The following is a 115,343-nucleotide window of genomic DNA, read 5'->3' on the forward strand; positions in this document are numbered from 1 at the left end:
ATTAGTCCGCAACCAATCACGGAAGCGTAACATTCTATCAATCTCTGATGTGCCCAAACTGAACACATGCAGATTAATATCGGTATCCGGTCCTTTAAACAAACGATGCTCAAACCAGTCAGGTTCTCGAATCTGTAGCACATATCCGGCCGCTTCCAACACTGGAACGTAGGATGACTCATCAGCAGAATCCTTAACAACCAACCGTATTCTTTTGCAACTCATCATCCGTTGTAAGCATGGAGGTATTATTAGATATCATCTTATCGCACTCCTTTGTTAGGTTGTGGTGACTTTAATATAGTGAACATTTACGTTTTTGTGAATAGAAAGATGCGGTTGATGTTCGTTCATCAACCGCATTTAATATAGAGCCTATATTTTTAACTCTAACTTTGGGGTCACATCATTTAAGGGGGTTCATTTGGTTTAATTTTTACCTGTTATCTATTAAATAAACAGGTAACAAAAACTAGCTATCTTTTTTATTTTTGTTCTCTAAATATTTACTAACGAGGAAAGAAGATGATGTCATGGCTATGACAACCCACCATTTAAATTCTTTATTAGCTAGCAGTGTTAATACATACACCATCGTTAAAGTTAATAAGTTATAACCTACTAATTTTATTAAGTCTTTGCTCATTAAAAATTAATCCTTCCATTGTTAGGAACAGCATCGTTTTCGTCCCATAATTGAGCTAAATAGGTATCTGGTGATAGTAAATTCATTGCAAATTCTAATACAACATCATTCACAACCCAGCTTCCTAAATATTTTGCAATTGCTTAACGTATGGCACTTTTTGCTGCGTGTTTACCTTTTACTTTTATTAAAGTACTTCCTCCTAGAGCTAATGCAATAGCAGTATCTAGGGCCGCTCCCATTTGATCTACAGTTATACCTTGCCATGATGATCTAGTTTGAGCCTGAGACGATGTATATTCTGTTTGTAACGAGTACTCACCTTGAAGTTGTTTGTATATTACTTCTATAATCCACTCTTTAGAAATACTAGGGTGTAATGCTTGAATTTCATTAGCAAGTGAGTTGATTTCTACCTCTGTTAATGAAAGAGATGTAGGCTCTACAATTTCAACTTCAGTGTATTCTTGTGTTTGTTGTTCATTTTCAGTAGCGTAAACAGTTGTAATATTAGGAAATATAGAAGCACTTAGAAGCATTATAGCGAAAGATAACGAAACGATTCTAAGGTTTTGATTCATAATTTCTCCCTTTTTTTAATGTTTATTTGTTTACTGTACAATGTGTTTGAATAATATAATCGATTTAGCCCCAACTTTTCTATTTAAAAAACGTTTCCCCCCTACAATTATATCTTAAAAAAATTTATCTTGTTGTCAAATGTCATGAAGATCGCTTTATAGTTAACAGGCGTTATATGTTATAATTTATATTAGATACGTGTGAATTTATAAAGCTCCATGGGGACGAAAGGAGTTTTATAAATCATGAAAAGAAAAGCATTAGTTTTTTTATATGAAGGAATATCTTTATTTGAGATAACTCAATTAACAGCTTTCCTGACCTCATATCAAACCGTTGAATTAGAATGGATTCTTGATACAGTTTCTTCTGAAAAGAAATTGATAAGAAGCGAAGATAATTTTAATCTTCTCCCGGACTATACTTTCGGTGAAATAGACTATACTGAGTATGAACTCATCATACTATCGGGTATCATCGATTTTAGAAAAGTAATTAATGATGAAAGATTCATTAAGGCTCTAGGAGAGTTAAAAACTATCAGTAGTGATCGGCCGTTAATAGCGGCTATTTCAGCTGCTCCTATTTTAATGGCAAAAGCAGGGTTACTAGATTCATGTCAGTTTACTTGTGGGCTCTTTGAGGAAGATATTGATGCTCACTCTTTTATAAAGCAAGAAAATATTGTAAGAAAGCCTATTGTTTATGATGAAAAAAATAATATCCTTACAGCAATTGGCTTTGCCTCTAGAAATTTTGCGATAGAAACTGCTCGATTATTAGGTTATAACTTATCTGATGATGCATTTATTGGTGCAGACAAGGATAGGATTTACACACCAGAAGAATTAACATTTTTTAGAAATTAATAGATGTTTGCACGTATCTCTTTAAGGCAGTTATACACTGCCTTTTTGTTTTATTTATGAAGAATAAAACAAGAGAGTCTAATTTGGTACACGGAATAGATAAAATGAAACTGAACCGTTCCCATCCTCTCTTCGTCTTTTTTTAACTTCTATTAATACTTTTAACTAAAAAAGAGGTTAGCAGACACGTTATTAATGACTAGAAATCCTCTATTAAGTAATTTTATCCATTTCTTTTTGGTCAATACTACACACTCCACATGTTTTGAGAGGTATAGATAGCTGTAAAAAATAAATTGCATGAATATTTCCATGTGAAATTCTCTTTGTGGGAAGATATCCAATATTGGCTCTCGTATGGGGGAACATATCAATCAGTTTTACATGTTTTGCAGATGTAACCAAAAAGCCAATTAATATTAATCGTTTTATTGTTATACTCATTTTGCTTATAACAATTAAGCTTTATCCTTTTTAATATTCATAGAAATCATTAAAGACATCACATTTAGTATAACAACAAATGCAAGTAAAATAACGGGAGATAAGTTAAATATTTTAAGAATAATTCTACTATCAACTTTCTGCAGAATTGGTCCGCTTGCACCAACAAGCGCCATTGTAATAATAAAAACAAACCTACCTTTTTCACTGCCAAATTTAAAGAGAATGGGAGTATTTATTGCTATAAAGATAAGACCTCCCATAACGGCAAATAGTAGAACATTTATATCATCATCTATCACCACAATGCCATTATATTTCCAAATAATTTGACCAATAAATACAAGCAGAGCTGCACCAAACATACAAAGATAACCCAGCAAATATTTACTAAAAATAAGATCAAATTTTGAGTAAGGCATCATGGCGGCAAGTTCATTCCACTTAGAGCGTTCATCATAAGCAATCGCTGTCATTGGTAACACCGCTCCTAGTAAAATTGAGAAAGTAGACATCGCTTCTCCTGTTGTCAGCGCAATAACTGGAATAATAATAAGAAATATTTTAAGCTGTTTTGTGATAACATAAAAATCTTTTAATAGTAAGCTTTTCATTTAGACACCTTCCTTTACCATCAATAAAATAATATCTTCAAGTCTGGTATTTTCTACCCTAAAGGCTGCGTTAATTTTATCTTTTTGTACAAGTACTTCGTAGCCGAAACTTGTTCTAATTTTGCGAACAATGGAATCCTTTGGTAATGTTTCCAACTGATTTTTCGCCAGTTTTATGACTGCATATTTTTCTAATAACAAATCTTTTTCTTCAACTAAAAGAAGCTCACCTTTATGAATAAAGCAGATATAATCACAAATTTTTTCAAGGTCACTGATAATATGCGATGAAAGTAAAATTGAATGATTCTCGTCCCTTGTAAAGTCATTAAACACATCGAGAATTTCATCTCTCACCATAGGATCGAGTCCACTGGTTGCCTCATCTAAAATAAGTAGTTTTGGATTATGGGATAGTGCAACTGCGACAGACAATTTCATTTTCATTCCTCTTGAAAAGTCTTTAAATATTTTCGTGAGAGGTAAAGAGAACTTTTTTATGTATTCAAAATAAGAATCCTCGTTCCAATTTTTATAGATAAGTTTCATTATGTTATTAATATTTTTAGCATTTAATACTTCTGGAAAATATGCCTCATCAAGTACAACCCCGATATCTTGCTTAAGATTTGTAAATTCCTTAGATAAATTAGACACCCCTAAAACTGAAACTTCACCATTATCTGCTTCTAAGGTGTTCATAATAAGTTTTATAGCTGTGCTTTTTCCTGCGCCATTTTCACCAACTAGCCCCATAATCGTTCCTGAAGGTACATTAAAATTAAGATCTTTAAGTGTGAAATCACCAAAAGATTTTGTAAGATTCTTCACTTCAATACTGTTCATATTTATTCCTCCTCTGAAATGATTTTGAACATTTCAATAATATCGTCTACTGTTAATTTACACGCTGGAGCAATCTTTAAAATTATTCTGAAGTGCTCCTCAATTTCTTTTAAATGGGCTTCCCTCAATATTTCTGTATTTTTTTCTGCAACAAAAGAGCCTTTACCTATTGCTGAATAAATATATCCGTCTTTTTCAAGTTCATCATAAGCTCTTTTGGTTGTTATCACACTAATTCTTAAATCTTTTGCAAGATTACGAATAGACGGGAGTAAATCCCCTTCTTTAAGCTCAGATGAAATAATTGCAGACTTTATTTGACGATATATTTGCTCATAAATCGGCTCATTATTTGCGTTGCTAATAATGATATTCATCTTCTACCTCCAATGTAAGTGTATATATTGAATATAAACATTATATACTCAGCGAACAGTTGTGTCAAGATATAAAGTAAGGCGGACTATATTTTAATCCAGCCTAAAGGTATGCAAACCAATCTTTCTGGAAATTCTTATTGGTTGACAATTACGAAGGTACTCAGAACATTTTTTTCTTGAACAAGCACAAATAAAACCCACAACTCTACCGCAGAGTCATGGGTTATTTGCTTTGAGTTTTCATATTTCCATTTCGATGCCAGATTTGAAGGCTATGACGAAGTGGTCTTCATAGACTGTAACGCTCTGGATTATCTTCCTTACAAGCTTATCATCATATTCTAAGGTGCGAAATTTGTTCTTGCGGATAAATTCAATCAGCTCATTGATTCGCTCGTTCTCGCCACTGAGGGAGGCATCTTCTAATAAAAAGATCCGTCGCTTATTTCGCAGTTCATCAATCTCATCTGCTATGCTTAATCATTAGACTCAGAGTATCTACAGTCTAGCTTGGAAGGGTTCTCTTCTATATAAACGGGCTCGCCGAGGGGTCTTGCAGACGGCTAGTCGGCTTTTCAAGCCGAGTATCAGCGACCCCATTGGGTCAATTAGCTGATACCTGTTTGATATTTGCTGCCCTACTTTTTCAGTAGGTCTGCAAACCTCAAACTAAAATTGAAGGAAATTTCATAAAATAGAATTCTATTTTGTAAAAACTTATTTTTTCTAATAGGTTTTACTTAATTACTATTAAGACAAACTGGTTTATGAAATGTATTACTTCTTATTCTTTAATTCTAAAAAAGTTGGCGTGATATTTAACAAAATTGATATCACCGTCAGAACCCAATACGCTATGCTCATGGTAGGCACGACATCTAATAAAGCAGACCAATCTTCGGCGTTTACCCAATCAGACACCATGCTGTAACTTGCAGCGAGTGTTAATGCTGTAAATGACAAACCAATCGCCATCGCTAAATGATAATTTTTACCTGCTTTGTAGAGATAAAGATTTAAGAAAGTTGCGACGATCGCAATACCACCAAATATTAACCACATAATTATTCCTCCAATATTTTTTGTATGAGTTTTACTTAATTCTTATTGTGTCAAACTCAGTTTCAGTAGGTATGCAAACCCCAAACCAGTCAGTGGGCTTTTATTATCTAAGTTCATTTTTCTTTTTTAACCACATACCGTCAATCATCTTGTTAATTGCTAAAGTATTATAGTTAGTCGCTACATCAAACCAATCATCAGAATGTTGAATACAAATCATTAAAAAATCAGCATAATTATCAATCTTATTTTCGTAAATATAAGTGATAATATCTTTCATTACATTTAATTTGTTTGTTTTCGTTAATTCAAAATAACTTTCAACATCTGCACCACAATGAGCAACAATTTCATCTCTTGAGTATTGATATTTTTCAGGGTTGTCTAAGTGTATAAAATATCTAATCATTCCACGTCCTGAACCAACTTTTTGTGGTGCAGGCACATTCAAAGGTTCAACAATTTTTGTTACAGCTTTTAAAGAAATAGGTCCATCAGACGATAACATCACATGCCAGTGTGGCTTTTTAGTTGTGTTATCAGGATTAAGATCTTGGTTCTGTTGCAAAGTTTTCCAAAAAATCTATTTTAGTGTAAAATTGAGAAAAAAGACAGAGAGGACAGAGTAATGAATCATTTTAAAGGCAAACAATTCAAAAAAGACGTCATTATTGTCGCTGTTGGTTACTACCTGCGTTACAATCTAAGCTATCGTGAAGTTCAAGAATTGTTATATGATCGTGGAATAAATGTTTGTCATACTACGATTTATCGTTGGGTGCAAGAGTACAGCAAAGTCCTCTATTATCTTTGGAAGAAGAAAAATAGACAATCCTTCTATTCATGGAAAATGGACGAAACCTATATCAAAATTAAGGGACGTTGGCATTATCTTTATCGTGCAATTGATGCGGACGGCTTAACCTTAGATATCTGGTTACGAAAGAAACGGGATACGCAAGCAGCCTATGCTTTCTTAAAACGACTCCATAAACAGTTTGGTGAGCCGAAAGCAATTGTGACCGATAAAGCACCTTCTCTTGGCTCCGCCTTTAGAAAGTTACAGAGTGTGGGTTTATATACTAAGACAGAGCACCGAACTGTGAAGTATCTTAACAATTTAATAGAACAAGACTATCGACCTATTAAACGACGAAATAAATTTTATCAAAGTCTCCGTACAGCCTCTTCCACGATTAAGGGCATGGAGACCATTCGAGGAATATATAAAAAGAACCGAAGAAATGGAACGCTCTTCGGCTTTTCGGTGTCTACTGAAATCAAGGTATTAATGGGAATAACAGCCTAAGATATTTGGAGTTCAGAGAGGGCGCGTTTGATTTTCAAACTTCGCAACAGAACCATTTTTTCTATGTTAAGTAGGAAATCGTCAAAGAAATTAAACTCCGTTGGCGAAAAAGATAATTCGGCTTCTTTCGTTAAATCGTGTATAGCACTGTGAGAATCGAACACTGTAATTCGGTTGGTATAAGGATGATCCTTATCAGTAGGATAATGTATCTCCTCTATATTTCCACTATCATCTTCGAAAATAACTTTTGAACTAGGTTGTTCAGAACTTTTTTCGAATAAATTAGGTAGTATATTTTTATCACCTCTTGAAATAAAGATATTGTTTAAAATTCTTGTGTATCCAGATTTACCAGTACCATTCTCACCATATACTAAAGTAACTTCATCACCAACAGGAAATACTTCATTGTTTTTAATAGCATTTACACCACTAACATTTGATAAACCTCTCCATTTTATATTTGGTATCTTACTAGTATCAGTTTTACTATTTGAAAAATTCAATCCATTCTTTTCTAATGGTTCGCTAACAAGGCTATTTTCCTTTTTGAAAATAAGAAAAATTTCTTCTATATCCTCATCTGTAATTGTGCGATTGCTTAATAACTTTTCTGCTATTACTTGTTGCCAATATGGTTGCCTTTCTACCCAACTTATAATATCAGTTATAATCATTTTCTTCTTCTCCCTCCACATAAGTTTATTATGATGAGCTTACCATATTAATGTAGGTAATTTGACATAACCTTATCTTATGTGACAAATAGTTCACAAGTGAAAGAAATTTAAAATTGCAATAGAAAAAAGCCAATATTAATCTAAAAACAATTAATTAGAATTTCCAAATGATTATTTTGCAAATCTATTCGAATCGATAAATAGATTGTAATATACAAAAAGACGACCACAATTATTTTAAACTGTAGTCGTCTTATTATTCTATTGTATTGTGTTCCCACACCTCAGATCAATTACTACCGAAACAGTAATGTGGTTTTTCAGTACTTTATTTCTCACCTTCTCCCACAAACACGAAATGCTTGTGAAAGTGTTTAAAACTAAGGATTTCTATATAGTTTTTCTTTGTAGCAACGATACACACTCAACATGAGATATGTAGGTTATTTGCGAACATATCCAAATCCCGTTTAAAATCTATACTTTTTAACGTTCCTACACAGTCTCAACTAGGCTATTTTCTGCATTTCTATTGATTTTCAAGAACAGATTTATATCCATCTTTCGAATTCCCTGTAACTGTAAATCGATATGTCTCTCCATATTTTGCATCAATATAAATCGGCTCCATTACCTTTGTGTATTCTTCTGGATATACATTCTCGTAGTTCGGATCTACATATTTCGTTATAATTGAAAAACGGAGCTTCAAATTATTCAAATCTTCTACATTAGAAAATTCTTCTTTGGTATAATTATTAATCAAAAGCTCATCATGTTTCAAAAGCGATTTATCTACATTTGATATTCCTCCGCTAAAATCATTCCCAGCAATATCACGATCAATGATGAATAAACCAATATCTTTCTCAACATCTAGCTGTATTTCAAGTCTTATCTCATCACTAGCCACTGTCACATCATTAACCGATGGAAAAAATCGCATCAAGGCCAAGGCTGCCACAAATACTAATCCTACCACTACAATTAGCATCGTTCTTTTCTTCTTCATATATTTATTCATACCCTTCGCAATTATTTTGCAAATTCTACTTGCTCATTCTCTGTTCCCGGATTCTTCTGGATAACCGTGAAGAACAGCATTTTGTGTTCCACAACATTTTCTCCATATGATTTTGAATAGCTGAATCGCGGAACTTGATGAAAATGCGCTACAGTAACATAATCTGAAATTGTAAATAATCCAAATAAAAGAATAATGCAACCAACAATAGTTACTATTCGTCTGCTTTTCTTTATGATTAATGTCTTAATACCGACACCAACACCAATTACTACAATGATTGCTCCCAGAATTGAATATATGCTTCCCCAGCTACTTTCGTTTGGGAAAATCGCTAGAGCCGAGTTAATTAAAAACGCCCCAAACACAATCATCAATACACTAATGATTTTTCTTTTTTCAACCTTACTTTCGTTTTTACTATATTCTGCCATCTTAATAGCAGTATCTCTTGTTTCTTGATTCATAGTCTCACTTTTCCTTTCGCCATTAATTATTTCAGGTATGGTCACTTCGTAATAATCCGCCAGCTCAACAAGCAAACCAATATCCGGCATATTATTTCCTGTCTCCCAACGCGAAATTGTTCTACCTGATACATTCAGCACTTCCGCAAGTGCTTCTTGTGTAATATTCTTTTCTTTACGTAGTTCCTTTAAGAACTGACCAATTTTTATTTGGTCCATGCTCTGACCTCCTTTCAACGACAGTCTATGTTTTATCCTAGTAATTGAACACGACACAAAGTGAGAAAATGCCGTATTTCTCTACTAGACAAGTCTGTCTACACGTATTTTTATCTATTTTTCATTGAATTCTGCCGACTTCTTTGAACTATACTTTTTATGGCTCCGTGTTTTATTGCCATACTCATCAATTACAACATTACTTCGATCTTTTCTCAGTTTCTGCACAGCATTGAATATTTCTTCTGAGATAATAACAGGATTGTTGTCTTCTACTAAATAATACCCCGAATTCTCATCTTCCTTTAGCAATTCAACATCACCAGTATATTTTCTATTGGTTAGTATATTATCGATAGAACCTTTGCTCCATCTCCCCTTACCAGTAGGCGATTTAAATCCTAGTTCCTGCAACTTTCGTATGATGCCAACGACACTCATACCTCCCATGTAAAAATTGAATACTCTCTTTACAACGGCAGCTTGTTCCTCATTGATGACGAGATCACCATTCTCATCATTATCATACCCATAGCACTTTCGATTCATCAGATTGGACTTCCCACTAGCAACACTCTTTTGTATGCCCCACTTGATGTTTTCGCTTCTGCTTTCGTTTTCAGCTTGTGCTATAGATTCAATGATGGAAATCATGAGCTCATTATCTATTTCTCCAGAATCAAGATTTTCTTGTTCAAAAAGAACTCTTATATTCAACTTACGCAGTTCACGCAAGGATTCCAGTACTTCCACTGTATCCCTGCCAAATCGACTGATATTCTTAGTGACAACTATATCAAAGCTCTTGCTTTCTGCATCCTTCAACATTCTTGCAAATTCTTTTCTCGGTGATTTTGCCTTTGCGGATTGAGTCTCTATATAAATATCAACTAATCTCCATGAAGAAACCATAGACACATATCTAGTTAATCCAGAAATCTGGGCAAATAAACTTTCAAGTTGTTCACCATGTGCAGTACTTACTCTTGCATAGATGACTACCTTCTTCTGAACTTTTGGTATACTTGCTGGTATGATTTCTACCTTTTTCTCCATCAACACCACTTCCTTTTTGCCTATCCGGCATCATGCGAATGCAGCTATAAGTTAAATAGGCAATTATACTACACTATCGTTACGAGGTGAACCCTAAAGAGGGATCACTTTTCCAATATCCATTCCCTAGTGTCAACCCTCGGTTACGGATATGTTTCCGCACGAACGATAAGCTGACTAAAAATAAGGCTTTCTACGAGGCTTGTTATACCTTTTAACGGTTGCCCACGAGAAAGCCTTATATATTCAGTACTTTATTTACTTACTAAGGTTCACCCGTGACATCAATACTACGGTCTCAACATGGGACGAGTCAGTAAGCTTGATGTCTTTACACTTTTTTAGGTTCCATACGTCTTTGGGAATATGTCCACTAATGGTGTAGGTATGCGGGAATAAGTCAATCACAATTATAATTTATTAAAAGTTACCTTCCACATTACAATACAATCGACTTATAAAACTTTAATTGTAGGCTGAATTTCTCTCCTTCTAATTTGGCCTCTACTTCTCCGCCTTGTTTCTCCATCAATTGTTGCACGATATGCAAACCTAAACCAAGCTGACCATTTCTTCTACTAGAATCCTTGCGATAAGTCCGATTGAAAATATCTGCTATGTCTGCTTCTGTCAAATCGTTCGAATCATTTTCCGCATATAAAGAGAGGTAATTGTCTTCCGCTTCTAATCTTAAATGAAAATAAGATGTCGCATACCTTAATGCATTCTGGATAATATTAACGAGAATCCGTTCTATAGCTTCTTTATTTGCTAAGACATGACTTTCTCCCATATTAGCTAATTGAACATCAATAGATTTTTCGCGAAAATCCGAATAAAATAGCAGTGCTTTTTCTTCAATGATTTCATTTAAGGGTATAGATGTCATTTCCAATTTATAATCTGCTGAAAGAATGGAAGCTAACTCGTAAAATAAATCAACTTGGTTGGTTAACAAATCAATCTTTCCTAATATAATGTCGACATACTCTTCTCTTTTTGCCACTGGTACATCATCTAACAATAATTGGGAGAAACCTTTCATTGATGTTAAAGGTGTCCTTAAGTCATGGGATATATTTGTAATTTCCGTTCTTAATTGTGTTTCACGTTTTTCTAAATATCGTTCATTTTCTTTATAAAGATGGATTAACTTATTTATTTCCTTGGAAAACTCACTCGTTAGCTGATCATGTGAATTTGTGCGAATTAATTCATTCGTACCAAAATGCTCATTCACATCCTTCAGCTGCCTGGCCATCTTTTTCATGTCCCAACGAATGATTAGAAGTTTATAAATACTGAGGATTGCAATAAAGAGCATACAAATACCAAAAATCATCCAACCATTCATTGGCAACATCCTTTCTCAAGTTAATCGATATCTTTTTTATTAAACTGCCATAAGCCTATAGCGAGAAATATTATAGATAAACCAATTCCAACAAGCCAACTCTCCCAAGAAAAGGTCACGGCATTCTCTGTATAAGAAAGTGTATTTTCATTAAGTAAGAAACTTGGTGTCCACTTATATAATTCATCTAATGGACCCACTAAACGAAACATTAAATTCATAATCCCATCTGACATTGTATAAATGACTATGATAGTTATAATCGTATAAATAGTCCCAATCCGGTTCATCTGTAAGACATGTACAAGCATGAAGGCACTTAAAACAATCGGGAACATATTGACACTAGCCAGCAGAAAACTGTTTAAATAAGGTTCACTATCAGTAAACAATGTTTCACCAAGCGCTCCCATCAGGATCATCCCAATCAAACATAATAACAAAAAGTACATAAAAGTAAGGATTAATTTTGACCAAAAAATCGTTGACCGGGAAATCCCAAATGATACAGACTGCTTGAGGGTAGATAGGTCTTTTCCTGTTAAAGCACTATTAATTAAAATGACAATAATGAAGATTAATACGCCCCCATTAACGATATTGCTATAAAAGAAGTAGGACGTTGCATAAGGAAAATTAACTTCATTCTGTCCAAAAAAGTATAAGGTGAACCCAAATGCAATAATAAGCCCGCATGCGAGAAGACTCGTTAAGTGTAAGCCTGTTTTTCTTGTTAAGCGATAACGTTCACTTTTTAAATAATTAATCATTTTTCTTCCCCCTCTACAATGTCCAAGAAGTATTCTTCGAGTTTATATGCCTCAGTGTGGAAGGCTCTAACGATAATGTCATTTGTGATAAGCAACTTGTTAATGGCAGCTGCATCTTTTATATGATTGTAAATGATAATCTTTCCTTCGGGCATGACATCATATTGAATAGAAGGATAATGACTTTCTAATACTTGTGCTGCTTTGGCAACTTTATCTACTTGTAAGTGTAATTGTTTTTCCGACTTTTCCTCTAATTGCTTTTTGCTGACATCTTCGGTGATAATACCTTTTTTGATAAAAACAAATCTATCAGCGATTAATTGTAGTTCGGTTAAAATATGACTTGATACTAAAATCGTGATGTGATGCTCTTGGTTTAATTGTAGTAATAGTTTCCGAATTTCGACAATTCCTTCTGAATCGAGTCCATTAATCGGTTCATCTAAGACCAAACAATCCGGACTACTTAATAAACATAGTGCAATGCCGAGGCGCTGTTTCATTCCCATTGAGTAAGTTTTAAATTTCTTGTGTTTGGCATTGGTTAAGCCTACAATTTTCAACACTTCGTGGATGCGCTTTTTCTCTGCTACTCCACGTTGCAGACGGAAGTATTCTAAATTTTGTACTCCTGTAAAGTCTGGGAAAAACACCGGTGATTCAATAATGAAACCCATTCGCCTTCGTGCTTTGTCTAAGTGAGGACTCTTTTTGTCAAAGAGTTGGATACTCCCACTTGTCGGAATCATTTGTCCCGAGAGTAGTTTGAAAAATGTTGATTTCCCTGCACCATTTTTACCGATTAAGGCACAAATTTCTCCTTCATTTAAGTTGAAATCGATTGATTTGAGCACTTCTTCTGTTTTAAAGTTTTTCCTTAGTTCTTTCGTTTGAATGATTGCATTCATTTATTTCCAACCTCCATTTGCTCCTTATATATGTATTGTAAGCAAATAGGCTTTAATATCCTTTAAACAAAACATAAAGAATTCATAAAGATGCTTTAGACTAACATAAAACCAATGCCCCAAACTGTTTGAATATATTCTTCTTCCGTAAATCTGGCGATTTTTTTACGAATATTAGATATATGGACACTAACCGTATTATCATCACCTACATATGGGCCTGTCCAAAGTTCTTCATATATTTCTCTTTTGGAAAAGGCATATTCAGGGCGAGAAATTAATAAAAGTAATAAGTCATATTCTGCATTCGTTAAAGACATCTGCTGGTCACCCAAGTATACTGAACGTTTTTTTATATCAATCCGTAAGTCACGCCAATGCTTTTCACTTTGCTCTATTTGGTTGCTTGGAGTAACTTTTCGTAATTGTACTTCTATCCGTGCCAGTACTTCCGCTTGGTCGAATGGTTTTGTTATATAATCATCGGCACCACCTTTTAACAAGTCCACTTTATGCATGACATCTGTCTTTGCAGAAATAACGATGATGGGGACTTGGCTTTTTTCACGAATTTCCTTAATTACTTCCTCACCTGACATTCCCGGGAGCATGAGATCAACTAGAATAAGATCATATATAACCGATTCCATACGTAATAAAGCCTCTGTTCCGGAGTATGCAGCCGTTGTTTCAAAAGATTCATTTGTTAAAATAGTGGTTAACAATAAATTTATTTCTTCATCATCTTCAACAATTAAAATTTTCTTGCACATACTATCCCTCTAGTTCACTTGTTTTTTCTATTCTACAATCAATTATTCTTTAGATTTTATCTTACCACAAAAAGGCCTGTATGATTAGCATTACCTAATCATACAGGCCTTTAATATTTTTACATGTTCACTTCTACATTTATCCCAGACTTAAAGGCTATTTCCATTTTCTCAGCCTGAATAGTTACTTTATCGACTAAGCGCCTTACAAGCTTTTCATCATATAAATCTAGTTCGGGAGACTCTGTTTCCAGAAGTTTGATAATCTCTTCCATCCGATTTCTATCGTTATCTTGCTCAGCAATTTGAATTTGTAAGGTCTGCCGCTTTTCCCTTAATCGATATATATCATCGACCACTTCATTGTAATCTTCTTTCGAGTTTGCCAAAGTGATTAAGGAATGTTGTAATTCTACTAGTTTTTTCTCAACTGTTATAATTTCATTTGGAAGACTTGATGAAATGATAAGCGAAATATTTTCTATTAATACTTTTATAAAATCATCTTGATTACTGAATAGTTTATTGATCCCTTGAAGAACTGACTCTTTTAGAACATCTTCTCTTACTGTTCGTGCATCGCAAAACACTCCGGTATTCTCCAATCGACTGACACATCGCCAAACGATTGACCTCTTCCCTCGATTATTCCAATGAACTCTTCTAAAGATCTCCCCACAGTTATCACAAAGCACCATCTGAGCCAAACTGTGGTTACTGCTATAATTCCGTCTCTTTCCATTTTTGCTTACTCTTCCTACTCTTCGTTTTTTTAACTCTTCCTGGACTAGCATGAATAAGTGTTTTGGAATAATCGCTTCGTGGTTGTTTTCTACATAATATTGAGGAACAACACCATCATTCTTTACTCGTCTTTTTGATAGAAAATCAACGGTGTATGTTTTTTGAAGTAGTGCATCTCCCATATATTTTTCATTCGTTAACATTTTACATAAGGAACTAGTATGCCATTTCTTTTTCCCGGCTCCCGTTAAAATACCGTCTGCCTCCAAGCCTTTCGCTATCTTATTTAAACTCGCCCCTTCTAAATACTCCCGATAAATTCTTTTAATGATTTCAGCTTCTTCTGGGACAATCACTAATTGATTATTTTCGTCTTTTGTATATCCGATAAATCGATTGTGATTGACCTGGACTTCTCCCTGTTGGTAGCGATATTGAATACCTAGTTTTACGTTTTGACTTAATGACTGACTTTCTTGTTGGGCAAGTGATGCCATTATCGTAAGCATCACTTCCCCTTTCGCTTCCATTGAATTAATGTTTTCCTTTTCAAAGAATACTGGTATATCCCGCTCTTTTAATTTTCTTATATATTTCAAACAGTCTAACGTAATTCTTGCAAATCGACTGATGGACTTTGTGATGATCATGTCAATTTTTCCATCCATACAATCTTGTATCATTTTATTGAACTGTTCCCGCATTTTCGTGTTTGTTCCTGTAATGCCATCGTCTGCATAAACACCTGCAAGTTTCCACTCGGGATTAGCTTGAATGTATGACGTGTAATGTTCGATTTGCACTTTATAACTCGTTGCCTGTTCATCACTGTCAGTTGATACTCGACAATAAGCAGCTACCCTCAGCTTTTGCTTATCACTTACTTCCCTCGTTCTTCTTGGTCTTGCTGGGATGACTGTAACATTTCTTGAACTTTCCATACTCTAGGTCACCACACTTTCTATTAAACTGTAAACATATTCTGCTTGTTTATATGGGTTATCATGTTTGATATCGATAGTTGGTATAGTGAATGTGGGAATTTCAAACGGGGTTTCTTCTTGTTTTTTATTTAGTCTACCTAATTTTTTTGCCCGTTTATATCTCTCTATCTTCACTTTTTCAAATAATTCTTTTGATATTAAGGTAGGAAAAATATCCGTTCCTAAGTATCTTTCATCCGTTAATATTCGAGTAATACCGCCATGATTTCGCTTTATTCCCGCTTCCTTAGCGGAATTTGCCAAGGACAATCCTGATAAATACGCTTGAAAAAGTTGTTGCAGTTGTTTCGATTCTTTTTTATTTATGACTACTTTACCGTTTTCAATTTGATAGCCAAATGGTGTATGTGCCATCATCTGCTCACCTCTTCCTTTAGTAATAAGCCACTTTTTAGTAAAAAACCTATTCTTGTTGGCGAGTATATACAAATTTTGTTAATATATTCGTTAAAAATCGTTTCTTCAAATGATACAACTTCCTGCTGTTTATTGGTGAAACTTATTAGTCTTTTTAGTTCGTATATTTGCTCTTCTTCGTTGCGAATAAGTCGCAGCAACCGTTGCTTATCCTCAAATAATTCGTTAATTTGTCTATCCATCTTCGCTTGTTGCTCTTCATATAATTTCCGTTCTAGAAATTTATCATCCATTAGCTTTTTCAACATTTGACTCTTCGCATAGCATTCAGTCAATTGCAGTTCAATATTATCAAGTTCTTCTTCTGTATCCTGTTTAAAGCCATTTTTCACTGTTTCAAATAGCGAATGAAGTATTTTTTTTCGAGCAAATATAAGTTTATTAATCATTGTAATAAATGCTTGATGAATACGTTCTTCCCTTATAAAAAGCATCGAACATTCATATTTATTTTTGATGTGTGTTGAACAGCACCAAGCAATATATTTTCTATGCGTAGAAGTATGAATTCTCCTTTTAAAGGTATCGCCACATTCCGCGCATTCAATCTTTCCTGAAAAAGGATAACGGTTTAAATATTTTCTATTTCCAACTGCCACATTCTTTTGACTTGCTTGATATTCTAGCATTCGATTAGCCGCTTCAAAATCAGCATGTGTGATAATCGCTTCATGGTGATTTTCAATTAGGTATTGATCAAGTTCACCTTGGTTTACTTTTCGGTTAAAATGTTCATTAGTAAAAGTCTTTTGAAGCAACACATCTCCAGTGTACTTTTCGTTCCTTACAATTCCACGTATCGTAGAACCTGTCCAATTGCCGTTTCGCTTAGTTGGAATTTTTTCTTCGTTTAACTGCCTGGCAATTCGTTCCGTTCCTGTTCCTTTAAGCACACTATTGAATATTCGCTTGACTACTTGTGCTTGTTTTTCATTTACAATTACTTGTTCATCGATATAGTCGTAACCGTAAGGTGGATATGATAATTTATAGGTCCCATGTTTGAATCTTTGCCTTATCGACCACTTACTGTTCTCCGATATAGATACGGACTCATTTTCTGCAAGGCTACTTAAAATTGAAAGCATGAGTTCACTTTCCATTGAGTTCGTATTGATGTTTTCCTTTTCAAAATAAATGTGCACACCTAAGTCCATCAATTTTCTAACAAGTTCCAAGCAGTCAATTGTGTTTCTCGCAAATCGACTAATTGATTTCGTTAAAATGAAATCAATCTCTCCTTTTTCACAGTCAGATATTAATCGAAGCAATTCTGGTCGTCTATCCTTTTTTGTTCCTGTAATACCTTCATCGCTGTAAATACCAACGAGCTGCCAATCATCATTCTTTTCGATTAAAGTTTTGTAGTGTCATCTTTGGGCTTCTAAGCTAATTAGCTGTTCCTCATTTGATGTTGACACACGTATATAGGCAGCGACTTTTTGTTTCGACTTTGCTGCTGAATATGTTGTCACATCAAGTGTTGTTATCTTTCTCATCCACTCAACCTCCCTTCTCGCATGTGACATATTAGCGTTAGAACACTGTTATATCAAGGTTTATCGCACATTAAAGGGCCTAATAATGGATTGAATTTTTGACGATTTAATTTACTTAATTGATTGAATTCTTCCTGAGAAATAAGTTTCTCTTCATATAGTTTCATAAGCATTTTTTCAGCAAGATGAAAATGAAGTTCATTTTGAAGTTGTTCTTCGGTTGGTTTTGATGATTTATGATTTGGTGTTTGATGATTAGGTGAGAGTTGTGTCATTCGCATATAGGTTTCCTCCTAAATAGTCTTCTACCTATATGCGAAAAAAGTGGGAATTCGAACCCTTATTTCTGTAATATGTTGATTAATAGTTGATATGTAATTGAAGTTCTAGATATAATGAAAGTAGATTATTCAACAAACGGGCCAGATTGTGTAATAAAAACAATTAATTTTTACAGAACAAATATTATGTTAAGGGAGGGTATTTTAAATGTGTGGATTTGTAAGTAGGCATAGAGCAAGAGATTTAAAATTACCAAATAAACGTAAAAAAATATTAGACGCAATTGAAAATGATTTATCAAGTGATGATAATGTCCTTGCATTTTTTTATGGTGGATCTGTTGGGAATAAGAACACAGATGTCTATTCAGATATTGATCTTAGAATAGTCATCAAACCTAACAAAATAAAAGAATACGTTTTAAATAAGAAAAATCATGCTAAAAACTGGGGCAATGTCCTTTATTATGAGAATTTAGACCCTTATTCAATTTATACTATTGCTCACTATGATTGTTTTGTTAAAGTAGATATCTTTTATTTTAGTCCAGATGATATTCAACCATCTACATGGTTGAAAAATATAAAAATAATAAAGGACAATGAAGGTTTAATGACTGATATATTAAAGCAGTCAATGGTTCTTAGTTATAAACCATCGGTAGATGAATTTGATAATTGGAGGACAAAATTCTTTGCATATTTGCATGAGGCATATAGAAGAGCAATGAGACAAGAGTATTATTATGCTTTGGATTGTATTGATAAATTACGCTTATCAATAGTAACTGCTTGGTACATGCATTTAGGAATACAACCCAATACGTTTGGTGATTGGGCTAAATACGAAGATGATCGAAGTGAATTGAGAGAATGGCAAAAGTCACTACTCAAAAGTTGGGAATGTGGAAGAAATACGGAAGAAATTATAAATGTTATGAAAAGTATCGTTCTTGAATTTAAGAATCTCCATAGTTCTCTTTGTGAATTATTGGAAATTGAAGAGGATTTAAAGTGGGTAAATAAAATTGTAAGTATGGTCTTATGAAAATCAATAATTATTAAGGCATCTTTTATTCCACTAACGGGCGCGATTGTGGAATAACAAATAGTCATTTAAGTTACAACCGAAGAGTTTAACTACTCCTCGGTTGTTTTTATTTATTCATACTTCACAAACGCATCTTTAAAGCCAGCTTTCTTTGCTTTTTCCAACTGCTTATCCGCATTCTTTTTCACACTATAAGCACCAATCTGCACACGATATAATTTCTTACCGCCTGTTGATGGTTTAGTTGATGACGTACCTTTCGCTAATTCTTTCTTCACATCTGCCCGGAACGTATCCATTGACTTATCATGTTTTGAAAACCAATGACGCGGGTCACCATGATTACTAGCGATCTACTTATGATAGCCTACAAAATGACCGATGTTATTTTATCTTTCCAACTTAGTGTAACCTATCCATTAGAATAAATTCTTATAAGATTCACCAAGAACCTCATTATATCAAGCTTTTATTCTCTGACTTTTCCATCAATACAACCGTCTCAACATGTGTCGTGGTTAAGCCATTGATGCAAATTAGTAGGTTGACTTAGGGACTTAACTGCTAACTAGAACATATTTTTCTGTTCCCTTTGAAAAGACTATGCGTCATTTTTAAACTTATAAAATTGTCTATCGCTAACAATAAACAGATAAACAAAATTAAAATCATTCAATCTAATTAACTAAACTTCGAGTTGCTTTTTCCATACATCTCCAAATAATCATAACTAGTTAAAATACCTACAAAATTATCTGGATTCAACTCTTTAGATGTATTGATTAATTTTCTCATCGTAATTCTCCTCCCTTCGTTCTATAACTATCAATTATACTGCACTTTAATATTTTGACTATGGTGAGTGTTTATTGGCTAAATTAAAAAACCAGCCTCCTACATCTCAGTAGAAAACTGGTTGTATTTTTAATATCTATCCAACTAATCTATCCTACAAATACCAGCTGATTCCTTGCTCTAGAGCTGGCAACATACCTTAATTGTTTCTTATCCTCACCTTCAGGAAAATCAAAAATAAAGACATTATCAAATTCTAGACCTTTGGCTGAATAGATTGTACCAACATAATATCCTGAACTAAGTCTCATGTTATCTTTAATATCCAAAGTCATAATACCTTGTCGGTTCTGAGTATTTACAAATGAATTCTTTACCCGATTACTTGTAAATAAGAAAGCAGCATTCTCATCATTACCAATTCTGAACTTGCCAGCCTCATCTTTAGACATTTTCCTTACATTATCACTCAAATAATCTTCAGTTATGTCCCTAATCGAATTAATTTCCCCATCAAGAACTGCTTTAGCTAACTTATCAATATTAGGATGGTTTCGTAAATTTGTTTCCAAATTAATCGCATTCCCACGGAAATTCAAATCAGAATCAATGGCCTTGGCTGTAAAATCACCATTGTATATTTTCTGTGCTTCGTCAAAGACAATATAAAACTTAGAACCTGACTTATCGTCCTTTAATTTATAACAGAATTGAATGGCACTAATATTCAAGTCTTGAGCTTCATCAATCGCCACAATATCAAATTTAGGCAAGTTTATTTTATTTGATAATTCAGTGACCATAAACTTAAACTTTTCTGCGTAATCTGAAAGATTAGAACCTGGATATACTCTGTAATCTTTAGCAAGATCCCATACATATTTGTCAAAGTTAATAATAGTTAACTGCTCAATATTAGCTCTAAGTTCTTTAGTTGTTTTTGGGTTGTTTTTTAATTTATCAATAATATCTTGTAGATAATTCATTAGTGACTTATTATATGTGAAAAGTATTGCTTTTTTCTTACTGCTAGCACTGCTCAATAGTGACGATTGACCACTCTCAGCATCTTTCAAACCTTGGCTATCAATTTCTCTCAAACATTTTATTAATAGGATTAACGATTTCCCTGAACCAGCTGGTCCATTAATCTTGTATACAGCATTTGTCGCGTTGATTGCTCGAGATTGTTTATCCGTAGCAGTCCCCTCACCCTGAAGAACCTTATAAATCCAGTCAACTTCACTTAAAATTTTCTCTTGAGTAGCCTTAGCAATCTTGTAATTTTGCACTAATTTAGCTTCAATCTTTTCATTATTTACTTCGAATTCAGTTTTCTTTTCTTCAGGTAAATCATCTAATTGTGCAATCTGGTAGAACAACTCATCCATCTTCTGTGCAAGAGTATCGACTTTAAGAATATCTTCTTTTACTTTCTCATTTTCTTTTTCATATTGTAATTTCATCGACTTGTCTAAGTCTTTTGAACTCTCGATTATTTTTTCTGTCTCTTCCGCTATCTTAATTGAATCTAAGGCAATCTCATTGTCACTACTTGGAATATTCAATTGATGATCATAGTTCTTGTCTATTTTCTTCTCAATTAAATACCGTATCGTTAAATCAGCTGTCTTTAAAGCTTTCGCTGCCATCTCTTTATTTACTTTATCTTTATCATGGATAGCTTTGTTTCCAATTTCTCTCAAAGTGTGAAATTCTTCAGAGAATTTTTGATTAATTATCTTGCGGTCTTTTAACCAATTAATTCGCCAGATTATTCCATTCGATTGAGTCCCTGCAGGTGGTTTCGGTGCCCCAAAGCCTTTCAACAAGACTGACTCCAAGACATCTCGCCCAACAACCCCAGCCTTATAATAATTACCTTTAGCAAGCTTCAACCTAGCAGTAGTAATCTCATCACTGACTTCATAGGGGCCAGAGATCTCTTGAATCTGATTGCAATATGTATCATTATCTAAAAAATCAAAATATGTATTCGCCTTCATTCAATCAATCCTTCCATAAAAATAAATATTAAAATGATTAAATATAATTTATCATATTTGTAACCGATTGCGGTATTTATTTTTCAAAAAATCATCAATAAGTTTATAGCCACTGACTAAATTGAATTAGCCTGTGGTTGAAATTATTGGGTACAGAATTTAATTATTTTGTGTTCTTATTGCTCTATATCTTCTTTTCTACCTTTGATTAGTCCAAGACCTGGCAATACAGCTACTGCAGAACTAGCGAACCATAAGTTGCTATTACTCTCACCAGTTTGAGGGAGCATAACTCCAGAGTAGTTTATTGAAGCATCTTCTGGTAGTAAATCTTTGAGGTCTATTAAATCTTTAGCTTCAGATGCTGAATCGATTGTTGTTATAGAATTTTCATCAATATTAGGGTTTTCTGTACCCTCAGGTGTTCCAACGTTACTTTGGTTACTTGGCTTATGGATTGTCAACATTAAACTGTACAAAATTTATAAGGTCTTTTCCTATGAATTGGTTATCAATTGATATCGAGCCTCTGCGAGCCTGAACGCCAACTCACGAAGGTTGTTATGATATCATTACTTATGTTTCAATACAGTTAATCCATTTTTCTAGAACATAGTTTTGTAAAGGGTACTGTGAATCTAAATACTTATTTTTTCTTAAACGATCGATTGAGATACGAATATCTTCATCCCCAGTCCTTTCATAAATTTACATTTGTAATTATTAATATTATACCAAGGAAAACTTATTTTATCATTATATGAATTTGTTTTCGAAAACTTTTTATGCTATTATCCTAATACAATTAAAAATCACAACTTATCCAGAGTAAGCAGAGGGAATTGGCCCGATGACGCTTCAGCAACCTACCATTGGCAAGGTGCTAAATCCAACTCGAAAGAGAAAGATGAGTCTAACCCAGTTATTTGGCACGACGAATCTCGTTGTGCTTTTTTAATTGAATAAATAACTAGGAGTGGTTGTATTGTTACCAGAAAAGAATATTAGTTTAGAGGAGTTTCTGAAAGGATTGAAGGAGTTACAAGTTATGTCTCACTTGAGGTTTCGTAGGAGCCAATCTGGAGATCCAGATGAACACGATTTGATTTTTTTAGTTTGTACAAAAGAGCCGAAAAAAGGTGCGCACATAGGTCGAACATGTCTTTGCTGCATTGGGAACGCTAGTATTAATGACTATGAGAATTTTAAAGATTGTATGAGCACTGAACATTATGACGCTATCTTGAACCTTTTGTTTAACTTCACTTACACTGATGTAGAATACAAAGCAATTAACAAGTAATTTTTTAAGTACAAAAAAAAAAGAGAGTCACAGCACCATGCCTCACTTGCATAGTGCCTTGGCTCTCTTTACTGCATTACTTCGATTGTATCGCCTGTTTTGAGTTCAACTTCTACTTTCTCATCGTGAATGACTACATTTTTGACTAGTCGGGTCACCAAGCTTTCCTCATATTCTTCAATATCAGTGTGTGCTGATTTTAAAAATGCTTTAATGTCTGCTAATCGTTTCCGCTTTTCTTCGCGGCTTGCATTTTTCACTAAAATGTCTTGCTTCACTTTTCGCATTGCTTCAAGTTTATCAACGATTTGATCATGTGTCTCATCACTAAGGTTGTCTAATAATTTCTTTTGTAGTTGATGCAATTCTTCCTCAATATCATCGAAAGGTTCATCATATTTTTTATCTAACATATCTCGAATAATTAATTCAATATTTTTTTCCGCTTCACTTTTATTTGCCATATACTGATTAATAGCTTCAACAATTATTTTGTGCAAGTCTTCTTCATTGATCGTTCTTGATTCACATTCGCATAACTTTTCTACTCTTGTCACGCACCGCCATACATAAGTCTTCTTACCTTTGTATGTCCAAGTAATTCGCCTAAAAATATCGGCGCATTTACCACATTGGGTAATTCCTGTTAAGGCAAACTTTCCTTGATAGAGCCGATGTTTTTTCTTCTTGCCGGAATAAAGATTGCTTCTTCTCGCTTTTTCTTTTTGAGCTAAGTTATAAATCTCTTTAGAGACAATCGCTTCATGGTTATCTTCAATATAATATTGAGGAACGCTGCCATCATTAGGTACTCTTTTCTTAGTTAAACAATCAACCGTGTAAGTTTTCTGCAACAAGGCATCTCCCATGTATTTCTCATTAGCGATAATTCGATTGATATCGTTACTCGTCCATTTCAAAATTCCTGTAGCAGTCGGCACTTTATCTTCCATTAACTTTCTTGCAATGATACCCGTTCCTTTTCCTTCTAGGTATTCTTTAAAAATTCGTTTGATAATCCATGACTGTTTAGGATTTATAATTAATTTACCTTCCTGATCAACTGTGTATCCTAAGAATTTTCTATGATTTACAAATACTTGTCCCTCCTGGTATCGATACCGAAGTCCCATCGTCACGTTCTTACTAATTGACTCACTTTCTTGCTGAGCGAGAGAGGCCATGATAGTAATGAGTACCTCGCCCGTAGAATCCAGGGTGTTGATATTTTCTTTTTCAAAATATACCGCCACTCTTTTTTCTTTTAATTGACGAATGTAGTTTAAACAATCGACTGTATTTCTCGCAAACCGTGAAATAGACTTTGTGATGATTAAGTCTATCCTTCCTGCCATACATTCATCAATCATTCGATTAAACTCTTTACGATTCTTGGTGTTGGTTCCTGTTATCCCTTCGTCTGCGTAGATATCAATCAGCTGCCACTCAGGGTTTCTACTTATAAAATTGGTATAGTGATTTACCTGTGTGGTAAAACTCCCTGCTTGTTCTTCACTTTCAGTTGACACTCGACAATAAGCAGCAACTCTTAACTTATTGGCTTCATTTTGATGTTCTTCCGTTTTAACTTGTCGCCTCGCTGGTATCGTCAATACTTTAACTTTTTTTGATGTCACATAATCACCTCAATTAACTGATAAAAATTTTCTGCTCTTTCAAAAGGATTGAGTGCATCCGGTGCTTCTTCTCTCCATTTAAAACTATTAACAATAACTATTTTATCCTTAACTAATTCAAAATTTCGTCCTAATCGTTTACTTCTCTGGTGTCTCTCCTGTTGGACTCGTTGAAACGTATCTTGATTAATAATCCTTGGATAAACAGCATTCCCAACATAAACTTCATTCTTCAACAGTCTTCCCAAAGGACCATGTGGTTTATCAATACCTGCTTTTTTACCAGCAGCAGTTAAACTCTCGCCTTCAAGATAGCTTTCATATAACTCTACTAAACAATCCGCTTCTTCTTGATGAATGCTTATCTCCCCTTCAATCATCTGATAACCAAAATATACTCTTGCCACTAGACCCTCACCTCTTCTTTCAAATGAAGTCCGCATGTTAATTCAAAAATGATGGTTTTACGATCCTCTACCACTATTCGTTTTACAAAACGCTCCAGTAATGCTTCATTATAAAAGTTAAAATATGAATTTTGATTGACTGCATTGAATAAACTTTTCATTTCTTGAATCTGGTAGCTATATTGGTTGTCTTCCATACTGGTCCTTCTCAGCTCTGCCAACAATTCTTTCTTCATATTTTGCAAGTAAGCTTCCTCTTTCAAATAGAACTTATTGTCAACATCTTTGGAATCTAACAACTTAGATAAAGTGTGGAGCTTATTTTGAACTTCTTTCAACTTGCTTTTTAATTCATGCACCCGACTCTCATCTTCTGGTTTCAATTTCATCAACCGAGCGATTGTTTGTTCTAAAACTTCCTTTCGACCAAAAACTAACTTATTCATCATTCGAACAAATGCTTCTTCAATATACATTTCCTTTATAAATTTTGTATGGCATAAGTTCGTATCTTTTAACCTGTTATTACAGGTCCAAGCAATATAACTTCTGTCCTTAGAAAGATAGTGCGTTCGGCGCTTAAAGGTCACCTCACAATGTTGACAGTGAATACGACCGGATAGAGCATAAACATTAGCGTAAACCTTTGTATCTTTCTTCAAAATAACTGCTTGTCGTTGTTTAATTAATTGTTGGGCTTGATCAAATACCTTACGTTCAACAATGGCCTCATGGGTAGCTTGGGCATACATCATATCGACATCAAAGTTATTTTTACGTCTTTTATATTGACTGTCTGTATAAGTTTTTTGAAATAAAGAATCTCCGATATAGCGTTCATTCTTCAAAATACACATCACTGAAGTATCCATCCATTGAACACCTCTTTCTGGCTTAACTTTTAATTCATCTAGCCTTTTCGCAATAACATAGGTGCCCTCCCCCGCTAAATACCAGTTAAAAATAGTTCGAACAATGCTGGCTTTTTCCTCATTAATCACTAATTGTCCGTTGAAAATTTCATAGCCAAATGGAGCACTCACATGCTTGTAAGTACCATTTTCAACACGTTTTTTAAACGACCATTTATTATTTTCTGATATAGATTTAGATTCACTTTCTGCTAATGCACCTAACATCGACAACAATAACTCGCCATCCATCTGCAGAGTATTCAAGTTCTCTTTATCAAAGTGAATAGCCACTCCCATCGAACTCAATTCACGCACCGCTTCTAAACAGTTGGTTAGATTTCTGGCAAACCGAGAAATTGACTTTGTTAACACTAAGTCAATTTTTCCTGCTCTACAATCTTCTAATAACCGTTGAATGCCGTCCCTTTTCTGCAAATTTGTTCCTGAAATTCCTTCGTCAGCGTAAATTCCTACTGGTTCCCATTCAGGTTTTTGTTTAAATAGTTGTTGATAATGTCTTTCTTGGGCTGCAAAAGACTCTGTTTGAGCATCCATCGCGGTCGAAACACGTATATAAGCCGCTACTCTAATCTTCCTAGTTTTATTAGCTTTATTGGCTTCTATTTTAGTTACTTTCTTCACTTTTTCACCTCCTTCGGCATGTGACATGTTACCTCTCAATCAGCTATACATCAACGTTTATAGCATCAATTCGGCCAAGTACGGGCGATAAAGTTCGATTAATGCAATTTTGATTTCTTTGAATTCAATTAGGCTTATTAGCCCCTCTTCTTTCATTTTCGTGATGACTTGTAAACTTTTGGCAAATTGTATTTCGTTCATCGCTTTATCTATTGATAATTCTTGAAACATCTAACCACCTCCACCTCTCTTGGGACATTTAGAGTGACTTTGAGTAACCTCTATAATTAGCCAGGAGAATAGCCTCATTCGGATGGTTTAACACAAAATAAAAAAGCCTACACGACAACTTGTCAATGTAGGCTTGATTAAGATGATTAAATAAATTTCCCGTAAGGAACTGTTGGTGTCCCTGCACTTACATATTGAGTGGTTCCTTGGTATGATTGATATTTCAGCCAAATAAACCCGCCGGATTCAAGGGCCTCATCATATTTGACGGTTTCGCCTGGTTTATACTGTTCTGGTACTTTACCGTAAGCACCTGGCTGATTTCGTACATTCACTGTATCGGTAAATTTAAACTGACCTTTTCTAGGGATAACTTTTCCAGCTTGTTTTATACCCGAACACTCACTTCTTACTTTATCTGGTGCCTGAACAAATAGCTTAGTTTCAGGATAAATTAAGTTCTTATTTTCAATCTGATTCCATAAAACTAAATCATCCACCGACACTTTATAGTTTTTCGCGATCTTACTCAATGTATCTCCTACTTGAATCGTATAGGTGGCTTCAAGGTTTTGAGAACCATCATCAATCTTAGAATCCGATGTTAACGAGTTATCCGACACATTTTTTCTAAGGTGACTGAGATCCAACTTAAATTGATGCCACTTAGCCCAATTATTCCATTGCCAATTTCCCGGGCATATTTTTCCTGACGCATCATAATGACGGATAACTCGACTATCAGGAATATTATATTTTTCTTGTAAGTGTAGCGTTAATAATAACATTTGCTCATAAGTCTTTGGATGAAAATCCCAGTACCATACATTTTTACCAGTTGATGTATCCTGACAGCCTTCAATCCCAATGGAGTTATTATTCGTCGCCCCATAACGGTGATACCCATTGTATTGACCTAATCCAGAGTTAAATCCATCACCAATATGCCAGGCTGGAGTATCATCTTCTACCACTTGAATAATTCGCTGTGGATCAATAAAATAATGAGCTGAAGCCGACCGGAAAGTATGTCTAAAATAATCCGCATTAGCCTGGGCTTGACCAGACGCACCCACAAAATGAATCACAATCCATTGGGGTCTGTTTGCTCCTTTAGCTCCTCGGTTCACTTGGGTTAAATCTTTTTTAATCGGTCGTAATGTCGCCATATTAATTCTCCTCCTCATCTTGTTCATTTATTTCTTCTCTATGTAATTGTTTCAATGTTATTGCCAGCTCCGTTGGTATAGGCAGCCCTAGCGCGGCTGAATTCTCAATAATAGATAGGCCTTCGTTTGCAATATAAAAGAAAATGACAGCAGTACGAATTACATCGTTGGCATCAGGTACCACAAAAGTATCAATCAAATGTGCTACACCTACTAAGATAAAAATCATAATTTTTCGAGCGATCCCTCGAAAACCAATAGTGCTCGACAGTTTTCGCTCTACTACTGCACGTAGAACACCTGTCACATAATCCGCCACCACAAATGCCACTAAAGCATAAAAAAAGCCATCGGGTGAGCCTAGATACCAGCCCAACACTGCTCCTAGAGCCATCGCAATGACTTCAAAAAATTTTATACATTCTCTCATACACTTTCCTCCACTTCAGTTAAGGTATAGGTAATTTTCATCGTCTTATCCGCAGCCTTTAAAACTGGAGTCGATAAATTATTAATCGTTCCTAAATAAGGCGTATGAAGATACAAAGTTTTTGAAAAAGTTGCAATGCTATAAGAATTTATTAAATAATAGCCCAATCGATAAGGACCAATTTCAATTAATGGTGTTGAAATATGAGACAGTCCCTCCCCTTTTATTGGAATCACTCGATCATTTTCATCGAGCAAGAAATCATAACAACGAATATAATTTCCCCACTTATAAATATAATTTCGTGCGTCGGTCCCAGATGTAAAACTTGACTTAAATCCTAAATCTATACTTGATATATCCACAGGGTTATTAACATTTATTTTGTATATCTGAGTTAAATCAGAATTTGGTACATATAAATAACCTCGTTCAATTAGACTGTGGATTGAGCGATTTAAATGGCCCGTATTTGAACGACTATAGGTTCCTGGAGAATAAGTTAATACTCCTTCCAACAGCCAAGTATCAATCGATGATGCAAAGTCCTGCTTGTTAACTTTTAATCGATTCATTATTGTTCTATTATTTTTTGACTCTGTTTGAACAGCAAAGCCATAATAAAAACCATCTTTTCCATCAAGAAAACCTGCATTAGAAGAATAAGTAATACCGTTATAAAATTCAGTTAAATCAATCGTTTTACGCTCTAACACTTGAGGAGACAGCGCAATAACTGTGTCATTTAGGCCAATACTCAACATCGGTTCATAAACCTTCACAATATCGATCGTTTTATCTACTTTGTGTACGAAAGAAACAATAGTATTAGTAGTAAGGTCTGCTTCAACCATCCCAATGAATAGTTCTGAATCTTCAACAGATAAATTTTTTGAATGTCGGCTCAATTGTATGAAAGAATTACCAGAAGCTTCCGCATCCCCGTAATAGGCTTTACCTCCTTGATAATGGGTTAATGCTAAGGAGGAGATCCTCCCATTTCCTTGGGAAGTAGAAAAGTCCCAAACAAATTTATAACCATTATTCAGAATCATTGATTCTGTTTGATTTAAGCTTCCTCTTTTAGGATTTTCAGTTGCACTCACATCATTCGACGCATAGCCTATAATCGGATTAAGAGTTGAAGCAAAGTAATCGTTAGGGTCCTCCAATAAAGCTTCTTCAAATAATAAAATTCCTCCAAAGCAATTATTTGCTATTGGGAAAATATCCTGATCAAATCGACCCGATGAAGATTGCCCCATAGGATACAAGAGCCCTGAAGGGTTATATCGAAAAATATCCGCAACAGCATTCGTTACAAGATTTTCTTCTTTAATGATTTCTTTTTCTTGAGTACGAACATTCTCCAACTCAATCACAGTTTGTCCTTTATACATTTTCCACCTCCGTAGATACTGATTCTTTCCAACCTCTTAATGCAAGACCGTTTGGAACATATCGACTTACTGATTCATCAAAAATATTAGCTTGAGGTTGATGTAGTCCTATTTGAAATCCTTCAAGTAATTTCCTTTGATACAGCATACCTTGATTTAGTGTTACTTTACTCCACCATTCAGTCATTTCCAATTTCCCATCCCAAACCTCAGTAGTTCCTAATGACTGACCACTGATAGCCGCAATCGCATGATCTTTTTCAATATGTACATTGCCACTCTCCAAGCACATCATGACAGAAAAACTATTCATTGTTTTCTCCTGCAGATTGGATAATGGATGAAATAAGTTGAGTACATGTTGCCCATTTGAATATGTTTCAATCGGTACGTGATAATCTATTCGTTCATGATTCAAGATAAAAGTCACAATAACCTTAGTCGGTACTTCTTTTTCTTCAATCATTTCATACATTATTGATTCGACAGGTGGATCTGATCCCGATGTAATTGGCAACAAACTCACTTGTTTTTTATTTTCTACAGTACTGGTCCTAACATCCAATAATATAGAAGCATTAAACAAAGCTTCTGTTTCTTTATCCGAAGCAAAATCAATTCTGATGATAGGTATTTCTTCAGTGGATAAATCGAATGCTTTGGAATTGCTGTAAGAATGAACAATCAAATGTTCCGACTCAATTTTGTTTAAGATACCAACAAGATTCTTATCATGCTTACTTTTACTTTGAGCGTAATTGGGGTTCTTACCCACACCTGAAATTCGATGTTTACCGTTAATTTTATATTCAATATTGGTTATAAGTCCTTGAACGGCCTCTCTCTCATATAAATGCACAATCATATCCGCAGGGTCTAAGCTTGGATTTCCAATTGTCGTTGCATCGAAAGGAGTATAGGAAATCTGGCTAACAGCCTCTAATAACCTTTGACACATCCGTTCTCTTTTTTCAGTTAGTCCTAACTGCATAAATGGATTGACTCCTAAATTCATAGTCAACCCTGTATCTTGTTCCAAGGCATAATATTCTGCCAATTTTGTTTTCATATTGGTTGAGTTTATAGCCGTATAATAAGTCTTAAAATCTGAAACACTTGAATCAAATCGATGTTTAGCTTCAATTAGTGTTACTGGAGTTATTCCATACTGTTTTAGAACTAAGCGTCCGTAACGGTCAATCAAGGCCACGCTTCCTAAAGTAGATGCTAAATAATGGAGTAAATCTCGATAAGTTTCAATATCATGTTCGGGATAAATAGACAGCATTTCAGTCCCATTAGGTAAGATCAGTACTTGTGCTTCAGACATACCAAGTTGCACTCGACATCTTTCACAAATAAACGTTAATAATTCAAAGGCAGTACCAAAAGTTTCACTGATACTAATGGGGCGATCAAAGCGCAACATGAAGTCATATCCTTTGAGTTCTAATCGCTTCTTCGATCGATTTGCTTCACTAACTTCAAAAATTCCCATAGGAATAGACTCCTGATTCCCATCATCAAAGTGCAAATGATACCTTAAAGAAATTTGTGCTCTCTCTAATCGATAACGATCCATATTGGTAAATAAGCTCAAACCAAACTCTGAAGCATAAACGGATCCAAGTTCTAATTCTGAAGAACCTGAGCAAGATCGCTGAATATACCCTGTACCTTTCAATATTTCTTTGTCGGTAAAGTCAATCGTCTCACCGTCACGAAGATAAAGTTTACCTGACCAAGAAAATTTTCGGGATGGTTGATTAATTACTTCTTGAAAACGTTTCGTCGTCAGATGCATCTTCTACCTCCTTAATATTCATTCAAAATAAAAGACACTTCCCATAAACCTTTATAGGAAGTGTCTTTTATTAACTTGACTGATAAGCCCTCAATGTACATATTACTTGTATTAAGTTCCAAGGATTCTGTATCCAAATACCTAACCTGAAGCATCGAGTTCTGCTTCAAGCCTGAAAAAATCTTTACCCACTGGGGACTACAATTAAATGTGACACCAATCGATACTACTCCATGACGAACAACATCTCGTTGAATAGTTCCTGCTTCAGTTTCTCCTCCGGTTTCTGCTTCAATATCTCGGTATTCCAACACATAAGAAGTTGGCAAAGGTAGAGTAATACTATTAATGATCAAATAGACTTGGTGACTCACTATCTACCACCACTCCTTATATTTTGTCGCATCTGTGCATTGACGATCACTTCATCGAGTAAAGTTCCCCCTAGATATACCGGAATAATCAGATCGCCTTGATTTTGGTTCGAGGATTTTAGTTTATTAACTAACGATTCAATTTCATTATTCATTCCCGATATTGATGGTGAGATTTCAGCATGACTTAGAGCTGGTACTCGAGGAGTTAATATCATATCTTGGGCTACTCTTTTCATGGAACCTTTAACTAAATTACGAGACTTATCAATCCCTTTTGATAATCCTGCCATAAAGTCAGGCATCCAGGATTCATAGTCCGTCAAAGGACCAATCTCTGGTACTGAGAAGTGAAGATAAGACCAAATTATCTCAGCAACATTTTTCACTGAGTTGATAAGGTGACCTGTTGCATTGCTGATCCCATTTACAATCCCGATGATCAAATCCCATCCCCAAGTTCCTGCTTGAGAAACTATATCTCTTATGAAACTCACTGCTCCCATAAACCCTTGGTAAATAATATCTTGTAAACTACTCATCGCATTCACACTATTATTTAAAATAGAGTTAAAAGCATCAGCAACATAAGAAATAGCTGTTCCCAATACATTGCCAATAAATAAAACAATATTATTCCAGGCACTTGATATAAACTGTCCGATACCATTCATGACATCACTAATAGTAGAACTGATTCCCTGCCATGTATTTTGAATTAGATTAAACAAACCATTTAGAATATTGCTAGTAGTTTGAGTAATACTATTCCACGTATTTACAATAACTTGACCAATTCCATTTAAAATTTGCACCGTTGTTTGTTGGATAGATTGCCAGGTAGAAGCTAGATACTGGATCAATCCATTCCATATTGTTCGAGTGGTAGCAAGAATATATTGCCAAGACGATTGAATAAATTGACCAAGATTTGAAAGGAAATCAGACATGAAATTAGAGAAGTCTTTCCATAATGCTTTTCCACCTTCAAGAGTACTGGTCCACAGCTGAGACAAAAAGTTACTTATAGCATTCCATGCAACTTTTGTAGCTTCTTTTATGGACTCCCATATTGCTATGACACCTTCTCGAAAAGCTTCAGAATTATTCCATAACAGAACAATTGCTGTGATAATAGCTCCAATAGCTAAAGGTATAGGGCCAATTGCAGCAATGACCGTACCTATCGCTGGCACGAGACTTCCAGTTATAAATGTAGCAATTCCACTAAACATTCCAATGAGTTTAGGCCCATTTATCATAATGGAACCAAGTCCTGTCATCATCTGGCCTACAATGATCAATAAGGGAGCAATTGCAGCTACTAACACTAAAATTACAGCTACTACTCCTTTGATTGGGCCTGGTAAAGCATTAATAGCATTCACAAAACCATTTAATCCACGAACTATGGCTCGGACTGCTGGCATCAAAATATCCCCAAAAGAAATAGCAACTTCTTCTAGCGCAGACATTAATTCTTCCAATTCACCCTCAAGGTTATCTTGCATAGTGATTGCCATCGACTCAGCTGCACCATCAGCATTGATGATCGCATTCGTCAGCTTATCTACATCCGTAGGTGCCGCATTCATGATCGCAAGAAAACCGGACATCGCTTGCTTACCTACTAATAATTCAGCATTAGCAACTTGTTCTGCTTCGGTCATAGAAGAAAATGCGACACTCAAATCCGTCATGATTTCAGTGAGTCCACGCATACTACCATCCATATTAGTAGTTTGTACCATCACCTCTCCAAAAGAAGAACTCGTTAAAACTAAGTCTCCTTGAAGTTCAGTCATAATGGTACGAAGCGAAGTCCCTGCTTGAGAAGACTTAATACCTGCGTTAGCCATCAACCCAATAGCCAAAGCAGTATCCTCAATGGTATATCCAAGTGCTCCTGCAATAGGAGCCGCATATTTAAATGTCTCCCCCATCATAGAAACATTGGTGTTTGCATTTGAAGATGCAGCTGCAAGTACGTCAGCAAAACGAGCCGAGTCAGATGCTTGTAAGCCAAAAGCAGTTAAGGCATCGGTAATAACATCTGAGGTTAAAGCTAAATCTTCTCCCGAAGCAGCAGCTAAGTTCATGACTCCATCAATACCACTAATCATGTCTGAAGTTTTCCAACCTGCCATAGCCATATAATTCATCGCATTAGCCGCATCCGTTGCAGAGAACTTCGTCTTAGCCCCCATCTCACGTGCTTTATCTCGGAGTTGATCAAACTCCTCACCAGTAGCACCTGAGATTGCTAATACTTTATTCATCGCAGTGTCAAAATCAGAAGATGTCTTTACTGCAGCTATTCCCATTCCAGTTATAACCGCAGTCACTGGCATCATTTTCTGGCCAGCTGATTTCATTTTTTCTCCGGTAGCTTGAAATTGTTCTCCAACAATAGATACATTAGCCAAAGTATTATTTGAACTATGCGCTTGTTTCTCTAAAGACTTTAACGCTTCTTCAGTTTCAATGATTTCACGTTGGAGTGCATCATAATGCTCTTGAGAGATGGCTCCCTGAGCAAGAGCGTGATTAGCACTTTGTTGAGCTTCCTTTAGAGTTGATAGTTTATTCTTTGTTTCGTCAACTGCTTGTCCAAGTAACTTATGTTTTTGAACAAGTAATTCAGTATTCCCTGGGTCCAACTTCAAAAGTTTGTTGACATCCCTTAATTGAGACTCCGTAATTTTAATCTCTTTGTTAACATCTTTTAAGGCATCTTGGAGTTTGGTTGTGTCCCCACCAATCTCAACAGTAATACCCTTGATTCGTTTAGACATACAACCACCTCCATAATTGTCTGCATACAAAAAACACCTATCAAAAGATAGATGCTACATTTTAACCCTTTAGATTTGGGAACTTTCCTGACTTTACACCTAATATAACCGATCCAAGTACTAATAAACCTGATGCAACTGTTCCCCCGTACCTTAACCATTTATCCAATAAATCTTTATTTTCGATATCTTTTACCGAAATTTTATCAGCTACTTCTACCATTTTATCTATTACATATTGTCTTTCTTCAGTACTAATATTTTCTTTTTGTAGAATGATTCCTAATTCATCTAGAATTGACTGATAAGCTTTTATCGATGCAGAATTACTCTGTTCATTAGATTCTAGTGCTTTTTGAGTAAGTCCATATAACTGAGTAACCATTTCTTTTGACAAGTTTGCATAAGCTGGAAATTGTTCAATAGCTTTCATTGCCACTTCACGGTCTATATTCGGTATTAAATTAATGAAATCCACAATTTTATTTTTTGACATTTCACGCCAATTACTTATACCAATCATTTCCTTAGCCTTTTCTTCTGAGATTATTTGATCAGCCAATTCCATCACCGCATTTCTAGTATTTTAGATTAATTATACACTAAAATACAATTTAAGAACTATATAGTTAAAAATGATCAAAATCATCCTGTGTAGCTACTTGTTGATAGGGGTACACATCATTCATATTTTCAATAAACAGATCATTTACTAATCCAATCGACAACATTTCTAAGTCAGCCATGGAGAGACCGAGTTGTACTGCTCTTAAGATAAAGAGTGGGACACTCATTTCCCTTTCGGTGGCTTGTACTTTTTTCTTTGTTCAGCTTCACTCTGTACATTCAATCCCCATAATTCAATCAACTGAGGTAAAACTTGATATATGGAAAAGGTATTAAATTGTTCTAACCATTCTGACGTATCCTCACAGATTTTAAGATCTGCATGCTTTGCCATCACAAAGGCGATATTTTCAAAAATTTCTAAAGACTCGATGTCCAACTTAGATTGCCCTTCATCGTTTTCTTTCATGCCCACCTCCAGTTGGGATAAATCTTTAAAAATATCTCGCCCATACTTTAGACGATAGATTCTTGGGATTGCAGCCGAGGCTTTAAAAGCCACCTCTTTACCATCAATTTCAATGAGTCTTTGAATGGCCATAATCAGGCACCAGTCCCTTCAGGAGTTGTAACTTCAGTCGGTTCAACAGGTAAATACACATTCTTATACCATGTATCATAAGTTTCTTGTGTTGTTCCATTACCAGTTCTTGCTTTCACTAGCCCATTTGCTAACGGTCGTGCTGAAATAGTTATTGTTTCTGGTTGAACTTCACGAGATTCCTCATTAGTTTTACCTTCAATCCCTGGTCTAGCTGCTGAACAGTTATACATAACATGACGAATTTTATGCTTATCTCCGTCAAACTCGAATAGTAAAGCAAAGTTAGCAGTTTCTGAATTGGCATTTTCTACTAATACTTGATTTGAATCGATACTTTCTTTCAACACTTCAATACGGAATGATTCTGGAATTAAAGCTACTTCAAAATCGCCATCATATCCCATATTGTTAGAGATGGTGTAATACTCAATCCCATCTGCATAAAAAGATTCTGGCTCACCATTTGGATCTAAGGAAATTGATACTGCTCCTGGCATTGGAACAGGAATTCCAAAATTATACCCTTCATCTGTTTTAGTAATGAGCGAATAATGCACATTACAGACGTTAAATTTTACTTTATTTCTCATAATCTACCTCCAAAGTAAATTGATATAAGACTTCATAAAGTTTCTCAGACTCTATATAAACTTCAGACTTGTTATAAAAAATGCCATACCGATCTAAGACACCTTCGACAGTTTGTTCTATCGTTACAGTTTTTTTAGCTGTATATAATTCAAAGTTGACTTGGTTTTTCTTTAAGTAGACCATACCATCTGCAGAGAAATTATCCGACCCAGTATAGAGATAACAGATAAAGGGTGGTTTAGGTGCATTCCCTTCCGCAAAATGATCATAAGCATAAGGTAAGTTTATCTCTTTTAGCATATTTATAATTTTTTTCATTCACTCACCCTTTCAGCGCTCTTTCAATATCTTCCTGAAGTTGCTTAGTTCCGAATTCCTCTGCAGGAAGAATATGAGGAATAGCCTTCGTTCGTCCACCACCACGTTTAGCATGTCCATGCTCTAACAAATGTGCCAGTTGGTAGCGATTTTTAGAGTGGACCACCAAAGATAATCGTGTTGCAGTTTCTCGCTCAGTTTTAACTGCCCATGATTTTTTATAATCACCCGATAATTTCGGTGCTTGGGTCTTAATTTCCTTACGCACCGTCTGACCTGATTTCTTCACAGCTTCTTTCATTGAATCGGTAGCCAAGTCTGCATATTCAGTTAGACCTTTCATAATTTCATCTGCAAGTTGATCGATTTTTACTTTACTCATCGCTCAGCCTTCTTTGCATACAGCTTCAAGGTTTTGTTTTCATAGTTCATAAAATCCACCCGTTTTATATCATAGAGCTCTCCCTCAAATAAAATTCGACAATCCGTCGTTGCGATATCTTTTAACTTAGGCGTATACCGAATAGTGAAAATCAAGTCACTACGATCGACAACCATACCTGCCACAGCAACTTCACCACCAGATTGTCCCCTTGAATCCACTCGCGCATAACATGAATAATAAGGTTGCCAAAGATCCTCCCAATTACCAATATCATCTTGAATTGGAACTGATTTTTCTATGATAAGTCTTACATTAAATTTTGAGATTTGCATCAGAATCCCTCCTGACGCAATCCAAATAAAAGAGCCCTTAAAGTCAGCGTCAATTCATGGTAGTCTGCTTCTTCACGGTGTTCATAAAAATAAGCGATTACATATAACATGGCTAACCTAGCATGAGGATTAGCCTCCAAATGTTCAACAGAATCACTGCGAATAACATCTAAACAAAGTACCAGAGCAGAGTCAATAAGACCCTGAATCAAATGGTCTTCATGATCATCATCCACTCTCAGATAAACCTTAGCCTCATCTAGGTTTAGCATTAGCCTGCCCCGCCGATAGATAAGACTTGAACTGCTTCAGGTAACACTAGCTTTCCATCAACACGTTCTTTTGCTACAAAACCAACCATACCGTTGCCAGCAAATAACTCTTTTAGCTCTTGAAATGAACGAATTCCTCTATCTCCAATGTTGTAGTAAGAGAAGTCTCCAAAAGCAATTGCTGGCTGACCAGCTTTTACTTCCGGTGCATACGCTGAAGAATAAACTGGATACCCTAATAATCGATCAGGCTCTCCTTGCAAATATGATTGTTGCCAGATATAAGCGCCATTGTTATCTTTCAACTTGCGTAATACTGCTAAAGTGGAGTCATTCAAAATAAAAGCAGCATTCTTACGGTACGGACGTTTTAAGGCATAGACTAAAGTTAAAATATCATCCGAAGTAATCTTTTCACTCGTTGTAGTAACAGCTACTTCTCCTCCACCAGTAGATGCAAAAATACCCAAAGGTTTATTTTGTCCATTACCATTTAGGAAAGCTTCTTCTTCCGCATTAGCTAAAGCTTTCGCAAATTGTTCAAGTAGATAATTCTCTAAATTAAACGCATTATCATACAACAGTTCCTCAGTCACTTTAATGGCAACATGAAGTTTATGAGCATCTAAAACCACTTGATCAAAACCAGCTTCTCCAAAAGTTAAGGTGTCACCTTCCTCAATCCATGCACCAGCAGGTTTGGCACCCGCAATATTAATTTTATGCTCTCCTGAGGTGGTGACGGTCGTTCCCAATTGTCTAAGAATATTTTCTTCTTCTAACCCTTGAATCAAGCGTTCGTCGTATTCTTCTGGTACTAAATAGCCGCCTTGAGTATCAATACCTTCTTGAAGTACGTTCGATACATTTCGGAAGTTAGAACGAAAGGCATTTAACATTGCAAGTTTATACTCATCTCGAGCTCGACCTGATTTTTCATGGGAATTCGTATTCCCTGGCATGGAAGTTAAGGGTTTTGAAGTAGGTTGTGCTAAGGACTGATCCATTTGCTTTTCACGCTCCATTCGTTTAATTTCACGAGTATAGTTTTCAATTTCTGCTTCCATTTGGGTATAGGTTTGATGGTCTTCATCAGACATTAAGCCTTTTTCATCTCGGTGACTTTCTACAAATACCTTTGCTTGATTCCAAGCTTCACTACGTTGTTCAATTAATTGTTGCATCATATTAATTACCCCCATTGGTTTTTGATAGTATCTAAACGACTGACTAATTCTTTGGCAGAAACTGCATGACTTTCTTTCACTTTTGTTAAGAGTGAATTGGTCACTGCCTTCCTTGAAAAAAGCATCGTTGCTTTTGATTCGTTATAAACATAATCAGATGGTGTTTGAAGTACAGAATCACAAAAGCCTAATTCCATCGCTTTTCCCACATCCATCCAAGTCTCTGCATCCATTAACTGCGAAAGTTCACTACGTGACAAGCCGGTCTTTTTCTCATAAGCATTAATAATCGAATCCTTAAAAGACGCCAACATATCGATGGCCTTTTCCATTTCAACATGATCACCGATTGCTACAGTCATCGGGTTATGAATCATCATCATAGAAACAGGACTCATACATACAACATCACCTGCCATTGCAATGACTGAAGCTGCCGAAGCCGCAATACCATCTACTTTAATCGTGACATGACTTGGATACTCCACTAACATGTTATAAATCTGAGCCCCCGCAATCACATCGCCTCCAGGTGAGTTAATCCAAATAACAATATCCCCTTCATCAACATATAATTCTTCACGGAATAACTCAGGTGTCACATCATCTTCAAACCAGGACTCCTCAGCAATGGTGCCGTTCAAATACAAGGTTCTTGGCTCCTTTTCTTCGGGCACTTTCCAGTTCCAAAATTTCTTACACTTCACCGCTTACTTCACTCTCCTTATTTTGATAAAACGAGCCAGCCTTTTCTAAAGGCAACATATTCCCATTCACTAGGTATAAGTCACCTCCATCTTCCTTAGAGATTAAGTCTAAGTTTTCAAGTGTTCGAATATCATTCGCTGACATCCAACCATTTTGTCTTGCAGTAGCATAACCATTCATACGACTTTCATAATCTCCACGAAGTAAGCCATCCACATTAAAACTAATAAAATAGGTTTGTTTATTTTTCTTTGGTATTAATGCACGATTCATTGCTTGTTCCCATCGAAGGACCCAAGGATCTAAGGTGTACTTCACGAACTCAAGCGATTGTTGTTCAATATTAGAAAAGCTCGACTTCTCCAAGTCCCCAACCATATGAGGGGGCACTCTGAAAATTCGAGCGATTTCATTAATTTGAAATTTTCGTGTTTCTAAAAATTGAGCCTGTTCAGGTGAAATAGAAATGGGTGTGTACTTCATCCCTTCTTCTAGCACTGCAATTTTATTTGAATTACTCGATCCTCCAAAGGATTGTGACCAAGAATTCCGTACCCGTTCTGGGTCTTTAATAATGCCAGGGTGTTCCAATACACCACCTGGCTGGGCTCCATTCGCAAAGAATTTCGCCCCATATTCCTCCGTCGCCAGCGCCACTCCTATAGCATTCTTCGCCATCGCAATGGGTGAATACCCCATCAAACCATCAAAACCGAGACCTGGGATATGTAAGACATCGAAATCGGTTAACTCTACCTTTCCATCTTCATGATAGTATTCGTAGATAATCTCTTTCGACTGACTATCTCTTTTTACTTTCATCTTGTTTGGCATTAAAGGATAGATAGAAATGACCTCGCCTTTTCCATTACGAATAATTTGTGCGTAAGCATTCCCCCACAATAACAAATGAGTCATCAGAGTTTCACGAAAGATAAACGAGGTCATTTCAGGATTAGGCTCATCGTGCAAAAGAAAATATAACGGATGCTCTTTTGCTTTTTCTTTATTTCCATCCTCGTTACTTGAATATAAATGAAGTGGTAGACTCGCAACTGATTCAGCTAAAATCCGAACACAAGCATAGACCGCCGTCATCTGCATTGCAGAAAGTTCTGTGACTACTTTACCTGAGCTCGAATTTCCAAAATTAAAACCTGCTCCTCCAATCGTCCGATTTTCAACTGGACTGCGAATGAGCTGGCTCCACAATTTTTTCAATGGGTTCATGTCTTTCCTCCTGGCATTTAAGTAATTGAAAAGGCCCTAATCAAACAAAAAAGCATCTACCTTAGTAGATACTTATAGCTTTCAATTTATTGCTTAAATTTCTCTTTTAATTCAGAAATAGTAACAGGTTTACCATTTATTTTTGTATGAAGCATCGCATGACAATTAGGACACACTGGTATCAAATCATTAATTGGATCAACTTCATATTCTTCTCCAATTTTATAAAGAGGTACAATATGATGTACATGGATGTAACCTTCCCCCAATTGTCCGTATACTTCTTCAAAATTCATACCACATACTTGACAAGATATTCCATAATGTTCAATACATTTTTTCCTTGCTTTACTATTCCTCTCATAGGAATTAATAGTGACAGACATAACGCTACCTTCCTTTAGTCTGCCAACATCGTTCTCAGGGTAAATAATGTCATGATTTTTTATTCTAAAACAACTTTCTATATAGTCACTAAGGTTACTATTTGATCTTGTCGGGCCTTGAGGTGCGGCTTTTAGTCCATTTTCTTTTAAATTATCTAATGATAGTAATTTAGTATCTATTTTTTTTATTAGTTTTAATCTTGAATAAGGGTAACTTAAAGATTTTATATACTCTTCTCTTTTAAACCAAAAAATTTCATCGTTTACAATTTCATCAGAAGTCATATTAGTCTTTTCAACAACTGTTTTATACATAACTTTCTGTATCGGAACCGTGCAATAGATATAAATAGTATCTCCTACTTCATAATTAGCTGTTTGTCTCCAGTCAATAAATCCCCATCTTTCAAATGCTGCTGAATGGTCATAAATTTTTCCATTAGCTGAAATTATCCAATCCATTTACTTACCTCCTAGTATCTTTTTATTAATAGTATCATAATTTCCAGTTTTAATTAGAATCTATGTTATATTAGTAATATATATTAAGTAAGATACAATTATTTTGATATTAAGAGAGTAACGTTAATTATATTAAGAACAACCCTCGGTCGTCATATATTGACTCCACCATAATGCTTCCATGTCTTAAAGCACGATCCAAAGCCATTATAGTCGCCACAACCCCATCAATCTTCTCTGTAGATTTCTCTTTATCTGGTTTAATATTACCAGCTGGATCCGTTCGAATAAAAATGTTGTCCATCATCCAACGTAAAACGGGATGACCGGCATGCGCAAATTTCTTCTCTAAAGCAATCTTCATTAATTCTTTCGTTGGTGGACTCATATCTTTAAATCCTTGTCCGAATGGAACAACTGTAAATCCCATACCATCTAGGTTTTGAACCATTTGTATGGCGCCCCAACGGTCGAAAGCTATTTCTCGTATATTGTATTTCATTCCTAATTCCTCAATAAACTGTTCAATAAAACCATAATGAACGACATTGCCTTCAGTGGTTAATAAGTGACCTTCCTTTTCCCATAAATCATAATTTACATGATCACGAGCAACTCTTAATTTAAGACTATCTTCAGGTAACCAAAAATAAGGGAGGATGTAATACTTATCATCTTCATCTTCTGGCGGGAATACCAACACAAACGCAGTAATATCTGATGTACTGGATAAATCGAGTCCTCCATAACAAACACGCCCTTCAAGAATTTTAGGATTAAATAGAAAGCTGCAAGCATCCCAAACCTCCATGGGCATCCAGCGAACCGTTTGTTTAACCCACTGGTTTAAACGTAATTGTCTAAAGGCATTTTCTTCTGCAGGGTTTTGTTTGGCTGAGTCACAAGCTTGATGTACTTTATCCATCTGAACTGTAATCCCTAATGAGGGATTGGCTTTTTTCCAAACTACCGGATCAGTCCAGTCGTCTTCTTTTTCAGCGCCATAAATAACAGGATAGAAAGTTGGATCTGTTTTTTTTCCTCCAATAATATCTTCAGCTTTTTGATGCGTTTCATAGCAAATAGACTGTGTGTCAGTTCCTGCTGTTGTAATTAAAAAATATAAGGGTTGTGTCCTTGCATCCCCTGATCCCTTAGTCATAACATCAAATAGTTTTCTGTTCGGTTGGGTATGCAGCTCATCAAACACGACTCCATGAATATTAAAACCATGTTTTGAATAAGCCTCTGCTGATAACACTTGATAAAAGGAGTTCGTCGGTTGATAAATAATTCGTTTTTGTGAGGTGAGTATCTTTACCCGCTTATTTAGGGCTGGACACATTCGAACCATATCCGCAGCAACATCGAATACAATCGTCGCTTGTTGTCTATCAGCAGCACAACCATAGACCTCGGCACGCTCTTCTCCATCCCCACAACATAGAAGCAAAGCCATCGCTGCTGCAAGTTCCGACTTCCCCTGTTTCTTAGGTATTTCCACATAAGCCGTATTAAACTGGCGATATCCATCTGGTTTTAGGACACCAAACAAATCACGAACAATCTGTTCCTGCCAATCAATTAATTCAAACGGCTTCCCTGCCCAACGCCCCTTCGTATGCGTCAAGGCTTGTATGAAATTCACCGCAAAATCTGCACTATCTTGGTCATAGTAAGAATCCTCCGCCATAAATCTTGTTGGCTGATAGTTTTTTAGCTTTCTTATTGCTATCACCTCCGAAAAAATGCATGAAAAAAGCCCTCCGTCAGACGTATCTGTAATGGAGAGCGATTGAACGTTCGCTGTCATAATAATTAAAATCAAAATCTACGTTAAACAAGTTATTTATATTTTTACGACTTTATCAATTCCATCAAGTACATTTAAACTAGACCCATTATCCCAAGAGACTAACAAAGACCCAAGATCATCGACCCACTTAACTCTTCCTAAAGTACCCACAGGGGGTGCCTGTGGATCATCCATTTTAATAAGTTTGACTCGGCTACCTACCGGAAATTTATCTCTTAATATTTCTACACGCTTTGAATCAAACATGTTATCACCTCCAGTAACATGTACCCTCTAAATGAAGTGAAAAGCAAGTCTAATCAACCTTCATAGCCATAATTTCTTTATATGAAAATTCTACTCCATCTCGTTCAACTTTAACCTCAGTATCATTATCAACCAACTCAATATAACGATTTACAATCACATCCGCAAACTTCTCGTCGAGTTCGATCGTATAACAAATACGGTCTGTTTGTTCACAAGCAATAAGGGTTGAACCACTGCCTCCAAATGGATCGAGCACTATAGAGTTAGATATTGTTGAGTTTAGAATTGGATAAGTTAGAAGTGGCACAGGTTTCATGGTCGGATGATCTTCACTACGTTTTGGCTTGTTATACTCCCAAATAGTCGTCTCCTTACGACCGGAATACCATAGGTGCTTTCCTTTGGCTTTCCATCCAAATAAGATAGGTTCATGTTGCCATTGATAAGGTGCTCTACCTAAAACCAACGAATTCTTCTTCCATATACATGTACTTGATAAATAAAAGCCAGCTTCTTTAAAAGCTCGCCTAAAAGTAAATCCTTCAATCTCTGCATGAAATACATAGATGGACGCATCATCGCTCATTACAGTTTCAATACCAAAAAAGGCATTGCGTAAGAATTGATAAAACTCATTTTCTTCCATTTGATCATTTTTTATTTTCCCAGCCATACCTTCATAGTTCACATTATAAGGTGGGTCAGTTAATACTAGATTAGCTGTTTTACCATTCATCAATTGTTGGTATGCCTCTACCTTTGTAGAGTCTCCTACCAATAATTTATGCTTACCTAAGTGCCAAATATCCCCTAACTTAGAAAATGAAGATTTCAGTAATTCTTCGTCCACATCAAAATCATCATCCTCAACACCTTCGGTTAAAGTAGCTTTAAACAACTCATCTAGTTCTGCTACATCAAAACCAGTAAGAGATACGTCAAAGTCTGAACCTTCTAAATCAGTAATCAAGCTCATAAGTTTATCTTCATTCCATGAACCAGAGATTTTATTCAAAGCTACATTGAGAGCTTTCTCTTGGTCTTCATCAATATTAATAGCTACACATTCAATTTCTTTAAATCCCAAGTGCTCCATGACTTTTAAACGTTGATGCCCTCCGACAATTCGACCTGTCTGTTCATTCCAAATAATCGGCTCGACATAACCAAAAGTCTCAACAGACCTTTTTAATTTTTCATATTCAGGATCACCCGGCTGAAGATCTTTTCTAGGATTATAATCCGCTGGTATTAGGTCAGTGATCTTTTTCTTTTTAATCTGCATAATCTTCTAATGCCTCCTTTATCTTGTAACAATCAAAAGTACGTTCCCATAAGTAGATAAAAGATGAAAAATGACCATATCGAGCCGTCTTTTTATACTTAGGTTTTCTTAAATCTAAAAAGTCTATTATGGATCCTGGTTTTAAGTTAAAGTACCGCTTAGTAAAATCAGTTAATACTTCATCACTATACTTGCTTGTTTCATGAGAAGTGACCTGGACCATGACAGGCTTAGCTTTCCCAATCGCATAAGATAATGAAACAGAGCACTCCGAACAGATCTCTGCTTTGACATAATTCTTCGCAATATAACGAGCCATATAAGCAGCTGAACGATCTACTTTACTCGGGTCTTTCCCTGAAAAAGCACCCCCACCATGAGCTGCCAAACCTCCGTAGGTATCCACCATAATCTTGCGACCCGTTAGGCCTGTATCTGCCGTGGGTCCACCCGTTACAAATCGACCAGAGGGATTAATCAAAATAATTGTTTCTTTATCAATGGGATAATGTTCAAAAATAGGTAAAATGACTTCTGAAATCAATTCGCCTCTTAATTGCTGGATATCTTTATCTTCGTCATGTTGAACGGATAGTAGAACAGTATGAACATGCAATAACCGTTCTCCATCATATTCAAGCGTTACTTGAGCTTTCCCATCAGAATGAATACCTTCTATCACACCATCAATACGTAAAGTATCGAGTCGTTTACACAACTTATGTGCCAAATCTAAAGCTAAAGGTAAGCATGAATTCGTTTCATTCGTCGCATAACCATAGACGGTTCCCTGATCTCCAGCACCTAATAAATTGTATGAGGTATTATCACCTTGTCTGACTTCTAACGATTGACTGACTGCGGATGCGATATCAGCACTTTGCTTATTAATTAAATTATAAACCTCAAATTCATCCGGGTTGTAACCACTCTCCCAAAGAGCCACATCTACAACGTCCAAAACATTCACTTCTTCAGTCGTTGAAATTTCTCCAGCGAGGATGATTTTGCCATTGGTTGCTAAAACCTCACAGGCGACTCTAGCATTTTGGTCATATAAAAGGCAACAATCTAAAATTGAATCCGCTATGTAATCACATAATTTATCGGGATGACCCATACAGACACTTTCAGCTGTTTTAAACATTAACCATTTCCTTTCTTTCTCAGTAACCGCTCCATGGTGTCTTCCATCGGATTTCCTACATAAGCAGTTGTTGAATTTTGTTTTACGATATCGAATATCTCGTACCAAATAAGACTCGCTTGTTTTTGATAGTTTTGACTCATACTTACGAATGGGCTGGCAATGGCACCACCTGTTGTTGGGTGTTTCCCTAAAAGACCAAAGGTTGAGATTGCTACCTCGCATTGAATGTAACGTGCCATCGCTTGCGCATAAGTTTCGATTAATCGCTTATTTACTAATCGTTCACAGCCTCTACCTTTAAGCCATTCCCACGTTTCAATATAAATCTCACCTGCCTCAAGATTTGTGCCATCACGTTGTTTCGCTGACAAGTATTCTGATGGATTTGGCATTTCGTTTCCTTGAGGGTTGCTCTCGACTTCTAAATCACCCACTGATAAAGGGTCCGGACTAAAGTCAGGTAGATCGATAATATGAGCTTGTTTTCCCTTGGCCAATTTATCAACCAAAGCCTCGGGTTTCTCTCCTGAACGAGGACGTCTGCCTCCCCGTCTGGTTCCATCTCGCGCCACAATATCTACCTCCTCTATCGACTGGCCTTATACCCCCCTTTGAACTGCTTTTTTTGTGCGCGATAGGGCGACACCGTTATCCGTGGAGGAAAGGTTTAGAGATTTGACCTCCCCCTCCCCTCACGCACTATTTTTTACCGAACCGATCTCCGTCCAATACAGAAATTCTCGAGTGGCAGGATTTACACAAAGCCATCAAATTATTTTCATCATGTGCACCACCACGTCTCAAAGGTAAGATATGATGGACTTCTTCTGCAGTCTTTAGTTTGTTTTCTTTTAAACACTGCTGACATAAGGGATGCTCTCGAATAAATTTGTTACGAATCATTCGCCACGATCTTCCGTATCGTTTTGCAGTTTCTGGATCACGTTGATACTTTTCATAATGCTTATTGTTTTCTTTTTGATGTTTCTCACAGAAACTACCGTCAACTAATTCTGGACAATTTGGATGAGAACATGGACGTTTAGGTTTCCTTGGCATTGACTTCACTCCATAAAAAGAACCCTGAGAGTTTTCTCCCAAGGCTATTGTTCTATACTTTTCTACACCTTAACTATATCACTAAGGCTTACTCTCATTCTCTCTCATTTACTCTCATCTTTATTTTCTTCATGTTTTTTTATGACGGGCTCAATCTCTAACAGTGCTTGTTTATGAATACGAAAGACATGCTGGATACTAAAGTTCAAGTCCACTGCAACCTGTTCAAAGGATAAGAAATTCAAGTAACGTTTTTCCAAAACCATTTGTTGCTCTTTATCCAACATCTTGTTTATCATTTCTGTGATACGAACTTTGATATCCACTAAGGCATCAATATCTTTATTGATTTCTTCTTGAAGCATTACAATCTTCACGATAATTTCTTCCAAACGAGAAGTATTGCGTCCTGGTGCTTTTGGCATATCTGATAAGGTACTAGTTGCTTTTTGTGCCAAAACGTTCAGTGAATCTATCTGTTCAATTTTACTGTTGATACGATGATCTAAATAGAATGCCTGTTGTAAGAATTTTTTAGGTGTCAAATACTCCTACCTCCTCGTTTAAATTATTTAGTAACAATCCACCATCTGCATCTGTGATTTCTTTAAACCATTCAGATAAGAAAAATCTTTCGCAAGATATTAAATGACGATTCGCAACATCGCTCTTAGGATTTCGTTTTAATTGTTTACAAGCACTTCGATAATCTTTGACCGCTTGTAGAACAATCTCATGAGCTAATCGTTCATAAGGGTTATCCATTAACTCACCTCCAAGTTCGCTTTAACAGCATCAATTAAAGCATTTTGATTTTGACTTTTATTTTTCAGTGCCTTTAGAACATATTCATCTAGTGTATTCTTCGCTAGAATATGGTGGACGATCACACTTTCAGTTTGACCTTGACGGTAAAGTCTTGCATTGGTTTGTTCGTAGAGTTCCAATGACCAAGTTAAAGTAAACCAAACAATTGTAGACCCTCCACTTTGAAGATTAAGTCCATGACCTGCACTAGCCGGATGAATCACTGCCACTGGAACTTCTCCCTTATTCCAATCTTTAAAGTCTTGTTTGCTTTTAAGTTCTCTAACATCAAAGCGTCCTTGAATACGATGTAAGTCGTGCTTGTACCAATAAATAATTAGTAGTGGCTTACCATTCGCACCCTCTATTAAATCTCCCAACGCATCTAGTTTTTTGTCATGAAGATGAATTGACTCTCGTTCTTCACCGTACACACTACCACTAGCCATCTGAAGTAGCTTACCAGAGAGTACTGCTGCATTGACTGCATCAATTTCTCTATCTCCCAAGGTCACCAGCATATCTTTTTTTAGTTGGTCATAAGTAGCTTGTTCTTTATCAGAAAGCTCAACCGATACTTTATTCATGATGAGGTCAGGCATATCCAAATAATCTTCTGCTTTCATCGAGACAGTCATATCACCTATCTTTTCATAGATAGCTTCCTCTGCACCTGTACGTAGCTTGTATGAATAAATAATCATGCCATTACGCTTATCTGGTTCAAAGTAAGTTTGTCGATACTGGGTAATGAATCGTCCAAGTCTTTCACCCTTATCTAAGATTCTAAAAGGTGCCCATAAGTCCATCAGGCCATTACTTGAAGGGGTTCCTGTTAGACCCACCATTCGTTTGATGATTGGCCTCACTTGTACTAAGGCTTTAAATCGCTTCGCAGTATGTGACTTGAAACTAGAGAGTTCATCGATTACGACCATATCGAAGTCAAATGACATCTCACTCTTATTCACCAACCAGTCGACGTTTTCTCGGTTAATGAAATAAATATCCGCTTTTTGCTTCAATGCTTGGGTGCGTTCTGTCGCACAACCAATGACCGTTGAATAGTTTAGTAGCTTTAGGTGCTCCCATTTATCACACTCGTCAGGCCAAGTGTCCCTTGCAACTCGAATGGGTGCAATGATTAACACCTTCTTTACCTCAAAGGAATCAAACATTAAGTTTTGAATGGCTGATAAGGTAATGACTGTTTTCCCTAAACCCATGGCCAAAAACAAGGCACTAACTTCATGTTTTTCAATGTACTCAGTCATCGATGCTTGATAAGGATAAGGGTTAAATTTCACTGGCTGTCACCTCCTCAATGATGGTATCAATTTGTTCTAAGTTATCCAGCACATAATATCGAAAACCTAACTGTTGCAAATCATTCATCCGCTTCACTTGGATAGGCCTAAGCTTTTCGCCCGGACTTTTCACTTCTACAAAAGCAAACTTCCCTCCTGATAACAAAATTAAACGATCAGGTAAACCTATCATGCTGGTAGAGTTTAGTTTCAAACACAACCCACCTTGTGCTTTAACTGTTTTCACTAGTTGTGCCTCAATTTTATGTTCACTCATTTTTTGCATGCTATCACCTCAATATAAAATGTTGAGTTAATCGTATTAGTGGAAGCTGTGAAGGCTGTATATATAACCTTTATATAGTGATTTATTTTTTTATCTATATAGAAAAGTTATATAGATAGCTTACACGACCTCCACTAGCCCTATTATCATCATGTTTTACGAAAATTCTGAATTCAATTTCAAACCTTGAATGTAGTTCCCATCACTACGACGGCGGCGAACAAAGCCTTCTGATGCCAGTGCCGCATAAAAGTCAGTACTACTGCGAGTGAACTCTCCTGTCCTGAAACAAAACGCACGATACTCATCATAAACTTGTCCAGACTTCTCCACAAACGCATTGTCTAACTCACAACAATCATTGAGGAATTGTCCCATCCAATCATTACTTTCCCTATATTCTTCAATAGCCTCCCTCACCTTTTGAGGGAGTGGTATCTTAAAGTCGGAGGCAATAACCTTTTGTGCCCCTTCAATCATCCAAGATAAAATAGCACCGCCAGCTTCATGGTATAGGTAATCCGCATAGTTCTTAACATCACTGCGTCCCTCAATTTTTGCTTCAAATGGAATCACAATCAATCGTCGCCACGTTCCGCTATCAATGGCACCTACCTTCGGTAAATGGTTCGTATAAAGAACCAAGGTATGACTGGGAATGAAGCTAAATGGTGACTTATACTTCTTCTCTGCAAAAATTTCATCAGTCGAGCAAAGCTGCTTAACGATAGAAGTATTCAGTCGCATGCCTTCTTGAAGCTCGGCAGAGATGAGTAAACGTTTGCCTTTGGATTCTGCCAACTCTGGTTTTACATTTCTTCGGTTATTCACTGTTAAAACATCTGCAGATAAATTTCCACTATAGTTTCCTAGAATACGCGAAATGGTATTCCAGAAAGTAGACTTCCCGTTCCTCCCATCACCATAAGCTATTATTAAGGATTCGACATAAACCTTGCCAATAATTGATAGGCCTACGATTTGTTGCACATAATTAATCAAGTCTTTATCATCCAGAAAGAAGGTATCTAAGGCATCTAGCCAAAGCTTTAAATTTTCTTTATTGGCATCGACCGTTGTCTGCTTTGTAATGAAGTTCTCTGGAAGGTGTTCAAACACTTCTCCCGTTTTTAAATTAAGGGTCTGACTGGGTGTATTTAATAAAAATTCATTGGTATCCAAATCTGCAGAGCTAATTTCCAGCATCGACTGAGCTTGTCGTAGTGACGCATTAATACCACGATCATCACGACGTTTAATCGCATATTTTTGATAGGCAATAGCCACTTGAAGATTTTTATAAGCAATACGCTGAGGTTTAGAAAACACTTCTGTGGCCTTCTTTTCTCCAACGCTCTCAATAATGGCCAAGCCGCCATTTTGTTCCAATTGTCCTGAAAATTCTAGGATTTGTTGTTCAGCTTCCTCTAATTGACGAAACGTTAACTCTTGGGCTAAACCTAGTGATTTAGGTTTTGATTCTTCCCAGTAGCTACCGTTATAAATTAGATAATCCGTTGCTGGCGAATAACGTAACTTTCTTTGATATTCCCCTGCTAATACGGTTGCTTGACCTACATCCGAATAGTCAGACGGCTTTAAGGTTGAATTTGGCTTGAATTGTTCAGGCGGAATATAGTCAGGTGATTCAGAAATACGTCGACCAAATCTCAATGCAGACTGCCATATCTTCTCCAATTCTTCATCGGATAATGGCGGGGAACATAATGTTGACTTTTGGTTGAATAACTCACGCGATTCATCTGTATCCCCTAACCGAATCAAAATTCGACCTGCGTACTGACTCATGGCATTATTCCGACCTCCTTCTAAAATTTGGCCTTGTTCGCTATCCCACGTTTCAAATGAATCGGTTAAAATATCGGTGACATATTGATCACCTTTTACAATTTCAACGATTGGATTTTCAACGCCAAAAATCAGTCGAGCACTATCCATCGCGTTTGTATCGAAGTATGGAAAAAAGTTCAGAATCGCTTCTTTGGTTTTACGGTACTCTTTCGCATCATGAATTGAATGAATGGGAAAATAGACATGGAAACGAGGTCGAGCCGATTGGTTCTCTTTCTGCTTCCAGTGGTTACGACTCGTTACGAGCGCCATCTTTACACCTTGAAAGACCAGCTTCACATCCTCCATATCAATCCAACTAGACGCATCATTGGAATGGTCATTATCCAAGTCCATCACGATAACATTAGACTCTAGGAAATTTGCATTGGCACGATGGTTATTTTCATACTGAGCCGTCACATGATCGTACTGCATAGCTTCTCTAAATTCTTCTTCAATATTTGCTTCAATACGGTTAGGGAAAATAAAGCTATTTGCCTTTTCTCTAGTATTTGTTGTGTATAAAATCATCTAGTAACCTCCTGGCAATCTTCACTAAACCAACGAATCATCATATTGCGGTGTTTTGCTCGTTGAATTTCCTGACGCATTCCTTCAGACAGATTATCGCCAAACACCCATAATTCTTTACATCGACCTAAAAGGATTAACTTTACTCGCAAGGCATGTTGACGGCCCTCCACATCTAAGTCATTCATAATATGTGGGAATAAAAGATTTGGCGTGATAGGGATCGTTCCTTTTTCTAATGCAAAATGAGCATACTGACGGGCTAACTCGGCGTTCACAACTTCATCTCCTGAAAATGATGAGCAAATATATACAATTGGCAAATAATTTAATTTCTTTAATGCCTGATAAGCCGTCGGGTCATAGTATCCTGACCCATTTAGCCATTCTTTTTGTTTCACTTTAAAACCCCCTAGTCTTTCTGATAAAAGAGACACTCAAAACCATCAGCATCTAGCGGTAGTCCGTCTGCCCACTTTGGTTGTTCTCTCATTATTTCATTGACTTCTTCAATACTTGATTCTCCAATAGGCACTTCTAGCACGACCTCATCGTGGACATGCATGACGATGTGATATCCCGCAGCTGCGAGTCGTTGCATTGTTTCTGCTAAAATATCTCGAGCAATGGCCTGAACAACATTTTCGACAAACTTGCCGCCATAGCTTTCAATCCGTTCCCATTTTTTCCCTAGAGCAATTCCTTCATAAGTAACCGACTCAGCACCAAAACGGTTCTGTCCCATTTTAGGTTTGGGATACGCAAGTCGTCGGCCACTCGGCAATTCAATAAATAGCATCCCTTTCTCATAGGTCAAAATCAGCGATTTTAAGTAAATTGTCTCTCGAGACTTCACTACCTGCTTCACCGCCTCATCCATATCCCACCAAAATTGAACAATGTGAGGATTGGCAAAACGCCAGGAATCGACAATGCCCTTTAACTCAGCTTCTTCCAGTCCCATCTCTATAGCTCCCATCGCTTTCAAAGCACCGACGGACCCTTGATAGCCACACGCCAATTCAGAAATTTTGCCTTTTTGACGCAAATGCCCATTCACTCCATTCTTCTCAACAGGTACATGGAACATTTGACTGGCTGATTGACAGTAAATATCTGCCCCGGCTTCAAATGCCTTTAACCGCCAGGACTCACCGGCAAGCCAAGCTAACACGCGCGCTTCAATGGCTGAGAAGTCTGATATAATAAAACGATGCTCTTTCTTAGGGATAAATGCTGTTCTAATCAACTGGGATAAAACATCCGACGGACTATCATAAACCAGTTCCAACTCTTGAAAGTTCCCCTCTCTAACGAGGTCCCTCGCAAGTTCAAGATTAGTTAAATTATTACGTCTTAAATTTTGTACTTGAATGAGTCGTCCTGAATATCTACCTGTGCGATTCGCACCATAAAATTGAAGCAGCCCTCTGGCTCTTTGATCTTCTCCCCTAACATTCTCCATCGCATGATATTTTCGAACGCTGGATTTTGACAGTTCTTGCCTTAGTTCCAAAACTTCTTTAACGAATCCAGTCGCATCCACTAGTTCCCTCTCAACTTCCTTTTTAGCAAGTGACTTAATCGGAAGACCTTGATGGTTTAACCATTCTTTGAGTTGCGTTGGTGAATTTGGATTCTCCAATTCGGTTAACTGAATTGACCGTTTCATATTTTCCTCCCGTAATTGTTTATCAAATTTGATGGCTTGATTGACAAGTATAGGATCTACCTCTATGCCATAATCATTGATGAATTGGTCTAAGTGATAATGGGACCATTCAAAGTCCGGCATGGGAAAATGTGATAATCGGTTTTGAATAGCGATTTCGGTCTCAACGTCTTGCTTATTGTATTCCTTAAATCCTCGCCATTTTATTCGATCATGACTCGGTAGGTTTCGTGTGCGTTGTCCGTTCAATTGGGTGGGTTTACAGGGCACTGAAAAGTAACGGATAAGTGACTTTCCCTCAATCTTCTTCTGCTCATTTGATCCCAATACTTGTGCTGCCTTTTCTAAAGACAATGGCAGACCTAAATAAGCAGACCAGACCATCGTGCAGTACCATGATTCTGGAGAAAGTGATTGTCCTAGATAACTCGATAAACATACACGCTCGAAGTTAGCATTAAAGGCCCACTTTTTAACGCGGTCATCTTGAAGTGCTGATATCACTTCTTTTGATAATAATTCTCCTTGAGCTAAATCAACTACCTCAACGGGGCCATGATTAACAGCATAAGCGAAAAGGAGGACCTCGAAGTCCTCGCTCTGCGCGTACTTGTAGACACCCGCTTTTGATAAGTCCACCGAAGAAAAGGTCTCGATATCAATATTTAAACTATCAATGACCATACTCATCCAACTCCTTCAACTTCACTTTCACATCAACATAGGCTGCAACTCCGACTCGGATGAGCCAAGTAAGGCCCAACCGATGAAGAAGTTATTGACTATAATTTCCATCTACTTATCGCCTCGGAACTTGTAAAATAGCCAGACGATTAAATGACCTAACCATGTTCCGACCTGCCAAGCTCCCGCTAAATAGATTGCATCCTTAGCGATTTCGTTTAAACGCTCCATGCACTTACCTACCCCTAAGCTAGAAAGTCATCATCAACAGCATCAAAATCTGAAGTAGCTGATGTACGCCCGCCTAATGGCTCACCGTCACGAAGCTTCTGAACGTTACCGAGGCCAACTGCCACACCTCGATTACCGTTAACGTTATACGCATAAAAATTTAATGACACACGTGCATAAATACCTGAGTAAACTTCAGAACGTTCAAGAATTGGCTGGACTGATTGGTCAACAATTTGTGGTGCTTGAACTGAGTTCGCGTTAATGAAATAGGCATCTTTGTATGCCGCATCATCACGTTCTACATCTCCATCACGAAGCGGTAACTTTAAAGCAGCTTTATTAGGTTTCTTACCACCAAATTTACCAATCCCCACTTCAATGGCCGCATCCATAGCTGCTTCTATCTTTTCAATCGTTTTTGTATCAGATTTTGGAATAATCAAACTCACAGAATACTTATCTTTGCCACCATTCATCCCCGGTCTTGGTTCCCACACATTTGCGTAAGATAAACGAACTTCACCTGTTACTACTTTAGTGTTCTGTTTAGACATATTATTTTTCTCCTTTTCTAATTAAAATCTACATTTACATCATGTTTGACGATTTCTGGACGGCGATCCGATGCAGGTACCAAAGTTGGTTGCCCTGATGGTTTAGTAATTAAGTCACCAAATACTTCTCGGAATTTCTCTTTACCTAATTTTGCTTCGAGCTTAGTGAGTGGTAGTAAGGATTGTTGGTAAATATCCTCAATATTTTGTTCCGTTGCTCGTTGTTCTACTAATTTAGAATCAACATATTTTCGATTTGAACGCGATTCTACAAGTTTGAAGTTGGGATAATGTTTACCATGTTCTACTGCTTGTTTTTCAGCATATTCTTTAACATCCTTGGCCCATTTTGCTAAATCATCGACATGGGATAAAACCTCTGCCATTTCTTCATCATTCAGCAAATGAGCTTCTTTCAACTGATATTTACGAAGTTCTAGATGATGATTAGCACGGTCTTTGGAGATAGCTTTGATTTTAGTCATTGCTAACCAATCACCATACTCCAATTTGCCCTCACCTTTATAAGCTTGCATAGCTTTAGCCTTAAGTTCTCCATTAGCCCACTCTAATATGGGGGCAGTATCCATCGTCCAAGTTGCTACATTACCAATACGTGGCTGGTAGATGGTCATCCGGACTTCTTCGATATCGTAGATGCTATCGACGAGATTGAGTGCACCTAGGGCATACAATAGAAGCTGAGTATTGTTCTCGGGATTGACGTAGTATCTGCCGTACTTTAAATCAATCAGATGCAATATTTTGTCTGAGATAAGTACAGCATCTCCTGTACCAAATCCTTCTGGAACATAGGGCGAAAAGTCCAATCGCTGTTCGATAAACAACAATGTGTTTTCACCTAATGATTCTTTATGTTCAACCACAAAGTTGGCATAGTCCTGACAGTAGCGTTCCATGTCTTCGTCATGATAAATCGAACCTTCTAAAACTGACGCTTGATTTAACTTCAATTTTAAGAAATGTTCGGCCATCGCATGTGCTGCAGTCCCCTGTTCTGCCGCTTCTGATGATTCATCTTCCGGAACCATCGCTTCAAGTAATGCAATCGGTCCATGATTCAACCATTTGTGAGAACTGGAGGCGGAAAGCAATGCGTGTTTCTTAGTCTTCATGTGCTAACGCCTCAACCGCTTTCCACAACTCGGGATAGACCTTAGGTTCTAATTCACTTAATTTGTTGCTACCAAATTGTCGGATGAGTGACCGAATTTCGGTAGTAAACCCTTGCCTTGACTTCTCTGCTAGAAATACCTGAATTGCTTCAAACGAAACAGGATGTATTTCCGAAGCAACTTCTTCAACTGGGTGATCATTATTCATAAAATTTAAAAGTTCGATTAGGCTGTCGTTTAGATTCTGAGCATCTTCTAACACTTGTTTGTACAACTTCATTCTCGACATGTTTATCTCCTTTACTATTAGACATGATTTGACGTGCGAGCTTCTTCGTTACTATTGAAATCGCAATAAGACTACTAGCAATTTCTTCATTAGTTGTTTGGTCCAAGACCGATTACCTCCTTCCATTCCTCATAGGACATCCGTCGCTGTTTTGAGTAACTTTTTAGAAAGTATTTTCAAATTTCTTCTGTGCCTCCAAGAAAGATGGCGACTTTGATTTTTTCCTTCCATCTCTCTTAGGACATCCAGCATCAACTTGAGTAACTAATCGGAAAAGTTATTTCCAATCTCTTAAGGCTTCTTGAATAATCGGCAATAATTTATTCTTGGTATTATTAACCGTCTTTTGAGAACAACCAACAATATCTGCCACTTCACGCTCGGTCAATTCTTCTATAAATAAAAGGGACATAATCAGTTTGTTACGCTCAGAAAAATCATCCAGCACTTCTTCAAATGCCTCATACAATAGATGAGCTTCAGCATCTTCCTCTACATTTGTCTGAGCTGTCGCTTCAAAGTTCGTAGTTTCAGAGATACGATCTAAAGATAGCGGTAACCCCATCTTCAATTGACTCAATGGTTCACCGGTACCTACTAATGCTTTATATTGGTCTGGTGATTCGGGTAGCCAATTTGATTTTTCATCTTTGTAGTTTTCCCAGACACGATTGACATCTCTATACGCACGTTGAGCTCGTTTATCTTCACGCCATTCTTCGCGCATCATTTCTAAGTAGATTTCTTCTGATACTTCGACCTCTTGATTAACAAGGATAGTTTTACCATTCACCAGTATTGCTGTTTTTACTGTAATAAATCGATTTTTCATGTGTGTGCTCCTTTGGTTTTATCCGCAGAGCTGTCACATGTCCGAAGAGCAAAAAAAGACAGACTAAAAACTACCAATTGGTAGTTTCCAGTCTGTCTAGCAGCTCTACGGAATTGTTTATTTACTTATTAATGACTTTTATCGTGTTATCCTTTGTAAACTGAATAATCGTCGTATACCCTTTGTTAGAGATAATGACTTGCTTTTTAGTTTCGTTAATTTCGCATACCTTTTTGTTATTTCTATTTCGTACTTCAACCAAAGATTCACCTCCTTTAAAACAAAAAAAAGACAAAGTTACCTATAGATTGATACTCTACAGATAACTTCGCCTTCAGCTCCAATAATTTGGGCATTTCACGATAGTTTCTTTTACTTATTTAATTTGTTGCCGTTTCATACTTTCTATTTGATAGACGATTTCATTCCAAGGTACTACAACCTTTTTACTCTTACTTAACTTAAACTCCGCCACAATGTCTCCGTCACTATTGACCATTGCGTCAAATAAACGTTCTGGAACTTGTTCTAAGCTATTAATATTACGAATTGATCTTTTCATTTTTCCTCCTAAAATTAAAAATTTAATATTAGCTAAATCAAAGTAACTGTTTCATTAGGCATGTAACAATTTGTGCTCTTGATGATTATAATAAAATTAACCCCTCCATTTAGCTTATATGTATAAATACGTAATTAATGCCTAAATTCGTCTTTAAAATGTATTAAATTTTCATTAAGTTTTTTTGTGGGCTATGCCTTTTTCTTGATGAAAGAATACTATTGGTCAAACAGGAAATAATTATTGAACTTCCAGATAATTACGAATAATCGATTGAATTTTATAGATAGCTCACTGGGATTTAATCACTTTTATGGATAAGTCGCTGTTCTTATTTTAAACTCCATCATCGTCGACTATTACATCAAATAAACGCTCTAGAACTTGGTCAAAGCTATTAATAATACAAATTTCTTTTTTCTTTTTCCCCTCCTAAAATGGCAAATCATTATAATCTATATCGCTAGTAACTATTCCATTAGACATATAAGAATCAATTGCATATGTTAAGCTATTATTTAATCGTGGGTGTTTCGAATCTTCTAAAACTGTTTGGTACAAATCATCTACTAAATAGCTCAAGCTATTTGTTCTTCCACTACTTGCTAAAAATTGTAGCTCTCCGCCTTTAGTGACACTCCAAATTTCAACACAATGCGAATCATAATCATTAACTCTATAGTTACTTTTGCTTATGCTCATAATATGGATGCTAGTACTATTCGTCATGTCTAATTGAAAACTATCTCCTGAAATCGCATTTCGTAATCCATATGAATTTGAGTTCATTACCGCTCTCGTGACTTCTTCAGGATACTCCTAACCCTCGTCTAAAAATGTTTCATAGTTCATAAGAGGATGATCTACAAAAGCGTTAATATCTGGATCCGCATGATTTAGTTCATCGGGAGTATATTTAATCCAACGAACTTGATCACCTACAGTGTCTTTTTTCAATTTTTCGAAGAACTTTATTAAATACCGCTCAGTTGGGGTCAACGAATTAAATTCAACACTTATTGATGTATCAACACTTACACCGAAAAACTCAGCGACACTAACCACAAAATCAATCCCTGGCTTAGAGCCCTCATCCTTGCTAGTACGATATATATAACCCGCACTAACGTTGGCATGACTTTCCAATTCGCCAATCTTTGCCTTATTCTCCTTAATTAATTGTGATATATTATCAAAAAACAAATTTGCCTTGAACATTAAATCAACTCTTTCCATCAATTTACTTTAACACCATAATTATATATATCAGTTTCACATCTAGGTCAAGCCCAGTTATTTATTGACCTTTTCAACAAGTTCAAATTAACAAATTAGCTTTTTTGCGAACTTCTTATTTAAAAAACAAAGCGAGTTTCCTCGCTAAATTGTTAGAATAAACTGCCTTCATTTAAATAATCTCTTGTAAATCTTTCGAACCGTACTCTCGCGGCATCATATGAAACTTCATAGGTATCAGATATTTGATTAACTATTACTGCTTTTTGTAAAGAACTACAATCTTCTAAGTCATAGTCTTCCAATAGATTTGACAAAGATGATTTATTCATCAATAGACAGGAGGCTAGACTATTTGCTTGCCACTCTATCCAATCATGATCTGATTGAAAGTTTCTCGGGCCCTTCCCATTATAAGAACTGGTCATTGCTGCCGTCAATGGCGCATGACTCCTATCATTCGCATCTTCTAATTCAAATAGTGTTAGTTGATTATCGCATCTTGAAAAATAAGGTCTATGCAAAATTGAGTGAGCGCATTCATGGATTAGAGTAAACCGACGTAAATATTCACTACGGTCTTCAGTCAAACTACTGTCTAATAAGATAGTATCCTGAAAAATTGTTAAATTCCGACACTATTGTCAGATGGATAATACACAGGAATATTATCAGAATCATTAAAGACAAACATACCAAAGTAACACCTATTGTGCGATAAATAATGGTATTCAATTTCAAGTTCCAGAAAGAATTCGGTAAAATCATCTACGTCCAATCCCTGAGGATCGATTAACAAATCAGAATTGTATCTATTAATTAGAATCAAAGCCAATTCTTCAATATCGGGTTGCGATAATTGTGGAACTTTATTATTTCGATATCTAATTCCCAGAGTGTTAAAACCAACCATCATATCATCCTTTGCCTATCTATTCTCTAATGAGTTAATAAATGCCAACCACTCTTCCTCACCTGCGTCCAAGTCTTTCGCACGACGTAATGCTGCATTGATATACTCTTTACCTGCAACATAGTCTGGTAAGTCTGGCGCAATATTCTGTCGTTGATCACCAGCTAAATTCATTAGATGATCCGTTTCTTCATGTGTTAATTTTAAGTAATCGACAATTTTATTTAATCGTTCGATATCAAAGGAATCTCTTCTTCCCTTTTCAACATCGCTTAAATAAGGAGATGTAATCCCAATTGCGTCCGCCATATCTTTTAGCGTCACTCGTCTTTCTTTTCGGAGTTTCGCCAAGTATCCTCCAAAATTAATCATTATCATCCCACCAAATGGTGGTCCCCCCCTTTATATGCAAATTAGTTAATTAGCTTATTTGCTAATTTGAGTATGTTAAATTTGCCAGGATTTGTCAAATGAAATTATTAAAGCATCCATGATTGGATGCTTTAATGCTTACTATTAACCTACACGAATTGTTTTGCCTGATAGATAGGTTTCGAAAATATTATTAACTTCTAAAAATATAACTTCTATGTTAGAAAGTCCTATTTTAGTAAACATATCCATACTTACATAAACTCTTTCATTCCTCTCTATTTCCGAAGGCAATAAGAAGTAATTATTAATCTTATAATCACTAAATGATTCAAAAAAATTCTGATAAGCTAACTGATAGAGGAATTGCTTAGATACATCACTAATCCCAGGTTGGCCTTCTATGGATACCTCTTCCCTAATTGTTGGGACGAAATATTTAGCATCATAAATATTAAACTTATCCCGAACTGTAATACAGTCTGGAATAAAAGTTCCACTAGATTCTAAAATTTCTACTTCAGTAGCCGAATGCTCAATATTCCACTTTGGTTTTTCAATAATACTTAATAGTGTATTTTCATTACCATGAAATTTTTCTGGTAATTGATTTTTATCAAAAACTTGCTCTAATGGTTTTTTTAAATCATTTTCTAATGTTTCTTGACAGACAAATTCCCAGACATTGTAAAAACTTGTAGTTCCATAAATAGTAACTTCTTCAAACGAATTAAACGAACGATTTTGAGAAATATAGATATACATAAGTTTTAAAACAGTTTTGAGCCTTGTATTAAACTGAATGTTTATTTCTTTTTCAAGCTGGTACATAATATAATTATTGTCGCCTAATCCCTCAAGATCTTCGGTAGAATCATAGAATGGAATTAAATTAAAGTATTCTAATAGATCTGCTTTCTCAAGGACTAAACTACACTGTGCTATGATCACTTGATGAAGACGTTTAAAATAATTAAATTTGTCAAATTGATTCTTTTTTGTAAAAATATCAGGATAAAAAGGCCGATTATTTTTTATTAATGCAAAGGTCTCATTTATCGTTCTATCCCAATTTATTTCCCCTTCACCATTCGTTTCATATATTGTTTCTTCTTTTTCATAAAAACCATTTTCATAATAATCATTTAATATATATATAATTGTTGCAATGGTGTTATAGGGCTTATCAATATCCATGTCGTTATACAATGGAATTCTTTGACTAGTTCTTTCATACTTTTCAATAACTTTTAGCGCTAATTTCAACCCTGATTCTTTTGAAGTAAATTGGATATATTTTGGATAGCACTTAAAAATAAAATCTGAAACGATTACAATACCGACGAATTTAAAAACAAATAGCGAGGTAATGAATTCTTCGTCTGAACTAGCTAGTACTTCTTCGTCTTCTAAGAGGTCATTTTTCATCTTTTGAGTATAAGTGTTTTTGACAAGTCTAAGTACTCCAGTTTCTCGGAGTTTTTTTAAAGCCCTTAGAATTTTGTTCTCTTCACAAGAGTACTTCCTAGCCAGTTCTGATAAACTATACCTTTTACCTTCTTTAATAAATCTAGCTATCATCTTCTATTCAATCCTAATACTTCATTTCTAATCTCTTCATGAAATATTTCTATACCTATTTGATCAAATTGTTTATATATGTGTGAAAAACGCTTATCTTCATCATTGATGCCACTAAAAATACCTTGTCGCTGTTTTGCTGCATCTTCAAATAAATACATTAACACCTTATTTTTAAACACTTCTTCAAATTTAACTTTATTTATAGATCTTTTTCCAGATAATAGCGAGCTTTTCTTTTCCTCCAATTCTAAAACATTAATAAAAAATGGTCCAAGTAACTTATCTTCATTGACCTTATTACGAGTCAAATAATTATTGATTGCTACTCTTAATTTGTTCCACTCAATTTCTCTTGCATTACTTCCTGATCCTAATTCAATGTAAAGATTTTGAACTTTCTCTTCATTTTCGTCAATATCAATATATTTAAAAGACCATCTACGCTTAAAAGCTGTATCCAATGCATAAACACCTTGATCGGCGCTATTCATAGTCGCCCATATAAAAAGATTATCTGGTAATTTAATTTCTCTAAAATGATTAGGTGTTCCCTTAAGTTTTTTAACTAGATATTTCTTTACATCTTCTGATGTTTGAATTGGATACTCACTGACCCCTTTTTTTCTATCAAGTAATTGAAAAACATCCCCAAAAACTGCTGCTGTATTAGCTCTATTAATTTCTTCAATAATCAGTAAGAATGGTTTTGTTTCTTCATGATCATTATTTAAATTTTCTATTGCTTTAACATACATCCTCATAAAAGGTCCAGGAACGTAATCATATGATATTGTCTCATCACCGTTTTTATCCAATGTAGGTATTGGTTTATACGCCCCTACAAAAGAACCATATGAGTACTCCGGATGAAAAGTAACTCTTTCATAATCTTCTTTATCCAATAATAGTTCTTTTCGTGCCTCTTCAAGTTCAAAGCTCTTTCCAGTTCCAGGAGCACCAAAATATATTAAATTTTTGGGGAATTCACTTTTTAAATCAGAGTCAAATTTTATAGGGAAATTAATATTGTCGTTATTGACTTCAATACCAACTAAATTTCTATAAAAATCTATAATATACTGAATATCTAGCTCTTCAATTAATTCCGTTATGTTTCTTCCCTTGAAGACTTCCTTATAAATAATATTTTCCTGGATAATATATTCATATAAAATGCTACTTAGAATTGCATACTTAGCCCTAAATCTAATATCTTTTTGGTACTGAGTTGAATAGTAATTGATTGAATTAAAAATCTTCCTCTCATCTTCAGAAGTCGTTTTTGCCTCTTTAATAGAATCATATTTCTCAATGTATATTTGAATAAAATCACTGATTTTTTCATTTAAGTGTAATAGTTTTTTTATTTCAAATCCTTGGAAATTTATTCCTTGCAGCACTAGAAATAAATCATCGTTATTAAAGTTTAAAAGTTTTGATAGCTCAATATCTTTACTTGATGGTTCATTAATTGTATCTCTTACATTGAGTTTAAAATAGGTCAGGTTATTAATTACTTCATAAGATGTCAATTCAGCATCTCTATTATAAAGATATTTATAATTAACTGCTAAAAATATTATTAATTCTACTTGCATCCTATATTTTTCTCTCATAGCATTTTCTTCAGGTGTTAGCCCGCTTGTTTTATGTATTAAGTTTAATATTTCATGATTTTCTTCTAAAGTCTTTATAATCAATTGTCCAAAAACATCAATATTGTTATCTGAATCAATTAGCCCTGAAAATCTTAAAGCATTATAATATTGAGCATGTGTTAATTCTTCACCATTATTTAAGATCCATAAATTATTTACAATAGATTGAAAAGCTTTAGTGTCAGAAGTAAAGAATGAAAGATTCCTTAATTTCAAACCACCTTTTCTGTTTTTAGGCACAATTTCTGGATCGTCAAATACTTTATTTAATAAATCTAGTTCTTCACCTGATAACCAGCTGCTCATAATTTTTTCCTCCCATAAAATAATAGTTCATCAATGGTTTTTTTCTTCTCTCCACTTCTACTTTGATAATTACTCCTTTGAAATATCACGGGTAAAGCTTCAACAAATTCCATATCCTTACTGTTTTCAAGTGCAGAAATTACTTCCATTCTTCCTTGCATAGAAGTGGACGTTTTACCATGATTCCAATGATTATTTTCATCATAGTACGAAATTATTACATGTTTGGTTCTAGTATTAGATATTAGTTCAGTTAGTGCTTCTGTAAAAGTATCTTTATAGCTATACTGCGATTTTACCGAGAATTTCATATTCTGTCCTCGAATATATTCTAAATTTTCACCATACTTTTCTAAACTTTCAATATCACAATAATCCGCAATTAAGTTTAAAAAGTGGTAATAATCAGAATACTGTCTAAAGTTATAAGGTGGATCAATATAAAGAATGTCGATGGAATCTATACGATCCATAATCATTTTATAGTCTGTGTTCTTATATAATGAATTACTATCTCCTTTAAAACTATGATATAAACCATCTTTATTACTAATATTTAATAAAGGAATCCTAAGTTTCATATCTACTACAGCATTTGGATATAATTTATTTCTATTAAAATCATGGAAGGTTCCTGCAACGTTCGCTACAAGTGTAACCTCTTCAATAACGGTGGTAATCAAGATTTTCTCTTCAAATTTATTAATAAGCTTTGCTTTTTTCCATTCTTTGATTTTGTTCATTATAATGCCTAACTTCATAGCATTATGTTTAGAAAAGTAATTTCTTTTGACTGTGGTTTTTCTTAAACTTGTTACCTCAGATTTACTTCCCCATACGCTATAAAACTCGATGAAAAAAGAATCATTTTTAGAATACTCAGATAGATTTAAGTTATTTAAATACCAAATCACTTGAGCTAATGAAATAATATTTTCTTCAAAATTTACTTCATCTAAGTAATTTTCAAGAAATATTTTCTCATTTTTTATCCTACGAACAACTTGATTAATTAATTCTTGAATCTCGTCTTTTATAAATTTTACTTGTTTTATTTTTAACTTATCAATTAGTAACTTAAATGTGGGAAAGCTATTGTTTTCAATATATGCAACACCTAGTGCATAGCTAAAAGAATTAATATCTGAGGTTATTATTTCAAATCCTCTTTGCTTAAAATACTGACTAACATTGTTAGTTCCAGAAAAGGCATCAAAGAATACACCACTATTAATTTTTCGATATGCCATTTCTTCTTCTAAATTTTCTATAATACTCTTCTTATTCCCAATATATTTATCCATTGTTTACACCATAAAATAGCAATTCTCTTGTTAAAGCACTTGAGAAATTTAATTCTTCTTTATTCAATCTTCTATATGAATGATTAATTTCATAAGATTCTACAGTGTCAAAATTTTCTTCTAATAAATCAATTAATTCTTCTTTAGTTATCAACCTTGCCCGTCCTTCCCCTGAAGCTTCTGAATAACTTAAAACTAAACTAGCACCAGTTTCAGAAATCTTTTTAAATACCTTCTCAAATTCAAATCTAGCCTTGGATGGTATAGAGTATTTAGATTGTGTTCTATCATTTCGATACCTGCCTCTTAATAATCTATAATGACCACCTAGTTTTCCAACTTCTAGATCTGGATAATCGTATAAGATCAAAGTTTCTAATACATGATAAAACCTAGAATAATGATCAATAGTATAGGGAGGATCTAAATAATAAATAAGATTGTCTCCACCAGAAAATATCTCCACTAAGTCAAAAAAATCTTTATTATATACTTCATTTTCGTATTTAGCTATCTTGGTTTCATTAAGTAGACGTTCTAACATTTGTTCCATTTTACTTCTTATGCTGACATTCCAATCACGAAAAGTTCTTTTGGACGCCGCTCTTTTCACTTTTCCATCACTACCCAATAATCGAATTGGCTGAGCAAACTGTTTTCCAACTGCGCAAGTTGCCTCAGAAACCGCATGCAGCAAGAGAAACAATGCTAGTTTTTTTTCTTTAATGTTAGGAATAACTTCAATAGCTCTACGAATAGAATCTATTTCAATACATTGGCTCAATGAAAAATATCCATTCAAATAATACAATGTAAAAAGCATAGAAACTCCATTTTCTTTTCGTAACTCTCTGATTTGCTCATCTGTAAAGAGATACATAACCGAACTGTAAACTTGATTAATTTCAGAATAATTTGAGTCTTCAGTTTGAAATTTAAAATTCATATTATTAAAAAATATTTCACTTTCAGCTAATAGAGCTAGTTTATAATAATTTTCTTCTTTAATAACTTTTTCTTCATACTCACAAGGCTCTTTAAACAGTCCTCTTAAAACACTTAAGTTATTAGTGTAACTTTGACTCTGGAAAATATCTACAGACAAAGACAGTGACATCGCTGTCTCTTGCATTTCTGAGTCAAGAAGCACCTCATTAATCAAACTACTATACATTTGTATATCATTTGAAATAATTTTAAATTTATCCTTTAATTCATTTCCAACAACGCCTGTCCCGGCAAAGCCGTCCACGATAACTGAATCCTTACCTGCTAAATTAGTAATTGTACTTGATATGGTATCTTTTAAATTTAATTTACTTCCTAAATACTGTATTGCTCTAATATCACTCATTCATACATCCTTCTAACTTTTTTTATGGTCAATAATATCTTCAATTTCACAATCAAAATAATCACAAATCCTACTCAATGTAACCATACTTACATTTTCATTTTTGCTCATTCTAGCAATAGTTTTTGGTGTAGTTTGAATAGCATCTTGAAGATCACTTTTGTTCATTTTTCTATCAATCAGTAGCTTCCAAAGCTTATCGTAAGAAAACAATTTGAAGTCTCCTTTATTCCTTTTTAGATATTTTTTATACCGTTCGGTATATTATATCTACCTTGTTTGTAATTAGCAAATTCGTCTAAAAATTATATTATTACAAGTATAACTGACCAGTTCCCTCAGACTAGCGGCTAACTTAGCCTGCTTAAAAATACATCAACCATTGAATAAGTGAAAAATAAAAGAAACAATCTTTCTAACAAGCTCAAGCCTTGCCAGAAAGACTGATGTTATAACATTTAATTATTTTGTCTTTTCCATCAATACTACACACTCAACATGCAATTTTTAGTCTATTTCTTATCCTAGAAAACGCTATTGTATCAACACTTATACGGAATCTAAAATAAGTCGATAGATAAGTAGGCTAATCACTGGCTATCATCTCCAAGTAGAGTTAATATCTCATACTGACAAGGAGGAGATAGCCATGATAACTTTAAAACAAACATCGTTTATTGTTCAGATTTTTTTGCATAACGAGCACCCATTGTTTAAGCATGTCCATGATTTCAAATACGATTTTTTCTCAAATACAATCATTCACCTAACGTAGCTTGTATAGCTTATGAATCTTTCTGTGCCTATAACGGGGAGGAGCAATTTGAAGCACAACCTGAAAACATTTTCCCAATTAGTCACCAGACTGATCTAGATATTAAAGAAATCACGAATCACATTCAAAATCATATTGACCAGCAATTCAAGTTGCTGCATGAAGATGGTATCTTGCCAGCTTGCTACCTATGTAATATTCACGTTAGTCTTCCCGATAATGATCAAAAAGTGACCCTTTCCTTTAATTAGAGTCTGTCATAGAACTATATTTCTTCCCAGCCCGTTTCACTTCATTGCCTTGCTGGACGACATTGCTTCGTCTGGCATTTTCTTCTTGGACAGCTTGAAACTGTTCGCGGCTGATAATCCCCTCATGATTATTAGCGTTATTGATTAACTTACACTCTCTCCATCTATTTTTAATTGCTTTATTAAATATTCTATTTTGCGAAAATCCTTGAAATTGTTATTATCATTGCGATATGAATCTTTTGAAGATGCCTGATAAATATTAAGATATTGTCTTAATGTAGGTAAATAAAACTTCACTCCAGACTCTTCTATCAAGCTTAAATCATTGAGTTCAACCTTTGCAAACTCAGGTAAAGTATTAACTGCTCCATATTCAACACTTATGCCTTTGTTATGGAATTCATGTTCATGAATATCAACTAATTCATAGCCTAAATTTAACATAAGGGTAAGTATTGCGTCCCAATTATAAATCCTATCCTCATCTGGTGCCTCCCAACCCCTTGGATCTCCTTCAACATGTATGTCAATGTCTGATGGGATCCAATTTTCATCTGTGAGATATTGCAATCCAAGGGAACCCATTAATGTAGGAGTAATGTTGATAGAATTGAGTTGTTTACATATTTTTAGAAACTCATTAAATAACGTATAATATGACTCTGCCATTTTACCCTCCATATAAATATAAAAACTTCCTTAACTTATAAATAAACGTTACGAACTAGTTTAAAGATTATTAAGATAATATTCGACCTGTTCCCACAGACGAATTCATCACTTCACAGCCCAAAATACAAAATCAAGCTACATTTTAATTTTGCTGTACTAAATATCAGATACATATCTACTCAAACATCCTGAAAACGTTGACATTAAGCTATTCTTGTCTGCACCTTTTCCATCAATACTATACACTCAACATGTGTCGTATGTGGGAATTGGTCGACGGGTTGAACGGTCACAAGTTCATAACCAAACTCTCTTAACCAAACCAAATCGTCTGCTAAACTCTTCGGCGCACAAGATACATAGACTATTTTGTCCGTACCGAAGCGACCGATACTACGCATTACTTTTCCGCCCGCGCCACTTCTTGGTGGATCTAATAATAATAAGTCTGGTAGACCCCAGGTATCTTTCAATTCAATTAAACCTTTACGCGCATCGCTAGTCATGAAATAAGTATTGTCTAAGCCATTATCTTTGGCGTTACGAATCGCTGATTGAATCGACATATCCACAATTTCAATACCTGCAAGTTCTTTGCTATTGGCAGCAAGTGGTAAACTGAACGTCCCCACACCACAGAATAAATCGAGTACACGCATCTCTTGATTAACATCTGCCATTTCAAGCGCCAACTCAACCAATTTTTCAGCCTGAACTGGATTGGCTTGGAAGAATGTTTCAGGCCACACGCGATACTTAAAGCCATTCAATTCATCATTAATATAGTCACGACCATGTAGAATATGTGTCGCTTCTGCTTCAATTCGTTCATTAGCTGAAGCATATTCCACCCATTGTAAACTAACCAACTGATCGAATTGCTTAGTTAGACGCTCAACTAAATCGGCCGCTGCTTCTGGAAATTCTTGGGGCCCTTTTCTCGCATAAAGCACGACCATCAATTCACCTGTCACAAATGATGTACGCATCATTAAGTTACGTAGTAAGCCAGTTTGGGAATCTTTATGATAGCCAGGAAACTTATAGTCCTTTTGCCATTGCCCTACAACATGCTTCACTTCAATCATCACTTCTGGAGCTAGAATTGAATCTTGTAAGTCAATCACACGACGGAAATTACCTTGTTGATGCATGCCGAGTTCACCTGTTGCACCAAAGGTTAATTCCATCTTATTACGGTAGCGTTCTGGTTTGTCCATACCAATAATTGGCTTCACTAACTCCGTATCGAAACCAGCCTCCGCTAAATAACCTTTGACCATATCTTCTTTATAGGCTAATTGCGCATCATAATTCATATATTGTAAAGGTGTCCCACCCGATACTGCTTCATCCGTTGGAACGGATAGATTCCGCGTTGGACCAGCTTTCAATAGCTCGTCATATTCTAACAAAGCTTTACCGCGCCCTTTAGCATTCTCAACCGTCACTCGTACCACATCACCCGGGACAACATTAGTAATGTATAAGTTTAAATGTTTACCATTAGAACCTCTTTCAGGTGGATGGATATAACGAACGTAGCCATAACCTCTTGAATCAATGCGATCAATTGTTACATCAAGTACTTCTGTTGGATAAATTTCTTTTTTCATTTTCTCACCTCAACCTTTAAAACTTAGTGTCTTAAAGTCTTCAATATCATTCCTAAGTATACTAAAAAAGAAGCATAAGGGCTATATGTCCTCTGCTTCTTTCAAATACTCGCTTCATATTAACAAAATATTTTAACAAAATATTTTGACTTTAGTTCTCAATCATTTATTTATTGAGCGCGCATCTCATCAGCCAGATCTTTCATCAGTGGTTTTAGCCAAGAAGCTAAGTCATCTAACTCAAAACCAGCTTTAGCAATCTTATCCGACTTAAGGTACCAGTGATGACGCGTGTTAAACGGTGAGCCTGTAATGCTTTCGTCCGTATAGTCCACTTCAATTGCTTGACCTGTCATTTCTTCGAGCCAGTCGATAAATGTTTGACGGCTAATCGCATCCTGTGAACTAATATTAAAGCTACCTGTTTGTTCGTTTTCAATTGCCCAAACAATCGCATTGGCTGCGCTGCTTCCTTTAACAAAGTTTATGCGCGCATCTGGATTGTTGAATTGAATGGTTTCGTGTTTCAGCGCTTTCTCTACATACGTATGCAGACGTTTCGTATAATCATCGTTATCTAACACAATTGGGAAACGAAAAGCCGTCACTTGGAAAGGTGCTTGGGTGAACAACACTTGTTCAGCTTGACGCTTGCCTTCACCGTAATCAACCGTTTTGTTTGGATCAATTTCATAGGTTAATGGATCAAAGTCCGCCTCTACATATCCGTCTTTATTACCCTCATAGGTTGCCAATGAAGAGGTAAAGTAATAGTGCTTCAATTGTTGACCGAATTTTTCAATACGAATTCGTGCATCCTCAGCGTTATAACAAATATTATCGAATACTGCATCCCACTGTTGTGCTTGAACTGCTTGCCAACCAGCATGAGCTGCATCGCTCGCATCTAACACAATATGTTGCACTTGACCTTCAAACGGAACCGGATTGTTACCTCGCGTCGCAACAGTCACCTCATAACCTTGATCTAATAATAATTGGACGGCTTTCTTACCGAAGAAATTCGTTCCACCTAACACAAGTATTTGTTTCATTTCGTTCCCCTTTTCTTATCTCATTCAATTAAGTTTTTTACAATAGTCCTAGAATATAGAACTCAAAGATAGATATCTACCATGGATGTCCACCTTTAGATACGGACGGCTTTTTGTATCATATTCTGCCAAAGGAATGTTAATGACTGCTTATGAAATCCTCTGTCAGCAGGTTTCTTTCAAAGACTCGATTCGTATCGATGCGCGTGATCTCGACCTCCGATAAATCGGTTATCGCTCCTGTAACCTTTCCTTTCGCTATGACCTGTCGAATCATATCCCCATCCGGGAAATACCAATAAACGCTGATACTATTGGAGAAAATTTCATGAGAAATCTTGGCATAATCGCCCAAATCTTCCGTTAGCTCTCCTAGCAAAATGGATGGTTTTTCTGTTTCATCCGCATTCTCTTCTGCTTCTTCACCTAGCTTCAAGCGTTCATTGAAAACCTGGAGCGAATTCACTTTATTCGAATAGGCCGAGTTGTTGGAGCTAAAATCAAAACCTGCCCGCTTCCGCCTTTCCACACTACTTAAATACGTTTGCCCACCACTCGTTCGAGAAAATTTAATCGCTACGTATTCCTCTGGTGAAAATTCAGCTAAGCCATCGTCATAATAGTAAACAGGCGAATGAGTCCCGAACCAACCAGCCTGCTTCACCACTCGCGTCGGCGTCAAGTCGGTATAATGCTCCTCTACGATTTCAACGGAAACCATAGGGCGATCATTAGTAGTGGTTACACCGTACAGTGCAGTATACTGATTGACAGCCTCCAGAAACAAGTCATTTAACTGTTGTTCATCGTATAGCGCTTGCGTAAATTCTTCCGTCACAAACTCTTCAATGGCTAACACACTTTCATGAAAATTCAAAACCATATCTTCGATATGATACTGATAGACTGTTTCCACGCCATCAATCGGTTCGTTGGTAATCACCTGATCCGGCTCACCAAACATCTTTTGGATATCCTCCAATAACACTTCCGTCTTCTTGCCACCCTGCATCTTATCGAAGGTCGGTGACTCGAAATGCTCATCCAATATTTCCAAACGTTCATTCAGCTCAGCTTTCGAAGTGACGACTTCCCCTTGATAACGCTTCACTTGTTGCGTATACTCGCGCCCAGCCTCTAACACCGGACTCGTATACTTAAACCAAGAAATAAAGCCATACACCCCAAGCACCACTAACGCAATAAAACCCGCACAACCAAGCAAACAGCCCTTTAGTCGCTTATTCATTTAACCACCTCTTTTTCTCTTATATCCTATCACATGTTCGCCCAATTACAGATTAAATACACCTCCTGCCAGAATACGAAATAGATTATTTTGCGTAAGTTAACCTCGAACTAGTTCGAGACCGTTTAGCAGTTTTAACTTGATTATATCGCTTTATTTTTGCTGGAATATTTAACATAGATCAGCGACTTGTTTTCCAAAGCGGTACAAAGGCAAGCCATCGTTACTAACAGAATAGCTTGCTCTGACTATTAATAAAGAAAGCAAAGTAGACAGTGCCTAGCCGATTGAGCTGGAAAAGCACGAACGTCATGCTCATCAATAAAGCTTTGAGAGCGACCACCGCCTTGGAAAACAACAAGCTGAACGTAGTACAAAGCTTGATAAATCAACATAGAACTTATAAAACCTTATATTATAAAAAATCAGCCTCTCGCTAATGACTAATTAGCGAAAAGACTGATTAAAGTTAAATTTATTTAGTTAATAAAGCTACTACCTCAACATGTGGCGTTTGGCCAAATAAATCCACTGGTTGAACAAATTGTAATTTATAACCCGCCTCAGAGAATAATTGACAATCACGTGCGCATGTTGCTGGGTTACAGCTTACATAAACAATTTTCTCTGGCTCTTGATTAATGACTGCTGTAACAAAGTGCTCATCTAAACCTTTGCGCGGTGGGTCAACTACGACAACATCAAATTTCACGCCTAAATCATTCCAGCGTGGTAACCATTCTTCTGCTTTACCTGCTTCGAAGATCACATTATCTAAGGCATTTAATTTCGCGTTTTGTTCAGCCATCTCAATGGCTTCTGCAACAATCTCCATTGCATAAACATGTTTAGCATGTTTTGCTAATGACAGACTAAGCGTTCCAATTCCACAGTATGCATCTAACACTGTTTCTTCACCCGTTAATCCTGCAGCATCGATTGCTGTTTGGTATAACACTTCAGCTTGTGGTGTATTCACTTGGTAGAATGAGTTAGGTGAAATGCGGAAAGTCATATCTAACATTTTGTCTTCAATGTAATCTTTACCCCATAAAATTTTATTCTCAGGTCCAAGGATTACATTTGTCTGCTTCGTATTAATATTCTGAACGATGCTGACAACATTAGGTAATGCTGCTTTGATTTTCTCAACAATGTATTCTTGTTTTTCTAAACGTTTTTGATTGATGACTAATAAAATCATCATTTCACCTGTATAATGACCACGTTTCACAACGATGTGACGAACCACTCCACGGTTAGTTCTTTCATCATAAGGACGTACACCTTCTTCACGTAAAATATCGCGAATTGTGATAATCGCCTGATCAATTTCAGCATGTTGAATGTAAAAGTTTTCTACTGGCACTAAGTCATGGCTATTACGACGGAAGAAACCTGTTTCCAATTGTCCTCTGACACTGCGCACTGGGATTTGTGCTTTGTTACGGTATTCCCAAGGGTTTTCCATACCAAGTGTTGGTTTCACATCAGCATCAACAAAGTGACCAATTCTTTGGAAAGCTTGTTTAACAACTGATTGCTTATAGTTTAGTTGTGCAGGATAACTCATATGTTGTAGAGTCATTGTACCGATTTGACGGCCAATTGCATCCGTGATTTCGACACGATCAGGACTCTCAACAAGTATTTTCTGTAAGCGGCCGTAACCAAATTTCTTGCCTGCTTTCGTAATATTGAAAATGATTTCTTCTCCCGGAATGACTCCTTCAACGAAAAATGGGAAATCATCAATTTTTACAACGCCTGCTCCTTGAGATGTTAAGTCAACAACAGTACCTTGTAATTCTTCGTTCTTTTTAAATATACGCATTTCTTTCATAATTAGCTCCTAGCTGTTCTATTTGTCACCCTATTGTACCAAACTTAAACAAAAGTTACTCGATTCTAAATAAAAATTAATAATATATTTTCACAACATTTTTGTTCGCGTTTTCAACAAAGTGTCATGACATCAACGTTTTAAACTTTATTTATATTTTTAACTTCACAAATTTGTGCAATCCATTAGAAAAAGTTGTGTTTTTATTGAATTTTTTACTAGTGCATCTTTTCACGTTCTGTGCTATAATACATTCAGAAACAATTTCGAGGAGGAAATTTTGTGAAAAAGATTAAATTAGTCGGGTTAGGTTTAGTTGCTTCATTGTCATTGGCTGCTCCAGCAGTTTTAGCAGGGGTAAGTGGCTTGGATTACACTCCAGCAATCGTTCAAGCGCAAGAAGATGGCACAGTATTGAAAGTAGCTTATTTAGCTGCTCATGGTGATCGTTCATTCACATCCGTTGCAGTATTAGTCAAAGGAGACGTTATTGTTGATGCATACCTTGACGAGTACCAATATAGCGAGGGCTATGAAGGTGTGCCAAACTCAGATGCAAGTTTTGGTGAAGCTTTCCCAGAAGGCCTAGTCTTAGCAAGTAAAAAAGTTAACTCAGAAGCTTACTCAGCATCTATGGCTGAAAAAGCTGGCTCAACAGTTGCTTATGACGAAAACTTAGCAGCTATCGAAGACTCAGTTAAAGGTAAAACGTTTGAAGAAGTAGAAGCTTTAATTGGTGAATTAGATGCCTTAGGTGAAGATGGCAATGTTTCTGATGTTGTTTCAGGCGCTACTTTAGCAGATGCAAGTGGATACGTTGGTGCTATCTTGGAAGCAGCCAAAACTGGCATGGAATTCCCAGCAGCAGCAACAGAAGCGGCTGATTTAGAAATCAAACAAGTTTTAGCAGCACCACATGGTGACAAATCATTTGCCTTAGTCAACGTTGTTCTTGATGGTGACGTGATTGTTGCGGCTTCTTTAGATGAATTCCAATTCGTTGAAGGTGATCAATGGACAGGTGTTCCTAACTCAGACGCTGCATTTGGCGAAAACTATCCAGAAGGAAGCACTTTAGTTTCTAAATTAGTAGATAGCGAAGGATACTCAGCTATGATGAGTGAAATTGCTGGTTCAACTGTTTCTTACTATGACAACTTGCAAGCTGTAGTTGCCTCAGCAGTTGGTAAAACAACTGAAGAAATCTCAGCAACAATCGAAGAATTAAACGGCTTAGGCGAAGATGGAAATGTTGCGGATGTTGTATCTGGTGCTACTTTGGCAGATGCTGCTGGTTACTTACAAGCAATCTTAGACGCTGCAGCAAACTAATTAATTATTAACTATTCATCCAACATAATTTATAGTTGAAAGACGAACTCACTTGGGTTCGTCTTTTTCGTAATATATGGGGTTATAAGTTTTATATTGATTCACCAAGCTTTGTACTTCAATCAGCTAATTCTTTTCCAAGGCAGTGGGCTCTATCAAAGCCTCACGCTTGCGAGGGCTTTGATAGCTCAATCGGCGAGTTTCCTTCGGATGAATTAGATCAGATGTGATTAGACTGAATCGGATTTAATTTTTTATCAATAGATTGAATATTTATTGGATTATATTGATAATTCTAAATTCAATGTTCAAACTCAGCATTTGAGTTTAATGATTTACCCCTTCAATGTTCAAACTCATTAGGGCCTCCTGAGTAGAATGACTTCTTTTAAAAAACGAAGTCGCCCTTTTATTAGTCTTTTCGAGCAATTGTCTCTTATGAAATATTCAAACTATGTCTGATTCCTTTAAATTTCATTTAGCAGTTTTATTGTAATAATACAACGAGACAGTTATTGGAAGGCTATGCGTAGCTCAGCGACTTGTTTTCCAAAGCGGTATTAAGGGCAATCGGCGTAGCTTGGTGTGACTTTGAGCGCAGCGAATTAGACACACCCTAGCCGATTGAGCTGGAAAATCACGAACGTCATGCTCATCCAATAAAACAACAAAAGCTCCAACAACGCCCTTATACAAGGCAGTTTGCTGGAGCTTTCTGACATTAAATTAACCTTTTAAGAAACGTGTTAAGAATTCTTTTGTACGTTCTTCTTTTGGATTACTGAAAATTTCTTGCGGTGTGCCTTCTTCGGCAATAACGCCTTTGTCCATAAAGACAATACGATCTGATACATCACGCGCAAATTCCATTTCGTGCGTCACGATAATCATCGTTAAACCTGAATTGGCTAAATCGCGCATTACTTTCAATACTTCGCCAACCATTTCAGGGTCTAATGCTGAAGTTGGTTCATCGAATAACATGACATCCGGTTGCATGGTTAAAGCACGTGCAATCGCAACCCTTTGTTGTTGCCCACCTGACAATTGACTAGGACGAGCATTGATATATGCTTTCATTCCTACTTGTTCCAAGTGTTTTAGCGCTAACGCTTCTGTTTCAGCTTTTGATTTACCTAAAACTTTAACAGGACCAACTGTACAGTTACCCAACACATCTAAGTTATTAAATAAGTTGAACGACTGGAATACCATCCCAATATGACTACGGTATTTCGTTGGATTATATTTACGAGCTAATACATTATCACCACGGTAATTAATTTCGCCACCGGTTGGATCTTCAAGTAAATTGACACATCTTAAAAGCGTTGATTTACCAGAACCTGATGAGCCGATAATCGAAATAACTTCACCCTCGCTGACCGAGAAATTAATGTCTTTCAAAACCTCGTTCGTTCCGAAAGTTTTACTTAAATGTTTGACTTGAATAATTTCACTCATGTTAAACACCTACCTTGTCTTCGATTTTAGCCACTTGATTTTGATTACCGCCGACTAATTGGAAGTTTACGTTACCATCCATACGACGCTCTAAACGACCTAAAATCCAAGTTACTGTATAAGTTAAGATGAAATAAATTACTGCCGTTACTAAAAATGTACCAAAGAAGTTAAAGTTGTTTGACGCAATCGTGTTTGATGTAAAGTATAACTCGTTAACTGAAATAACATTCAATACTGAAGTATCTTTAATATTAATCACAAACTCATTACCAACTGATGGTAAAACATTACGGAAAACTTGTGGCATTACAATTTCTTTCATTGTTTGCCAATGAGTCATCCCAATCGCGCGTGCTGCTTCAAATTGTCCTTTATCAACCGAGATAATCCCACCACGTACAACTTCTGACATATAAGCCCCTGTGTTAATCGAAACAATCAGAAACGCAGCCTGTAATGATGTAATATTCCATCCCCATAAAATTGCCGTACCATAGTAGAATACCATCGCCTGAACGATCATCGGTGTTCCACGGAAAATTGAAATATAAGCATTCAATAACCAGTTGACCACTTTAAGAAAGACGTTCTGTCCTCTACTCTTTGAGGCTGGAATCGTACGAATAACGCCGACTAAAATCCCAATACCTAAACCAATAATCGTCCCTGTTAAGGAGATTAGCAGTGTATACCAAATCCCTCGCATATAACTCTCTCTGTTATTTAGAAAAATTTGGAGCATGTCATTTAAAAAATCTAGTGTTCCCACTTTTCTGCCTCCAATAATTTTAACTTTTACGCATCCAATAATATGGAAATTATACCATACCTCAGGCCTTCAACCAACCTGAAACTGATGATGCACCAACTAAATATTTTAACAAGCATCTCTCATAAAATCAATGGTTATAATACTATCCAACAACTTCTCGCTTCACTCTGTAACCCTCAATTGAAATATATAAAGAGAATCGTTAACTCCAAAGATGAATTAAATAAAATAGAAGCCTGCCGGTTTCCCCCAGCAAGCTTCAACTCTCTATCTTTACACAATTAACATATCATTTTCATCAAATTCCCAATCAGGCCCATAAGCAACTTCCCAATAAAAGCCGTTCAATTCCTTGAAATAACCTCCATAGCCGCCCCAACTCGTAGCTTGTGGTGCTTTAATCATTTCAGCCCCCGCTGCTACAGCTTGTTCCATTACTTCGTCTACTTCAGCCTTTGACTTGCCATTATAAGCTAATGTAACACCTGTAAAGCCAGTAGGCGCCGTCAATTCTTCTTCACTCGCAATATCTAAAATTAACTCTTCAACAGGAAATAACGATATTTTAGTCCCTTTATTTTTGAAAAAAATCACGCCAGGTTGTTCTTCATTACCAATAATCGACACATCAAACCCTAGGCCATCTCGGTAAAATTTGAGTGACGCTACCATATCGCGTACACCTAACGTTAGTAAATTTAATCGATCCATTTTCATCCGAATGTCTCCTTTTCATTAATAGGTTTCACATCATCCTTAACCGCAAAGTAATGCCCTTCTGGATCGGCAAAATTAAATACATGTCCCATTGGCATTGCCACTAATTCACCAACTGTGATGCCTTGATCACGGAATTTATAATATAAAGCCGTCGCATCAGGTGTTTGAAACATTAAAGAGGGTGTCCCTAAATTTAATTCGGGTGACTGTTGTGCAATGACTGCACGATCAAATAACACTAAATGCGTCTGACTGTTTTCACTCGCCGCAATTTCAATAAAATGCATTTCTGAATCAACTAGCGATTCTTCAATTAAGTTAAAGCCTAACTGGTTTATCCAAAACTCTTTCATGATGGTTACATCTTCAACATATATCATGACTTGTATTAATTGTTCAATCATCGTCGTTCAATCCTCTCTAACTTAGTATCACTTGCCTCGGAAACCTCTCCTGCCAGTCTTAGGGTCGTATTTTGGAAGACATACAGTGAGAGTAAAAATAAACAACTGCCTGTAAAAATCAACATCCATTCTATCTTAACTATGTCGGCTAAAGGTCCGAATACTAACATCCCTAATGGCATCATGGATGTTTGAATCATGCCTAGTACACCGAATACGCGGCCCAAATAGGCCTCTTCCACGTTTTCTTGAATAATGACCGTCGATGGCGTGTTGAAAAATGGCATCATGATACCGAAAATGCCCATCATTGAAATATAGGGCCAGAATGGTGTGAGGACGCCCATCAAAATGGTGCAAATCGAAATCACAACTCCCGAAACGGCAATGGTCACCATTCGATTACTAAAGCCGCCCCAACGCGTAATTAATGCTCCCCCTAACAACATTCCGATGGAAAATATCATTTCAAGTGCAGATAGACGCCAGACTTCTTCGCCATAATTGCGCGTAATTTGTAATGGGGTTAAGAAAGAAACCGGCGCCATCAGAATAAACATTACCGCAAATAACGCAAAGAAAACTTTTAGAAAGCGATGCGTCACGACATACCTCAAGCCTAGTTTGAAATCTTCCCAATACGACATTTGTGCTTCTGATGAACCTTGCGTTCTTGCAGGAATTTTTAAGAAATAGTGTAAAACAACGATCGCAAAAACTGCCGTCACAACATCAATCATGAAGATATTTGGCATCGTCGTTAGACTAAGCAGCCCCGCACTCAGCATCGGTGAAATGAACATAATCACAGCCTGTAAACTAGCATTCACACCGTTCACTTTGGTTAATGCTTCTTTCGGTACAATCTGAGGTAAAATCGCACTAATCGCCGGGCTTTGCACACCCCCACCAATCGCCCTCACCACAGCCATCACTAAAATTAACGTATTGGACCCATAGCCCATATAATACAGAATTGCTAAGATGAAGGTTGCGAATGCAATGCCACCGTCGGATAACATGATTAACCATTTACGGTCATAGCGGTCAGCCCATACCCCTGCAAATGGTGAGACAATAAACATTGGTACAAAGCCACAAATAATATATAAAGTCATCATAAAGCCAGACTCCGTATCCAAAGTGATATGCCACATCATCGCATACTGCACCAAGGAAGAACCCAATAATGTTAACGCCTGGCTACCTAAGAAATAAGCTGCTTGTTTGACCCATTTAGGTTGATTTATAAGTTCTCTCATAACACACCCTCTTACCCTAAGTTATCCAAGTAATAATCCGCTTTCATTATGACATATTCAAATCTTACTGCCTAGAAATATCCCTCGTGAGGTTGGTGAAAAAAGGAAGAATGAAAGCACCGCAACAAACTTTGATTCAGCCAAAATATTACACACCAACACCGTTATCGTGCTTCACTTTTCTAAACTGAGACATGATTACATGCCAATCGTGCTCCACTTTTCTAAACTAAGACATGTTTAAAAGCCAATCGTGCTTCAATTTTCTAAACTGGAACACGATTAAAAGTCTATTGTGCTGAAATTTCTAAGCCTTCGTAAAGATTTTGAGAGCGTGTAAGATGATCAATTTACAAATTCAATTCAATTCATCCTAAACGTATCATCTTTAGTGAAACAAAACCTCCATAAGTTAGATTTTCATCTAATTCATGGAGGTCAATAAAGTATATTGAGATTTTTTAACTTTCCGTCTTATTATTTTATAAATTCAGCAGCTTTTGAACCAGCTTGGCGACCGTAGATAATAATGTCCGCTACGGCGTTACCACCAATTCTATTCTGTCCATGTAAACCACCTGAAGCTTCACCCGCTGCATATAGACCTGGAATTACTTCACCGTCTTCATTTAATACTTCAGCATTGGTATTGATTTTCAAACCACCCATTGTGTGGTGAATACCTGGCGCAATTTTAATGGCATAATATGGCGCTTCTTCTAAACCAATCGACATACCTGTTGTACGGCCAAACGCTTCGTCAGAACCCGCTGTAACACTTGCATTCCAAGCATCTAATGTCGCTTGTAATGTTTCAACCGGCACTTCAATTTGCTCCGCTAATTCTTCAATAGTATCCCCTTTAACTACTAAGCCCATTGACTCATATTTATTAATGGCAGTGACACGACCTTTTAACGCTTCATCAAACACAACATAAGCGTATTGCTCAGGCAAGGCGATTATCGCTGCTGAAACATTATCACGAGTATCTAACTCATTATGGAAACGTTCACCACTCTGGTTGACCAAAATTCCGCCTTCTCCACGCACAGCTTCAGTAATTAAATAAGAAGTTTCTTGCTCAACAGTTGGGTGAATTTGAATTTGTTCCATATCCACTAAAGCTGCTCCTAATGCTTGAGCCATTGACAGTCCATCACCAGTAGCTCCTTCATGGTTCGTTGTAACAAAGCCATCTAAATCAGAATTATACTCTGTGACCATTTCAAGATTTCCACCGAAACCACCTGTTGCGACAATTACAGCGTCTGCTTGAACTTCAACAGTTTCACCATTGATTTCAACCTTAACGCCCGATACCGCTCCATCTGTTTGCAGAATTTCCACAACATTTGAATTAACAAACAAAGGAATATCTCGTTCTAGAACATTTCGAATTAAGCCATCCACTAAATATTCACCAACAGCAGATCCATCAGCTGGACGGTGAGTTCTCTCAACACTCATACCACCAGTAGTTGTTAAATTACTCAAAGTAATCCCCATTGAATCCAACCAATCGATGGCACTCGCTGAGTTATCAACAAAGTAACGGAGTAGCTCTTGATCATTCGTTTCTTTACCACCTACAAGTGTTTCATCAAAGAATAGATCATTACTATCTTCTATACCTTCTGCTTCTTGGAATTTAGTCTCAGAAGCATTCATTCCTGCGGAAGATTTTAATGTATTCCCACCAGCTATTGGCATTTTTTCAAACACAACAACATTAGCACCTGAATCTTTAGCCGAGATAGCCGCAGCCATTCCGCCACCACCAGCACCAATGACAATAATGTCATATGCATCTGCTAGTTCAGCTGGATCCGTGTATTCATAAACATTTTCACTCGCACCTGATTCAACATCTGTGTCAGATTGCGCAGCTACTGTACTTAAACCATAAACACCATTCAACATTCCTGCTAAAACCATCAGTAATGACATCAAAATTTTCGAGAATTTCTTCATCTTTTATTTCCCCCTCATTTTCTATCGGCGATTAATTACTACTAAAACAACCAAATAACGAAACACCTTAATGCTCATTCATTCACTTGTTGTAGTAAAAAAAACGACTCCAACAAAATATTCTCCTCAACCAACTGTCAAGACACCTTTATTCTATCTTTTATATCAAATAATTTCAACTACTTTCACTCTTTTAGTAAACGTTCATTGTTCTTTTGTCGTTTTTTCACAATGTCAGAAGTTTATCACTTTACATAATAAAGTAGCCGGATAAAGCATCTACAAAAAGTTTCTTAATCCGCATTGTTAGAAAAATTAGTATGATGAGTGAAACACAAATAAACACTTAAAATCAGAAACCCTCGGACGAGTCTGAGGACTTTAAATTCCGTCTAGCAGTTTTAACTTGATTATATTGCTTTATTTTTGTTGGAACACTTAACGTAGCACAGCTTATTGTTTTCCAAAGCGGTACAAAAGGCAATCGGCGTAGCTTGCTCTGTCTATGAGCAAAGCGAAGTAGACAGAGCCTAGCCGATTGCGCTGGAAAAGCACGAACGCCAGTGAGGCTTTGAAAGCGACCGCCGCCTTGAAAAACAATATGCTGAGCGAAGCAAAAATAATCCCTTAAACAAAAAAATCACCTACCCTTCGCGAGTAGATGATTGAATGTTTTATAAATTAATTAGCACCTGGTTGAGTGTTAATGGCTTTTTCCATAATTTCTTCACGTTCTTCATCAGAAATTTCAGCTAAAGCTTTATTGATTTCTTCTAATAATGGACTATCTTTTTTAAGACCCACTGAGATAGTTGCGTCTGCTTCTGGTACATCGAATGATGGATCAAGCAATACATACGTGAAATCAGCTAAAGCGTTTGTTGCAGAAATTGCTTCTGGAATTTCTGAAACATAAGCATCGATACGTTTAGATTGTAAAGCTACACGCATTACTGGGAAAGCATCCATGGCTTGTTGAATATTTGCACCTTCTAATTGTTCTAATAAAGCATAATGTAATGTTCCGAGTTGACCTGTTACTTTAGCATCTGCAAAATCACTGATTGATTTAGCTTCAGCATAAGCAGAATCTTTTAACATAACCATTGCGAATTGAATACTGTAGTATGGATCTGAGAAGTCGATTACTTTTGCACGTTCTTCTGTTGGAGACATACCTGCAATAATCATATCAATTTTGCCAGATTGTAGAGCTGGTAATAATCCTTCCCACTCTGTTTTAACAATCACAACTTCACGACCTAAAGCTTCACCAATTTTACGCGCAATTTGTACATCATATCCATTTGCGAAATCGGGCGAGTTTTGAATAGCGACTGCATCGTTGCTATCATCAGATTGTGTCCAGTTATATGGAGGGTAAGCTGCTTCCATACCTACCAATAAGGGTTTATCGTCTTCAGCTTTAACGAAAACTGTGCTAGTTGTTGCAGAAAATGACAACAGAGCAACAAGTGAGACTAAAAGCATTTTTAAATGTTTTCTCATAAATCTATCCAACCTTTCATTTATACATGGAAAAAGTATAGCAATCTTTGTAGTCGATTGCAATGCTAGAAAGTCTAAAATTTTCCTAAGTAACAACGTCCTTTCAGTCCTTAGACTGATTATCTTGGATTTCAGTTGCCAAGTATTCAAGAGTTCGTTAAACTGGAGCTAGAATGCATCTGGCAAAGGAGTCTTGACGTGAAAGTTTTATTATATAGTGAACATTTAGATAGAATTAAAAAATCCGGCTTAGGCAAGTCCATTCAACACCAAATGCGTGCGCTCGAATTAGCTGGTATCGAATTTACAACAGACTCGGACGATGAGTTTGACTTATTGCACATCAATACATATTTTCCGAAATCCAGACTTTTCGCTCGCAAAATACGCGAGAAAGGAACTCCTGTAGTTTATCATGCGCATTCAACCGAGGAAGATTTCCGCGATTCATTCCGTTTCTCTAATCAAATCGCGCCCCTCTTTAAACAATGGATTACACAATGTTATAAACTCGGAGATATTATTATTACGCCTACTAATTATTCAAAAAAAATACTGGATACTTATGAATTAGAGACAGAAGTGGTCGCTATTTCCAACGGTATCGATATGGAACGCTTTAATCCTATAAAAAATGCGCGCGAAAAGTTCCAAACTCAATATGGTTACGAAGAAAATGACTTTGTCGTAATGGCAATTGGTCTTTACTTAAAACGGAAAGGAATTTTAGACTTCGTTGAATTGGCCAAGCGAATGCCTGATGTCAAATTTATTTGGTTCGGCTACACTGATCTGTCCCTGGTGCCTGATGAAATTGAAGAGGCAGTCGAGACAGCCTTACCGAACTTACACTTTGCAGGCTATGTCGATAATCAAGACATTCTGCTGGCTTTGCAAGGTAGTGATCTATATATCTTTCCAACGCATGAAGAAACGGAAGGTATTCCTGCGATTGAAGCTTGTGCCTCTAAAGCCGATTTCATTGTCCGTGATATTCCCGTCTTCGATGACTGGCTAATCGACGGAGAGACCACTTATAAAGCGAAAGATATCAATGAGTTTGAACAAAAGATTCGTGCTTTCAAGAATAAGGAACTACCTTCTTTAACAGAAGCTGCCTATCAAGTTGCACTCGATCGTAACTTGCCTGCAATTGGCGAACAATTACGCGAAGTGTATGAGAAAGCTTATGAATTAGCGAAACAACGCCATAAATAAAACACAGCACTAAAAAAATTCGCCCACGAGTCCTCTTAACTTGTGGGCGCTTATTGTTTAAATCATTTAATGAGATAATACGGTCATTTGATTCAAAGGCCAGTAAATAGCTAACAGCTCAGAAAGAATATTAGCTTCCTTAATCGTTCCTAATTGTCGACTGTCGATAGAGTTACGACGATTGTCCCCCAGTACAAAATACTCTCCTTCAGGGATTTTTTCAATTAAGAAATCCCTTGTCAATAATGACCATTCTTCCTTCTTGTCATTTAGGTAGGACTCTGGAACGAATTTATCATTAATATATAAGCAATCATTTTTATACGCTATTTTATCACCTGGCAGACCAATCACTCTTTTTACATAGTATTTATTAAGCTCAGGAACATCGATAATCACGATATCAAATCGATTCACTTCAAATTGATTTGTTCCAATCACCCTTTGTCCATCTTGTAACGTATAATCCATAGAAGCTCCATCGACTTCATACAATGGAAAGAACAGTCTAGAAACTATAAAGACCAAACCTAACAAAATAAACAACTTATTTTTCAGCAGAATTTCTTTAACGATGCCAACTCTTCCTCATATTTGGTAATACCAAATTACTTTCTAGAAACAACTTAATATAGTTTCTCTAATTGCCTTAATCTTTTTTTTATCACTTATTCTGTTACAGTAGGACCATTTCTGAACACAACGCCAATATAAACAACTTCAACAAACCCCTCTGCCGTTTGCTTATCTTGAGATACTTTTGGAATATAGCCCGTATAACCATAAGAATTATAATAAATCGTTTCAGGAATCAATGAAGCATCTGTATATTTTTTAGTGACACCAACTGTTAGTAAAGGAAAATTTTCAAACATGAGTTTATCTAACTCTTCATCGACACCGAGGTAATAGAACACTTCATTAAACAATGGATCATTCTCATCGATAAAGTGTATCGCTTGATCATCTTCGACTTTATCTACCCTTTCAACGTCTGCTAAGAAGGAACTAGCTTGAGCAGAAACTATACTCGCTTCACTTGTGTGTACAGTTAGAAAAATCATGGCAAGCAACGCATAACGAACTTTGGCTTTCATATTTATCATCTCCTTGCATAATTAGATACTCTTTGAAACACAAAATTTAAGATTAAACAAAAAAACAATGATAATTATTAACTTTTCAGTTATTCATCAATAATTGATAATACATTCAAGATTAATTTATAAATTAACAAATTTTGAGGATAATTTATCTAATTAATTGATTTCACAAAATATATTTCGTTAATCTGAATTTTAACCAATATTTCATTTTAATACAAATTTAAATCCAAGATTGAAACTAAAAAATCCCACCTCATTTGCTAATACATAATCACAATTCCAGCATATTGTGCATAATATAAACCTTGATAAAATGAAATATACTGTCGAGCTAGATATCCCTTATAATATCCATCATCATAAAATACTCGTTCAGGTGGTATTGCACTAAAAGTATATGTCACTACCATTTGTTTACTGCTACTTCTTTGATTTATTGCTGTGTCAAACTTCTTAATTTCCTCTAAATTATTTGACATTTTCTCATATTCTGAAATTTGGTTAGTATCTTCAGAATTTTCTATCCGCTCTTCAGATAGTTCAATTTGCGGGTCAGATAGTTCAGCAACTGAGCTTGATTTAAATCTTCTGTCTCTGTATTTAATTCTTCCGTGTCTAAATCTTGATTCAAACCTCTGTCTGTGTGTTTAATTCATTTGAATATGTATTTTGAATCGAGTCTTCTTGCTCTAGCTTGTTTTTATAAAAAACTATCTCTTATTCAGGCAATGTTCGTTCGGGTCATCTAAGTCGTCTTGTAACGTCTCATAAACAGTCCCCGGCTTATGTGCGATTGCACCGTAGACCGTAATCATCTTCTGAACCCTCATTGATAATATTGTGCCACATACTTACGGGAACCAAAACACTACCGCCCGCTTTCAACGTATGCTCCACCGGAATAAAACGGTTAAGATATCGTTCATGATATGTTGGCTCATTATTCGAAGATTGAATCACAATTAAGCCAGTGAGTACTGATGATACTATCAGCTCACTGGCTTTTGAAGTAGAAAATCAGTTTATAGATGGTTGGCAAGACTCAAGTCAGTTTTTGAAAAAAAGAACCTAAAGACCATAACGATATGCCGAGAAGATTCACTATGTTTCATTGAGTTCTTTTCTGAGCTCACCCGATATTTCTTACTGTTTAATCTTGTGCCTGCCTTCTCAATTCTTTAAGAAAAGTTATTTTTTGAGATTCTAAGGACCGATACGTCACAACTTCGATTTCCCACAAATCGATTTGTTGTAAGTCCACAACACTAGTTTCAACGAGTATAAATTGCCACTTTTGTTTGATTGCCTCATTGCTCGTTTCTTCACTGATTAAGGTGAGCTGATCAATTTTAAAATCAGATTTATTCGTTAAGGCTGTTGTATACTTTTCGGTAATCCATCCGTTAATCAATAACTTGTCGAGGTAAGTTTCGTCAACAATATCATGAAAAGATGTGAGAATATTATTCTGTATAAAATCACTGTCAAACGAGAACAATTTTATTGGACAACTACTTTCTGTATCTTCAAGAGTGTCAATTTTATTTTTCATTTCCTGATTTAATGAAGCATCAAACTCGACTGCTTCAGCGTAATTAATTTCGTACAGAGCTTGAATAAATTTTTCTTCTATTGAACTGGCGAATATTATGTTTCTATCAAAAGTTATTAAAAAACTGATACTTAATATGATAAGAATAATTTTCTTCACATTCTTCACCTTCCATTGATATCTTCTTTGAATACTAGGGATTTCATTTGCACTAGTATATCTTGGGGAGTTGGTATAATAGTACGTATTAGTTGAAAGCTTACTTGTATGGCATAAGATCGCCAACTTCCTACAAGAACTCCTAAATTATTTTCTGTAACATAGGCAGTTCCACATTTTATTTCATAACAAATACCATTTCTATTTGGTGATATTGGTATATAAATACAGTAATATGAAATCAAGAATCAATTTATTACTTCGTATAAATTATGATTATGATCCATAAAATTATTCCATAATGGATCATTCGAAAACGAAACCTCAGGATCATTTCCAAATTGATTATTAAGTGTAACAATTGTATCCTCAAAAACTATAGTATTGTTCGTATTCAAATCCTCTAAGCTTTCAATAGAAAAAACAAAATTTTTCACTCCATAATTGACATGTATGTTTGTTGGGTCAGTTTCTACATTAACTTCATCCAGTAGGACTTGCCAAACTATTGTCACATCTTTCGAGTCATAAGAGGCATTTGATATCTCAACAACAGTGTGTTCTCCAGGTACAATCTTCAATACTAATTTAATTAATTCTTTCACAGTTAACGGATAGTCTAATTGGTTCACTGAATCTATTGTTATCCCTTTTTTATTTTCCCACTCCTTTGCGCTGTCTTCATTATTATAGATTAAATATATCTCATCCTCGCCAAAGATATAGGAAATTATTTCGGATTCTTTATTAACAAAAGCTTTATTTTTAGGTACCAGTTGCTCGCTTGGAAATTCTACTTTATCGATAGCCTTAACTAGAAATTCTCTATTGTCATTAAAGCAATAATAACTTAAAAGTATAATTACTAATGCAACAACTCTTAGGTTTTTTCTATTCATTTTTCTTTCCTTCTCCTCGGATGTTTTTGCGTTTCTCCTAACGCCTCGATTTTTCGTCATAAACGCTTGAAGGCCTTCCTCTAGGTATCTTTGGGTCCAAGTGGTAATGGTACGGGGAGCAGTTTGTGTGAAGGACACAATTTCAACAATGGTCTTCCCTTCTCCGCGTAACATCACTGCTTGAATGCGGCGATAAGATGTGACATTCTTTGCTAGTTTTAGATGATGTGCCAACTCGTCCAAGTGTTCTTTTGTTATTGTAAAATATCTATTAGTTTTCATACTTTTTATTAAACTATAAGTTTCATTGAAACAAAATTAGTATTACTAAAACTTTCTTAATTTGAAATCGATTTCAAACACAGCTTAACAGTTATATTATATATTGTCAATAATATCTATTGTTTTTATTTGTAATCGTAACCAAGAAATATGTTTAATATCTATTTTTACTTAATGTTATTACCAAAAGAAGTTGTATAAGCGAATAGTCGTATGATAGATTGTAAAGTTGTTAAAAAAAGAGAACAAGTGATTAATTTATTAGAAACTAAATCCAGCTTTATATAAAAGGATAATAAAAATATCTTTACTCAAATTGAACGAATAATACTCAAGACTAGTAAATATAAAAAGCTGAATTCTAGCTGAAAAGTGCATTAAAACAGCTAATTAAATTATTTAAGCAATATTTTAATAAGGTTTGTCTTCCAGTAAAAATAATTGTTGTGGCTATTTGATCTTCTCGATATTAAGCAATCGTTCTGCGAACAACAGATTGTTTCGGTTGCACCATCTATACGCCCTTTCACGGTTATGGATACTCACAAATATGCTTAAGATTAGAAATATCAGCTTTTTACCTTAAGTTTTTTGAAGTTGAATGCCACGATAGTGCCAGTGCATTGGTGCTTTTTTATAGTTTATGACTAGTGGTGCATAAAAATTAATAAAATATTGACCAACTAAAGTTAATGTATATAAATGAATTATTTTTTTTCAGAAATGACTACTGATGTAAAGGATCATTATTAGGGACTCGATAACGAGAATGTAGAACTAAATATGCGAATCAATTTAATTAGAATGAAAAAAACTAGAAAGCAGAGAAGAAATTTTGACTGTTGTCATTTCATGAGAGAACTTATGCGCTAGGTATATAAATGTTTACTGTCATTGTAAATGACTTTTTCCATTTGCATCTTAAAGCACACACGTCAAGAAAACCCAAATCATTCTTGATCAAAATCAGTATATAACCGAAAAGTTTATTCTAATTCTTCTGATTTTATACGGCTATATATGAATTTCACTAGTCAAAGCTTAGCTTGAGGGGGTCTAAATAAGTAAGGTTCATCCCTTGACGAATAAAAAAAACTTTATGATAGATGATATCTTGGAAAAATCACATTATGAAATATGTCGAACATTTATTGGCTTCTCCTTGCCAGATCTGTGGTTATTCATTTGAATACACAAATGATTTATAAATAATCCAGTGCTATCATAGTAAAATTTTCAGAAATCTAGTTTGAATTCTTGACGTAATTTTTGAGTAAAACTTAAATCATCATTTATATAATATAAAGAATCGATTACCTTTACTTCTTTCGATAACTTTTATATGTTATATTATAATTAAAAGAGGTGATAAAAATGTTAAAAAATAGGATTAGTAATCGGGAACGAGATATTCTTTCTTTAATGTGGGAAGCCAATGAAGCACTGACTGCAAAACAAATTTGTGATTTGAATGAAGATCTTGTTATGAGTACGGTTCAAACAACACTTAGAAATCTACTAAAGAACAAACTTATTGAAGTCGATGAGATTGTTTTTAGCGGAAAAGCACTTTCTCGATGTTACCTACCGACAATTAGTCAAGAAGAATTTATCGTTAAACAATTCGAATCGATAGACCTACAAAAATTTATGACAGCATTTCTTGGCCAGGAACAAAAAATTTCTGAAGAAGAAATTAATAAAATTGAAGAACTACTTGAACAAGCACGAAAATCAGAGTAAACGGAGACTGGTCTATGAATCTTTCGTTTAAAACCATTTTTATATCGATAGTCTTAAGTACACCTTTTATTTTATTGCAACATTATTTAATGAAAAAAATAAGTAACAAATCTATGATATCTGCTAGAATATTAAATTTAATTTCACTTCTATTTATCTTTAGAATGTTACTACCAGTGGAGTATACCTATACCATTTCTATCTATTCAAAAGTTATTTTTCCATTTGTGCGTGATATATTAATTGCAGACCTGCCGTTGATCAATACAAGTCTTATGATGTTATTTTGTATACTATGGGGTAGTGTAAGTTTCGTCAAATTAATCAAACAAATTAAAAGCCTCATTAATTTCAAAAAAATTGTCAACTATAGTTACTCAGTCAATTTTTTCAATAAAACATTGCCGGAAAATTATCAAAAACACAAGGTAAGAGTTCTCTCCGAAATTAAGTCTCCTTGTGTAATTGGTTTTATAAAACCAATCATCTTATTGCCTAATACATTTTTTACCGAAACTGAATTGACGAACATATTGAAACACGAGTATTTACACATTTCTAGATTCGATTTAATTGTTAAAGGTATCTACGAATTCCTTGTAATTATTTATTGGTGGAATCCTTTAATGTACATTTTTAGAGAACAATTTTCAACGATTATTGAACTTCGAGTTGATGAAGAACTGGTTGAAAATTTTTCTACCGAAGAACGAATTGAATATATTCAATTAATGCTGAAAGTTCAAAACGAACAAAATTATTCAACTAAAGCTTCAGATTTTGCATTATATTTTAATGCGGTCTCTGAAGAACCACTTTATCAGCGTTCGGTTAATATATTAAATAACAATAAGTTCAAACCGAAATTATCCACTTTGGTGGTTTTGTTTTTAATTGGTTTTTATTTCTCAACTTCGATTATAATTGAACCCTATTATGAGAATAGCACAAAACGTGATGAATCCTTTCTAATTACTAAAGATAATGCTTATTTATTTCTAAATACTAATGATGAATACGAATTGTATGTTAATGATCAATTAATTCAAACTATCGAAGATATTAAACACGAATCGTTTAATACCTTGCCAATTTTTAAAACAAAGGATGATATTAAAAGTGAAACTAATTAAAATGTTTACTATCAGTTTTATTATATTAACGACAATTTTTACTGCTAACGATTCTGTGAGCGCCCAAAGTATTATCGCTGATAATACTATTGTTGAACCTTTTGCTAATGCTATTGAATGGCGTTATAAAATAATCAACGGTGTATTACATCGTAGATTGTTAAATGTTTCTACAGATACTTGGATAAGTGTTTGGGAACCAGTATGATACACATAATCATTCGCGTCGCTTGTTCCTAACAGAGGAACAATTCGGACTTTCTCTGTGATTACTTAATATTTGTTTAGCTTCGTTGTTTATAATACATCTTGAATTCCATTTAATCTTCCATGCGTAGATTTCCGTGGTGGTGTTGCAAAAACGGTATCAGGGGAAATCGGCGCAGCAAATTGATCAGAGTTTAGCCGATTGAACTGGTGTTAATGTCAGCTGGAAAAGTACCAACGTCTGTGAACGCTAGGAAATGACTACCACTTTAGCAAACCATCCAGGTGAGCAAAGGATCAATGCTAAACAATAAACCCTTAAAATATAAAAATGAAAGAACGCATTGTCAGAGATATCGCTCTGCTCATGCGTTCTTTTCTTTTAAAATTCTAGGTTATAAGCAATTTGCTTAAAGTTGGTTTTCTAAAAACTTCGCAAGTTGATCTTTATCGCGGGCTTTCTGTGCCTGTGAAATATTACTTGGATTCAAGTATAAGCGCGCTTGTTCTACGCCTTCGGCGTCATAAGCTACGACTGCTTCACCCTCTTCAGGATTATCACTCACTCGTTCAGCCTTCGCAAACTCTGCGCCCCAAATTTCTAAACTTTCTTCAGCAACAGCTTCACGTAAAACATTGTACATTTCAGCTTGTTGAGCAGGCACTTTAAAAATATCGATTTGAACAAATTCTTCTTCTTTTTCTCGACGTTGGTGCTTGCTTGTGCGATTGGTTGGTTTCTTCGCCATAATTAACCTTCTTTACTATTCTAAATTTTAACGTTTATGTGTACGGTATTTCTTCATGAATGCCATCGAATCATTCGCTAATAACTCTTCCAACAGCGATAAAACGGCTAGGTCATTGTTGTTGCCGATTTGATAACGTGTTTCTGCTACTAAATCTGGATCCGCATTCCCCATTGAAACACTATATAGAGCCTCTCGCATCATTGACGAATCGTTTAAACTATCGCCAAATGCCATCGTTTCATCCGATGAAATATTATATTTATCTTGTAAGTAGCGTACCGAAGAGCCTTTACCACCATCACGATGATAAACATCTAGCCAGCCGTCACCACTTGTCACAGCGGAGCAATCATCATATCGTTCATTAATAATACGCGCCATTGTTTTGTTCTCGTGTAACGCCTTCTCGCTATGGATGGCGATTTTGACTGCTTGTTCATTCACAGGGATATCATTAAACGTTTCAACTAACACAATACGGTCGTTATAACGTTTAACAATTTCCAATTCTTCCTCATCCATTTCACGGAAATAGGTCTTATCTCCAGTACTCACGTTAGGATGGAAACCATCGAATTCATCTAAGAAGTGCTCAATTGAGATGACCGTTTCAGGATTAATCGAAATTGCGTGCAACAATGCTTGTTCACGCACAATATAATTTCCATTATCTCCGGCAAAATATAAACGATTGCGGTCTTCTTCGTCGAAATATGCTTCTAGTTTGTGGAAGCTATTCCCGCTCGCAATACATACAATAATATCTCTCGCTAATAAATCCGCTAAAATGCGCTTAAAACGAGCGACATCGTAAGTCTTATCCGTCTTTAAAAATGTTTCATCCATATCAATTGCAATTAATTTAATCGTCATGATACCCTACCTTTAATTATTTTAAGGCAAACTATTGCCTGCACTTAGGTATATATCATACCATTCTTGGCGACTTAATTCGACTGTTGTCCCTTCACACATTTTAGTGATGCGCTCTGGATTCATTGAGCCAACAATTGGTTGCATCATTGCTGGATGACGTAGAATCCAAGCCATCACGATGGCTTCAAGTGTAACACCACGTTCGTCGGCATAAGCTTGCAATTTAGCTGTTAATTCTTGATAAGCTGGATGTTTAATAAATAAACCTTGGCTTAAATCTACTTGGAATGGCGACCACGGTTGAATCGTCATTTCTTTAAGTCGTGAATAATCAAGGATACTTCCATCTCGATTCAAGCCAGCTTCATCCAACATATTCACATTAAAACCTGCATCCACCATTGGGGTATGTGCTGGACCAAATTGAAGCTGATTCGCTTGTAGTTTCATTGGCACATACTTTTGTAAGAGCTCAATTTGCATTGGGTTTTGATTGCTGACGCCGAAATAGTTAACTTTACCACTTTGTGCTAATTGTTCAAAGGCTGAAGCGACTTCCTCAGGCTCTACTAAAGTATCTGGACGATGTAACAATAAGAAATCTAAATAGTCTGTTTCAAGTCTATCTAAAACCCCCTCTACCGAAGATACAATGTGTTCTTTCGAGAAGTCAAAAAAACCTTTACGAATCCCAACTTTTGATTGTAAGAATAGTTCATCACGTTTTAAACCAGCTGCTTTAGCGGCTTGAGCAAAAACTGTTTCTGATTTGCCTCCACCGTAAATATCCGCATGATCATAAAAATTAATGCCACTTGCATGAGCTGCAGTTAATACGTCTGCTGCCTCAGCCACCGATAACTCACTCATTCGCATACAACCTAAAATTAGACGACTTGCTTCAATCCCTGTAGTTCCCACTGACATAAAATTCATTCAAAGTTCCTCTTTTCTATACAATTTTGTTTAATTGATGATGCCTAACGTTTAAACATTCCTGTAATACCACGCGACACGGCTTTACCTACTTCGCGTCCAACACTACTCATAATATTCTTCGTGAAACGATCCATCGCTGAATCTGTACGACGTGCACTTGTACGGGCTTTCTGTGCCGCCTGACGGGCCCGTTCATTTTCTTTTTCGGCTTGCTTACGCTGTTTTTCCAATTCTTTGGCTAATTCTGCTTCTTGCTTAGCCTCTGCCTTGGCTTGCTCTTTGGCTAAACGTTCTGCTTCGGCGGCTTGAGCCGCTGCTTCTGCCTCTGCAATCAAGGCTGCTTCTTCCATTTCAATTAAGGCCGTGATTTGTTCGTGCGCACTTTCGCGGTTAATACTCTCTTGGTATTTCTCCAATAAAGGTGATTGATTGACTACTTGCAATAGTTTGCTTGGATCAATCGTGCCAATGCGACTTTGTGGCGGGTAAATCATGACGCGATCAGCCATAGACGGTGTCCCATCAGCTTGCAAGGTTGAAACGACCGCTTCACCGACTTTCAACTCTTGGATAACATGCGCTAAATCTTCGCCACTTTCTTGGCGGAAACTATCTGCCACTGCTTTGACTGTTTTTAATTCCTTCGGCGTAAAGGCTCTGAGTCCATGTTGAATTCGATTCCCAAGCTGACTGGCGACAGCTTCAGGTATATCCGTTGTATTCTGTGTAATAAAGAAGACACCTACACCTTTCGAGCGAATCAAGCGAACAATCAGTTCTATTTTGTCTAGGAGGGCTTTTGGTGTGCCATCAAAGAGTGAATGCGCCTCATCAAAGAAAAAGACTAACTTCGGCTGCGGTAAGTCCCCTACTTCAGGTAAATCTTCATAGAGTTCCGATAATAATGCCAGCAACACGGTCGCATATAAAGTCGGCTGTGTATATAATTGCTTAGCATTTAGGATATTGATCACGCCACGTCCATCTGCTGACTGGCGCATAAAGTCCGCTATTTCCAAACTCGGCTCATTAAAAAATTGTTGGCCTCCTTGTTGTTCTAAGACCACAATACTGCGCAGAATCACGCCAACTGAAGCTTTTGAAATCGTACCATAGTGCTGGCCCAACTCTTGCGCGTGGTCAGCAACATAATTTAACATCGCACGTAAATCCATTAAATCAATCAATAATAATTCCCGCTCATCTGCTACCGCAAAGACAATATTCAGTATGCCGGTTTGCGTATCATTCAAGCCTAATAAACGTGATAAGAGAATCGGTCCCATTTCAGAAATGGTAATTCGAACTGGCGTCCCTTCCGCTCCAAACACATCCCAAATTTCCACCGGATAACTTTGTGGTTCATATGTGGTGTACTGTGTTGCTGTTAATCTTTCTTCCAGACCATCTCCGGTATTGGCTTCCGCCAGACTTGCGATATCCCCTTTAATATCCGAGAGGAACACCGGAATCCCTGCCGCACTCAACTGTTCCGCCAACACCTTCAACGTAATCGTCTTTCCTGTACCCGTTGCGCCTGCAATAATCCCGTGACGATTCAATTTCGATAATTCAATTGACGCTACATCTTTCCCATAGCCAAAATACACTTTCTCCGTCACACACTCTACCTCCTTTAACCGTTCTTTATGACTCCTATTTTATCACAAGTTGTTTTAAGGCAGTTAGCTTATACCATTGTTTAAGTAGTAATGTTTGCTTATAAGCTTCCAATTTGCTAAGAAATAGTTTAGCCTCTGACGAATATTTATCCAAAGTCATAGTTTGAATGATGATTATTGGTATTTCACTCAAAATAAGAAACCCTTTCACCCAGCTTTCGCCAAATAAAAGAGTTCCCTTTATACACTATTTAAATTGATAGTTGGTCTAAGAAGGCCATATCTTCTGCGCTAATTTCAAAATCTAAATCAGCGTTTGCTAAAATATATTCTTCATGAACAGATTTCGGCAAAATAATATGCCCTTTCTGAATTGGATAACGGTAACAAATCTGCGGAATCGTTTTTGAGTATTTATCCGCAATCGCTTGGATATCTGGATTACCTAATAAACGCCCTGTTCCCAATGAAGAATAAGCTTCAACGATAATATCATTCTCCTGACAGAAGTTGACAATTTCATCTTGCGTATAACCAATGTGGAACAGAATTTGGTTCACAACTGGCTTAATCGATGTATTGTCTAACAAGTTTTGAATATCCGCCACGTTAAAGTTCGATACACCGATAGCACGAACTAAACCTTTTTCATATAATTCACTCAAAGCGCGCCAAACTTGTAAGTTTTCTTCATAGAAGTTCGGACGTGTGGCTTCACGACTAAATAGATGCCAAGGTGTTGGACAGTGAACGAGCACTAAATCAATATAATCTGTCCCTAGTTCTTCTAATTCTCGGTAGAAAGCCGTCATCGTATCTGTATAAGTTTTCGCTTCGCCAGGAATTTTAGTTGTGATAAAGATATCTTCACGTTTTGCTTTGCTGGACGCGATTCCTGCACGAATTCCTTTACTATTGTTGTAACCACGCGCACCGTCAATATGACGGTAGCCATTCTTAATCGCAAAAGCGGTTGAGTTTACCGCATCTGCAATCGATACTTGCCAAGTCCCTAAGGCAACTTGTGGGATTTCAACGCCATTGTTAAGCGTCAATGTTTTGTCTAAAATCGTCATATAATCCACCTTTCAAATGTCATATGTTTATTATACGCTGTTTACGGCTTGATTGTAAATGTTTACATTATTGTTAAGACAATAAAAATGGATTAGTTTGAGGGATTAATGGGTGACCTAGTTTACGAATCAAGTAATTACTATATTGTCTTATTCTGTCAGCTTATTGAGTTTTCGCGATTCAATGATTAAACTCGGCTTGTGAGTTTGATGATTGAAGCCCTCAATGTTTAAACTCAGATCGCGAGTTCGAACATTGAAACACTTTCTTGCACTTCAAGGATGAAATGACTTCTTTTTGCAAAAGAAGTCGCCCTTTTAAAAGCTTTTTAAACAAGATGTTCTCAGTTTTACTCTACAATCGACGCATTAAATAGTTTCCGCTAATAATTATCAATCTATTAGCGAAGCATATCCCTTTATTTATTTTCAATGATTCTAATGTGCTAACTCGGAAATTGAGTCGACACATTAGACCTGTTAATGTGCCAACTCAATTCGACTATCGACGTAATTACCGTAAATTTTTCGATTTTCAAGCATATTTTGACGAGTCACTTGCTTATTTCAGACAATATCTCGTATTTGCAGCTAGTTTTTTGCTTAAACATACAGATATTTGTTCTAATGTGCTAACTCGGAAATTGAGTCGACACATTAGACCTGTTAATGTGCCAACTCAATTCGACTATCGACATGATTACCGTAAATTTTTCGATTTTCAAGCATATTTTGACGAGTCACTTGCTTATTTCAGGCAATATCTCGCATTTACAGCTAGTTTTTTGCTTAAACATACAGATATTTGTTCTAATGTGCTAACTCGAAATTTGAGTCGACACATTAGACCTGTTAACGTGCCAACTCAATTCGACTATCGACATGATTACAGTAAATTTTTCGATTTTCAAGCATATTTTGACGAGTCACTTGCTTATTTCAGGCAATATCTCGCATTTACAGCTAGTTTTTTGCTTAAACATACAGATATTTGTTCTAATGTGCTAACTCGAAATTTGAGTCGATACATTAGACCTGTTAATGTGCCAACTCAATTCGACTATCGACATGATTACCGTAAATTTTTCGATTTTCAAGCATATTATGACGAGTCACTTGCTTATTCCAGGCAATATACTCGCATTTGCAGCTGGTTTTTTTGCTTAAACATACAGATATTTGTTCTAATGTGCTAACTCGGAAATTGAGTCGACACATTAGACCTGTTAACGTGCCAACTCAATTCGACTATCGACATGATTATCGAAGTATAAACCTCGATAAATTAACATAATACTCATAGGCTTCTTAATAAGAAAACTTCAGAATTTAAATTCTGTTTAGTCGTTTTAATCTGATTATATCGCTATACTTTTGTTGGAATACTTAAGGCAGATCAGCTAATTGTGTTCCAAAGCGGTAGCGAAACAGTTAATGAGCAATCGGCGTAGCTTGCTGTGACAACCAATAAAGAAATCAAATTAACCGATTCCTAGCCGATTGAGCTGGAAAAATACGAACGTCACGCTTATCATTGAGGCTTTGAAAGCAACCTCCGCCTTGGATGAGCATAAGATGACAGAAGTACAAAGCTTGCTAAATTAATACAAAAATTATAAAACCTCATATTACAAGAAAGCACTGCTCAGCAATTTAGCTAAGCAGTGCGACTCTTTATGGCATGGTGTCAGATTTCGTATAAGTCACGCCGTAATCATCCGTAATTGTTTCGCCATCGGAGTCCTCTTCATATTCAAAGCGTAAAATTCGTTGTGTCTGAATTTTAACAAGCCAAAGGTCTTGCGAGCGTTCAATCGTTGGTGCATGTAAGGTAATGAATTGATAATCTGAAGGAGCATTGAAATTATGGTGCACGTTAGCAAAATCAATGTGCGGATCCTGTGCGTCAATTAACGCATCTATATCTTGACGCGTCATCTCAGGCGTAATCTGTGCGGCTACTTCAGTATAAATTTGTGCATAATCTGGCAAGTTTAGGTTTTCTTCCTGCCACTTCTTAAACTCATCTGCATCCATTGTAGGATCAATCATCCCGGTCAGACCTTGATAATTATTTAGTAATTCAAAGAGTCGTTCCGTGTTCTTCGTCTCATCATCGCGTTGGTTCTCAGGACGCAGCAAAATCATGATACTTGCATCATCAAAGACAAAACCTTGAATCATTCGATTTTCTTCAGTCAAGTAATAGCCTTTATATGGAAAATCTGTATTCTCTTGAGCAACAACTTGTGATTGAGGTAAAAGTAAAGTAAGCGACAGTAGCATAGCGACTAATATAAGCATAAATTTCTTCATAATATGAGCCCTCCTTGGTAAATAGTTTATGGAATACTCTCTGGTTTTTCGTTAGTTTTGGTATAGGTTACGCCATAATCATCAGTGATTGTTTCTCCATCTGTACTCTCCTCATACTCAAAGCGTAAGAGGAGGTTATCATAGATTTCCACCCGCCATAAATTTTGTGACCTAAAAATAGTTGGTGCATTCAGCTTTACATAAGGATTCCACCACATACGATCAGTGTTTATAATGGCATTTGTTGTATCCACACTAGGTATTTGGGCATCAATCATGGCATCAACTTGTTGCCTTGTCATATCTGGTGTAATTTGCTTAGCAACTTCTGTGTAAATTTCGGCCAAATTTGGCAAGTTTTCTTCACGCCACTTCTCAACTTCCTCCGAACTAACAAATGGATTTATATTTAATGATACATAATTCGCATGATTATAGAGTTTCTCCCAACGGTCAAAATTTTTAGTGTCGGTATTAATTTCATTTTCTAAAGGAAAAATAATGTAAATTGTATGTTCATCAAAGTAAAACCCTCGAATATACCGATTTTCTTCCGTTGCATAGTAGCCATTATATGGAAACTCTTGTTGATTACTCTCTGTTACTTGATCATCGTCTTGTGCTAAGACCACAGTCATATCGTTTGAGTACCCTATCATCGTCAATACACTAAGCAAACTTAACCACTTAATCACTGCGTTTTTCATTCTAAAACTCCTTTTTTTCTTTGACTTTGCCTCACATTTGAGTTTAAACTAGAGATACTATTTCTTAACTGTATCATAACCTAACGCCACTAATTAAAGTTCAATCTGTCATGAACCAATACTTTTTAATCATTATCCTTTAAAAAAGGAGGTCAAAATTTAATGAATACCGTTTTGCTTGCTCGTTGGATTTTATATTTGGTTGCTTTTTTTATCCAAAAAGTCCATTTAGGCTGGTTTAAAAACATAATTCTAGCTGGTTCTATTTTTGCTATTCTACAACTCAGTCCTATTTACCGCGAAGCGACTGAACTCTTGCTTATTTTCTTGGTTTTCTTTGTACTGAGTTATTTGCACACAAAAAAAGTTCAACAATCTGTTTTTTTAACAACTTTACCACTCATAAATTTATCCATAAGTAATTACTTAATTCATTTTCTTCCATCTTTGACGTTCTCTCTCTGGGGTGTATTTGCAGTCTCGTTCATCATTATAGCTTTGTTGTCGTTTTGCGAATATTGGTTATTCCGACATTTACCTCAAAAGGTAAAGCCTTATGCCTATTTACTACCTTTGACGATTTTTCTTGGTTTTTATTATATACAGATGATGGAATTGTTTGATTATTTATTTGCGGGTCATGATACACGACTTGAAATTTTTCAAGGCATCTTAACAACAGTGATCCTTTTGTTCGCTGTTACGCTCATACTTTTCCAAAGAAACGAAACACAGGTTATTTATCAAGAACAACTTAAAGCCAGAACAGAAATTGATCGTGAATATTTGCAGCTCACTCAACAACAATATGATGAGCTGCGTAAATTCCGACATGATTATCAAAATATATTGCTGAGTATTGAAGGTTTTATTCACAATCAGGCCTGGGATGACTTAACGTCTTATTTTCATCATGAAATCAGTAACCACGCTTCTACCAACAATCAACAATTTGAACACTTATTATTATTAGAGAATGCGAATTTGCGTCAAATTATTTATGCTAAATTAATCGCCGCCCAACTAATCAACGTCAAGATTTTTCTAGAGATAGCCGAAGCAATTGTGATTCACAATGATAATCAATTAGCTATTAGTCGTATGTTGGGAATTATTCTAGATAATGCCATTGAAGAAGTGGCTACGTTAGAATCGAAAGAAGCGAGTGTTAGACTAGCTTTTATCAAAGAAGCTGCTACCACAACTATCCTAGTCGTGAATGACTGCCATCACGACGTCAAGCCTTTACTTATATTACAGAAGGAAGGTTTCTCTTCTAAAGGTGATGATCGCGGCTTTGGCTTAGCAAATTTGATTACCTTACAGAAACAAACTAACATTCTAGTTAATACGACCGTCTCTGATAATCGCTTTACACAAGAAATCATTATTCCAGACAGAACAGGAGGTTTTAAGCTATGATGCCTATTCTTATTTGTGAGGATATTGCCCAACAACGCCAACAAATTACCGCTATTATCGAGAATTATGTGTTGATAGAAGAACTTGATATGCAAGTGGCATTAGCAACAGATGACCCCTTTCAAATACTTGAATACTTGAAAAGAAATCCGAACAGAGCAGGTATTTATTTCTTGGATATTGATTTAAATGATAAAATGAATGGCATTGAATTAGCAGCTCAAATCAGAGCCTATGATGATATCGGCAAAATAATATTTGTTACATCTCACGCCGATTTAGCACCCGTCACCTTCCAGTATAAAGTTGAAGCGTATGACTTTATTGTGAAAGATAATCTTGAACAATTACAAAAGCAGATTGTTTCCTGTTTACACAGTATTGATACCAGGAAAACGATTAACAGCGATCAAAAGGCTTTATATGTATTCAAAAGTGGGTCAAAGACACGTTCGGTCAACCAACAAGAGATTCTTTTCTTTGAAACAACGTCGACACCTCATGTGATAGGACTACAAACTACCTTTGCCCATTACAAATTTTATGGACGTTTGAAAGATGTTCAGATGAGTTTGCCAAAATTAATTCGTGTCCACAAATCAATTTTAGTTAACCTTGAACAGGTTACTGCTATTGATACAGAAAACTATTTACTAGAATTTCAACATGGTCAATCTTGCCCTGTCGCTATTAATAAAATACGCCGAGTTCACAAAGAGTGGCAAGCATTTATGAAAAAACAAAAACGTCGTTCCTGATGAGGTTCGACGTTTTTGTTATTTTCACTATTAACGCTACTTTTTCAACTGAGTCTCAGTCCACTCCTTTAGTAAAACCACATGATTGATTTTAGGATCTTTAGCAGCATATATAAATGTGACTGTCTGACTCTCTAGTTCTTTACGGATGTGATCGACAAACTCGGTTGAAAAATCATTCGCTTCTAATTCTGCACGATACGCCATTTCAAAGGCTGCAAAATTTTCGGCTTTATGACCAAAAGATTTACGACTATCTGGTGATGGGGCAATATCTTTTGGCCACCAGTCATAGGGGAGTTCTTCTTTTTTAACTCCTCTTGGCCAAAGGCGGTCGACGAGAATACGATACCCATCCGTTTTTTCAGCGGATTCATAGACACGTTTTAATTTAATTGTATGCATAGTCTTCACCCTTTCTGTGTCATTTCTCTACCTAATAATAGTAAGTATTTTGCCTGGAAAAAGCAATTGACCGCACTTGGAAAGACGGGTAATATAGATACATTGATTAAAATTATATGAGAGAAAGGTGCATTATATGAAAAACGCTCTTAAATATTCTTTTCCTTTAACCATTCCGATTATGGCGGGCTATGTTTTCTTGGGGATTTCTTTCGGGATTCTCGCTACGAGCAAAGGTTTGCCCTTGTATTATCCGGTGTTAATGGGGGTTGTGATTTATGGAGGCTCTATGCAATTTGCGGCGGTTAACTTGTTGCTTGCGGCCTTTAACCCGATCGGCGCGATTCTTTTAACGATTATGGTTCATGCCCGTCATATCTTTTACGGCATCACAATGTTGGTACCTTTCAACCAATTGAAGAATGGCTTTCGCAAAATTTATTGTATGTTCGGTCTGACGGACGAGACGTTTTCTTTATTGGCTTCTTTGGAAGTGCCAGAGGAGCAGGATCGTAACTGGGTTTACTTTCTGGTGACCTTTCTGAACCAGTGCTACTGGGTGATTGGCTGTGGGCTTGGAGCTGTGATTGGAAGTAATTTAACGTTCAATACGGAAGGGATTGAGTTTGTATTGACAGCATTATTCGTGACGATTTTTGTTGAACAATGGTTGAATGCGAGTAGTCATCGTCCGGCTATCATTGGGCTCGTTGGGTCTGCGGTATGTCTGGTGATTTTCGGTGGCGCAAACTTTATGATTCCTGCTATGATTATTATTCTAATTTTATTCAGTTTGGATTATTACAAGGAGGTGAAGCAAGGTCATGAGTAATGCTCACATGTTAATTACGATTACATTAATTGCCTTGACGACGATTGCCTTGCGCTTCTTACCTTTCTGGATTTTCCCTCCTAGCAAGCAACCCCCTGCTTTAATCACTTATTTAGGTAAAGTATTGCCGCGGGCTGCAATTGCATTGTTAGTGGTTTATGCGCTTAAAGATGTTTCAATCGTGACTTCACCTCACGGTATCCCTGAATTGATCGCGATATTGGCAATTGTGGTGGTTCATGTATTCAAGCGCAATACCTTGTTGTCGATCGCGACAGGAACTTTACTGTATATGATGTTGGTTCAGTTAGTTTTCTAGTTGCTGTTCCGAAGTTCGTGGATCGGCGTGGTCGATTGAGCTGGAAAAGACAGAAGCGCTAGCGAAGGCTTTGAAAGCGACTAACGCATTGTAGATCCACTAATATGAGCGAAGCTCACAATTCATTAAAACCACTCATCCTACATAATATGAATAACCTGACTCGCACATAATGTGCAAGTCAGGTCTTTTTTTGCTTAACAATCGATATCTAGACCAGCGCGCCATCTTTTTATCGTATGTTGGATGAAGGTTTCGATGCCTGTTGAAGATAAGTCAATAGTTTTGCGGACGCGGACGCAGCCTTTGCCTAGGTTGAACTCTTTGAGAAGTTCTTCGGAATTTTCGATTTTCTCGATATCGCCAACGTATAGGCTGACATAGTGTTTCTGAGCGTTCAGGGCCATGAATTGGTCGTCGCCCACACCGTATGATAACATCTTGTAAGCTAAGCCTTCCTCTGCTTCCGGTGCTGCTGTTTGGATCATGGTGCGTAACTGCAACAATTTTTCTTTGCGCCAATCGTCTTCTAATGCAGCCAAATATTCCGCTGGTGTGCTCACATCATATTGTACCATTCCTATTCCTCCTCATAATGCTTCCTTACTGATAGTGTACACTTTTCTGCTAGCGAATGTTAGCCCATTCGCTTCTGTCGATAGTCGCGGGGCGATAAGCCGACACGTTCTTTAAATTGCTTAGTAAAATAGCTTGGCGATTTATAGCCACAAGCCAGCGCAATCTCAGTAATCGGTAAATCTGTCGAAACCAATAATTCTGTGGCAGCAGTCAAACGTAAATGGGTTAAGTAACCAATCGGTGACATTTTGACATAAGTCGAGAAATAACGCTGACATTCCCGCACACTGATTCCCGCCACTTCGGCGATTTTTTCTACGCCAATTCCCTCCTGATAGTGACTTACTAACCAGGCCAACATCTGCTTCAAACGCATTTCTTGTTGGCTCGGCACCTTCAGTGGGTGCGATTCTGTACTGGCACGAACTTTCAAGAAAATCTTAGACAAAGCTGCCCGGATATCAAATTCATAACCCTCAGCTTTCGTATGATACGCCGCATAAGCCTGCTCAAAAGCTGAGCGAACCTCCATCGCAACATCAAGTTCCGTTTGACTCGACAACCACAACGGCCCACCCTGCTCAGTAAATGGGCGGACAAATTCCAGATCAAACACACTCCCCGTCTGCCCCGCAATAATCGACGCATCAAACACAATCGATCGATAACGCCCCGGATTTTCGCCAACAACACACAAACCATGCAAGACATTCGAATTGACAAAATACGCCTCACCAGCCTGTAGCATGTATTCTTGATTACGAATAAATAATCGTACCGTTCCTTCATCCAGCATAAAAATTTCTAAATCGCCATGCCAATGCGCTGGTATTTCTTGATTGATAAAGTCACTCACATTCAATTCATAAAAACCAATCGCAAAATCTGGTGTCCCTAGTTCATCGAGTTGTTTCCCTTCTGGACCAATCATCAAGGATCGCATTTCCTTTTCCATACGCTAGCACCTCTTGTCGCTTTTGTTATAGTATACGGCGCAAAACTTAAAGATTCAATCTATTTTACTCGCTATAATGATATTAACTTCAAGGGAGGCAAGCAATATGGGGAAAATAATCGTTGTTCTAAGACGTATCATGTTACATAATTTAGCTATTTTGATGGAGGAGCCCGCTTTTCGTCCATGTCGTGATTCTTTACTTCACTACTATTTAAAACTACAAAAACGTTAACGCTGAACAGCTTGTCATGTGACAGGCTGTTTTTGTATTTTCATCAATTTTCGTAAATCGCAAGAAAATCTTAATGAATATTTTGGCAGTTAGAGACACAAATTGCGATTTATTACGTATTTATAGGTAGAACATAAAATTGGAGGCGAAACCTGATGGATGATAAATTGGAATGGTATGTCGCGATGGCGATGCGAGAGGCTTTAGGAAAGGATGAGCAATTCGACTACCAGTTGTTAGTGAATGGTGTGGTGGGCGAAAACGAATTATTCCGGCTGTTGATGGAACAAAATTTTCAAGATGTTTGGTGGCGACGAAATTTCTGGTTGTCGCGCCAAGTGGAATGTGATTTATTATTGGTCACGCATGCGAAGCTGTATGTGCTGAATGCAAAATATTATAATGGACAGTTTGTTTATCGTGACAATGTCGCTTATTTCAATGGCAAACCGCTGCAAAATGATCCTTTGAGTAGTTTTCAGCTATCCATGGGGCGTTTGAAAAAGTTGTTAGCTGAGGCCGGAATCGAGGTTCCTGTGGAAGGTCGTGTGGTTTTCATGAATCCAAATTTCGGTTGTTCATTTGATGAGTCTGTCAGTTTAGAATGTGTACCGCGTCATGGTGTTTTACGTATGTTTCAGGATATTCGCGATGTGGCGGTGCAAGTTGGGAGACGCAATGGCTTAAATCCTGAACGGATCGGGCAGCAGTTGTTAGCATTGGAAAGCGACAGTAAATATAATTTACCGGTCGTGAAGGATACTCATCTTCAAAAGATGATACGTGGCTTATTGTGCCCTGCTTGTGGAGCTAATGAGGCTAGATCTCGTGATGCGGCGGTTCAACACCGAACTGCTGCTGTCGTGAGGTCGAAGTTGACGATTGAGCGCCAAAAAGTAACTTGCGCAACTTGTGGCTATCAGGCTTTGAAGCGTAGTGCGGTTCTACTGGCGGTTGAAGAGTATTGTAAGTTGTTCCATCATAAGACTAGCTTTACTACTATGGATATTTGTTGGTTTATGGGGAATGAGATTAGAAGAAAATATGTCTCTGCCTTACTTACTACTCATTACTCTCAACATGAATCTGGACGAAATACCTCATTTGAAAATCCATATTATAGAGATCCGCAGAAATATGAACGCTTCCACTAAGGCGCTACCTAAACTAGCCGATTGGCATAAACCTTCGGCTAGTTTAGGTAGCTTTCTAGCCGATTGGCGTGAACATTCGGCTAGATTAGGACGCTTTCTAGTCGATTGTCGTGAACATTCGGCTAGTTTAGGGAGCTTTCTAGTCGATTGTCGTGAACATTCGGCTAGTTTAGGACGCTTTCTAGTCGATTGGCGTGAACATTCGGCTAGTTTAGGGCGCTTTCTAGTCGATTGTCGTGAACATTCGGCTAGTTTAGAGCGAAAATTTCGGACGCCAAATTAATTAAGAGTAGATACAGTAAGTCATCTTTGAAATATTGCAATGGTTGATAATCCGCTTCCGCCGCCAATAGGCCTAATAATCGGTGTTGACGTTCTTCCACTTACTTAGCCCCTTTCTGACCACATCATTAGTTTACAACGCCCATCTGAATCGTGATAGACCAAAGTTTATCTAGAATTCCCTTCCATTTTAGGACACATCTGGAAACCTTTTCCCTAGCTTAATTCACTTTAAAAACCTGCTGCTAATCCCCTGGTGAACTTTTCAAAATAGTCAAAAACGCCATCCAGTATAAGCTTGAGTAAGCTCTTGTTGGATGACGCCGATACATTTATTTTTAACTAGTCAATCACATTTGCAGTAGTGGTTAAACGTTTTATTTTCTCACCATAATTGGCAAATAATATGACGGAAATTAAAACTGTCACAATTCCTACAATTTGAACGACTGTCCAACGCTGTTGTAACACAATGGCGGTTAATACATTTGCCACAAGTGGCTCAATAGCCGCCAGAATATTCGATAGCGACGGCTGGAGATAATTCAAGCTGGCTAAGAAAGCCGAGAAGGCAATTGCGGTTCCGACAACAATAATAAAAGCCATATAGCCAACAACCTTAACATCTACCGTAAAACCCGGCTGCCAAATAGGTTGAACAAATTGGAACACACAGCCGCCTAGGAACATCCCCCAACCTACTACTAAAGGAGACCCATATTTCTTGAGAATATAGCGTGGCTGCAAAGTATAGAAGGCCACCCCTAGCGCAGAACCAACACCGATTAAAAGCCCGTTGCCACTTACTTCGAGTTGCCCTAAGTTACCCTTCGTGACAATTAGAAAGACACCCACAAAAGCAAACGCTATATATAAAAGTTCACGTGGGTAAACTTGCTTTTCCTTACGCAACACTAAGTACACATAAATAAAAATTGGAGACGTAAACTGCAAAATAGTCGCTAACCCTGCTCCATTCGTCCCAATCGATAAGAAAAACAAATACTGGCAACTCACCATTCCAATACTACTAAAGAGTAACAAGCTGACCAGATCTTTAGCTTTCATGAAAATTGCGAAGACATTTTTCTTCAACACTAGACCTGCATACAGCAAAATCAAAACGCCTGCCAACAACAAACGCGTCCCAACCACCCACTCTACTGGTGCATTTAATCGTGAAAAAATCACATCGGCAAACGTACCATTGATTCCCCATAGTGTCGCGCCGCCTGCCGCTAACAACAAGCCTTTTTTCCTCGCATCCTGCTTCATAAACTATCTCCTTGCATCCATTTTTAACTTTACACACTATTTTATCATAGTTTTCTCATTAAACCAGCAACCCACTGCCAAAATATCCCCCCACATATTGTCTATTTTGACTGATTTATGACATAACCTATTAGCATGGTAAACCACCTGATAGTGACTTAGATTTCACAAATCTCTTGAAACTAGTTTTTTTCTAGTCTATTGTCTCGAACCTTCGACTAGATTAGAACTCTTTCTAGCCGATGCTCGCGGACCTTCGGCTAGATTAGCTCTTTTATAGCCGATGCTCTCAGACTTTCGGCTAGATTAGAATGGACAGTGATTTTTACGGACTCATAAAAACATAGACAGCGTGGAATAGGATAGATATATTATCTGCACACTAACAATAAAGTTAGCTTCTTATTTTAGACCCAAACAAATAAGATGCGTATTCGGATAGACACCCTAAATAAGACTAATACTACCCATGGATAATCTCTAGTTAAGCTAGATGATTGATGCAAGATGGTGGAAAATCAAGCTCAATTCGCCTAACAACACAAAAACTCCGCCAACACAATTGTGCTAGCGGAGTCTTATCAAATGTCTTACATTTCTTCAGGTGCTTCGATGCCTAATAAGCCTAAAGCATTTTTCAGAACAACCGTCATCGCTTTAACTAAAGCTAAACGAGCGTCTAATTGTGCATCATCTTCAAGAATACGTGTATTACCGTAATATTTGTTAAATAGTTGTGCTAATTGAACGGCATATTTGGCCACTTGTGATGGTTCGAAACGCTCGATTGCATTGGCTACAACTCTTGGATAATCCATTAATTTCTTCACAACTTCCCAGCTGTAGTCATCCGTTAAACCGAATGCGTCTGTTAAGTCAGTAGAAATTTCTTTACCATATTTGCGGATAATTGACTTAGATCGAGCATAAGTATATTGAACATATGGCCCTGTTTCACCTTCGAATTGAACAATTTCAGCTAAGTTGAAGTCGAAGCTGTTCATACGCTCAGTTTTCAAGTCGTGGAAGATAACCGCGCCGACACCTACTTGGTGCGCGACTGCTTCTTTGTTCGCTAAATCTGGGTTTTTAGCAGTGATTTGCTCTAACGCTAAATCAACGGCCTCTTTCAAGACTTCTTCAAGTAAAACAATTTTACCTTTACGTGTTGATAATTTCTTACCATCTAACGTAATTAAACCAAATGGTACATGAACCATATCTTCAGACCATTCGCGACCTAATTTAGTTAAAACAGCTTTTAATTGCTTGAAGTGAACAGATTGCTCGTTCCCTACGACATAAATATTTTTCGCAAAGTCATACGTTTCTTTACGGTAGCTAGCTGCTGCTAAGTCACGCGTTACGTATAATGTCGCGCCATCTGACTTCTTGATTAATGCTGGTGGCAAGTTCAGCTCTTCAAGATCAACAATCGTTGCCCCTTCGTTGACCGTTGTAATGCCTTTTGCTTCTAATTCATCAATAATGGGTTGCATCTTATCGTTATAGAAAGCTTCACCATTGAATGAGTCAAAGCTAATATTCAACATATCGTAAACTTTATTAAACTCTTTTAAGGACTCATCCTTGAACCAAGTCCATAAACGGATCATTTCAGCGTCGCCGTCTTCTAATTTTTTGAAAGCAGCACGAGCTTCTTCTTCTAACTCAGGTTTTTCTTCCGCAACCTCGTGGAAATCGACATATAATTTCACTAGTTCTTTCACTGGATCAGCCGCGATTACCGCGTCATCGCCCCACATTTTATAAGCAACAATCAGCTTACCGAATTGTGTCCCCCAGTCACCTAAGTGATTGATACGAATTGGGTTGTAGTTCACTTTCGCTGCAATATTCGCAATCGCATTCCCAATTACCGTTGAGCGTAAATGTCCCATTGACATTGGCTTCGCAATGTTTGGACTTGAGAAGTCGATGGTCATATTGCGCCCTTCACCAATATTCAAGTTCCCATAAGCATCGCCAGCTTCAAGAACTTCTTTCACCACTGTAGCCCCCACAGGTTCACGTTTTAAACTCACGTTAATGTATGGACCTACCGCTACAACGTTTGAAAAGTTGCTTGTATCTAACTCTTCCACTAAATCTGCCGCGATTTGTTGCGGTGCTTTACGAAATACACGCGCTAATTGGAATACTGGGAAAGCCAAGTCACCATGACTTGTATCTTTCGGCACTTCAATTAAATTTAAAATCTCATCTGCTGACAAATGCTCCGCCAATGCCGGCGCTAAAGCGTCTACCAATAACTGCTTACTATTCATCAAAATTCCTCCTTGAATGACCCCATCACTCGACGCAAACACGAATCATAGCCAATAAAAAAGCCCCTAGAACAACCCCAAAACAGGCGCTCTAGAGGCGTTTGAATGTTTAAATAACATGGTGCCTCTTTAAATACCAGCACCAAAACTACCTCGTTTAGTTCTAAAAGTGCGCTTCACCTATCGCCGAAACAATAAATTACTCTTTTAGAGGTCTAATTTAACCGTTATTCATTCTATCAAATAAAGGCCCTACTGTCCATACCAATCAAACACTAAAGCAATTCTTAACAAAATATGACCCAACATACCGCTCGCACTTTAATCATTAACAGCCGGTTCAACCAAACGCAACCAACGATCCGCAATCACACCATGTCCGATACGCGTTGGATGCACACCATCTTCAATCGTAAAGTGCTTGGCTGGCACTTGCTTGACCAACTCTTTAAATTCATCATGCAAGCGAATATAGCTCGCCGAAAACTCTTGCGCCAAGTCTTCTATCAAGGCTGACATCGGTTGTAATTCCTGCTCCCACTCTAAATGGTCTTCAGGTATAGGCAGTAAAAATGGCTGTAATAGTACTACTTGTAAATCCGGATTTTCTGCACGCGCTTCTGTTAATATACGACAGTATGTCTTCTTAAATTCAGCTAAATAAGCCGCATCAATCGGCTGCCCAGCACTGCGATGATGCCAAATATCATTAATCCCAATCATGATTGATAAAATATCCGGCTGCAAATCCAAACAATCCTTTTGCCAACGCTCTGCTAAATCTTTCAATTTATGCCCATTAATACCGCGGTTATAAACCTCCAACTGTAGTTCAGCATAACGTCCCATTAACAAACTGCCAGCTATATGTGCATAACCATCGCCTAAATGATAAGCATTCCCATAATCACGGCCTGCGTCCGTAATACTATCTCCAATAAATACAATTCTCTGACCAGCTTTCAGCTCTACTTTCACGCTCGCACACTCCTCAAACTTGATACCCAAATTTTACCACAGAACTGTGCGAAATAATAAAGGTGACCACCTCTAAATTAAACGTATCGACAGATTTTATAATAGTCACCCTGGTTTAATAAAATCGTCGCGGAACGTAGTGACTGCGACACCTTTGTCTCTTTCGAGCAAGCTTTAATTGGCTTATCGTAGTGGAGATGTTTAACCTCAAGCCTATCATGCTTCAGTTTCAAAAACTCAAGCACGATAGCTTTTCCCCCACACAAATAGCGATTCAGAATATCGTCTAAGAACCACCAAAGGTGTCCGCCACTGACGTTGCGGACGATTTGAACCAGAGCCTTGTTGGCTTAGGATAATCGTCAAACGCTAGGGGTGACACCTTTTGATTTTGTTAATCTATATACAGTGAATTCACTTGGAATATGCTACTGTCTGCGAGTTGCCAAGCTGCTTGGTACACCATTTCATCTTGAATCGGACTATAAACTTGTATCTGCAAGTTGCTAGCATCCGTTGGTTGCATAAAGTAAATCAAACCATTTCTGAGCTGCAAGTTAAAGTCAGGGCCTGTAAATTCTTCCACAAGCGATAATTTTTCAGCCTCGTAGGCGTAAATAAGTATTCTGGACTGGGGAACTTCAGTAGCATTCTGATACATTAAGTTACTGTTCCATGGATATGTTAGCACGAATAAGTCATCACCTTGATAAATGCTTTGGTTGATACGGTACGTGATGTCTTGGTGCTCAATCTCAAATTCATCGACCTGTTCAGTTTCTTGATTTGCTGGATCCATCAATACTAGTGCTTTTTTATCATCATAATAATGAGAGTCACTGCGCATAAAATCATCACTCAAGTAGAATAGGTAGCGAGCTGGTGCAACTAATTCATTGGTTAGATCCGGCGCAATGAGATAATTTTGGTCTGGATTATCAAAAGCTACTGACGTTTTGTTGGTCACTTTGAGGTCGTTTAGATCAACCACTACTTCCATTAAATGCTCACCGTAAAGATCAGCGTTGTCCTTCATTAGAAACTTCAGCTCAGTCTCAGACGTTTGCGCATAAGTGAGTAGTTGCGTATAGACATTTGTACCTGCCGCCAACTCATACGACAACGTCTCAAATTGCTTCGTTTCCAGATCCAACAGTACAACCTTTAACTGACTGACCGTTTGTTTATCTGTGTATCGATTATAAACACCCGCCCATACTTCTAAAGCGCCTTCCGTTTGAAGCGCTTGTGTATAGTCTAAATTAGGCCGATGCCAAACAGGAAACTGCTGCAAAACCGCTTCTGTTTCACTACCAAGCCAATCTTCAAGTCCCATTACCGTATCATAGTAACGAAATTCAGCACGCCCTTCTCGCCATTTGAATTGCACGCTATCCATGAAGTATTCATCTTCTTCACGGCCCAACTTCTCTGTATAAAGATAACCATTAATATTTAAGCCATCGAGAACACTCGCATCTCCCGTTTCATTCACTAATGCGATGTCTTCAAAGGCTACATGTGGCGTAATCCAGAGGAAAGCAGTCACAAGTAAAGTCATAATACTCAAGCTAATCATTAAGCCATATTTCTTCATACTGTTTCCTCCTTGTGGTTAATGACGTGTTTGCGTGGCTTGACGTTAATTCGTCGAGCTAATTGGGCCAAGTTCAGCACAATCCCTACTAAGATAAAGACGACAAATACATTAAAAATCTCACTCGCCACTAAATTCATGGATTCGACCACAATAATCATCCCAACTAGCCAGGCACCGTTCGCAATCAGCAACAACACAACTTTTCCAAAGGCTTTCACGTAAGACTCCTGATAGCTTTGCATATAAGTCACCACTACTAGAAAGATTCCCAGCACAATCCAAAGGAGTCCGCCATAAATCAAAGCGGCTGAAGCCACTGACATCGGCATGACAAAATACGTCGTCGATAATGTTTGCGCATACGCATAAGCGATGGGTAACGCTGAATAAGCACCATCGCCCAATAACATTCCGGCTAAGCGGTTAATCAGCAAAATCATACACAATTGAGTAAACATAACGCCACCCATCATCAAAAAGACACTGGCTAATTTAGCCAACACGATCGTAAAGCGATTGCCAGGTAGTGTCATTAAACGAATAATGAAACTACTGTCGCCACTCCATTCTCGAAACCAGGTGAAAGCACTGTAAGCAAAAAATAGTAAAAAGGCTGCGATCAATAACACATGATAAATACCGTTATAATCAATTAGACTAGCTAGATTTAGTGGATAATTTGATTCGGATTGTCGATTCCCAATAATCAAAAGTCCCACCATCACCAATTGACTGACAATGACTAGACCAATAACAATGCCGTAGAAAATACGTGACCGGTACAATTCATCTGCCAGTAAATTAATAAATTTCTTCATGCCCATGCGCCTCCTTCAACACATCCACAATGCTTTTACCTTCTGTTAAACGTACTTCTTCTGGATAAAATTCTCGAATAATGCGTCCGTCATCCAGTAAAATTACTTTATCCACTAAATGTTCAATATCTTGAATCTCATGCGTCGCAATCAAGACACCTCTGTTTTCCAATAAATCCGTCGTAAAAATACTCGCAATTCGCTCTCGAGTCAGAATATCAATCCCAGAAAAAGGCTCATCTAACAATAAATAGTCACTTTCTAAAGATAAAGCCATCAATAAATTTGCGCGTGCGCGGTTCCCTTTGGACATCTTGGCAATCACCTCTTCTCGCTCAAGCTTAAAGAAATCCAACAACTCCGAAGCCCGCTTGTCATTAAAATGAGCGAAATAAGTCCCGTGATAATCGAGGGCTTGTTGAATCGTTAAGCTTTTCGGAATAATATTCTTGTCCGGCACGTAAGTCAGCCGATTAAAATCGTCCACCGTTAAAGACTGACCATCCAATAAAATGTCTCCCGCTTGATAAGGCGTCAAATGCATAATGGTATCCATTAATGTAGTCTTACCGGCACCATTCAAACCAATCAAACATGTAACTTCATTCGGCTTTAGCGAAAATGTAATCTCATCTAACACCCGTTTCTTTCCATACGCTTTACTTAACTGCTTCACCTCAAGCATCCAATTCACCTCGTTTACTTTCTGCATACTGAATCACGTATTGCACTAACTGCTCAGGCTTTACCTTCAAAGGTGCAATCTCTTGAAAGAAAATCGAAAGCGCCTCTTCAATCATGGTTTGTCGTAAATTTTCAATTCTATGTAAATCATTTGTTACCTGACTTGGCACATTATTTCCCGTCATAATTAACGCCTCCTCCTCTAATTCTTTCAATGCCCTTTGAACCGTATTCGGATTGACTTGATAGCTTTGCGCCATCTCTCGACGCGACGGCAACA

121 protein-coding genes, 2 pseudogenes and 1 riboswitch (1 of these 124 running past the window's edge) are annotated in these 115,343 nt (G+C 36.6%); of the genes and pseudogenes, 16 read left to right on the plus strand and 107 right to left on the minus strand.

Annotated elements, in window-relative coordinates; translation table 11 throughout:
* Both GF867_RS05625 and GF867_RS05630 read right to left on the minus strand, forming a co-directional pair.
* On the minus strand, positions 1–228 hold a 228-nt coding region (locus GF867_RS05625), incomplete at its 3' end, for a GrpB family protein (RefSeq protein WP_366927760.1).
* A gap of 417 nt (positions 229–645) precedes the next feature.
* Positions 646–1,227 (minus strand): annotated as a pseudogene (locus tag GF867_RS05630) (hypothetical protein).
* Positions 1,228–1,473: 246 nt separating this feature from the next.
* Between GF867_RS05630 and GF867_RS05635 the strand changes: the two are divergent.
* On the plus strand, positions 1,474–2,097 hold the full coding sequence (locus GF867_RS05635) for a DJ-1/PfpI family protein (RefSeq protein ID WP_153832137.1): 624 nt from the start codon (positions 1,474–1,476) through the stop codon (positions 2,095–2,097).
* A 458-nt stretch (positions 2,098–2,555) separates the two neighbouring features.
* Here the strand turns inward: GF867_RS05635 and GF867_RS05640 are convergent, their stop codons facing one another.
* The 6 genes and pseudogenes from GF867_RS05640 to GF867_RS05665 form a co-directional block, all read right to left on the minus strand.
* On the minus strand, positions 2,556–3,155 hold the full coding sequence (locus GF867_RS05640) for an ABC-2 transporter permease (protein ID WP_153832138.1): 600 nt from the start codon (positions 3,153–3,155) through the stop codon (positions 2,556–2,558).
* On the minus strand, positions 3,156–4,001 hold the full coding sequence (locus GF867_RS05645) for an ABC transporter ATP-binding protein (protein ID WP_153832139.1): 846 nt from the start codon (positions 3,999–4,001) through the stop codon (positions 3,156–3,158). It abuts the gene before it with no gap.
* 2 nt (positions 4,002–4,003) lie between these two features.
* Positions 4,004–4,378, minus strand: coding sequence for a GntR family transcriptional regulator (locus GF867_RS05650; RefSeq protein ID WP_138404549.1), 375 nt, complete (start codon positions 4,376–4,378; stop codon positions 4,004–4,006).
* A gap of 243 nt (positions 4,379–4,621) precedes the next feature.
* Positions 4,622–4,708 (minus strand): annotated as a pseudogene (locus GF867_RS14475) (site-specific recombinase); the annotation flags it as partial.
* 450 nt (positions 4,709–5,158) lie between these two features.
* Positions 5,159–5,443: a hypothetical protein gene (locus GF867_RS05660; RefSeq protein WP_153832140.1), complete on the minus strand. Its 285-nt coding sequence runs from the start codon at positions 5,441–5,443 to the stop codon at positions 5,159–5,161.
* 103 nt (positions 5,444–5,546) lie between these two features.
* Positions 5,547–6,011 carry a Rep family protein gene (locus GF867_RS05665; protein ID WP_153832141.1) on the minus strand — a complete coding sequence of 155 codons (465 nt, stop codon included), beginning with the start codon at positions 6,009–6,011 and terminating at the stop codon, positions 5,547–5,549.
* A 60-nt stretch (positions 6,012–6,071) separates the two neighbouring features.
* Here GF867_RS05665 and GF867_RS05670 point away from each other — a divergent pair, with 60 nt between their 5' ends.
* Positions 6,072–6,752: an IS6-like element ISS1N family transposase gene (locus GF867_RS05670; protein WP_153832142.1), complete on the plus strand. Its 681-nt coding sequence runs from the start codon at positions 6,072–6,074 to the stop codon at positions 6,750–6,752.
* On the opposite strand, the gene GF867_RS05675 is transcribed toward GF867_RS05670, so the two are convergent.
* The 13 genes from GF867_RS05675 to GF867_RS05730 form a co-directional block, all read right to left on the minus strand.
* Positions 6,749–7,432, minus strand: coding sequence for a hypothetical protein (locus GF867_RS05675; RefSeq protein ID WP_153832143.1), 684 nt, complete (start codon positions 7,430–7,432; stop codon positions 6,749–6,751). The genes GF867_RS05670 and GF867_RS05675 overlap by 4 nt on opposite strands.
* Before the next feature lie 532 nt (positions 7,433–7,964).
* Positions 7,965–8,429 carry a hypothetical protein gene (locus GF867_RS05680; protein WP_153832144.1) on the minus strand — a complete coding sequence of 155 codons (465 nt, stop codon included), beginning with the start codon at positions 8,427–8,429 and terminating at the stop codon, positions 7,965–7,967.
* A 41-nt stretch (positions 8,430–8,470) separates the two neighbouring features.
* Entirely contained in the window at positions 8,471–9,145 is a 675-nt protein-coding gene (locus GF867_RS05685; RefSeq protein WP_153832145.1) for a helix-turn-helix domain-containing protein, read from the minus strand.
* 114 nt (positions 9,146–9,259) lie between these two features.
* A complete protein-coding gene (locus tag GF867_RS05690; RefSeq protein ID WP_153832146.1) occupies positions 9,260–10,201 on the minus strand; it encodes a recombinase family protein in 942 nt (313 codons plus the stop codon).
* Between the two features lie 439 nt (positions 10,202–10,640).
* Positions 10,641–11,555, minus strand: a complete 915-nt coding sequence (locus GF867_RS05695) for a sensor histidine kinase (protein WP_172973967.1) — start codon at positions 11,553–11,555, stop codon at positions 10,641–10,643.
* A gap of 20 nt (positions 11,556–11,575) precedes the next feature.
* Positions 11,576–12,325, minus strand: a complete 750-nt coding sequence (locus tag GF867_RS05700) for an ABC transporter permease (protein WP_153832148.1) — start codon at positions 12,323–12,325, stop codon at positions 11,576–11,578.
* On the minus strand, positions 12,322–13,236 hold the full coding sequence (locus GF867_RS05705) for an ATP-binding cassette domain-containing protein (RefSeq protein ID WP_153832149.1): 915 nt from the start codon (positions 13,234–13,236) through the stop codon (positions 12,322–12,324). Before GF867_RS05705 ends, GF867_RS05700 begins: the two co-directional genes overlap by 4 nt.
* Positions 13,237–13,331: 95 nt before the next feature.
* Positions 13,332–14,009, minus strand: a complete 678-nt coding sequence (locus tag GF867_RS05710) for a response regulator transcription factor (RefSeq protein ID WP_153832150.1) — start codon at positions 14,007–14,009, stop codon at positions 13,332–13,334.
* A gap of 119 nt (positions 14,010–14,128) precedes the next feature.
* Entirely contained in the window at positions 14,129–15,694 is a 1,566-nt protein-coding gene (locus tag GF867_RS05715) for a recombinase family protein (RefSeq protein ID WP_153832151.1), read from the minus strand.
* Between the two features lie 3 nt (positions 15,695–15,697).
* Complete coding sequence (locus GF867_RS05720; protein ID WP_253940756.1) at positions 15,698–16,114, minus strand: recombinase family protein; 417 nt, start codon at positions 16,112–16,114, stop codon at positions 15,698–15,700.
* Positions 16,111–17,529, minus strand: a complete 1,419-nt coding sequence (locus GF867_RS14335; protein WP_366927771.1) for a recombinase family protein — start codon at positions 17,527–17,529, stop codon at positions 16,111–16,113. Before GF867_RS14335 ends, GF867_RS05720 begins: the two co-directional genes overlap by 4 nt.
* A gap of 15 nt (positions 17,530–17,544) precedes the next feature.
* On the minus strand, positions 17,545–17,673 hold the full coding sequence (locus tag GF867_RS14190) for a hypothetical protein (RefSeq protein ID WP_301538505.1): 129 nt from the start codon (positions 17,671–17,673) through the stop codon (positions 17,545–17,547).
* 53 nt (positions 17,674–17,726) lie between these two features.
* Positions 17,727–17,954 carry an SHOCT domain-containing protein gene (locus GF867_RS05730; RefSeq protein ID WP_153832152.1) on the minus strand — a complete coding sequence of 76 codons (228 nt, stop codon included), beginning with the start codon at positions 17,952–17,954 and terminating at the stop codon, positions 17,727–17,729.
* 208 nt (positions 17,955–18,162) lie between these two features.
* On the opposite strand from GF867_RS05730, the gene GF867_RS05735 reads away from it, so the two are divergent.
* On the plus strand, positions 18,163–19,002 hold the full coding sequence (locus tag GF867_RS05735) for an aminoglycoside 6-adenylyltransferase (RefSeq protein WP_153832153.1): 840 nt from the start codon (positions 18,163–18,165) through the stop codon (positions 19,000–19,002).
* 113 nt (positions 19,003–19,115) lie between these two features.
* Here GF867_RS05735 and GF867_RS05740 read toward each other — a convergent pair whose 3' ends face one another.
* The 3 genes from GF867_RS05740 to GF867_RS05750 form a co-directional block, all read right to left on the minus strand.
* Positions 19,116–19,304 (minus strand): SPOR domain-containing protein, encoded by a 189-nt coding sequence (locus GF867_RS05740; RefSeq protein WP_216650269.1) that lies wholly within the window; start codon positions 19,302–19,304, stop codon positions 19,116–19,118.
* Between the two features lie 645 nt (positions 19,305–19,949).
* Positions 19,950–21,806 carry a DNA/RNA helicase domain-containing protein gene (locus GF867_RS05745; protein WP_153832154.1) on the minus strand — a complete coding sequence of 619 codons (1,857 nt, stop codon included), beginning with the start codon at positions 21,804–21,806 and terminating at the stop codon, positions 19,950–19,952.
* A gap of 176 nt (positions 21,807–21,982) precedes the next feature.
* Entirely contained in the window at positions 21,983–22,285 is a 303-nt protein-coding gene (locus tag GF867_RS05750) for an LPXTG cell wall anchor domain-containing protein (RefSeq protein ID WP_153832155.1), read from the minus strand.
* Positions 22,286–22,622: 337 nt separating this feature from the next.
* A riboswitch (SAM riboswitch) is annotated at positions 22,623–22,720 on the plus strand.
* 71 nt (positions 22,721–22,791) lie between these two features.
* Between GF867_RS05750 and GF867_RS05755 the strand changes: the two genes are divergently transcribed.
* Positions 22,792–23,109: a hypothetical protein gene (locus tag GF867_RS05755; RefSeq protein ID WP_153832156.1), complete on the plus strand. Its 318-nt coding sequence runs from the start codon at positions 22,792–22,794 to the stop codon at positions 23,107–23,109.
* A 68-nt stretch (positions 23,110–23,177) separates the two neighbouring features.
* On the opposite strand, the gene GF867_RS05760 is transcribed toward GF867_RS05755, so the two are convergent.
* The 54 genes from GF867_RS05760 to rlmD (GF867_RS06030) form a co-directional block, all read right to left on the minus strand.
* On the minus strand, positions 23,178–24,746 hold the full coding sequence (locus GF867_RS05760; RefSeq protein ID WP_366927761.1) for a recombinase family protein: 1,569 nt from the start codon (positions 24,744–24,746) through the stop codon (positions 23,178–23,180).
* Complete coding sequence (locus GF867_RS05765) at positions 24,743–25,153, minus strand: recombinase (protein ID WP_153832157.1); 411 nt, start codon at positions 25,151–25,153, stop codon at positions 24,743–24,745. The genes GF867_RS05760 and GF867_RS05765 overlap by 4 nt, the downstream gene beginning before the upstream one ends.
* Positions 25,153–26,709 carry a recombinase family protein gene (locus GF867_RS05770; protein WP_172973968.1) on the minus strand — a complete coding sequence of 519 codons (1,557 nt, stop codon included), beginning with the start codon at positions 26,707–26,709 and terminating at the stop codon, positions 25,153–25,155. The genes GF867_RS05765 and GF867_RS05770 overlap by 1 nt, the downstream gene beginning before the upstream one ends.
* Positions 26,710–26,766: 57 nt before the next feature.
* Positions 26,767–26,940 carry an SHOCT domain-containing protein gene (locus GF867_RS05775; RefSeq protein WP_153832159.1) on the minus strand — a complete coding sequence of 58 codons (174 nt, stop codon included), beginning with the start codon at positions 26,938–26,940 and terminating at the stop codon, positions 26,767–26,769.
* Between the two features lie 146 nt (positions 26,941–27,086).
* Positions 27,087–28,109, minus strand: a complete 1,023-nt coding sequence (locus tag GF867_RS05780; RefSeq protein WP_153832160.1) for an N-acetylmuramoyl-L-alanine amidase — start codon at positions 28,107–28,109, stop codon at positions 27,087–27,089.
* A 1-nt stretch (position 28,110) separates the two neighbouring features.
* Positions 28,111–28,539 (minus strand): phage holin family protein, encoded by a 429-nt coding sequence (locus GF867_RS05785; RefSeq protein WP_153832161.1) that lies wholly within the window; start codon positions 28,537–28,539, stop codon positions 28,111–28,113.
* Positions 28,536–29,939 (minus strand): hypothetical protein, encoded by a 1,404-nt coding sequence (locus GF867_RS05790; protein ID WP_153832162.1) that lies wholly within the window; start codon positions 29,937–29,939, stop codon positions 28,536–28,538. Before GF867_RS05790 ends, GF867_RS05785 begins: the two co-directional genes overlap by 4 nt.
* Positions 29,932–31,743: a hypothetical protein gene (locus GF867_RS05795; RefSeq protein WP_153832163.1), complete on the minus strand. Its 1,812-nt coding sequence runs from the start codon at positions 31,741–31,743 to the stop codon at positions 29,932–29,934. Before GF867_RS05795 ends, GF867_RS05790 begins: the two co-directional genes overlap by 8 nt.
* A gap of 11 nt (positions 31,744–31,754) precedes the next feature.
* Positions 31,755–32,117 carry a hypothetical protein gene (locus GF867_RS05800; RefSeq protein ID WP_366927763.1) on the minus strand — a complete coding sequence of 121 codons (363 nt, stop codon included), beginning with the start codon at positions 32,115–32,117 and terminating at the stop codon, positions 31,755–31,757.
* Positions 32,117–34,912 carry a phage tail tape measure protein gene (locus tag GF867_RS05805; RefSeq protein WP_153832164.1) on the minus strand — a complete coding sequence of 932 codons (2,796 nt, stop codon included), beginning with the start codon at positions 34,910–34,912 and terminating at the stop codon, positions 32,117–32,119. The genes GF867_RS05800 and GF867_RS05805 overlap by 1 nt, the downstream gene beginning before the upstream one ends.
* Before the next feature lie 61 nt (positions 34,913–34,973).
* On the minus strand, positions 34,974–35,480 hold the full coding sequence (locus tag GF867_RS05810; RefSeq protein ID WP_153832165.1) for a hypothetical protein: 507 nt from the start codon (positions 35,478–35,480) through the stop codon (positions 34,974–34,976).
* A 222-nt stretch (positions 35,481–35,702) separates the two neighbouring features.
* Positions 35,703–36,080 (minus strand): hypothetical protein, encoded by a 378-nt coding sequence (locus GF867_RS05815; RefSeq protein WP_153832166.1) that lies wholly within the window; start codon positions 36,078–36,080, stop codon positions 35,703–35,705.
* A gap of 2 nt (positions 36,081–36,082) precedes the next feature.
* Entirely contained in the window at positions 36,083–36,673 is a 591-nt protein-coding gene (locus tag GF867_RS05820) for a major tail protein (protein ID WP_153832167.1), read from the minus strand.
* On the minus strand, positions 36,663–36,992 hold the full coding sequence (locus GF867_RS05825) for a hypothetical protein (protein ID WP_153832168.1): 330 nt from the start codon (positions 36,990–36,992) through the stop codon (positions 36,663–36,665). Before GF867_RS05825 ends, GF867_RS05820 begins: the two co-directional genes overlap by 11 nt.
* Before the next feature lie 4 nt (positions 36,993–36,996).
* On the minus strand, positions 36,997–37,374 hold the full coding sequence (locus GF867_RS05830) for an HK97 gp10 family phage protein (RefSeq protein ID WP_153832169.1): 378 nt from the start codon (positions 37,372–37,374) through the stop codon (positions 36,997–36,999).
* Positions 37,371–37,709: a phage head closure protein gene (locus GF867_RS05835; protein ID WP_153832170.1), complete on the minus strand. Its 339-nt coding sequence runs from the start codon at positions 37,707–37,709 to the stop codon at positions 37,371–37,373. Before GF867_RS05835 ends, GF867_RS05830 begins: the two co-directional genes overlap by 4 nt.
* On the minus strand, positions 37,709–37,981 hold the full coding sequence (locus GF867_RS05840; protein WP_153832171.1) for a head-tail connector protein: 273 nt from the start codon (positions 37,979–37,981) through the stop codon (positions 37,709–37,711). The genes GF867_RS05835 and GF867_RS05840 overlap by 1 nt, the downstream gene beginning before the upstream one ends.
* Complete coding sequence (locus GF867_RS05845; protein WP_153832172.1) at positions 37,981–39,168, minus strand: phage major capsid protein; 1,188 nt, start codon at positions 39,166–39,168, stop codon at positions 37,981–37,983. The genes GF867_RS05840 and GF867_RS05845 overlap by 1 nt, the downstream gene beginning before the upstream one ends.
* A 5-nt stretch (positions 39,169–39,173) precedes the next feature.
* Positions 39,174–39,875, minus strand: coding sequence for a head maturation protease, ClpP-related (locus tag GF867_RS05850; protein WP_366927764.1), 702 nt, complete (start codon positions 39,873–39,875; stop codon positions 39,174–39,176).
* A complete protein-coding gene (locus tag GF867_RS05855) occupies positions 39,865–41,106 on the minus strand; it encodes a phage portal protein (protein WP_153832173.1) in 1,242 nt (413 codons plus the stop codon). Before GF867_RS05855 ends, GF867_RS05850 begins: the two co-directional genes overlap by 11 nt.
* A gap of 86 nt (positions 41,107–41,192) precedes the next feature.
* Positions 41,193–41,954: an HNH endonuclease gene (locus tag GF867_RS05860; RefSeq protein WP_153832174.1), complete on the minus strand. Its 762-nt coding sequence runs from the start codon at positions 41,952–41,954 to the stop codon at positions 41,193–41,195.
* 127 nt (positions 41,955–42,081) lie between these two features.
* Positions 42,082–43,647 carry a terminase large subunit gene (locus tag GF867_RS05865; RefSeq protein WP_153832175.1) on the minus strand — a complete coding sequence of 522 codons (1,566 nt, stop codon included), beginning with the start codon at positions 43,645–43,647 and terminating at the stop codon, positions 42,082–42,084.
* A 156-nt stretch (positions 43,648–43,803) separates the two neighbouring features.
* Complete coding sequence (locus tag GF867_RS05870; RefSeq protein WP_153832176.1) at positions 43,804–44,016, minus strand: DUF4314 domain-containing protein; 213 nt, start codon at positions 44,014–44,016, stop codon at positions 43,804–43,806.
* A 49-nt stretch (positions 44,017–44,065) separates the two neighbouring features.
* The gene (locus GF867_RS05875; protein ID WP_153832177.1) at positions 44,066–45,304 is read right to left on the minus strand and encodes a site-specific DNA-methyltransferase; all 1,239 of its coding nucleotides are present in this window, start codon (positions 45,302–45,304) and stop codon (positions 44,066–44,068) included.
* Positions 45,294–46,451, minus strand: a complete 1,158-nt coding sequence (gene metK / locus GF867_RS05880) for a methionine adenosyltransferase (RefSeq protein ID WP_153832178.1) — start codon at positions 46,449–46,451, stop codon at positions 45,294–45,296. The genes GF867_RS05875 and metK overlap by 11 nt, the downstream gene beginning before the upstream one ends.
* Entirely contained in the window at positions 46,451–47,026 is a 576-nt protein-coding gene (locus tag GF867_RS05885; RefSeq protein WP_366927765.1) for a terminase, read from the minus strand. Before GF867_RS05885 ends, metK begins: the two co-directional genes overlap by 1 nt.
* 127 nt (positions 47,027–47,153) lie before the next feature.
* On the minus strand, positions 47,154–47,513 hold the full coding sequence (locus GF867_RS05890) for an HNH endonuclease (protein WP_153832179.1): 360 nt from the start codon (positions 47,511–47,513) through the stop codon (positions 47,154–47,156).
* Between the two features lie 104 nt (positions 47,514–47,617).
* Entirely contained in the window at positions 47,618–48,058 is a 441-nt protein-coding gene (locus tag GF867_RS05895) for a DUF1492 domain-containing protein (protein WP_153832180.1), read from the minus strand.
* Positions 48,048–48,278, minus strand: a complete 231-nt coding sequence (locus tag GF867_RS05900) for a hypothetical protein (protein WP_153832181.1) — start codon at positions 48,276–48,278, stop codon at positions 48,048–48,050. The genes GF867_RS05895 and GF867_RS05900 overlap by 11 nt, the downstream gene beginning before the upstream one ends.
* The gene (locus GF867_RS05905) at positions 48,278–49,627 is read right to left on the minus strand and encodes an SNF2-related protein (RefSeq protein ID WP_366927766.1); all 1,350 of its coding nucleotides are present in this window, start codon (positions 49,625–49,627) and stop codon (positions 48,278–48,280) included. Before GF867_RS05905 ends, GF867_RS05900 begins: the two co-directional genes overlap by 1 nt.
* On the minus strand, positions 49,617–49,913 hold the full coding sequence (locus GF867_RS05910; RefSeq protein WP_172973969.1) for a VRR-NUC domain-containing protein: 297 nt from the start codon (positions 49,911–49,913) through the stop codon (positions 49,617–49,619). Before GF867_RS05910 ends, GF867_RS05905 begins: the two co-directional genes overlap by 11 nt.
* A gap of 156 nt (positions 49,914–50,069) precedes the next feature.
* Positions 50,070–52,298, minus strand: coding sequence for a phage/plasmid primase, P4 family (locus tag GF867_RS05915; protein ID WP_153832182.1), 2,229 nt, complete (start codon positions 52,296–52,298; stop codon positions 50,070–50,072).
* Complete coding sequence (locus GF867_RS05920) at positions 52,295–52,699, minus strand: DUF7768 domain-containing protein (protein ID WP_216650270.1); 405 nt, start codon at positions 52,697–52,699, stop codon at positions 52,295–52,297. The genes GF867_RS05915 and GF867_RS05920 overlap by 4 nt, the downstream gene beginning before the upstream one ends.
* An 11-nt stretch (positions 52,700–52,710) precedes the next feature.
* Complete coding sequence (locus GF867_RS05925) at positions 52,711–54,654, minus strand: DNA polymerase (RefSeq protein WP_153832183.1); 1,944 nt, start codon at positions 54,652–54,654, stop codon at positions 52,711–52,713.
* A gap of 245 nt (positions 54,655–54,899) precedes the next feature.
* On the minus strand, positions 54,900–55,442 hold the full coding sequence (locus GF867_RS05930) for a DUF2815 family protein (protein ID WP_153832184.1): 543 nt from the start codon (positions 55,440–55,442) through the stop codon (positions 54,900–54,902).
* Positions 55,443–55,459: 17 nt separating this feature from the next.
* A complete protein-coding gene (locus GF867_RS05935; RefSeq protein WP_153832185.1) occupies positions 55,460–56,578 on the minus strand; it encodes a DUF2800 domain-containing protein in 1,119 nt (372 codons plus the stop codon).
* Complete coding sequence (locus GF867_RS05940) at positions 56,568–56,867, minus strand: hypothetical protein (protein ID WP_153832186.1); 300 nt, start codon at positions 56,865–56,867, stop codon at positions 56,568–56,570. The genes GF867_RS05935 and GF867_RS05940 overlap by 11 nt, the downstream gene beginning before the upstream one ends.
* 277 nt (positions 56,868–57,144) lie before the next feature.
* Positions 57,145–57,699, minus strand: a complete 555-nt coding sequence (locus tag GF867_RS05945; RefSeq protein ID WP_153832187.1) for a sigma-70 family RNA polymerase sigma factor — start codon at positions 57,697–57,699, stop codon at positions 57,145–57,147.
* A 376-nt stretch (positions 57,700–58,075) separates the two neighbouring features.
* Positions 58,076–58,261 (minus strand): hypothetical protein, encoded by a 186-nt coding sequence (locus GF867_RS05950; RefSeq protein ID WP_153832188.1) that lies wholly within the window; start codon positions 58,259–58,261, stop codon positions 58,076–58,078.
* Positions 58,262–58,693: 432 nt separating this feature from the next.
* Positions 58,694–59,050, minus strand: a complete 357-nt coding sequence (locus GF867_RS05955; protein WP_153832189.1) for a hypothetical protein — start codon at positions 59,048–59,050, stop codon at positions 58,694–58,696.
* Between the two features lie 30 nt (positions 59,051–59,080).
* A complete protein-coding gene (locus GF867_RS05960) occupies positions 59,081–59,479 on the minus strand; it encodes a helix-turn-helix transcriptional regulator (protein ID WP_172973970.1) in 399 nt (132 codons plus the stop codon).
* Positions 59,480–59,649: 170 nt separating this feature from the next.
* Positions 59,650–59,937, minus strand: a complete 288-nt coding sequence (locus GF867_RS05965) for an ImmA/IrrE family metallo-endopeptidase (protein ID WP_495524952.1) — start codon at positions 59,935–59,937, stop codon at positions 59,650–59,652.
* Positions 59,938–60,122: 185 nt separating this feature from the next.
* Positions 60,123–60,410, minus strand: coding sequence for a hypothetical protein (locus GF867_RS05970; protein WP_153832192.1), 288 nt, complete (start codon positions 60,408–60,410; stop codon positions 60,123–60,125).
* A 15-nt stretch (positions 60,411–60,425) separates the two neighbouring features.
* Positions 60,426–60,782: a helix-turn-helix domain-containing protein gene (locus GF867_RS05975; protein ID WP_253940758.1), complete on the minus strand. Its 357-nt coding sequence runs from the start codon at positions 60,780–60,782 to the stop codon at positions 60,426–60,428.
* Positions 60,783–60,926: 144 nt separating this feature from the next.
* Positions 60,927–62,363, minus strand: coding sequence for an LlaJI family restriction endonuclease (locus GF867_RS05980; RefSeq protein ID WP_153832194.1), 1,437 nt, complete (start codon positions 62,361–62,363; stop codon positions 60,927–60,929).
* The gene (locus tag GF867_RS05985) at positions 62,360–64,330 is read right to left on the minus strand and encodes an AAA family ATPase (RefSeq protein ID WP_153832195.1); all 1,971 of its coding nucleotides are present in this window, start codon (positions 64,328–64,330) and stop codon (positions 62,360–62,362) included. Before GF867_RS05985 ends, GF867_RS05980 begins: the two co-directional genes overlap by 4 nt.
* Positions 64,327–65,634 (minus strand): DNA adenine methylase, encoded by a 1,308-nt coding sequence (locus tag GF867_RS05990; protein WP_153832196.1) that lies wholly within the window; start codon positions 65,632–65,634, stop codon positions 64,327–64,329. Before GF867_RS05990 ends, GF867_RS05985 begins: the two co-directional genes overlap by 4 nt.
* The gene (locus GF867_RS05995; protein WP_153832197.1) at positions 65,627–66,988 is read right to left on the minus strand and encodes a DNA adenine methylase; all 1,362 of its coding nucleotides are present in this window, start codon (positions 66,986–66,988) and stop codon (positions 65,627–65,629) included. The genes GF867_RS05990 and GF867_RS05995 overlap by 8 nt, the downstream gene beginning before the upstream one ends.
* A 12-nt stretch (positions 66,989–67,000) precedes the next feature.
* Positions 67,001–67,201 (minus strand): helix-turn-helix domain-containing protein, encoded by a 201-nt coding sequence (locus GF867_RS06000; RefSeq protein ID WP_301538506.1) that lies wholly within the window; start codon positions 67,199–67,201, stop codon positions 67,001–67,003.
* 957 nt (positions 67,202–68,158) lie between these two features.
* Entirely contained in the window at positions 68,159–68,686 is a 528-nt protein-coding gene (locus tag GF867_RS06010; RefSeq protein WP_153832198.1) for a phosphoribosylanthranilate isomerase, read from the minus strand.
* Positions 68,687–68,892: 206 nt separating this feature from the next.
* A complete protein-coding gene (rlmD, locus tag GF867_RS06015; protein ID WP_153832199.1) occupies positions 68,893–70,305 on the minus strand; it encodes a 23S rRNA (uracil(1939)-C(5))-methyltransferase RlmD in 1,413 nt (470 codons plus the stop codon).
* A 170-nt stretch (positions 70,306–70,475) separates the two neighbouring features.
* Complete coding sequence (locus GF867_RS06020) at positions 70,476–71,360, minus strand: NAD-dependent epimerase/dehydratase family protein (RefSeq protein WP_153832200.1); 885 nt, start codon at positions 71,358–71,360, stop codon at positions 70,476–70,478.
* Positions 71,361–71,499: 139 nt separating this feature from the next.
* A complete protein-coding gene (locus tag GF867_RS06025) occupies positions 71,500–72,609 on the minus strand; it encodes a hypothetical protein (protein WP_153832201.1) in 1,110 nt (369 codons plus the stop codon).
* Positions 72,610–73,084: 475 nt separating this feature from the next.
* Positions 73,085–74,452, minus strand: coding sequence for a 23S rRNA (uracil(1939)-C(5))-methyltransferase RlmD (gene rlmD, locus GF867_RS06030; RefSeq protein WP_153832202.1), 1,368 nt, complete (start codon positions 74,450–74,452; stop codon positions 73,085–73,087).
* Between the two features lie 282 nt (positions 74,453–74,734).
* Here rlmD (GF867_RS06030) and GF867_RS06035 point away from each other — a divergent pair, with 282 nt between their 5' ends.
* Positions 74,735–75,784: a peptidoglycan-binding protein gene (locus GF867_RS06035; protein WP_153832203.1), complete on the plus strand. Its 1,050-nt coding sequence runs from the start codon at positions 74,735–74,737 to the stop codon at positions 75,782–75,784.
* A 726-nt stretch (positions 75,785–76,510) separates the two neighbouring features.
* On the opposite strand, the gene GF867_RS06040 is transcribed toward GF867_RS06035, so the two are convergent.
* The 7 genes from GF867_RS06040 to GF867_RS06070 form a co-directional block, all read right to left on the minus strand.
* Positions 76,511–77,248 (minus strand): amino acid ABC transporter ATP-binding protein, encoded by a 738-nt coding sequence (locus GF867_RS06040; protein ID WP_153832204.1) that lies wholly within the window; start codon positions 77,246–77,248, stop codon positions 76,511–76,513.
* A 1-nt stretch (position 77,249) separates the two neighbouring features.
* Entirely contained in the window at positions 77,250–78,020 is a 771-nt protein-coding gene (locus tag GF867_RS06045; RefSeq protein ID WP_436718599.1) for an amino acid ABC transporter permease, read from the minus strand.
* 276 nt (positions 78,021–78,296) lie between these two features.
* Complete coding sequence (locus GF867_RS06050; protein WP_253940759.1) at positions 78,297–78,740, minus strand: VOC family protein; 444 nt, start codon at positions 78,738–78,740, stop codon at positions 78,297–78,299.
* Positions 78,737–79,147: a VOC family protein gene (locus tag GF867_RS06055; protein WP_153832205.1), complete on the minus strand. Its 411-nt coding sequence runs from the start codon at positions 79,145–79,147 to the stop codon at positions 78,737–78,739. The genes GF867_RS06050 and GF867_RS06055 overlap by 4 nt, the downstream gene beginning before the upstream one ends.
* Positions 79,144–80,409 (minus strand): MFS transporter, encoded by a 1,266-nt coding sequence (locus GF867_RS06060; RefSeq protein WP_153832206.1) that lies wholly within the window; start codon positions 80,407–80,409, stop codon positions 79,144–79,146. The genes GF867_RS06055 and GF867_RS06060 overlap by 4 nt, the downstream gene beginning before the upstream one ends.
* A 477-nt stretch (positions 80,410–80,886) precedes the next feature.
* Entirely contained in the window at positions 80,887–82,332 is a 1,446-nt protein-coding gene (locus GF867_RS06065) for a flavocytochrome c (RefSeq protein WP_436718600.1), read from the minus strand.
* Positions 82,333–83,064: 732 nt separating this feature from the next.
* Positions 83,065–83,892 (minus strand): transporter substrate-binding domain-containing protein, encoded by an 828-nt coding sequence (locus tag GF867_RS06070; RefSeq protein WP_153832208.1) that lies wholly within the window; start codon positions 83,890–83,892, stop codon positions 83,065–83,067.
* 198 nt (positions 83,893–84,090) lie between these two features.
* Between GF867_RS06070 and GF867_RS06075 the strand changes: the two genes are divergently transcribed.
* Positions 84,091–85,110, plus strand: a complete 1,020-nt coding sequence (locus GF867_RS06075; protein ID WP_366927769.1) for an LTA glycolipid anchor biosynthesis glycosyltransferase, IagA/BgsA family — start codon at positions 84,091–84,093, stop codon at positions 85,108–85,110.
* Between the two features lie 66 nt (positions 85,111–85,176).
* Here GF867_RS06075 and lepB read toward each other — a convergent pair whose 3' ends face one another.
* From lepB to GF867_RS06100, 5 genes are all read right to left on the minus strand, one after another.
* Positions 85,177–85,656: a signal peptidase I gene (lepB, locus tag GF867_RS06080; protein ID WP_253940760.1), complete on the minus strand. Its 480-nt coding sequence runs from the start codon at positions 85,654–85,656 to the stop codon at positions 85,177–85,179.
* Positions 85,657–85,778: 122 nt separating this feature from the next.
* Positions 85,779–86,207, minus strand: a complete 429-nt coding sequence (locus tag GF867_RS06085; protein WP_153832210.1) for a hypothetical protein — start codon at positions 86,205–86,207, stop codon at positions 85,779–85,781.
* Between the two features lie 269 nt (positions 86,208–86,476).
* The gene (locus GF867_RS06090; protein WP_153832211.1) at positions 86,477–86,626 is read right to left on the minus strand and encodes a hypothetical protein; all 150 of its coding nucleotides are present in this window, start codon (positions 86,624–86,626) and stop codon (positions 86,477–86,479) included.
* 740 nt (positions 86,627–87,366) lie between these two features.
* Entirely contained in the window at positions 87,367–87,927 is a 561-nt protein-coding gene (locus GF867_RS06095; protein WP_153832212.1) for a hypothetical protein, read from the minus strand.
* A 248-nt stretch (positions 87,928–88,175) separates the two neighbouring features.
* Positions 88,176–89,108: a helix-turn-helix domain-containing protein gene (locus GF867_RS06100; RefSeq protein WP_153832213.1), complete on the minus strand. Its 933-nt coding sequence runs from the start codon at positions 89,106–89,108 to the stop codon at positions 88,176–88,178.
* A 1,374-nt stretch (positions 89,109–90,482) separates the two neighbouring features.
* Here GF867_RS06100 and GF867_RS06105 point away from each other — a divergent pair.
* The 3 genes from GF867_RS06105 to GF867_RS06115 all read left to right on the plus strand — a co-directional run bounded on the left by GF867_RS06105 (position 90,483) and on the right by GF867_RS06115 (position 92,192).
* Positions 90,483–90,851 (plus strand): BlaI/MecI/CopY family transcriptional regulator, encoded by a 369-nt coding sequence (locus GF867_RS06105; protein ID WP_153832214.1) that lies wholly within the window; start codon positions 90,483–90,485, stop codon positions 90,849–90,851.
* Between the two features lie 278 nt (positions 90,852–91,129).
* Positions 91,130–91,984: a M56 family metallopeptidase gene (locus tag GF867_RS06110; RefSeq protein WP_253940765.1), complete on the plus strand. Its 855-nt coding sequence runs from the start codon at positions 91,130–91,132 to the stop codon at positions 91,982–91,984.
* Complete coding sequence (locus GF867_RS06115) at positions 91,971–92,192, plus strand: hypothetical protein (RefSeq protein WP_153832216.1); 222 nt, start codon at positions 91,971–91,973, stop codon at positions 92,190–92,192. Before GF867_RS06110 ends, GF867_RS06115 begins: the two co-directional genes overlap by 14 nt.
* Before the next feature lie 409 nt (positions 92,193–92,601).
* Here GF867_RS06115 and GF867_RS06120 read toward each other — a convergent pair whose 3' ends face one another.
* The 7 genes from GF867_RS06120 to GF867_RS06150 form a co-directional block, all read right to left on the minus strand.
* Positions 92,602–92,940 (minus strand): hypothetical protein, encoded by a 339-nt coding sequence (locus GF867_RS06120; protein ID WP_153832217.1) that lies wholly within the window; start codon positions 92,938–92,940, stop codon positions 92,602–92,604.
* 27 nt (positions 92,941–92,967) lie between these two features.
* The gene (locus GF867_RS06125; protein ID WP_153832218.1) at positions 92,968–93,816 is read right to left on the minus strand and encodes an HAD-IIB family hydrolase; all 849 of its coding nucleotides are present in this window, start codon (positions 93,814–93,816) and stop codon (positions 92,968–92,970) included.
* 21 nt (positions 93,817–93,837) lie between these two features.
* Positions 93,838–94,755, minus strand: coding sequence for an aldo/keto reductase (locus GF867_RS06130; RefSeq protein ID WP_153832219.1), 918 nt, complete (start codon positions 94,753–94,755; stop codon positions 93,838–93,840).
* A gap of 44 nt (positions 94,756–94,799) precedes the next feature.
* A complete protein-coding gene (locus tag GF867_RS06135) occupies positions 94,800–96,380 on the minus strand; it encodes a helicase HerA-like domain-containing protein (protein ID WP_366927770.1) in 1,581 nt (526 codons plus the stop codon).
* Between the two features lie 251 nt (positions 96,381–96,631).
* Complete coding sequence (locus tag GF867_RS06140; RefSeq protein ID WP_153832220.1) at positions 96,632–97,456, minus strand: aldo/keto reductase family protein; 825 nt, start codon at positions 97,454–97,456, stop codon at positions 96,632–96,634.
* A 1,674-nt stretch (positions 97,457–99,130) separates the two neighbouring features.
* Positions 99,131–99,772 (minus strand): hypothetical protein, encoded by a 642-nt coding sequence (locus GF867_RS06145; protein WP_153832221.1) that lies wholly within the window; start codon positions 99,770–99,772, stop codon positions 99,131–99,133.
* Between the two features lie 26 nt (positions 99,773–99,798).
* Complete coding sequence (locus tag GF867_RS06150; protein WP_153832222.1) at positions 99,799–100,479, minus strand: hypothetical protein; 681 nt, start codon at positions 100,477–100,479, stop codon at positions 99,799–99,801.
* Between the two features lie 162 nt (positions 100,480–100,641).
* Between GF867_RS06150 and GF867_RS06155 the strand changes: the two genes are divergently transcribed.
* Positions 100,642–101,901 (plus strand): GHKL domain-containing protein, encoded by a 1,260-nt coding sequence (locus GF867_RS06155; RefSeq protein WP_153832223.1) that lies wholly within the window; start codon positions 100,642–100,644, stop codon positions 101,899–101,901.
* Entirely contained in the window at positions 101,898–102,659 is a 762-nt protein-coding gene (locus GF867_RS06160) for a LytR/AlgR family response regulator transcription factor (protein WP_153832224.1), read from the plus strand. The genes GF867_RS06155 and GF867_RS06160 overlap by 4 nt, the downstream gene beginning before the upstream one ends.
* A 36-nt stretch (positions 102,660–102,695) precedes the next feature.
* Here GF867_RS06160 and GF867_RS06165 read toward each other — a convergent pair whose 3' ends face one another.
* On the minus strand, positions 102,696–103,064 hold the full coding sequence (locus GF867_RS06165; RefSeq protein WP_153832225.1) for a DUF488 domain-containing protein: 369 nt from the start codon (positions 103,062–103,064) through the stop codon (positions 102,696–102,698).
* Positions 103,065–103,200: 136 nt separating this feature from the next.
* On the opposite strand from GF867_RS06165, the gene GF867_RS06170 reads away from it, so the two are divergent.
* Together GF867_RS06170 and GF867_RS06175 are read left to right on the plus strand one after the other, a co-directional pair.
* Entirely contained in the window at positions 103,201–103,896 is a 696-nt protein-coding gene (locus tag GF867_RS06170; protein WP_153832226.1) for an AzlC family ABC transporter permease, read from the plus strand.
* Positions 103,889–104,215 carry a branched-chain amino acid transporter permease gene (locus GF867_RS06175; RefSeq protein WP_153832227.1) on the plus strand — a complete coding sequence of 109 codons (327 nt, stop codon included), beginning with the start codon at positions 103,889–103,891 and terminating at the stop codon, positions 104,213–104,215. The genes GF867_RS06170 and GF867_RS06175 overlap by 8 nt, the downstream gene beginning before the upstream one ends.
* 197 nt (positions 104,216–104,412) lie before the next feature.
* On the opposite strand, the gene GF867_RS06180 is transcribed toward GF867_RS06175, so the two are convergent.
* Together GF867_RS06180 and GF867_RS06185 are read right to left on the minus strand one after the other, a co-directional pair.
* Positions 104,413–104,793: an iron chaperone gene (locus GF867_RS06180; RefSeq protein WP_153832228.1), complete on the minus strand. Its 381-nt coding sequence runs from the start codon at positions 104,791–104,793 to the stop codon at positions 104,413–104,415.
* 59 nt (positions 104,794–104,852) lie between these two features.
* Positions 104,853–105,749, minus strand: a complete 897-nt coding sequence (locus GF867_RS06185) for an AraC family transcriptional regulator (protein WP_153832229.1) — start codon at positions 105,747–105,749, stop codon at positions 104,853–104,855.
* Between the two features lie 106 nt (positions 105,750–105,855).
* Here GF867_RS06185 and GF867_RS14195 point away from each other — a divergent pair, with 106 nt between their 5' ends.
* The 3 genes from GF867_RS14195 to GF867_RS06195 all read left to right on the plus strand — a co-directional run bounded on the left by GF867_RS14195 (position 105,856) and on the right by GF867_RS06195 (position 107,421).
* Entirely contained in the window at positions 105,856–105,984 is a 129-nt protein-coding gene (locus GF867_RS14195; protein ID WP_301538507.1) for a hypothetical protein, read from the plus strand.
* Between the two features lie 155 nt (positions 105,985–106,139).
* Positions 106,140–107,138 (plus strand): nuclease-related domain-containing protein, encoded by a 999-nt coding sequence (locus GF867_RS06190; RefSeq protein ID WP_153832230.1) that lies wholly within the window; start codon positions 106,140–106,142, stop codon positions 107,136–107,138.
* The gene (locus GF867_RS06195) at positions 107,122–107,421 is read left to right on the plus strand and encodes a hypothetical protein (protein WP_153832231.1); all 300 of its coding nucleotides are present in this window, start codon (positions 107,122–107,124) and stop codon (positions 107,419–107,421) included. The genes GF867_RS06190 and GF867_RS06195 overlap by 17 nt, the downstream gene beginning before the upstream one ends.
* A gap of 341 nt (positions 107,422–107,762) precedes the next feature.
* Here GF867_RS06195 and GF867_RS06200 read toward each other — a convergent pair whose 3' ends face one another.
* The 7 genes from GF867_RS06200 to GF867_RS06230 form a co-directional block, all read right to left on the minus strand.
* Positions 107,763–108,695: a DMT family transporter gene (locus GF867_RS06200; protein WP_153832232.1), complete on the minus strand. Its 933-nt coding sequence runs from the start codon at positions 108,693–108,695 to the stop codon at positions 107,763–107,765.
* Positions 108,696–109,285: 590 nt separating this feature from the next.
* Positions 109,286–110,983 carry an arginine--tRNA ligase gene (argS, locus tag GF867_RS06205; protein ID WP_153832233.1) on the minus strand — a complete coding sequence of 566 codons (1,698 nt, stop codon included), beginning with the start codon at positions 110,981–110,983 and terminating at the stop codon, positions 109,286–109,288.
* A 321-nt stretch (positions 110,984–111,304) separates the two neighbouring features.
* A complete protein-coding gene (locus GF867_RS06210) occupies positions 111,305–111,961 on the minus strand; it encodes an SGNH/GDSL hydrolase family protein (RefSeq protein WP_172973971.1) in 657 nt (218 codons plus the stop codon).
* A gap of 394 nt (positions 111,962–112,355) precedes the next feature.
* Complete coding sequence (locus GF867_RS06215; RefSeq protein ID WP_153832235.1) at positions 112,356–113,558, minus strand: hypothetical protein; 1,203 nt, start codon at positions 113,556–113,558, stop codon at positions 112,356–112,358.
* Positions 113,555–114,379 (minus strand): ABC transporter permease, encoded by an 825-nt coding sequence (locus GF867_RS06220; protein ID WP_172973972.1) that lies wholly within the window; start codon positions 114,377–114,379, stop codon positions 113,555–113,557. The genes GF867_RS06215 and GF867_RS06220 overlap by 4 nt, the downstream gene beginning before the upstream one ends.
* Entirely contained in the window at positions 114,363–115,091 is a 729-nt protein-coding gene (locus tag GF867_RS06225; protein ID WP_253940761.1) for an ABC transporter ATP-binding protein, read from the minus strand. The genes GF867_RS06220 and GF867_RS06225 overlap by 17 nt, the downstream gene beginning before the upstream one ends.
* Positions 115,057–115,343, minus strand: partial view of a GntR family transcriptional regulator gene (locus GF867_RS06230; RefSeq protein ID WP_172973973.1) — the 3' portion only. Its footprint extends 91 nt past the window's final position; 287 of the gene's 378 nt are visible here — the last part of the coding sequence; its start codon lies beyond the right edge, outside the window — the gene reads right to left on this strand; it ends in the stop codon at positions 115,057–115,059. The genes GF867_RS06225 and GF867_RS06230 overlap by 35 nt, the downstream gene beginning before the upstream one ends.

Origin of the sequence: Fundicoccus ignavus, assembly GCF_009659375.1 — a bacterium.
In the GTDB taxonomy this organism is placed as follows: Bacteria; Bacillota; Bacilli; order Lactobacillales; family Aerococcaceae; genus Fundicoccus; species Fundicoccus ignavus.

Bases quoted from the DNA above. Each gene is read 5' to 3' on its own strand.
- GF867_RS05635 (WP_153832137.1), top strand. From the start codon at position 1,474: ATGAAAAGAAAAGCATTAGTTTTTTTATATGAAGGAATATCTTTATTT.
- GF867_RS05640 (WP_153832138.1), bottom strand. From the start codon at position 3,155: ATGAAAAGCTTACTATTAAAAGATTTTTATGTTATCACAAAACAGCTT.
- GF867_RS05645 (WP_153832139.1), bottom strand. From the start codon at position 4,001: ATGAACAGTATTGAAGTGAAGAATCTTACAAAATCTTTTGGTGATTTC.
- GF867_RS05650 (WP_138404549.1), bottom strand. From the start codon at position 4,378: ATGAATATCATTATTAGCAACGCAAATAATGAGCCGATTTATGAGCAA.
- GF867_RS05660 (WP_153832140.1), bottom strand. From the start codon at position 5,443: ATGTGGTTAATATTTGGTGGTATTGCGATCGTCGCAACTTTCTTAAAT.
- GF867_RS05670 (WP_153832142.1), top strand. From the start codon at position 6,072: ATGAATCATTTTAAAGGCAAACAATTCAAAAAAGACGTCATTATTGTC.
- GF867_RS05675 (WP_153832143.1), bottom strand. From the start codon at position 7,432: ATGATTATAACTGATATTATAAGTTGGGTAGAAAGGCAACCATATTGG.
- GF867_RS05680 (WP_153832144.1), bottom strand. From the start codon at position 8,429: ATGCTAATTGTAGTGGTAGGATTAGTATTTGTGGCAGCCTTGGCCTTG.
- GF867_RS05685 (WP_153832145.1), bottom strand. From the start codon at position 9,145: ATGGACCAAATAAAAATTGGTCAGTTCTTAAAGGAACTACGTAAAGAA.
- GF867_RS05690 (WP_153832146.1), bottom strand. From the start codon at position 10,201: ATGGAGAAAAAGGTAGAAATCATACCAGCAAGTATACCAAAAGTTCAG.
- GF867_RS05695 (WP_172973967.1), bottom strand. From the start codon at position 11,555: ATGAATGGTTGGATGATTTTTGGTATTTGTATGCTCTTTATTGCAATC.
- GF867_RS05700 (WP_153832148.1), bottom strand. From the start codon at position 12,325: ATGATTAATTATTTAAAAAGTGAACGTTATCGCTTAACAAGAAAAACA.
- GF867_RS05705 (WP_153832149.1), bottom strand. From the start codon at position 13,236: ATGAATGCAATCATTCAAACGAAAGAACTAAGGAAAAACTTTAAAACA.
- GF867_RS05710 (WP_153832150.1), bottom strand. From the start codon at position 14,009: ATGTGCAAGAAAATTTTAATTGTTGAAGATGATGAAGAAATAAATTTA.
- GF867_RS05715 (WP_153832151.1), bottom strand. From the start codon at position 15,694: ATGGAAAGTTCAAGAAATGTTACAGTCATCCCAGCAAGACCAAGAAGA.
- GF867_RS05720 (WP_253940756.1), bottom strand. From the start codon at position 16,114: ATGATGGCACATACACCATTTGGCTATCAAATTGAAAACGGTAAAGTA.
- GF867_RS14190 (WP_301538505.1), bottom strand. From the start codon at position 17,673: ATGAGAAAGATAACAACACTTGATGTGACAACATATTCAGCAGCAAAG.
- GF867_RS05730 (WP_153832152.1), bottom strand. From the start codon at position 17,954: ATGCGAATGACACAACTCTCACCTAATCATCAAACACCAAATCATAAA.
- GF867_RS05735 (WP_153832153.1), top strand. From the start codon at position 18,163: ATGTGTGGATTTGTAAGTAGGCATAGAGCAAGAGATTTAAAATTACCA.
- GF867_RS05740 (WP_216650269.1), bottom strand. From the start codon at position 19,304: ATGGATACGTTCCGGGCAGATGTGAAGAAAGAATTAGCGAAAGGTACG.
- GF867_RS05745 (WP_153832154.1), bottom strand. From the start codon at position 21,806: ATGAAGGCGAATACATATTTTGATTTTTTAGATAATGATACATATTGC.
- GF867_RS05775 (WP_153832159.1), bottom strand. From the start codon at position 26,940: ATGTTTCAAGAATTATCAATAGATAAAGCGATGAACGAAATACAATTT.
- GF867_RS05780 (WP_153832160.1), bottom strand. From the start codon at position 28,109: ATGGCGACATTACGACCGATTAAAAAAGATTTAACCCAAGTGAACCGA.
- GF867_RS05785 (WP_153832161.1), bottom strand. From the start codon at position 28,539: ATGAGAGAATGTATAAAATTTTTTGAAGTCATTGCGATGGCTCTAGGA.
- GF867_RS05790 (WP_153832162.1), bottom strand. From the start codon at position 29,939: ATGTATAAAGGACAAACTGTGATTGAGTTGGAGAATGTTCGTACTCAA.
- GF867_RS05795 (WP_153832163.1), bottom strand. From the start codon at position 31,743: ATGCATCTGACGACGAAACGTTTTCAAGAAGTAATTAATCAACCATCC.
- GF867_RS05805 (WP_153832164.1), bottom strand. From the start codon at position 34,912: ATGTCTAAACGAATCAAGGGTATTACTGTTGAGATTGGTGGGGACACA.
- GF867_RS05810 (WP_153832165.1), bottom strand. From the start codon at position 35,480: ATGGAATTGGCTGATCAAATAATCTCAGAAGAAAAGGCTAAGGAAATG.
- GF867_RS05815 (WP_153832166.1), bottom strand. From the start codon at position 36,080: ATGGCCATTCAAAGACTCATTGAAATTGATGGTAAAGAGGTGGCTTTT.
- GF867_RS05820 (WP_153832167.1), bottom strand. From the start codon at position 36,673: ATGAGAAATAAAGTAAAATTTAACGTCTGTAATGTGCATTATTCGCTC.
- GF867_RS05825 (WP_153832168.1), bottom strand. From the start codon at position 36,992: ATGAAAAAAATTATAAATATGCTAAAAGAGATAAACTTACCTTATGCT.
- GF867_RS05830 (WP_153832169.1), bottom strand. From the start codon at position 37,374: ATGAGTAAAGTAAAAATCGATCAACTTGCAGATGAAATTATGAAAGGT.
- GF867_RS05835 (WP_153832170.1), bottom strand. From the start codon at position 37,709: ATGCAAATCTCAAAATTTAATGTAAGACTTATCATAGAAAAATCAGTT.
- GF867_RS05840 (WP_153832171.1), bottom strand. From the start codon at position 37,981: ATGCTAAACCTAGATGAGGCTAAGGTTTATCTGAGAGTGGATGATGAT.
- GF867_RS05845 (WP_153832172.1), bottom strand. From the start codon at position 39,168: ATGATGCAACAATTAATTGAACAACGTAGTGAAGCTTGGAATCAAGCA.
- GF867_RS05855 (WP_153832173.1), bottom strand. From the start codon at position 41,106: ATGAACCCATTGAAAAAATTGTGGAGCCAGCTCATTCGCAGTCCAGTT.
- GF867_RS05860 (WP_153832174.1), bottom strand. From the start codon at position 41,954: ATGGATTGGATAATTTCAGCTAATGGAAAAATTTATGACCATTCAGCA.
- GF867_RS05865 (WP_153832175.1), bottom strand. From the start codon at position 43,647: ATGGCGGAGGATTCTTACTATGACCAAGATAGTGCAGATTTTGCGGTG.
- GF867_RS05870 (WP_153832176.1), bottom strand. From the start codon at position 44,016: ATGTTTGATTCAAAGCGTGTAGAAATATTAAGAGATAAATTTCCGGTA.
- GF867_RS05875 (WP_153832177.1), bottom strand. From the start codon at position 45,304: ATGCAGATTAAAAAGAAAAAGATCACTGACCTAATACCAGCGGATTAT.
- metK (WP_153832178.1), bottom strand. From the start codon at position 46,451: ATGTTTAAAACAGCTGAAAGTGTCTGTATGGGTCATCCCGATAAATTA.
- GF867_RS05890 (WP_153832179.1), bottom strand. From the start codon at position 47,513: ATGCCAAGGAAACCTAAACGTCCATGTTCTCATCCAAATTGTCCAGAA.
- GF867_RS05900 (WP_153832181.1), bottom strand. From the start codon at position 48,278: ATGGATAACCCTTATGAACGATTAGCTCATGAGATTGTTCTACAAGCG.
- GF867_RS05910 (WP_172973969.1), bottom strand. From the start codon at position 49,913: ATGCAAAAAATGAGTGAACATAAAATTGAGGCACAACTAGTGAAAACA.
- GF867_RS05915 (WP_153832182.1), bottom strand. From the start codon at position 52,298: ATGATTTTATACACAACAAATACTAGAGAAAAGGCAAATAGCTTTATT.
- GF867_RS05925 (WP_153832183.1), bottom strand. From the start codon at position 54,654: ATGGTCATTGATAGTTTAAATATTGATATCGAGACCTTTTCTTCGGTG.
- GF867_RS05930 (WP_153832184.1), bottom strand. From the start codon at position 55,442: ATGTCTAAACAGAACACTAAAGTAGTAACAGGTGAAGTTCGTTTATCT.
- GF867_RS05935 (WP_153832185.1), bottom strand. From the start codon at position 56,578: ATGAAGACTAAGAAACACGCATTGCTTTCCGCCTCCAGTTCTCACAAA.
- GF867_RS05940 (WP_153832186.1), bottom strand. From the start codon at position 56,867: ATGTCGAGAATGAAGTTGTACAAACAAGTGTTAGAAGATGCTCAGAAT.
- GF867_RS05945 (WP_153832187.1), bottom strand. From the start codon at position 57,699: ATGAAAAATCGATTTATTACAGTAAAAACAGCAATACTGGTGAATGGT.
- GF867_RS05950 (WP_153832188.1), bottom strand. From the start codon at position 58,261: ATGAAAAGATCAATTCGTAATATTAATAGCTTAGAACAAGTTCCAGAA.
- GF867_RS05955 (WP_153832189.1), bottom strand. From the start codon at position 59,050: ATGAACTCAAATTCATATGGATTACGAAATGCGATTTCAGGAGATAGT.
- GF867_RS05960 (WP_172973970.1), bottom strand. From the start codon at position 59,479: ATGTTCAAGGCAAATTTGTTTTTTGATAATATATCACAATTAATTAAG.
- GF867_RS05970 (WP_153832192.1), bottom strand. From the start codon at position 60,410: ATGGTTGGTTTTAACACTCTGGGAATTAGATATCGAAATAATAAAGTT.
- GF867_RS05975 (WP_253940758.1), bottom strand. From the start codon at position 60,782: ATGATTAATTTTGGAGGATACTTGGCGAAACTCCGAAAAGAAAGACGA.
- GF867_RS05980 (WP_153832194.1), bottom strand. From the start codon at position 62,363: ATGATAGCTAGATTTATTAAAGAAGGTAAAAGGTATAGTTTATCAGAA.
- GF867_RS05985 (WP_153832195.1), bottom strand. From the start codon at position 64,330: ATGAGCAGCTGGTTATCAGGTGAAGAACTAGATTTATTAAATAAAGTA.
- GF867_RS05990 (WP_153832196.1), bottom strand. From the start codon at position 65,634: ATGGATAAATATATTGGGAATAAGAAGAGTATTATAGAAAATTTAGAA.
- GF867_RS05995 (WP_153832197.1), bottom strand. From the start codon at position 66,988: ATGAGTGATATTAGAGCAATACAGTATTTAGGAAGTAAATTAAATTTA.
- GF867_RS06010 (WP_153832198.1), bottom strand. From the start codon at position 68,686: ATGGCAGAGTCATATTATACGTTATTTAATGAGTTTCTAAAAATATGT.
- rlmD (WP_153832199.1), bottom strand. From the start codon at position 70,305: ATGAAAAAAGAAATTTATCCAACAGAAGTACTTGATGTAACAATTGAT.
- GF867_RS06020 (WP_153832200.1), bottom strand. From the start codon at position 71,360: ATGAAACAAATACTTGTGTTAGGTGGAACGAATTTCTTCGGTAAGAAA.
- GF867_RS06025 (WP_153832201.1), bottom strand. From the start codon at position 72,609: ATGAATAAGCGACTAAAGGGCTGTTTGCTTGGTTGTGCGGGTTTTATT.
- rlmD (WP_153832202.1), bottom strand. From the start codon at position 74,452: ATGAAAGAAATGCGTATATTTAAAAAGAACGAAGAATTACAAGGTACT.
- GF867_RS06040 (WP_153832204.1), bottom strand. From the start codon at position 77,248: ATGAGTGAAATTATTCAAGTCAAACATTTAAGTAAAACTTTCGGAACG.
- GF867_RS06050 (WP_253940759.1), bottom strand. From the start codon at position 78,740: ATGAAAATGGATCGATTAAATTTACTAACGTTAGGTGTACGCGATATG.
- GF867_RS06055 (WP_153832205.1), bottom strand. From the start codon at position 79,147: ATGATTGAACAATTAATACAAGTCATGATATATGTTGAAGATGTAACC.
- GF867_RS06060 (WP_153832206.1), bottom strand. From the start codon at position 80,409: ATGAGAGAACTTATAAATCAACCTAAATGGGTCAAACAAGCAGCTTAT.
- GF867_RS06065 (WP_436718600.1), bottom strand. From the start codon at position 82,332: ATGTTGAATGGTGTTTATGGTTTAAGTACAGTAGCTGCGCAATCTGAC.
- GF867_RS06070 (WP_153832208.1), bottom strand. From the start codon at position 83,892: ATGAGAAAACATTTAAAAATGCTTTTAGTCTCACTTGTTGCTCTGTTG.
- GF867_RS06085 (WP_153832210.1), bottom strand. From the start codon at position 86,207: ATGAAAGCCAAAGTTCGTTATGCGTTGCTTGCCATGATTTTTCTAACT.
- GF867_RS06090 (WP_153832211.1), bottom strand. From the start codon at position 86,626: ATGGTAGTGACATATACTTTTAGTGCAATACCACCTGAACGAGTATTT.
- GF867_RS06100 (WP_153832213.1), bottom strand. From the start codon at position 89,108: ATGAAAACTAATAGATATTTTACAATAACAAAAGAACACTTGGACGAG.
- GF867_RS06105 (WP_153832214.1), top strand. From the start codon at position 90,483: ATGTTAAAAAATAGGATTAGTAATCGGGAACGAGATATTCTTTCTTTA.
- GF867_RS06110 (WP_253940765.1), top strand. From the start codon at position 91,130: ATGTTATTTTGTATACTATGGGGTAGTGTAAGTTTCGTCAAATTAATC.
- GF867_RS06120 (WP_153832217.1), bottom strand. From the start codon at position 92,940: ATGGCGAAGAAACCAACCAATCGCACAAGCAAGCACCAACGTCGAGAA.
- GF867_RS06125 (WP_153832218.1), bottom strand. From the start codon at position 93,816: ATGACGATTAAATTAATTGCAATTGATATGGATGAAACATTTTTAAAG.
- GF867_RS06130 (WP_153832219.1), bottom strand. From the start codon at position 94,755: ATGAATTTTATGTCAGTGGGAACTACAGGGATTGAAGCAAGTCGTCTA.
- GF867_RS06140 (WP_153832220.1), bottom strand. From the start codon at position 97,456: ATGACGATTTTAGACAAAACATTGACGCTTAACAATGGCGTTGAAATC.
- GF867_RS06145 (WP_153832221.1), bottom strand. From the start codon at position 99,772: ATGAAGAAATTTATGCTTATATTAGTCGCTATGCTACTGTCGCTTACT.
- GF867_RS06150 (WP_153832222.1), bottom strand. From the start codon at position 100,479: ATGAAAAACGCAGTGATTAAGTGGTTAAGTTTGCTTAGTGTATTGACG.
- GF867_RS06155 (WP_153832223.1), top strand. From the start codon at position 100,642: ATGAATACCGTTTTGCTTGCTCGTTGGATTTTATATTTGGTTGCTTTT.
- GF867_RS06160 (WP_153832224.1), top strand. From the start codon at position 101,898: ATGATGCCTATTCTTATTTGTGAGGATATTGCCCAACAACGCCAACAA.
- GF867_RS06165 (WP_153832225.1), bottom strand. From the start codon at position 103,064: ATGCATACAATTAAATTAAAACGTGTCTATGAATCCGCTGAAAAAACG.
- GF867_RS06170 (WP_153832226.1), top strand. From the start codon at position 103,201: ATGAAAAACGCTCTTAAATATTCTTTTCCTTTAACCATTCCGATTATG.
- GF867_RS06175 (WP_153832227.1), top strand. From the start codon at position 103,889: ATGAGTAATGCTCACATGTTAATTACGATTACATTAATTGCCTTGACG.
- GF867_RS06180 (WP_153832228.1), bottom strand. From the start codon at position 104,793: ATGGTACAATATGATGTGAGCACACCAGCGGAATATTTGGCTGCATTA.
- GF867_RS06185 (WP_153832229.1), bottom strand. From the start codon at position 105,749: ATGGAAAAGGAAATGCGATCCTTGATGATTGGTCCAGAAGGGAAACAA.
- GF867_RS14195 (WP_301538507.1), top strand. From the start codon at position 105,856: ATGGGGAAAATAATCGTTGTTCTAAGACGTATCATGTTACATAATTTA.
- GF867_RS06190 (WP_153832230.1), top strand. From the start codon at position 106,140: ATGGATGATAAATTGGAATGGTATGTCGCGATGGCGATGCGAGAGGCT.
- GF867_RS06195 (WP_153832231.1), top strand. From the start codon at position 107,122: ATGAACGCTTCCACTAAGGCGCTACCTAAACTAGCCGATTGGCATAAA.
- GF867_RS06200 (WP_153832232.1), bottom strand. From the start codon at position 108,695: ATGAAGCAGGATGCGAGGAAAAAAGGCTTGTTGTTAGCGGCAGGCGGC.
- argS (WP_153832233.1), bottom strand. From the start codon at position 110,983: ATGAATAGTAAGCAGTTATTGGTAGACGCTTTAGCGCCGGCATTGGCG.
- GF867_RS06215 (WP_153832235.1), bottom strand. From the start codon at position 113,558: ATGAAGAAATATGGCTTAATGATTAGCTTGAGTATTATGACTTTACTT.
- GF867_RS06220 (WP_172973972.1), bottom strand. From the start codon at position 114,379: ATGAAGAAATTTATTAATTTACTGGCAGATGAATTGTACCGGTCACGT.
- GF867_RS06225 (WP_253940761.1), bottom strand. From the start codon at position 115,091: ATGCAGAAAGTAAACGAGGTGAATTGGATGCTTGAGGTGAAGCAGTTA.